The following is a 113,992-nucleotide window of genomic DNA, read 5'->3' on the forward strand; positions in this document are numbered from 1 at the left end:
CGCCTCCGCCAGACCCACGCCTACTTCCGCAGCCGAACCACCGAGCAGCACCTCACCACTGCCGCCCCTTGGACCAGCCCCTGGCTACCCGAAGGTTTCGGACAAGACTTCTGGCCAGGTGCTTAGGAGAACCGCCCGCGCTACGTGAGCCACCCATGCCAGGCAAACCAGCAGCGGTAAGCGAACCATCCATGCTCGGCGAATACTCACGCTAGCGATTCCATCCACGGTCGGCAAACCGCTCACGCCCGCCACAATCGACGCGCTGTCAGGCCCTCAAGCCGCCCAACCGCACCCGCCGAGCCACGCGCCGCGAGCCCGTCACGCCACCCCCTGATAGCCCCCGCCTATCGCCCTGACCGGCAACCAGTCTTGGACCGCGCCCCCGCCCCGCTGGTCCCATCGACAACATGACAACCCACCACCACATCGCCCTCATCCCCGGCGACGGCATCGGCCGGGAGGTCACCCCAGCGGCCTGCGTGGTGCTCGACGCCGTCGGTGCCCGCCACGGCATCCGCTTCCGCTACGACGAGTTCGACTGGTCCTGTGCCCGCTATCGCGAACTCGGCGCGATGATGCCCACCGATGGGCTTGAGCGGCTCCGTCACCATGACGCGATCTTCCTCGGTGCGGTGGGCGACCCGGGGGTGCCGGATCACATCTCGCTGTGGGGTCTGTTGATTCCGATCCGTCGTGGCTTCCGGCAGTACGTCAATCTGCGGCCGATCAAGGTGTTCGAGGGTGTGCCCAGTCCGGTGCGGGGGGCTGAAGCCGGAGCGGTGGACTTCGTGGTGGTGCGGGAGAATGTGGAGGGGGAGTACAGCGAGATCGGGGGGCGGTTCAACCGGGGGTTTGCCGAGGAGATGGCGGTGCAGGAAGCGGTGTTCACCCGGGCTGGGGTGACCAAGGTGTTGGAGTACGCGTTCGCGTTGGCGGGGGCTCGGCGGGGGCGGTTGACTTCGGCGACCAAGTCCAACGGGATTGTGCACACGTTGCCGTTCTGGGATGAGCTGGTCGCCGAGACGGCGCCGGGACATCCGGGCGTGCGCTGGGAGCAGGAGCACATTGACGCGTTGTGCGCCAAGATCGTGCTGGAGCCGGCTCGGTTCGATGTGATCGTGGGGTCCAATCTCTTCGGGGACATTCTCAGTGATCTGGCCGCGGCGGTCGCGGGCGGTATTGGGCTGGCGCCCGCGGCCAATCTCAACCCGGAGCGGGAGTTTCCGTCGATGTTCGAGCCGGTGCATGGTTCCGCGCCGGACATCGCCGGGCGGGGGATCGCCAATCCGCTGGGGGCGATCTGGACCGCGGGGCTGATGCTGGAGCACCTCGGGCACGCCGAGGCGGCGTCCACTGTGGAGGGTGCGTTGGCGGAACTGCTGGCGCGTACCGGGATTCGCACGCCTGATCTCGGGGGCACCGCGAGTACCGAGGAGTTCACCAAGGCGTTGCTGGAGTTCGTGCGATGAGCGTTCCGTTGCCCAGTGGGTTCACCAGCCGGATCGTCGACGCCGACGGTGTCGGCATCCACACCGTCACCGCCGGCGACGGGCCACCGGTGTTGTTGCTGCACGGCTATCCGCAGACGCACCTGATCTGGCATGAGGTCGCGCCGCGGCTGGCTGAGCGGTTCAGCGTGGTGCTCACCGATCTGCGGGGTTACGGCGACAGCGACAAGCCCGCGCCCGGACCTGACAACGCCGAGTACGGCAAGCGGGCCATGGCGGCCGATCAGCTGGCGGTCATGCGGCGGCTCGGCTTCGAGCACTTCGCGGTGGCGGGGCACGATCGGGGTGGCCGGGTCGCGCACCGGCTCGCGCTGGACCATCCCGAGTCCGTCACCCGGCTCGCCGTGCTGGACATCGTGCCCACGAGGTACACCTTCACCCACGCGGACAAGAACTTTGGACTCGGCTACTACCACTGGTTCTTCCTGGCCGCGGGGCATGGCATCCCGGAGCGGCTCATCGGCAACGATCCCGAGTTCTGGATCCGGGCCCGGATGGGCGCGCGGCACCACGGTGGCATGCCCTTCGCCGAGGCCGCGATCGCGGAGTACGTGCGTTGTTTCCGCGATCCCGCCGCAATCGCGGCCTCCTGCGCCGACTATCGCGCGGCCGCGTCAATTGATCTTGTGCACGACGACGCGGACGCACACGCGGGTAATCGAATCCACTGCCCGCTGCTCGCGTTGTGGGGCGAGGCGGGCTTTGTCGGACGTAGTTACGACGTACTCGCCGCCTGGCGCGAGTACGCCGGACAGGTCAGTGGAAAAGGCTTGCCTTGTGACCATTACCTGCCGGAGGAAGCGCCGGTGGACACCGCGGCCGCGCTGGCCGCTTTCTTCACTCAATGAAGAAAGCGCGCTTATCAACCGCCTACCGACCGGTCGGTAGACGAACGAACGGTCAGCCGTCCACCGGCCAGGCGTTGTTGACCGCGTTGAACACCGCCACCCGGTCCGCGCCCAGCAACCTGGCCTGCCGCACGAACTCCTCGGCCAGGGCAGGCAGTTCGTCCGGGGCGAAGGCGGGTGGCTGGTCGGCCACCACGGTGCCCTTGCGGCCCGCGGTGCGCACCACCCCGGCCGCCTCCAGCTCCTTGTACGCCCTGGCCACCGTGCCCGCGGCGATGCCGAGGTCAGCGGCCAGGCCGCGGACCGTGGGCAAGGCCATCCCGGGTGCGAGGGTGCCCGCCGCGATCGCGGTGCGGACCTGGTCGTGCAGTTGCCGCCAGGGCGGGATCTGGCTGTCCGGGTCGACCCGCAGCACGACTCAGCCCAGCGTCCCGGTGGCGAGCAGGCCACCGTCCACGCGCACGGTCTCGCCGGTGATCCAGTCCGCCTCGTCCGAGGCCAGGAACGCGACCAGGCGGGCCACGTCCTCGGGAGTGCCCAGCCGCTTCATCGGGTAGGCGCTGGTGATGTCGTCCTCGCGGCCGGTGTAGATCTGCTCGGCGAACTTGGTCTTGACCACCGCCGGGGCCACCGCGTTGACCCGCACCTTCGGGCCCAGCTGCCAGGCCAGCTCCTCGGTCAGCCGGATCAGCGCCGCCTTGGAGGCGCCGTAGGCGGCGATCGCGCCGGTGGAGCGGATGCCGCCGACCGAGGCGATGTTGACCACGGTGCCGCCGTGCTCGCCCATCCAGCGGTGCCAGGCCAGCTGGATGAAGCCCAGGGTGGCCACCACGTTGGTGTCGAAGATCTTCTTCACCGCGTTCAGGTCGGCGTCCATCAGGAAGCCGAAGACCGGGTTGATGCCGGTGTTGTTGACCAGCACGTCCAGCGAGCCGAAGCGGGCCAGGGTGCCGTCCACCGCGCCCTCCCGGTCCACGTCCACGCCGGTGTTGCCGGGCAGGCCCAGCACCCGCTTGTCGCCGTCCGCCACCGTGTCCGCCAGGTGCCGCACGGCGGCCTCCACCTGCTCGGCCTTGCGGGAGGTGATCACCACGTTCGCGCCCCGGCCGAGCAGCTCCTCGGCGATACCGAGGCCGATGCCCCGGCTGGCCCCGGTGACCAGGGCTGTCTTACCGGTGAAGTCCGTGCGGGCGGGGGTGTTCGGCTGGCTCATGTTCCCAGACTCTAGGTCAACTTACCGGCGAGTACGAGAGCCGGATCGGGGGTGTCCGGCACAGGTGTGCGCGGGCGCACGGTAAATCGCGTGCCTGCGCCGGGTATGATGGTGGCGTGGTTCTGACGCTGTAGGCCGCTGGACAGCCCGCCGGTACGACTGGCGGGCCGATGACCGCTAGGCCCGGCCGACCACAAAAATCCTTGGAGCTTCCCTTGATCTCAGCCAACGGGCTGGAACTGCGCGCTGGGTCGCGCATCCTCGTCGCCGACGCCAACCTCCGCATCCAGCCGGGCGACCGGATCGGCCTGGTCGGCCGCAACGGCGCCGGCAAGACCACCACCCTGCGGGTGCTCGCCGGTGAAGGCGAGCCGCACGCCGGCGAGATCAAGCTCGCCGAGGAGCTGGGCTACCTGCCGCAGGACCCCCGTGAAGGCGACCTGTCGGTCACGGTCAAGGACCGGGTGCTCTCCGCCCGCAACCTGGACCAGCTGGCCCGCGACCTGGAGAAGGCGCAGAACGAGATGGCCGAACTGGTGGACGAGAACGCGCGCGAGCGCGCCGTCCGCCGCTACGGCCGCCTCGAAGAGCGCTTCTCCGCCCTCGGCGGTTACGCCGCGGAGAGCGACGCCTCCCGGATCTGCGCCAACCTCGGCCTGCCGCTGCGCGTCATGGAGCAGGCGCTGCAGACCCTTTCCGGTGGTCAGCGCCGCCGGGTCGAGCTGGCCCGGATCCTGTTCGCGGCCTCCGACGGCGGGGGCGGCGGCGCCAAGTCGGCCACCATCCTGCTGCTGGACGAGCCGACCAACCACCTCGACGCCGACTCCATCACCTGGCTGCGCTCCTTCCTCAAGGCGCACGACGGCGGGCTCGTGGTGATCAGCCACGATGTCGATCTGCTCGCCGACGTGGTGAACCGGGTGTGGTTCCTCGACGCCACCCGCGCCGAGGTCGACATCTACAACATGGACTGGAAGCGGTACCTGGACGCGCGCGCCACCGACGAGAAGCGCCGCCGCCGGGAACGCGCCAACGCGGAGAAGAAGGCCTCCACGTTGATGGCCCAGGCCGACAAGATGCGGGCCAAGGCCACCAAGGCGGTCGCCGCGCAGAACATGGCCAAGCGGGCCCAGCGGCTGCTGGCCGGACTGGATGAGGAACGGGTCTCCGACAAGGTCGCCCGGATCCGCTTCCCCGAGCCCGCGCCCTGCGGCAAGACCCCGCTGACCGCGGAGAACCTGTCCAAGTCCTACGGTTCTCTGGAGATCTTCGCGGGCGTGGACCTGGCCATCGACCGCGGTTCCAAGGTGGTCGTGCTCGGCCTCAACGGCGCGGGCAAGACCACCCTGCTCAAGCTGCTCGGCGATCAGGAGAAGAGCGACTCCGGGCGTATCGTCCCAGGTCACGGGCTTCGTCTTGGCTACTACGCGCAGGAGCACGAGACCCTGGACCACGGCGCGAGCGTGTGGGAGAACATCCGGCACGCCGCCCCGGACACCCCGGAGCAGCAGTTGCGCACCCTGCTCGGCTCCTTCATGTTCAGCGGCGAACAGCTCGACCAGCCCGCGGGCACGCTCTCCGGTGGTGAGAAGACCCGGCTCGCGCTGGCCGGCCTGGTCTCCAGCGCGGCCAACGTGCTGCTGCTCGACGAGCCGACCAACAACCTGGACCCGGCCAGCCGTGAGCAGGTCCTGGACGCGCTGCGCACTTTCGCCGGCGCGGTGGTGCTGGTCACCCACGATCCCGGAGCGGTGGAGGCTTTGGAGCCGGAACGGGTGATCTTGCTGCCCGATGGTACCGAAGATCACTGGTCCGCTGACTACCTCGAGCTGGTGCAACTCGCCTAGCGCGACCGCCGATCGGGCGGTGCTGACTACACTTAGCGTGCTTCGTCGATCAACTATCGGTGAAGCAGGTACCATTTGGCGACGTTTTTCCATGATCGCCTAGCATTTACTGCCTTCCTGTTCGATCATTGCCCCCAAGGGGTCGTAGATCGACCCACCTGCTCGGACGGAAGGCGGGACAAGGTGGCGACTGACCTGAAGAAGGGCGCCCGGATCACCGGCGCGGCTCGGGACAAGCTTGCCTCTGACCTGAAGAAGAAGTACGAGAAGGGCGCGAGCATTCGGTCCCTGGCCGAGTCCACCGGTCGCTCGTACGGCTTCGTGCACCGTGTGTTGAGCGAGTCCGGTGTGACACTGCGGGGCCGGGGCGGCGCCACGCGTACCAAGAAGAAGTGACGTCGGGTCAACCGACGACTGCGAATTTTTCCCACCACACAACAGAATCCAGGAGCCGACGAGTTCCCCATGCCAGATGATTCGAAGATCGACGCTGGCCTGCTGGAGCGCGGGGGTGTCCAGCTTTCCGTGGACGGTCCGCTTGCCACGGTCACGCTGAACCGGCCCGAGGTGCTCAACGCGCAGACGCCCGCGACCTGGGTGGCCCTGCGCGAGATCGGCTCGGCGCTGCCGGACGAGGTCAGGGTTGTGGTTGTGCGCGGGGTCGGCCGCGCCTTCTCCGCTGGCCTCGACCGGCGGTTGTTCACCGCGGAGGGTTTTGACGGGCAGCCAGGTCTGGTGTCCCTCGTCTCGGGTTCGCCCGAGGAATCCCACGCCTTGATCGCCGGGTTCCAGCAGGGCTTCACCTGGCTGCGTGAGTCGAACTTCATCACCGTGGCGGCGGTGCATGGGCACGCGATCGGCGCGGGTTTCCAGCTCGCCCTGGCCTGCGATCTCCGGATCGTGGCCGAGGACGCCCAGTTCGCGATGGCCGAGACCAGTCTTGGACTGGTTCCCGACCTCGGTGGCACCCTCCCGCTCACGCAGTGTGTCGGATACGCGCGAGCCGTGGAGATCTGCCTGACCGGCCGGCGGGTCGGCGCCGAGGAGGCCCTGCGGATCGGGCTGGTCAACGAGGTCGTGCCGGCGGACGCGCTGGACGCCGCGGTGACGAATCTGGTCGCCCGCCTGCTCGCGCCCATGCCGGGAGCGAGCCGGGAAACCCTCGCCCTGCTGGCCAAGGCGGCGGGCAGCCCGTCGTTGTCCGAGCAGACCGCGGCCGAGCGATCGGCGCAGCTCCGCAGGCTGGCCGAGCTGCGGGCGCTGATGAACCCCGCAGGCTCCTGAAGCCTGACCGGTCCCACAGCTGAATAGTTTCACCACGGAATAGTTCACGACCCCTCGGTGTTGTGCTGGTCGAACCTGCACTAGGAGGGGCCGTGGACGGCACGTGGATGTTGATGCGTGGGGCGATGCGCCAAGACGCCGCCAGTAGGAAAGTGCGGCGCGGCACCCTGCGACGGGTGCTCTCCTTCGCGCGCCCGCACCGCGGCAAGCTGCTGGTCTTCCTCGGGTTGACCGTCATCTCCGCGGTGCTCGCGGTCAGCACCCCGGTGCTGGCCGGGCAGGTGGTGAACGCGATCGTGGACGGCGGGGACTCGGGCCTGGTCGTCCGCATCGCGCTGCTCATCGCCGCCATCGCCCTGCTCGGCGCGGCGATCGGACTGGTGGAGCGCTGGCTGTCCTCGCGGATCGGCGAAGGGCTGATCTACGACCTGCGGCGGGCGGTGTTCGAGCACGTCCAGGAGCTGCCGGTGGCCTTCTTCGCCCGCACCCGCACCGGCGCGCTGGTCAGCAGGCTCAACAACGACGTGGTCGGCGCGCAGCGGGCGTTCACCTCCACCGTGTCCGGGGTGCTCACCAACGTCATCCAGCTGGCCCTCGCCCTCGGTGTGATGCTCACGCTGTCCTGGCAGGTCACCGTGCTGGCGATGGTGCTGCTGCCGGTGTTCGTGCTGCCAGCCCGCCGGGTCGGGCGGCGGATGGCCGATCTGCAGCGTGAGGCCGCCGGGCACAACGCGGGCATGACCAACCAGATGACCGAACGTTTCTCCGCGCCAGGGGCGACCCTGGTGAAGTTGTTCGGGCGGCCGCGGGAGGAGGCCGAGGAGTTCGGCGCGCGGGCGGCGCGGGTGCGCGATATCGGCGTGCGCAACGCGATGACCACGATGTCCTTCGTCACCGCGCTGACCCTGGTGTCCAGCCTGGCGCTCGCGCTGGTCTACGGACTCGGTGGCTGGCTGGCGATCCAGGGCCAGCTCGCGGCCGGAACCGTTGTCTCCCTTGCTCTTCTGCTGACCCGGCTGTACTCGCCGCTGACCGCGCTGGCGAACGCGCGAGTGGATGTGATGAGCGCGCTGGTCTCCTTCGAGCGGGTTTTCGAGGTGCTGGACCTGGCGCCGTCGATCACCGAAGGGGAACGGCCGCGGACGGTGCCGCCGGGCGGGGTGTCGGTGGAGTTCCAGGACGTGCGCTTCGGCTACCCCGCGCCGAGCAAGGTTTCCCTTGCCTCCCTTGAGGATGTGGAGACCCTGGACAAGCGTGGCGGGCAGGAGGTGTTGCACGGCATCAGTTTCCGGGCCGAACCGGGTCAGCTGATCGCGCTGGTGGGGTCCTCGGGTGCGGGCAAGTCGACCATCGCCTCTTTGCTGCCAAGGCTTTACGACGTGGACGCCGGGGCTATTCGACTCTCCGATGTGGACGTGCGGGAGCTGTCCTTCGACGCGATCCGGGACACCGTGGGCGTGGTGACCCAGGATGGCCATCTCTTCCACGACACGATCGGCGCGAACCTGCGTTACGGGCGTCCGGCGGCCACGGATGAGGAGGTCTGGACCGCGTTGCGGCAGGCCAGGCTCGCTGATCTGGTGGCCACGCTGCCGGATGGGCTGGACACGGTTGTGGGGGAGCGGGGTTACCGGCTCTCCGGTGGGGAGCGGCAGCGGCTGACCATCGCGCGGTTGCTGTTGGCCCAGCCCCGGGTGGTGATCCTGGATGAGGCGACCGCGCATCTGGACTCGAGTTCGGAGGCGGCGGTGCAGGAGGCGCTGAGCGAGGCGCTGTCCAACCGGACCGCGCTGGTCATCGCGCACCGGCTGTCCACCATCCGCGCGGCCGATGTGATCCTGGTGATCGAGGACGGCCGGATCCTGGAACGCGGCTCGCACACCGAGCTGCTGGTCAAGGACGGGCGCTACGCCGAGCTGTACCGGACCCAGTTCGCCGAAGACCCCCTCCTGCCCCAGGCCAGCTGACCCCACCCGTACCACTTGGCCCAACTCGTACGCCCACTTGTGCCAACCGGGCGTACGAGTTGGGCCAACTTGGCGGGCTCGGGTGGGTGGGTTAGGCGTTGTGGGACTTGAGGAAGTGGGCGGCCATGGTCACCGCGGGCTTGGAGCTGCCCGCGCCGTCGATCAGGACCGCGAAGGCGATGTTGTTGCGGAAGCCGGTGAACCAGCCGTGGGCCTGGGTGCCGTCGCCGAACTGGGCGGTGCCGGTCTTGCCGTGCACCGGGCCGAGGCCGTTGAGGGCCTTGGCGGTGCCGCTGGTGACCACCCCGCGCATCAGGCCGCGCAACTGGGTCGCCACCCCGCCCGGCAGCAGGGAACCGGCGCCTTCGACGGTGGTTTTCTGGCCGCGGACCAGCACCGGGTTCGGCCTGCGGCCGCCTGCCGCGACGGTGGCGGCGACCAGGGCCATGCCGAAGGGACTGGTACGGACCTGGCCCTGGCCGAAACTCGCCTCGACCTGGGCGGCCCCAGAAGACGGGGTGGGCACGCTGCCGGTGTTGGTGGTGATGCCCATGACGTCGAAGTCCACGCCGATGCCGAGCTGGCGGGCGGAGTCCGGGAGCGTGTTCGTCGGCAGATCCGCGGCCAGACGGGCGAAAGTGGTGTTGCAGGACTGGGCGAAGGCCGTGCTCAGCGGGACCTCGCCGAGGTCGAAGTTGTCGTCGTTGCGGACCCGGCGCTGCTTGATCACATCTTCCTTGGGGCAGGGCAGCACGGTGCCGGGGTCGGCCTTGCCCGCTTGCAGTACGGCCGCGGCGGTGACCACCTTGAACGTGGAGCCGGGTTCGTACAGGCCGGTCAGGGCGGGCAGGCCCTTGGCGTCGGCGGCGGGATTCTGCGCGATGGCCAGGATCTCGCCGGTGGAGCGGATGGCCACGATCATGGCGGGGTTGGTCTTCTGGCTGTTCACCGCGGCCTGGGCCGCGGCCTGCACCTGGGGCAGCAGGGTGATCGCCGCGTTGACGGCCGCCTTGCCCTTGCGGCCGGCCAGGGTGTCGGCCACCTTGCCGTCGGGCTCCTTGAGCACCAGGCTCCAGCTCAGCTCACCCTGGAGATCGCCCTCCAGCGCGCGGCGCACCGCGGGCAGGAGTTGTGGCGAGAGGTCGTTGCCCGCCACGGGTTTTCCGTCGCCGCCGATCAGTTCGCCGTCGGCGTTGGTGGTGGTCATCGACAGCGTGCGGCCCGCGGCGAACTTCGGGTGCAGCACCTCCGGGGCCCAGCGCACCGCCCAGCTGCCGTTCTCCTTGCGCAGCGGCAGCGCGTGTTCGTACTCCCAGACCCGCCCGCCGCCGAAGAGCCAGCGCGCGGTGAACGGCACGCTCAGTTCGGTCTGCTCCGGTGTGGGCTCCGGGTAGGTCTTGGCCTTGAGGGTGACCATCTCCGGCCGGGTGTCCTGGGCCGGGTTGCGCAGCGCCTTGAGCACCGGTTCGGCCGCGGCGCGGTTATCGGTGAGCCCGGCCGAGCTGCCGATGTCGTTGTTGCCGAAGGCGGAGAGGAAACCGCTGGCCGCCTCGGCGGCGAGCACCGGCCTGCGTCCCGGCGTCGACGAGCCCGGCTTCTCCGGCTCCGCCTCCGGACCCCAGAACACCAGCACCCCGGCCACCGCGGCGGTCGCGGTGAGCACCGCCCCGCCGGTGAGTAACCAACTTCGCGCACGCCTGCTGACCACGTAAAGCCCCCCTGTCCCCGGGCGGGCACTGCTACCGGCCCGCCCCGGGGACACTATTCAGGACTTGAGCGCGCACTCCATAGGTAGTTCTACTTTCGCTCCACCGGTGGGCTATTCGAGCACCGGCACCAGCGGCAGGTAGCGGGCCATCAGGTCCTTGTTCGCCTCGTCGCCGCCGACCATGTTCGCGCTGCGCCACAACGGCAACCGGATTCCGGCCGTGGTGGCCGCGTCCTGCAGGCCGACCAGCAGCAGGTTCCACAGGAAGCCGTTGGCCAGCGAGGACAGCGGGGCGGTGGCGGGGGAGTCGGCGGGGTAGCTGGCGTCGCCGACCCGGACCAGGTTGTCCAGCACCACGGTGGACTCGGCGGCCAGGGTGGTGCCGGAGCGGCTGGGCGCGGCGGCGCTGGCCTCGCGGGAGGTCACCGCGACCACCGGGCGACCGGCCGACACCGCGGCCTTGGCCAGCTCCACCGGGTACGGGTTGACGCCGCTGGTGGAGAAGACGATCAGCAGGTCGTCCGGGCCGAACGGCTTCTCACCCAGGGTCTCCGCGGCCAGGCCGGAGCGGCGCTCGGCCACCGTGCTGGCCCGCGCGCCGTGCATGGGCAGCAGTTCCGGGTGGTAGATCGGGCGCACGCAGGCCAGGCCGCCCGCGCGGTAGAAGGTCTCGGCCACTGCGGCCAAGGAGTGCCCGGCGCCGGCGGTGTGGATCAGGCCGTCCGCGCGCACGACCTCCAGGAGCAGGCCGACGACCTGCGCCACGGCCTCGGTGTTGGCCTCCTCCACCCGCTGGAGGTGCTCGTGCACGGTGGCTGCGTATCCCATGGGGCTCCTCCATGAAACGACAAGTGGTCCATACCACTCTGCCGCCTGTGTCAAGATCCGTTCATCCCACGTTCTTTCTGAAACCGGTTGCGCGGCGAACATGGTTTGTGTTCGTATGAACGCGTGGAAAGTGTGCAACGGCACGAAATGATCCTGACCGCGCTCCGGGAGCGCTCCCGGATCACGGTAGTGGACCTGGCCGAACTCACCCAGTGTTCGGAGATGACCATCCGCCGGGATCTCGACGCGCTGGAGCGGGACGGGCTGTTGCGCCGGGTACGCGGCGCCGCGGTGAGCATGCTGGCCGGTGAGGAGACGCCGTTCGCGGTGCGCAGCCGCCAGCACGTGGACGCCAAGCGCCGGATCGGGCTGGCCGTGGCCGGGCTGCTCGACGACGGGGAGAGCGTGGTCTTCGACAGCGGCACCACCGCGCTGGAGGCGGCCAGGGCGGCGCAGTCGTTGCGGCTGACCGTGCTGCCGCTGTCCCTGCACATCGCCACCGCCTTCGAGCACGCCGAGCATGTGCACCAGGTGCTGCCCGGTGGCGACGTGCGCAAACCCGAACAGGCCTTCATCGGGCCGCTCACCGAGTACGCGCTGGACCGGATGCGCTTCGACACCCTGGTGCTGGGCTGCTGCGGAGTCAGCGGCCGGGACGGGGTGACCGCCTTCGACCTGGCCGAGTCCCAGGTCAAGCGGGCCGCGGTGCGGGCATCGGCGCGGGTGGTGGCCGCGGTGGACGCCTCCAAGCTGGGGCGGCGGGCCTTCGCCAGGGTGTGCGAGCTGGACGCGCTCGACGTGCTGGTGACCGACACCGCCGCACCCGAGGACGAACTGGACCAACTACGCAAAGCTGGAGTGGAGGTGCATTGTGTCTGAGACCGGCGTTCTCGCCCCCGCGCGAGCTGCCCGGACCGCCCGTCTGATGCTGTCCGGGGTGTTCACCCTGCACGCGATGGTGTTCGCGACCTGGACGCCCTACATCCCGTTGGTGAAGGCCAAACTCGCGCTCAGCGACGGCCAGCTGGGGATCGCGCTGCTCGGTGGACCGGTGGGCGCGCTGCTGGCGATCCTGTGCACCGGGGCACTGGTGTCCTGGCTGGGCAGTCGCAAGGTCATGGTGATCACCGCGATCGGCTACGGCCTGTCCGCGGGCCTGCTGGGCCTGGCGGACTCCCTGGCCGGGCTGTTCATCGCACTGGCGGTCTGGGGCGCGTTCCAGGGTTCCCTGGATGTGGCGATGAACGCGCAGGCGGTGCTGGTGGAGCGGCAGTACGGCCGCTCGGTGATGTCCAGCTTCCACGCCTGCTGGAGCCTGGGCGCGGCGGCTGGCGGCGCCCTCGGCGGCCTGGCCATCGCCTTCGGCCTGTCGCTGACCACGCAGATGCTGCTGGTCGGCGTGGTGGCGCTGATCTTCGTCCCGGCCACCACCGGCCTGGCCCTGGACGGCGACCGCTCGGCCAAGCACGAACGCAAGGAGAAGGGCGGCGTCTCCTTCCCGCTCAAGGACGCCAAACTGCTCGCCCTGGGCGCGCTGATGCTGGCCGCGGTGCTCTGCGAGGGCGCGGCCGCGGAGTGGTCGGCGCTGTACATGAAGGAGAACCTGGGCACCTCGCCCGCCTTCGCCGGCTTCGCCTTCAGCGCCTTCGCGCTGAGCATGTTCCTGGGCCGCGCCATGGGCGACCGCTGGGTGAGCCGCTTCGGCGGCCGCGCGGTGGTCGGCACCCTGGCCTCGGTGGCCGTGGTGGTCTTCACCGCCGCCCTGCTCATCGGCCACCCCTGGGCCGCCATGCTCGGCTTCGCCACCCTCGGCCTGGGCGTGGCCTGCGCCGTGCCGGTGGTCTTCAGCAGCGCGGCCGCCCTGCCCGGCAGGCACGCGGCCCAGGCCATCGCGGCGGTCTCGGCGGCGGCCTGGCCCGGCTTCCTCCTGGGCCCCCCGATGATCGGCGGCCTGGCCCAGGCCTTCACCCTGCCGGTAGCCCTGTTCGTGCTCCCACTGCTGTGCGTCGGCGTGGTGCTGGGCGCCCGCTTCACCCTGCGAGGCAAGGAAGTCTGACGTCGAGTTGGCCCAACTGGTACGGGTGTTTTGCCCAAGTGGGCGTACGAGTTGGGCCAACTCGGTGGGTTACCAGGACCAGAGGAAGCCGAGCCAGGGAGCTTCGGGGGCGGCTTGGCGCCATTCCAGGGCGGTGGCGCAGGGGGCGGAGTCCAGGCGGCGCAGGGTGAGGGTGATGCGGTCCTGGGGTTCGGACAACGACAGCGTCACCAGGGTGGCCCGGTCGGTGCCGGAGAGCGAGCCGGAACTGGTGCGCCCGTTCGCGGTCAGGGTCCAGGCGATGCGGCTGTCCGGGCAGTCCGCCTCGCCCTGCGTGAGCACCCCGCCCAGCATGCTGGTGTCGCTGCGACTGGTGGTCCAGGTGGTGCTCAGGTCGCTGTTGGCGGCCAGGTCCCAGCGGTAGTCCTTCTCCCGTGGGCAGGGCAGCAGGCCGTCCAGGCCGATGGCGGCCTGGCAGGTGTAGGTGGCGACCTCGCCGGGGACGGTGCCGTCGGCGTAACTCAGGTGCGGGCGCAGGTGTGGGGCGGCGATCAACGCCAGCAGGCAGGCCACCAGGAGGGCCCCCATCGCCAGTCCGGACAAGACCAGCATTCGCTCACCACGCACCACCACCCCAGATGAGCACACCGGCGAGCAGGACACAACCGACAAGTCCGGCAATCGGGATCCAGCGGGCCGGCCGGAACTCCGGTTCCAGGGTCCAGGCGGCCGCGTTGGCCACCGCGTAGTAGAGCAGCACGCCGAAGGAGGACAGGCCGATGGCCTCTCTGAGGTCCAGGGTGGCGGCCGCGGTGGCGGCGAGCAGGCCCACCACCACCTCGGCCCGGTGCGGGACCTGGTGCCGTGGGTGCACGGCGGCCAGCGGCCTTGGCAGGTTTCCGTCGCGGGCCATCGCGAAGGCGGTGCGGGAGACGCCGAGCACCAGCGCGAGCAGGGCGCCGAGGGCGGCGACCGCGCCCAGGATGGAGATCACCCAGCCGAACTCGCGCAGCGGGGTGACTTCCAGCACGGTGCGCAGCGGGGCGGGGGAGGCGGCCAGGCCCGCCGCGCCCACGGTGGCCAGCGCGGCCACCGCCAGCAGCGTGTACACGGCCAGCGCGATGGCCAGGGCCAGGGGCACCGCGCGGGTCAGGGTGCGGCGCGGGTCGCGGACCTCCTCGCCGAGGGTGGCGATCCGGGCGTACCCGGCGAAGGCGAAGAACAGCAGCGCCGCCGCGGTCAGCACCCCGGTGGAGCTGTGCGGGACGAGCCGGTCGGCCTGCGGCGCGCCGGTGGTCAGGGCCAGCACGCCCAGTGCCACCAGGCAGACCAGCACGATCGTCACGATCACCCTGGCCAGTTTGGCGCCACGGTGCACGCCGAAGTAGGTGAGCGTGGTCAGTCCGAGCACCGCGGCCACCGCCACCGGCCGGGCGTGATCGGGCCACAGGTACTGGCCGACGGTCAGCGCCATCGCCGCGCAGCTGGCGGTCTTGCCCAGCACGAAGCACCAGCCAGCCAGGTTGCCCCAGAGCGGGCCGAGGCGTTCCCGGCCGTAGACGTAGGCGCCGCCGGAGGTCGGGTAGCGCAGGGCGAGCCGCAGGGTGGAGGTGGCGTTGCAGTAGGCGATCAGCGCGGCGATGGCCAGTGCGGGCAGCAGGCCGGCGCCTGCGGCCGCGGCGGCCGGGCCCAGGGCGCTGAACACCCCGGCGCCGATCATCGCGGCCAGGCCGACGGTCACGGCGTCAGCGGTGCCGAGCCGACGGGCCAGGGGTGCGGTCACGGGGACATGATCCACCCTGGCTGGTCATGATCGGATACCGAGTACTAAGATGAACGTGTTGTGAATACGGGTCGGGGAGACGGAAAGCGCAGGTCGACGCGTCGGGAACTGCTGGCTGACACGGCGATCGAGGTGCTCGCGCGCGAGGGCGGCCGAGGGCTGACCCACCGCGCGGTCGACCGTGCCGCCGACGTCCCGGTCGGCACCACCAAGAACTACTTCCCCACCCGGGACTCCCTGCTGGCCGCCGCGGCCCGCCGGATGGCCCAGGAGCACGGCGAGGCCGTCCAGCAGCTGCGCGAGACCACCCCGGCCGGGGTGACCCCGAGCCAGGTCAGCGAGCTGTACCCGGCGCTGCTGCACCGTGCGCTGCAGGGCGATCGCACCCAGATCCTGGCCATGTTCGAGCTGTACCTGGAAGGCGTGCGCAGCGCCGAGGTGCGGGCGGCGCTCGGCGAGATGGTGCGCGCCAACGCCGCCGCCATCGCCGAGGTGCACCACGCGGCCGGACTGGCCACCACCGCCAAGGACGCCGGACTGCTCGACGCCTACCTGCTCGGCGTGGCCATCTCGCTGCTCGCGCTGCCAGCCGACACGCTGCGCGCGGTTGGCATGGACGACCCGTACGGCCTGGGACTTGGGCTGTTCGCGGCGGTCGTGCCCGGTCTGGACCAACCGGCCGACACGGACCGCGACGGGCACGCCGAACACGCCTGAGGAGGTCCAGCCGATCGGGCACTGGCCGCTCATCCGCGCCGCCGCCTAGGGTTTTTGCCAGGGGTGTGGTCATGGGTGGACTGACTCGGCGTAGCTTGCTTTCCCACGGCGTGGCATTGGGCGGCGCGGCGGCACTGGGCGTGCCTGCCACAGCCGCGGCGGCCCGCGGCGCACCGGCCCGGAGATCAGCGGGCACGGTGCTCGTCCTCGGCGGCGGCATCGGCGGCCTGACCGCGGCGCACGAACTGGCCGAACGCGGGTTCGCCGTCACCGTGCTGGAACGCAAGGAACTCGGCGGCAAGGCCCGCAGCATCCCGGTGCCCGGCACCGGTTCCGGTGGCAGGCCGGACCTGCCCGGCGAGCACGGCTTCCGGTTCTTCCCCGGCTGGTACCGCAACCTGCCGGACACGCTGCGCCGGATCCCGTTCCCGGGCAACCGCAACGGCGTGCACGACAACCTGGTGTCCGGTTCGGTGTTCCGGCTGTCCCGGATGGGCACCCGCTTCGACCTGTTCGTGCCGCTGAAACTGGCGCTGCCCAGCCTGGATCCGGTGCTGCTGCTGCCCGCGCTGATCGCCCTGCTGGACACCGGTCTGCGGCTGCCGCCCTGGGAGTCCGCGCACTTCGCCAACCGTCTGGTGGTCTACCTCACCAGCGGTGACGAGCGGCGGCTCGGGCAGTGGGAGCGCACCGCGTGGTGGGACTTCCTCGGCGCGGGCCGGATGTCCCAGGAGTACCAGCGGATCTTCGGCATCGGTTTCACCCGGATGCTGGTGGCCGCGCGCGCCGAGGAGGCCAGCACCCACACCGTCGGCCTGTTCACCGAGGCGTTCTTCAACAACCTGCTCGGCCGCGGCAACGACGGTCCGGCCGACCGGGTGCTCAACGCGCCGACCAACGAGGCCTGGATCGACCCGTGGCTGGCCCACCTGCGTTCGCTCGGCGTGCGGTTCGAGACCGGCGCCGCGGAACGGCTGCACGTCTCCGGTGGCCGGATCAGCGGCGTGACCGTGCGCACCGCAGCCGGGAGCGTTCACGTGAGCGCGGACCACTACATCAGCGCGGTGCCGGCCGAGCGTTCGCTGGCGCTGTGGGGGCCGGAGGTGCTGGCCGCCGACCCCCGGCTGCGGCTGGTCGGCGAGCTGCGCACCGAGTGGATGAACGGGCTCATGTTCTACCTGCGGCGCAAGCTGCCGCTGGTGCACGGGCACGTGAGCTACCTGGACACGCCGTGGTCGCTGACCTCGGTCAGCCAGGCCCAGTTCTGGCGCGGCGGCGACCTCACCCGCTACGGCGACGGCGGGGTCCGGGACTGCCTGTCCGTGATCATCTCCAACTGGGAGGCGCCCGGGATCGTGCACGGCAAACCGGCCCGGTTCTGCACCAAACAGCAGCTCTTCGACGAGGTGTGGGCGCAGCTGTCGGCCAGCCTGGAGGACACCGGCGAGGACCTGCTCCGGCCCGCTGACCTGCACTCCTGGTTCCTGGACCCGGCGATCACCGGCCTCGGCTCGCCCGGCGGGGCGCACAGCGAGGAGCCGCTGCTGATCAACCCGGTCGGCTCCTGGGCGCTGCGGCCGGAGGCGGCCACCGCCATCCCGAACCTGTTCCTGGCCGCCGACTACGTCCGCAACATCGTGAACCTGGCGACCATGGAGGGCGCCAACGAGGCAGGCAGGCTGGCCGCGAACGCGGTACTGGACGAGACCGGGTCCAGTGCGCCGCGGGCCAGGCTGTTCACCCTGTTCCGCGCCCCAGAGTTGCGTGGACTTCAGGAGGAGGACACCCGCCGTTACCGCGCCGGCCTGCCCAACCTGTTCGACCAGGGCTGAGCCACTGGTCACACCGGTGCCCCCAGCGATCGTGCCGGGCGGGCCGGGATGGAAGGATTCAGTGCCGTGAAGACGTTCGACCAGCTGTTCGCCGAGCTTTCCGAGCGGGCGCAGACCCGGCCCGAGGGCTCCGGCACCGTCGCGGCGCTGGACGCCGGGGTGCACGCCCAGGGCAAGAAGGTCCTCGAAGAGGCCGGGGAGGTGTGGCTGGCCGCCGAACACGAGTCCGACGCCGAACTCGCCGAGGAGATCTCCCAGCTGCTCTACCGCCTCCAGGTGCTCATGATCGGCCGGGGGCTCACCCTGGACGACGTCTACCGGTATCTGTAAACACCACCACGACCACGGAGTAGGACGCCATGTTGCGTGTCGCGGTGCCCAACAAGGGCACGCTGTCCGGAATCGCCAGCGAGATGCTTGCCGAGGCGGGTTACCGGGGCCGACATGAACAGCGCGACCTGACCGTGCTCGACCCGGTCAACGACGTCGAGTTCTTCTTCCTGCGCCCCAAGGACATCGCCATCTACGTCGGCTCCGGCGAGCTGGACATGGGGATCACCGGCCGGGACCTCGCGCTGGACTCCGGCGCGCCGGTCACCGAACGGCTCGCGCTCGGCTTCGGCGGCTCCACCTTCCGCTACGCGGGCACCGCGGGCCGGGAGTGGTCGGTCAAGGACCTCGACGGCAAGCGGGTGGCCACCGCCTACCCGCGCCTGGTCCGGGCCAGCCTGGCCGAACACGGCGTCAGCGCCGAGGTGATCCGCCTGGACGGCGCGGTGGAGATCTCCATCCAGCTCGGCGTGGCCGACGCGGTCGCCGACGTGGTCGGCTCCGGCCGCACCCTGCGCCAGCACGGCCTGGTGGCCTTCGGCGACCCGATCTGTGTGTCCGAGGCGGTGCTGGTCGAACGCGCAGGTTCCGCCGAGACCCCGGAGAAGGCGCAGCTGGCGGCCCGGGTGCAGGGCGTGGTCTTCGCCCAGCAGTACCTGATGCTGGACTACGACTGCCCGCGCTCGCTGCTGGCCGACGCGGTCAACCTGACCCCGGGGCTGGAGTCACCGACAGTGGCGCCGCTGGCGGATCCGCTGTGGGTGGCGGTGCGGGCGATGGTGCCACGCAAGGAAGCCAACCTGATCATGGACCGGCTGGCAGCTCTGGGCGCGAAGGCGGTCCTGACCTCGGACATCCGTTCCTGCCGACTCTGATCAACACGACGCTGCCCCGGTCCGCCAGCTCGGCGGACCGGGGCAGCGTTGGTTCTGTCAGGCCTTGCGGCGGCTCAGTTCAGCCGTGGCGGCCTTGGCCAGCATCTCCAGGTCGGCGTCGGAGAGTTCCGCCACCGCCGGCAGGCCCTCGTTCTCGGCGGCCTTGGCGATCAGGTTCGCCAGCGGGCCCGCGTGCCGGACGCCCTCGATGCCGGGGCGCAGCAGGCCGAGCAGTTCGTCCAGTTTCTCGGCGACATCGCGGTTGCGGACCACGAAGGCCGAGAGCGACTGCGGGTCGGCGCCGGGGCCCAATGGCATGTCCAGCGTGGCGGCGGCGACCTCTTTCGGTGATGGCAAATCGTCCTCCCCTGACTGACCCCCGGCCTTGGCCATGACCAAGTCCCAGGGAAAATTCGGTCCGGGATCCCAGTGGGAGCCCTCCTTCTTGCCCACCGTCCAGTCGTGGTGCCCGATGACACCGGACTCGCCGGCCGCGACCTGGGCCGGGGTGAGCTTGCGCAGCGGGATGCCCCGCGCGCGACAGCGTTGCGCGATCCATTGCGCGGCCAGCTCCAGCATCCGCGGATGCTCCAGCCATTCCGCCCGGCTCCACTTGGCGAACCCGCACAGCTCCGCGTTGTCGCTGATCGGGTTGCCGGAGCGCAGGGTCCACGCTGCCCGGTCGTAGTTGACGTACTGCTCGATCCGCTTGTCGTCGATGCCGACGTGGCTCGACGCCTGCGTCTTGCCCTGAAAGAACCGGCCGAGCGCCTCGACCGTGCGGGCGCCCTCCGCGGTGTGCACCACGACGAGCCGGACCCGGGCGCCCCCGCGCCCGCTGTGATGTGGTGATTGGATCACATTAATCCCCCTGGCAATGATCGAATTCCGCCGGGAAACGGGATACCGGCGAACCGATGGCTCCGTTATAGCGAAACGATCTAGGGGACGCGCGCGAATTCGCGGAAAGATTAGGCACATGGCCGAACCCATGCCCAATGGGGCAGGAATGGGGTCAGTCCGTTCGGTCCAGCACCGTCTCCGCGTCGGCGGCGGGCTCGGGCCAGCCGGGGTAGGCGGGCGGGGTGCCGCCGAACTCCGGGCAGAGCGCCTTGTGGTTGCAGTAGTCGCACAACCGGCTGCGGCTGGGCCGGAAGTCGCCGGTGCGGCCCGCGGTCAGGATGGCCTGCCAGATCGCCGAGACCAGGCGCTCGAAACGGCGCAGTTCGGCCTCGTCCGGGGCGTATTTCAGCGTTTCCCGGTTGGCCAGGTACATCAACTGGAGTTGCCTGGGCACCACGCCGCGCAGTTTCCACAGCGCGAGCGCGTAGAACTTCATCTGGAACAGCGCCTTGGCCTCGCCGATCTCCCTGGGCGCGTTGCCGGTCTTGTAGTCGACCACCCGGATCTCGCCGGTGGGGGCCACGTCCAGGCGGTCGATGTAGCCGCGCAGCAGCACCCCGTTGTCCAGCTCGGTCTCCACCAGCAGCTCGCAGGCCTCCGGCTGCAACCGGCGCGGGTCCTCCAGGCCGAAGTAGGAGTCCAGCAGGCCGCGCGCGGAGGCCAGCCAGGGCTCCTGCTCGGGGTCCTCGGCGCCGGTGAACAGCTCCCCGGCCAGTTCGGGGCGCTCCTGCTGCAACTTCTGCCAGGCCGGTTCGACCAGCGCGTACGCGGTGGCCGGGACCCGTTCGGCGGCGGGTTTGGCGAACAGCTCCTCCAGCACCGCGTGCACCAGCGTGCCGCGCACCTGGGCCTTGGTGGCCTTCTCCGGCAGCCGGTCCACCGCGCGCAGCCGGTAGAGCAGCGGGCACTGCTTGAAGTCGCTGGCGCGGGAGGGGGACAGCGCGAGCCTGCGCACCGGCCTGCGCGGGGCGGGCACCGTCGACTCACCGAGGGGTGGCTCGGTCGAGGAGATCGCTTCCCGCGCGCTGTCCGTCACACTCCGCACCATAAGCCAGACCCCCGACAGCCCTGCTGACCACCACCGGTGCGCCGTCACCCCGACACCACACCGGGATGTCTAGGCTCACCGTTCGTGACCACCCTCCCCGGCCGACGGCCGCGCCTGCGTGACGGCGGTCTGTTGCTGGGCCGGGTCGGTGGCGTGCCGGTGCTGCTCGCGCATTCCTGGTGGCTGCTCGCGGCGGTGATCGTGGTGCTGTACACGCCGCTGGTGGAGATGATCGTGCCCGGCACCAGCCTGGTGGTCTCGGCGATCATGGCAGGGGCGTTCGCGGTGCTGCTGGCCGCCTCGGTGCTGCTGCACGAGCTGGGGCACGTGGTGGTGGCGCTGCGGCTCGGCCTGCCGGTGCGGCGGGTGCGGCTGCAGCTGCTGGGCGGGGCCGCCGAACTCATGCGCACGCCGACCAGACCGGGTCAGGAGGGCTGGGTCGCCGCGGCCGGGCCCGCGGTGTCGGTGGGACTGGCCGCGCTGGCCGGACTCGGCCTGCTGCTGGTCCCCGGCGGCGGGGTGCTGTGGCTGCTGATCGCCCAGCTCGCGGTGGCCAACGCCGCGGTCGCGGTGATCAACCTGCTGCCCGGCCTGCCACTGGACGGTGGCCGGGTGCTGCGTGCGCTGGTCTGGGCGGCCACCGGGAAGCGGATGACCGGCACCAGGGTCGCGGTGATCGGCGCCGGTGTGGTGGCCGCCGCGATGATCTGGTGGGCGGTGATGGGCCTGGCGGGCAACACCCCCGACCGCTGGCTGCGGCTGGCCGTCTGCGTGCTGATGGCCTGGTTCGTGGTGCTCGGCGCGGGCGCGGAGATGGCCAACGAACAACAGCGCACCTGGCCCGTGGGCCTGACCCTGGCAGACCTGGTCCGCCCGGTGCTCCAGCTGCCAGCGGAAAGCCCGGTCGCCGACGCCCTGGACGCCTCGGCGGGCCGGGGAGTGGTGCTGGTGCGCGCCGACGGCGTGGCCGCGGGCCTGCTCGACGCCACCGCCGCGGCCCGGCTGGCCGCGCTGAGCCCACTGGCCCCGGCCGAACGCGCGGCCGAGCCGATCAACGCCGAAACGGTCATCCTGGACTCCGAACCCGGCGAGGAGATCATCGACCGGGTACGCGGAACCGCGGCCTGGCAGTTCCTGGTCGTGGACGAGGACGGCCGGCCGGCCGGGGTGCTGCACCGCGAGGACCTGCGCGACGCGCTGCGCCGACGCCGGGGCTAGGTCGTAGCCGCCCATGGCCATCTGCGAGGATCGTGCGCCAGCTTGAGTTCAGTGTGGGCGCACGAGGCGCCAGTAATGCGGAGGTAAGACCCGGTGAGTTCCACCAGCGGCCCGTTCCAGCCCGGCGACCGGGTGCAACTCACCGACCCCAAGGGCCGCAAGTACACCGTCGTCCTGGAAGAGGGCAAGGAGTACCACACCCACCGCGGCGCCATCCCGCACGACCTGCTCATCGGCAAGCCCGAGGGCTCGGTGGTCAACTCCGTCGGCGGCACCACGTTCCTGGCCCTGCGCCCCCTGCTGTCGGACTACGTCCTGTCGATGCCCCGCGGCGCCCAGGTCATCTACCCCAAGGACGCCGCCCAGATCCTGATGTGGGGCGACATCTTCCCCGGCGCCCGGGTGCTGGAAGCGGGCGCAGGCTCCGGCGCGCTGACCTGCTCCCTGCTGCGCGCTGTCGGCGACAAGGGCAGCGTCGCCTCCTGGGAGATCCGCGAGGACCACCGCGAGCACGCCGAACGCAACGTCACCCGCTTCTTCGGCGAACTCCCCGCCAACTGGACCCTCACCCTGGGCGACGTCAGCCACTACGACGGCGGCGAGGTGGACCGGGTGATCCTGGACATGCTCGCCCCCTGGGACGTCCTGCCCACCATCGCGCAGAAGCTGATCCCCGGCGGCGTCCTGGTCGTCTACGTGGCCACCACGACCCAGCTGTCCAAGGTCACCGAAGCCCTGCGCGAACAGGAGATGTGGACCGAACCCCAGGCCTTCGAAACCCTGATGCGCCCCTGGCACGTGGTCGGCCTGGCCGTCCGCCCGGAACACCGGATGGTCGGCCACACCGCCTTCCTGCTGACCGCCCGCCGCCTGGCCGAGGGCGTGGTCACCCCGAAACCCCAACGCCGCTCCGGCAAGAGCTGACCCCGTACCACAACGGCCAACACGCAAGACGCACCGCGTGTTGGCCGTTGTCGTACGCCACTTTGGCCGTTGTTGTACGCCGAGTTGGCGGTTGTCGTACGCCGTAGGCACTGCGGTCGGGCGAAGCCCGAAACCGGTCGCGGGGCTGGCTTTTCGAAAACCTTCCCCGAGCGGTTCCCCATCCCCGTCAGCCTGGAGAGGACACACCGCATCCCGGGCAGCGGCCCTGCAACCCAATCCGCCGCCCGGCGAACCCAACGTGACCGGGCCGCTGCCCGGGATGTGGTTTGGTATCGGAGGGCTGACGGGGATGGGGAACCGCACACGAGCACTGCTCTTTGCCTGTGATCTTCTCCCCCCATCCTTTGATTTCTGCCCGTCCGGCGAGGACGATCTTGATCTTCGGTTTTAAGATCAAAAAAGGATGGCCTCGCCGGCCGGGCAGACCACCGGAGGGGTGGGGCAGATCAAGAGCCGGGACGAGCAGGTTGCGGGGCGGGGTTTGGGCTGCCGGGGCCGGTTCCAGCGTGGCTCCGAGGGCTCGTGTCTTCTCCGTACGGCCTTCCGCCAGCCAACCACACCTCACCGAGCGGCCCCCGTCGCGTTGGGCGGGCAGGCGGCGGCAGGTTGCAGGGGCCACTCGGTGAGGTGTGGTCTGCATGCTCCAGGCCGTACGGAGAAGACACGAGAGCCCTCGTCGTGGGGGTTTCACCCCTCCGCCCCGTCCCGCAACGGCCAACTCGGCGTCCATAACGGCCAACTCGCCGTACGACAACGGCCAACACGCGGTGCGTACCGCGTGTTGGCCGTTGTTGTACGAGGCGGGGCGGGGTCAGCCGGTGGGGATGGGGGGCAGGCTCAGGCTGGGGATGGTGAAGCTGGGGATGGTGATCCGCGGGATCGAGATGCTCGGGCGCGGGGTCGCGCTGCTACCCGAGCCGCCGCCGGGCTTGTCCGCCGCCGCGATCAGGCCGCACATCCGCCACTCCTTGTTCTCCTTCACCAGCTTGAAGCTCCGCTCCTGCTTGCTCTCCTTGCCGGTGCTGTTCGTGCTGACCTGGTCCGCCTTCACCGTGCCGGTGCCCGCGTCCTCGTTGGCCTCCACCGAGGTGACGGTGATGGTCGCCTTGCTGTTGTGCGTGGTGGTGGTCCTGGTCTGGGTCGCGGTGCTGGAGGACCGGTTCTTCTCCACGATCTCCCGCCGCTCGCGCAGGTTCTTCATGTCCTCCGCGCACAGGTACGGCTGGTAGTCCTTGTCCGGGTTGATGTCCAGCACGCTCTTGTCGAAGTCGCGCTGGTAGTTGGCCAGCACGGCCGTGGCCTGCTCGCGTGGGTCGGGGCCCTGGTTGAGGAAGTACAGCGCCGCGCCACCGCCGCCGAGCAGCACCACGCCCGCGACCACCGCGGCCACGATGATGCCGGTCTTCTTCCTCGGGGGCTGGCCCTGCGCCGCCTGGTAGGCCGCGTACTGCGGACCGCCGAACTGCGGCTGCTGCTCGTAGCCCTGCTGCGGGAAGCCGCCACTGGGCGGGTAGCCGGGCTGCTGGCCGTACGCGCCGGTCTGCTGCCCGTACGGGTCCTGCCCGTACCCCGGCTGCTGGCCGTACCCGGGTTGCTGGCCATAGCCGGGCTGCTGCTGGCCGTACCCCGGGTCCTGGCCGTACCCGGGCTGCTGCTGGCCGTAACCGGGCTGCTGTTGCCCGTACGGGTCCGGCTGCTGGCCGGGCTGCTGGCCATACGGGTCCTGGCCGTACGGGCCCTGCGGGGGGTAGGTCACCTCGGCGCTCCTTCGTCGTCGGTGGTGTCGCGTTCGTCAGCCGCCGGAGCCGGGTGGCGTCGGCCGGGGGAAGTCGATTTCCGGGGTGATCCCGCAAATCGTCCAGCCCTCGTCCTGGGTCAGCGCGAGCTTGTTCCTGATTCTCAATGACCCGGCCGCGGTTTGCGCCTCCAACGTGACCACAGCGCTACCGGATGTCCCGCTCTCCGTTACCTGACTGGCCGTCGCGGTGCTCCGGGCGCCCAACCGCTCCCTGGCCCTGGCCGCGTCGCTCTCGGCCTGCTTGCGGTAGGCGGGGCAGTACAGGTCCGGGTTGCCGATGTCCTCGTTCACCGACTTCACGTACGCCTGCACCGCCGCCTCCGCGGTGGCGAAGCCGGTGTTGCCGGTGAAACCGAGCACCAGGATGGTCACCAGGCCCAGCACCGCCACCCCCGCGCCGCCGATCACCCAGGCGAGCGGGTTGGTGTGCCTGCCCGGCGACAGCGGGTAGCCGGTATGCGGGCCCTGCACCGGCTGACCGGCCTCGGGAACGGGCTTCGGCTGCCGCAGTTTTCGTCCCAGATATTGGTACGCTGCGGAAAGTCCACCCGGTCGTTGCTCCGGTCCAGTTCGGGGTGGCAAAACCGGTTGCTGTGGGTAGCCGCCGGGCTGTTGTCCCCAGCCAACTTGCCGGCCCGCTGGTCCCGGCTGAGGTGGTGGGACGGACATCAGGATCTCCTATGGGTACCGCTCGCGCCGCCGATCCGCCCATTCGGGCGCTGACCGACCTCTACCCGACGCACCGTAGTGGGTGACCGCCCGGTCCTTACACCGAGATGGAGCAGTTCGACCGGCCGAGTGGGCGGTTGTGACCTTTCGCCACGCCCGGTTGCCATGTAGAACAACGTTGTTGTCGGTGATCGCCGGTACCGTGAACGGACAGAGCACGGGAGGAGGGGTGCCGACATGCAGCACGATCGTCCCGGCAGCCAGCCCGACGAGGGTGGCGAGCGGATCAGCGGTGGCACGGCCGCTGAACTCAGTGCACAGATTCGGTTCCTTGAGGACGAGCTGGCCCTGGTACGCCGAAAGCTCGCCGAGTCGCCTCGGCACGCGCGGCTGCTGGAACAGCGACTTGCCGAGGCCACAACTCGTGTGAGCCAGCTCACAGAACGCAATGCCAAGCTGGTCGAGACGCTGAAGGAAGCCCGCGGTCAGCTGCTGGCCCTGCGCGAAGAGGTCGATCGCCTCGCGCAGCCGCCCAGTGGCTACGGCGTCTTCCTGGCCCGCTACGAGGACTCCACGGTGGACGTGTTCACCGCGGGGCGCCGGATGCGGGTCGCGGTGTCGCCGGCCGTGGAAGCGGAGAGCCTCCAGTTCGGTCAGAGCGTCAGGTTGAACGAGGCGCTGACCGTGGTGGAGGGCGGCTCGTTCGAGCGCACCGGTGAGGTGTGCGCGCTCCGCGAGGTGCTGCACGAGGGCGAGGGCCTGGCCAGGGCGCTCATCGTCGGGCACGCCGATGAGGAGCGGGTGGTGTGGCTGGCCGAGCCCTTGCTCGAGCAGCCGCTCAAGCCCGGCGACTCCCTGCTGGTCGACTCCAAGGCAGGCTTCGCCTACGAGCGGGTGCCCAAGGCCGAGGTCGAGGACCTGGTGCTGGAAGAAGTTCCGGACATCGGGTACGAGGACATCGGCGGCCTGTTCAAGCAGATCGAGCAGATCCGCGACGCGGTGGAGCTGCCGTTCCTGCACGCCGAACTCTTCCGCGAGTACGAGCTGCGCCCGCCCAAGGGCGTGCTGCTCTACGGCCCGCCCGGCTGTGGCAAGACGCTGATCGCCAAGGCGGTGGCGAACTCCCTCGCGAAGAAGGTCGCCGCGCACCGCGGTGACACCGACGGCCAGGCGAAGTCCTACTTCCTCAACATCAAGGGCCCGGAGCTGCTGAACAAGTTCGTCGGGGAGACCGAGCGGCACATCCGCCTGATCTTCCAGCGGGCTCGGGAGAAGGCATCCGAGGGCACCCCGGTGATCGTGTTCTTCGACGAGATGGACTCGATCTTCCGCACCCGTGGCAGCGGCGTCTCCTCCGACGTCGAGACCACCATCGTTCCCCAGCTCCTCAGCGAGATCGACGGCGTCGAGGGCCTGGAGAACGTGATCGTGATCGGCGCCTCCAACCGCGAGGACATGATCGACCCGGCCATCCTCCGGCCAGGGCGGCTCGATGTGAAGATCAAGATCGAGCGGCCGGACGCCGAGGCGGCCAAGGACATCTTCGCCAAGTACCTGACCTCCACCCTGCCGATCCACGAGGAAGACCTCCTGGAATTCGGCGGCGACCGGTCGACGTGCATCCAGGCGATGATCCAGCACACGGTGGAGCGGATGTACTCCGAAACGGAGGACAACCGCTTCCTGGAGGTCACCTACGCCAATGGTGACAAGGAGATCCTGTACTTCAAGGACTTCAACTCCGGCGCGATGATCCAGAACATCGTGGACCGGGCGAAGAAGGCCGCGATCAAGGCGGTACTGGACACCAAGCAGCCCGGTCTGCGCGTCCAGCACCTGCACGACGCGATCGTGGACGAGTTCGCCGAGAACGAGGATCTGCCCAACACGACCAACCCGGACGACTGGGCCCGGATCTCCGGCAAGAAGGGCGAGCGCATCGTCTACATCCGCACCCTGGTGACCGGAAAGAACCAGGAAGCCGGACGGGCGATCGACACCGCCAGCAACACCGGCCAGTACCTGTAACACCACGGACAGCCGAAGGCCCGGTCATCCCCCTAGGGGTGGCCGGGCCTTCTGTCGTGATCACTTTCGCTACCGTGGAACCCGTGAGCGAGCCGGACATCTCGCCCGTCCTGCGCCAGGTGCGGGACCGGGCCACCGCCTTGCCGGGGGGCACGATCACCTGGCGCACCTGGCACTGCCTGCTGTGGTGGTGCCGCCTCGGCGAGGGCCGCACCCACTTCCGGGCCCGCTGGCTGCGGGAGAACCGCGAGATCATCGAGACCGCGGCCAAGGACAACGACCTCCCGCCCGAGGTGCTGGCCGGCGTCGCCTACCAGGAGGTCGGCGAGAAACCGATGGTCCTGGACGACCTGGTGGACTGGCTGCGCCGGAACGTGCCGCAACGGCTGCTGCCGGGGCGGACGGCGGGGAACCCGGACTACACCTCCTACGGGCCGATGGCGATCCAGGTGCGGCGGGGCGCGGAGGCGCTGGGGTATGACCCGGGGGCGTTGAGCGCCGGGCAGCGGCGGGAGATCATCGCGACGCTGAAGGAGCCGCGGCAGGGGATCTACGTGGCGGCGATCCACCTGGCGGGGTTGCGGCGGGAGGCCGGGTTCGCGGGGGAGTTGGCGCAGGAGCAGGGGGCGGAGCTGACGGCCCGGTACAACGGGGGGCCGTACTGGCGGGGGCGGCAGGCGCAGCGGTATGCGCGGCGGTACCGGGAGAGCCTGCCGGTGCTGCGCGAGCTGCTCGGCGGCTGACGGCCAGCGGGCCCGGCGTACGAGTTCAGCCAACGCGGCGTACCAGTTGGGCCAACGCGGCGTACGACTTTGGCCAACTCGGCGTACGAGTTCGGCCAACACGCCGGAGTGGTTTGGACCACAGGGCCCGTACGACCTTTCGGGGACATCTCGGGGTAAGTCCGGGGTTACACCGGTGGCGGGCGGGGTGGGGGCGCAGCAGACTCATGGCCGGTTGCCGTCCACTTGGGACGGTCTGGGGTTCGAACCGTCCCAATCGGACATTGGAGGAATTCGTGACGTCAGCTCCACCGCTGCACCGGGGCGCCGATCTGCGGATCGCGGCCCGGACGGTCGGCCTGGTCAAGGTCTACGGGCGTGGTGAGGCCGCCGTGCGCGCGCTGGACGGGGTTGATCTGGAGATCCACGCCGGACGGTTCACCGCGATCATGGGGCCCTCCGGTTCCGGCAAGTCGACCATGATGCACCTCCTGGCGGGCCTGGACACCGGCTCGGGTGGGTCGGTGTTCCTCGGCGAGACCGAACTGAGTTCGTTGTCGGACAAGGCGTTGACCACGGTGCGGCGGGATCGCATCGGGTTCGTCTTCCAGTCCTTCAACCTGCTGCCGCAGCTCACCGCGGAGCAGAACATCCTGCTGCCCCTGGAGCTGGCAGGCAAGCAGCCGGACCGGAGCTGGTTCGGCGAGCTGGTGGAGATCCTGGGCATCTCCGCCCGGCTCAGCCACCGGCCCTCCGAACTCTCCGGCGGTCAGCAGCAGCGGGTCGCGGTGGCGCGGGCCCTGGTGTCGCGGCCGGAGGTGATCTTCGCGGATGAGCCGACCGGCAACCTGGACTCCAAGAGCGGGCACGAACTCCTCGACCTGCTGCGGCGGTCGGTGCACCAGTTCGGGCAGACCGTGGTCATGGTGACGCACGATCCGGTGGCCGCCTCCTACGCCGACCGCGTGGTGCTGCTCGCCGACGGCAGGCTGGCCGGCGAGATCTACCAGCCCACCGCGGACTCCGTGCTGGACGCGCTGCGCAAGCTGGGGGTGTGACGGTGGCGCGTTCGCCCTTGCTGCGCACCGTGATCCAGGAGATCAAGCAGCGGCCCACCCGGCTGCTGCTGACCGGCCTGGCCGTGGTGGTGGCCACCATGTTCGCCGCGGCCTCGCTGATGTTCACCGACACCATGCGGGTCGCCCTGACCAACTCCGCCTCCAAGACACCGGAGGCGGCCGCGGCGGTGCTCTCGCCGAAGAACGAGTACGACCCGAAGAACCCGGACAAGCCCGGCACCGACTACACCGCCGACATCAAGGCGATTCCCGGCGTGGCCGAGGTGGCGCCGGAGGGCGCGGCCTACCTGGCCAGTCCCACCGACAGCAGCCAGTCCTGGCGGGTGGTGGCCGACACGCCGGGCGCGCTCGCGCGGGCCACGCTGCTCAGCGGCAAGATGCCGGTGGCGCTGAACGAGGTCGGGGTCAGCGAGGCCGCGGCCAAGCGCGATGACCTCAAGATCGGCTCGACGGTGACGCTGGCCGGTGAGCGCGGCGCCAAGGCGGCCACGCTGACCGTCACCGGGGTGGTCAAGCTCAAGGGTGGCGCGGACCGGACCCTGCTCGCCCCGCCCGCCACCGTGCGGGCCCTGGAACCGCGGTCCTCCTGGTACACCTACGAACTCACCGCCACGCCCGGCACCTCGCCGGAGCAGCTGGTGGCCGCGGTCAAGGCCAAGCTCGGACCGGTCATGTCCACTGTTCGGACGGGGGCCGAACAGCGCAAGATCGACACCGATCGGCTGGGCAGCGCGGCGGATCAGGCGCTGATGATCCTGAGCCTGTTCACCGGTCTGTCCATGCTGGCCGCGGCGCTGGTGGTGGCCTCGACCTTCCGGATCGTGGTCGCCCAGCGGCGGCGGCGCACCGCGCTGATGCGCTGCGTCGGCGCCTCCCGCAGGCAGGTGCTGCGCGCGCTGCTCACCGAGGCCGGGATCTCCGGGTTCGTCGCCGGACTGCTGGGCGCCGGACTGGCGCTGGCGCTGGGTTACGGGGCGCTGGGGATCATCAACACCCAGGTCGACGATCCGTTGCCGTCGTTGCAGGTCTCCTGGCTCAGCCTGGTGTGGTGCGTGCTGGCCGCGACCGTGGTCACCGTGATCGCGGCGGTCGGACCGGCCATCCAGGGCACCAAGGTGCCGCCGGTGGCCGCGCTCGGCGCGGCGCGGGTCAGTGAGGCCGGCAGCGGGCGCAGCACGGCGCGGATCGTGTTCATGGGCCTGTTCACCCTCGCCGCGGTCGGTCTGCTGTTCGTCAAACCGGGCGGCACGGGCAGTCCGGAACTGAACATGCTCACCGTGGTCGGCTCCGGGATCTTCGCCTTCGGCGCGCTGATCCTGGGCGGGCCGCTGGTGATGCCGTTGCTGGCCAGGCTCTTCGGCGCGCCGATCCGCAAGATCGGCCGGGTGCCGGGGCGGATCGCGGTCGGCAACGCGCTGCGGGTGCCCAAGCGGACCGCGGCCACCACGGTGGTGCTGACCATGGGCGTCGGCCTGATCGCGGCCGTGCTGGTCGGGCTCAGCTCGGCCCAGGCCGGGGCGAACGAGCGCCTGGACGCGCGCTACCCGGCCAAGCTGAGCGTGGAGTCCAGCGACTCCGACGGCATCGACGCGGCCACCATCAAGGCCCTCGACGACCTGCCGGAGACCGGGCCGATCGGCAAGCTGAGCAGTGCCCAGCTCGCCCTGAAGGCCCCCGGTGGCAGCGTGGACCGGATCTACACCGTCGGCGCCGACGTCGCCGCGTTCCCCGCGCTGACCAAGGGCCGGGTCGAGGGCGGCAAGCTCGCCGACCTGGGCAAGGGCAAGGCCGGGGTGTCCCTGGCGGTGGCCGACAAGTACGGCGTCAAGGTCGGCGACAAGATCACCGTGACCGGTACTGGCGGCAAGCTGGAACTGCCGGTGGCGGTGGTCTACCGGGACGCGGCCACGCTCGGCGGGGTCTCGCTGTTCCCGGGTGACCTGGCCCAGATCGAGCCCAAGGCCCAGGTGAGCCAGCTGCTCATCGACCCGGTCGCGGGCAGCGATGTGGACAAGCTGCGCAAGGCAGTCGGCACGGTGGCCGGCACCGCGGGCGGCATCCGGGTCGTGGTGCCGGAGGACATGAAGAAGGAACTGGCCTCCGCGCTGAACACCATGACCTACGTGGCGCTCGGCCTGGTCGGGATGACCGTGCTGGTCGCGGTGGTCGGCGTGGCGGTGACGCTGTCGCTGTCGGTGGTGGAGCGGACCCAGGAGTCCGGTCTGCTGCGGGCCATGGGCCTGAGCCGCGGCGGGTTGCGCGCGGCGCTGGCCTGGGAGGCCGTGGTGTTCGGGGCGTGCGCGGCGGTGGTCGGGCTCGCGCTGGGCGGGCTGTACGGCGGGTTGGCGGTGCAGAGCCTGGAACTGTTCGGCTCGGTCACCGTGCCCTGGCTGCAACTGGGCGCGGTCGGCCTCGGCCTGGTGGCGCTGTCCCTGGTCGCCGCGGTCGGACCGGCCCGGCGCTCGGCTCGGGTCAGCCCCCTGGAAGCGCTCGTCGCGGATTGATCCTGTTGGCTGCCAGGCCGGTCACACCAGACCGGCCTGGTAGGCCAGGATCACCAGCTGCACCCGGTCCCTGGCGTCCAGTTTGGTCAGCAGGCGGCTCAGGTAGGTCTTCACCGTCAGCGGGCTCAGCACCAGGCGGGCGGCGATCTCGTGGTTGGTCAGGCCCTGGGCGACCAGGGTGAGCACCTCGGTCTCGCGTGCCGTCAGCGCGGAGAGATTTCCTTGCCGGAACACGGGTTCCGGGGTTTCCCGGAAGCGGGCGATCAGGGTCGCGGTGGCGCCGGGGGACAGCAGCGACTCGCCGGCGGCGACGGTGCGGATGGCGTCCAGGAGCGCGGCGGGCTGGGTGTCCTTGACCAGGAACCCGCTGGCCCCGGCGCGCAGTGCGGCGACCACGTTGTCGCCGGTGTCGTAGGTGGTCAGCACCAGTACCCGCACCCCGGCCAGGTCCTCGTCCGCGGCGATCAGGCGGGTGGCCTGCACACCGTCGAGTTCGGGCATCCGGATGTCCATCACCACCACGTCGGCCCGGTGCTCGCGGGCCGCGCGCACCGCCTCGGCGCCGGTGGCGGCCTCGGCGACCACGGTCAGGTCCGGCGCGGAGCCGAGTAGCAGGGCGAAGGCGCGCCGGACCAGGGTCTGGTCGTCGGCCAGGACCACGCGGATCATGCGGGCTCCGGGAGCGGGAGTTCGGCCAGGACAAGGAAACCGCCACCGGCAGGCGACCCCGTGCTGAGGGTGCCGCCGAGGGCGCGGGCGCGTTCGGCCAGGCCGGTCAGGCCAACACCGCTGGCCGCCGCGGGGGCGCCGCGGCCGTTGTCGGTGACGGTGAGCAGCAGGTGGGTGGCGCCGCGGTGGATCTCCACCGTGACCAGGGTGGCCTGAGCGTGCCGGACCACGTTGGTCAGCGTCTCCTGGATGATCCGGTAGGCCACCACGTCCAGCGCGGGCGGCAGTTCACCGATCCCGTCGGCCCGCAGGTCGACCTGGATTCCGGTGGCGCGCACCGGGTTCAGCAGTCCGGGCAGCCCGGCCAGGCCGGGGACCGGGAGGCGTTGCGCGGAGTCCTCGGCGAGTGGGCCGCGCAGTGAGTCCAGGGCGGCCCTGACCTCGGCGCGGGCACGTCCGCAGGCTTCGGTGATGCCGTTCAAGGTCTCGGTGAGCGCGGCGCGGTCGAGCGGGGCCGGATCGGCCAGCAGGTGCGCGGCCACGCCCGCCTGGACGCCGATCACGGTGATGCTGTGCGCCAGGACGTCGTGCAGGTCGTGCGCGGTGCGCAGGCGTTGTTCGGCGGCCCGGCGGCCGGCCTCGGCGCGTCGGGCCTGCCGGGCGGCCCTGGTGGCGCGCACGGCCGCGCCGAGCACCGCGGCGGCCACCAGCCAGCCCAGCGTGCCGACCGTGCCCAGGGTGATGTCGCCCTCCTGGATCACCCTGGCGGACAAGGTGATCAGCAGCACCGCGGCCGGGGCCAGCCAGGACCAGGGGCGGGCCGACAGCTCGGCGGCGGTGAACAACAGCAGCAGGGCGGGCACGATCAACGCTTCGTGTGAGTAGTCCAGCCAGTGGTAGGGCACCGCGATCACGCTGTGCGCGGCCAGCGCGAGCAGCGGGAACCGGGTGCGCAGCAGCAGCGGCGCGCACCCGGCCAGCAGCAGCGGCCAGCCCAGTCCGTCCAGGGGGCGCTGCCCCGGCCAGCGCAGGGCGACGGCCAGGGCGAGCGCGGTCACCGCCAGTTCGAGCAGGACGGTCCGGGCGCGGCCGGTCATGCCGGGACCGGCGACCGGCGCTGATGCAGCAGGTAGAGGGTCTGGGCCAGCACGAACACACTGTAGGCGGTCATCAGCGCGACCCGCAGCCAATGCGTGTCCATGATCGACTCGTAGGCGGCGCCGAGGGCCTTGGTCTGCCCGATCTCCTGCTGCCAGCGCGGCCACATCAGGATGCTGGTCGCCATGATCACCGCCTGGGTGGCGACCCCGGTCCAGACCGTCCAGCGTGGGAGCAGCGGATGCCGCAGGAAGATCATGACTAGTGCCAGCACGGTGGAGACCACGGCCAGGGGGATGACCAGGGTGAAGACGGTGCCGGACCAGGCGCGGTGCACCGGGTCGAGGGCCACGGCGGTCAGGCCGCGCCAGGAGGCGTATTCGGCGTGCACGAGGAAGATGACGCCCGCGTTGATCGCGGCGAAGAACAGGGCCAGTGGCAGCAGTGGCGCGGCCCGGCGGGTGCGGGTGGATTCCATGGGGGACAGCGTGTCCGGCTCGCGCGCTGGTTTCGTCCGGCCGTGGCGGACAATTCGGGATACAACCAGGGGAGTACTCGGGCAGGATGTGGCGGGTGGAACTTCGGGTGCTGGGGTGCTCTGGCGGCTGGCCGGGGCCGGGCGAGCCGTGCTCCGGGTATCTGCTGACCGCGGCCTGCCGCCGGATCTGGCTGGACGCGGGCACCGGAACCCTGCCGGAGTTGTTGCGGCACACCGATCTGCACCGGCTGGACGCGCTGTGGATCACCCACCTGCACGCCGACCATTGCAGTGATCTGGCCGCCGCGTTCCACGCGCTGGCCTACGGCCCGCCGCGAGCCGCCCCGTTGCCGGTGTTCGGGCCACCTGGATTGGTGCGGCATCTCCAGCCGGTGCTGGACGAGGAGCCCGCGGAGCTGCACCGGGTGCTGGCCGTCACCGAGGTGACCGATCGGGCCGACTACCTGGTCGGTGCGGTGCGGCTGACCGCGGTCGGGGTCGAACACGGGATGCCCGCCTTCGGGGTCCGGGTCGTGGCCGAGGGCCGGATTCTGGGTTATACCGGGGATTCGCGCAGCTGCCCGGCGATCACCGACCTGGCCAGGGACGCGGATCTGCTGCTGTGCGAGGCGTTTCTGTCCGCGCCGACCAGCCGCCCGTTCACCAGCGTGATGTCGCCGGAGGACGCGGGGCGGCACGCGAGCGCGGGCGGGGCGCGGCGGCTGGTGCTCACCCACCTGCATCCCGGCGCGGATCCCGGCCTGGCGCGGGCGCGGGCGGCGGCGGAGTACGACGGGCCGATCGAGGTGGCCCGCCCGGGTGCGGTGTTTCAGACTTCCGGCGGTGTGCGCGCGTAGATCTCCTCCGGGCTCAGGTGTTCCCGCCCGGTCGAGACCGCCCAGCGGTGCCCGAACGGGTCCCGGAACGCGCCGAACCGCTCGCCCCAGAACGCTTCCTGGAGTGGGATCTCCGCCGCCGCGCCCGCCCAGAGCGCCTGCCGGTACACCCGGTCGACGTCCTCGACCTCCACGTGCAGTTGCACTGGGCTGCCGCCGATGGTGGGTGGGGCCAGGGCGTCCAGGGACGGGGTTTCCTCGCTGATGAGCAGGCGGTGGTCGCCCAGGGCGAGTTCGACGAAGAGGATGGTGCCGTCGGGCAGGCGGTTGCGCCAGAGTTCGTGCGCGCTGAAAACCTTGGTGTAGAAGGCGATCGCGGCTTCAGTGTCCTTGACGAACAGGTGCGGGGCGAAGCCGGTGGGCCGGGTGCTCACGCGCACCGCCGGGTGCTGATCAGCCCGGCCCGCTGGGCGGCCTCGACCAGGGCGGCGAGCAGTTCGGCCTCCTGCCGGACGGCCTGGCGGCCACGGGCGGTGAGGTCGTAGTAGCGGCGGCGGGCGTCGTGCGGGGCGTCCGGGTCGGCGGCCTCGGTCTCGGTGACCAGGTCGTCGGCGACCAGGCGGGCCAGGGTCCGGTACAGGGTGCCGGGGCCGAGTTTGACCGTGCCGCCGGTGGTGTCCTCGACGAAGGTCATCACGCCGTAGCCGTGCCGCGCGCCACTGGCCAGCGCGAGCAGCACCTGGAAGGCCGCCGGGGTCAGCGGCGGCAGCGCCTTTGCGGAACTCACCGACACAGGATACAGTCCGGTCTCGTTGTATCCACTGTGGATATATGAGAGGGGTTCGTGATGATCACTGGGGTGAACAAGGTCGTGCTGACCGTGCGCGACTGCGACGCGGCCAAGGAGTTCTGGGTGGACCGGATGGGCTTCACGGTCGCCATCGACGCCGCCTACGGCGAGGACGCCCGCTGGCTGGAGGTCATGTCCCCCGACGGCGCGGTGTCCCTGGTCCTGGACGGCAAGGGCACCCACCCGATCGAGAAGTCCACGCCGGCCGAACTCCCGCACTCCAACGTCTTCTTCACCTGCGAGGACATCGAGCAGACGCACGCGGAGCTGGTCGAGCGCGGGGTGAACTTCCCGGAGCCGCCGAGCAAGCAGGCATGGGGCTGGTGGTCGATGTTCGAGGACCAGGACGGCACCCGGTACGCCCTCAACCAGCGCGGCTGAGTCAAACCGGATAGCTCATCAGTTAGCCTGGCCAGGTGACCGACCGGAAGCCACAGCGCGCCGACGCCGTGCGCAACCGCGACCGTGTGCTGGCCACCGCGCGCGCGGCGATGGCGGCCGGTGACCTGTCCTTGCAGCTCAACGAGCTGGCCCGGCAGGCAGGGGTCGGGGTTGGCACGGTCTATCGCAACTTCCCGACCCGACAGGCGCTGATCGAGGCGCTGGCCGATGACCGGTTCGAGCAGTTGCTGGTTGAGGTGGCGCAGGCGGTCGCGGAAGTCGATGCCTGGGCCGCGCTGACCCGGCTGGCGGGGTCCATGGTCGCGTTGTCATTGGCCGAACCAGGGTTGGCCGAGGTGATGGCCAATGGTTCGGCGGCTGGCACGGACACCGCTGATCGCAAGCGCAGGCTGGATGAGGCCACCGAGGCGCTGCTGGACCGGGCCAGGTCGGACGGGCAACTCAAGGCCGAGGTGAACGCCGAGGACCTGCGGCTGCTGCTGTGCGGGGTCCTACACGCGGCCACCCACAGCCCCGACCCGGCAGCGGCCGGCGAACGCTACCTCGCGGTAGTCCTGAACGGCCTGCGAGCCTGACCCCCCAACCCCGCCCGCGAGTGTTGGCCGTTGTCGTACGGCGAGTTGGCCATTGTGGACGGTGTGTTGGCCGTTGTCGTACGCCACGTTGGCCGTTGCGGGACGGGGCGGAGGGGTGAAACCCCCACGACGAGGGCTCTCGTGTCTTCTCCGTACGGCCTGGAGCATGCAGACCACACCCCGATGAGCGGCCCCTGCAACACAATCCGCCGCCGAACCCACCCAACGTGACGGGGGCCGCTCATCGGGGTGTGGTTGGCTGGCGGAAGGCCGTACGGAGAACACGCGAGCCCTCGGAGCCACGCTGGGTCAGGCCCCGGCAGCCCAATCCCCGCCCCGCAACCTGCTTGCCCGGGTGTTGATCTGCCCCACCCCTCCGGTGGTCTGCCCGGCCGGCGAGGCCATCCTTTTTGATCTTCGGGTTGACAGTCAAGAGCGAAGATCAAGTGCGTCCTCGCCGGACGGGCAGAAATCAAAGGATGGCCCCCGTCGCGTTAGGTGGGTTTGGCGGCGGCAGGTTGCAGGGGCCACTCGGTGAGATGCGGTGTGTCCTCTCCAGGCTGACGGGGATGGGGAACCGCTCGGATTGGGTTTTCGAAAAGCCACCCCCGTCACCGGTTTTCGGGCTTCGCCCGGTCGCAGCTGCCTACGGCGTACAACAACGGCCAACGTGGTGTACGACATCGGCCAACTCGGCGTCCATAACGGCCAACACGCGGGTTAGGGGGTGGTGATCAGGGGCCAGATGTCGGTGGGGGCGTTGGTGCCCAGGGTTAGGTCGTGGTGGCCGTAGCCGGTGATCAGGTGGTAGGTGACGTTGGGGTTGCCTGCGGCTCGGATCAGGTTGGCGCCGTTGGGGTGGTCGCCCATGCCGGCGGACATGTTGAGCCACAACACCTTTGCCCGGATCTTGGTGAAGTCGAGGTGGTGTACTGAAGTGTCGCCGCACCAGATCGCCGCTACGTCGCGGACCCAGGCCAGGGGGACCGCGCCGCTGCCGTAGGCGCGGAGGGATTGGGCGTAGCGCTCCAGTGGGGTGTGGTGGAGTTCCCAGGTGTCTTCGGCGGGGGTGGGGGCGAAGGTGTAGCGGCCTGCCAGGTTGCTTTCGTGGTAGATGAGGCGGAAGGGCAATGGCAGGTGGGCGGTGCGGATCAGGTGGTGGTGGAGTTGGCCGCCTGCGGTGAAGTTGCCGGGGTGGCCTTCGGCCCGGGGGGTTTGGGTGGGTTCGCTGGGCTGCCGGGTCAGCAGGTCCAGGACCATGCTGGTGCCGTCCAGGGCGTAGCGGCCCGCGCCCAGGGCGGCTTGGAAGGCGGCCAGGGAGGTTTTGGCGTCGGCAATCAGGGTTGGGTCGGTGAAGGGGCCTACGTTGTCCAGGACCACGATTCGGTCCAGGTGAGGTGGGGGGTTGGTGGCGGCGAAGTCCAGGGCCGTGGCGGCACCGCCGGAGTGGCCGATCACCTCGAAAGGCAGGTGTAGCACCGCGTCTACCGCTTCGGCGACCTTGGCCAGGTCGGTGCTGTGCTGGGTCAGGTCCATCGCCGCGGCGGCGGGGTCGGTGCTGGCGGGCAGGGCGTCCTCGCGTGGGGTCACGCCGATCACCAGGCTGCCGTGCTGACGCAGGTGCTGGGCCAGGTTGTGCTCGCGGGGGGTGAAGTAGTCGCCGGTGAAGTTGGCGGCGCCGGCGGGTAGCAGGTAGGAGATGCGCTCCGGCGCAGCGATGGGGTCGGACAGGATGTCCAGCCGGAGGGGGTAGGAATCGGTGGGCACTGTGCAGCTGGTGAGAATCCAGTCTGACTGGGCTTCGACGGTGATGTCGGTGGCGCCCAGCTGGGTGGCCAGTTCGCGCAACGGGTCAGCTCCCCGGGTAGATGACCTTACCCTCCATTATTACCCGACCCGGTCCGGAACCAGTGCTGGATAAGCGCGCGGCCGTCGTCGACGAACAACCAGTCCGGGTCGTCCAGGCGCTTGCGCAGCTCGGTGAAGGTCATCCACTCGCCGGAGACCACCTCCTCGGGCTGGTGGATCACCGGGCCGTCGGAGAACGCCTCGTAGGCGTACTGGTGCGCGCGTACCGGGGGCACCACGAACGGCAGGGTGAACAGGTGCCGCAGGGGCACGCCGGAGACGCCCAGTTCCTCGGCCAGTTCGCGTTCCGCGCACACCGCGGGGTCCTCGCCCGCGTCCACCACGCCACCGGCCCAGCAGTCGTGACAGCCGGGGTTGATGTCCTTGCTGTCACTGCGTTTGTGCACGTAGACGCGGTCGCCGTCGGTGGAGCGGAGCAGGATCGCGGTGCTGGCGTGCCAGAGTCCCTCGGCTCGCATCACCCGCCGCGGCGCGCTGCCGGTCACCGTGCCGGACTCGTCGTAGATCGCCACCAGTTCATCGCCTGAAGCCACCCGCACAGTCTTCATCGCCGGGGCGCCGTGATGCCACGACCGGCAGTTATGAACTCGGGCACGCCTGGCGCAGCGCGGCCACGGTCAACCCGATCGCGGGCACCCTGGCCAGGTCCGGCCAGGTGCACAGGTAGACCTCGCGGCGCAGTGGCGGCCGCAGCGGGCGCACGCACACATCCGGCCGCCGGACCGCGCTGAGCATCAGCTCCGGCACCACCGCCACCCCCAGCCCGGCCGCGACCAGGCCCTGCACCGCCAGGTTGTCGTCGGTGGCGAAGGTGATGTCCGGCTGGAACCCGGCCGCCGCGCAGGCGTGCACCAGGTGTTCCCGGCAGCGCGCGCAGCCCGCGATCCAGTGTTCCCTGGCCAGATCCGGCAGCGACACCCCCGGCGCGGCGCACAGCGCGTGCCCGGCCGGCAACAACACCACGAGTGGATCGGTGAATAGTTTCACCGTCAACAAACCGGGGGTCTCGACTGGTTCCGGTTCGCCGGGATAGGTGAAGGCGAGTGCCAGATCGCATTCCCCCGCACGCAGTAATTCCACTGACTCCGGCGGTTCGGCCTCGGTCAGCGAGAGCCGGATATCGGGGTGCTCCCGGCTGATCCGCGCGGCCACCGGCGGCACCAGGGTGGCACTGCCGCTGGGAAAGACGACCAGGCGCACCTGCCCGGCCCGGCGCCCGGCCAGCTCGCCCACCGCGCGTTCGGCCGCGGCCACCTCGGCCAGCACCAGGCCGGCCCGGCGGACCAGCTCCACGCCGGCCTCGGTCAGCCGCATCTTGCGCCCGCAGCGCACCACCAGGGGGGTGCCGCACAGCCGTTCCAGGGCCTTCATCTGCTGGCTGACCGCGGGCTGGGTGTAGCCAAGGCGCACCGCGGCGGCCGAGTACGACCCGGTGCGGGCGACCGCGCGCAGCACTCGCAGGTGTCGTAGCTCCAGCATTTACTGTCTCTATCATGGATTTCCGCCGGAAATAAGCCGTCCAACGGTGCGGACTGGCGGTATATAAGCCTGGCTTTGGGGCGCTGTGCGGAATGGTTGTTGGACTGTGCGGCGAAATCCCGGAAACACTTTCCGGTATGACTTCCGCCGCCGAACTCCGCCAGCTCCGGACCAGGGCCATGTGCGCCTTCACCCGCCGGGTCGACAAGATCGTCGGCAGTGGCGTCCACCCGAGGCGGATCGCCAGCGAGGTCGCCGGCTGCCTCGGCGAACTGCTCACCCAGCCCAGGGTGCTGGCCCCGGCGCACCTGCTGCCCGCCCCGGACCGCTACCGCCAGCACCTGGTGCACGTGGACCCGCACGGCCGCTACTCGGTGGTCTCCCTGGTCTGGCTGCCCGGCCAGCGGACCCCGATCCACAGTCACCGCTGCTGGTGCGTGGTGGGCGTGCTGCGCGGCAAGGAGGAGGAGATCCGCTATGACCTCGACCCGAGGAGCCGGGGCCTGCACCGGCGGGACGTGGTGGTCAACCCGGTCGGCAGCGTGTCCGCGCTGGTGCCGCCGGAGCGCGACATCCACCTGGTGCGCAACGCCGGGTCCACCCTCGCGGTCTCGGTGCACGTCTACGGGGCCGACATCGGCAGGCTGGGCAGCAGTATCGACACGATCTACTCGGCAGACTGACGTAACTGACTGTGTCACCCCGTAGGCTGCCGGTATGCGGCGGATCATGGGAACCGAGGTCGAGTACGGCATCTCCGTGCCCGGCGACGCTTCGGCCAACCCAGTGCTCACCTCCACCCAGGTGGTACTGGCCTACGCGGCGGCGGCGGACATCCCCCGCGCGCGGCGGGCGCGCTGGGACTACGAGGTGGAGTCACCGCTGCGGGATGCCCGCGGCTTCGATCTGGGCCCGCCCGGTGGCGCCCCGGCCGACCACGATGTGGAGGACCTGGGCGCGGCCAACGTCATCCTCACCAACGGCGCGCGGCTCTACGTCGACCACGCGCACCCGGAGTACTCCACCCCCGAGTTGACCAACGCCAGGGACGTGGTGATCTGGGACAAGGCAGGCGAGCGGATCATGGAGGAGGCCGCCATGAAGGCGGCCACCGTGCCCGGCCAGCCGCGACTCCAGCTGTACAAGAACAACATCGACGGCAAGGGCGCCAGCTACGGCACCCACGAGAACTACCTGATGGCGCGCAGCACCCCGTTCACCGCGGTGATCTCCGGGCTGACCCCGTTCTTCGTCTCCCGGCAGGTCATCACCGGGTCCGGGCGGGTCGGCGTCGGCGCGGCGAGCGAGGAGGCCGGGTTCCAGCTCTCCCAGCGCTCGGACTACATCGAGGTCGAGGTCGGGCTGGAGACCACGCTCAAGCGCGGGATCATCAACACCCGCGACGAGCCGCACGCCGACGCGGACAAGTACCGCAGGCTGCACGTCATCATCGGCGACGCCAACCTGGCCGAGTACTCCACCTACCTCAAGGTGGGCTGCACCGCGCTGGTGCTGGACATGATCGAGTCCGGCCGCCGTTTCGACGACCTGCGGCTGACCGATCCGGTGCGCGCGGTGCACGCCATCAGCCACGACCCCACGCTCAAGGTCAAGGTCGAGGTGGCGGGCGGCCGCAAGTTCAGCGGCCTTGACCTGCAGTACGCCTACCACGAGCGGGCCGCCGAGCACGCCGAGCGCAACGGCGCGGACCGGGTGTCCATGCACGTGCTCAAGACCTGGGGCGAGATCCTCGACGACCTCGCGCGGGACCCGATGAGCTGCGCGGACCGGCTGGACTGGCCTGCCAAGCTGCGGCTGCTGGAGGGCTACCGGGCCCGCGACAACCTGCAGTGGGGCTCGCCCCGGCTGCAGCTGGTCGACCTGCAGTACTCCGACGTCCGCCTGGGCAAGGGCCTCTACAACCGCCTGGTCGCCCGCGGTTCGATGAAGCGGCTGGTCAGCGAGGAGGAGGTGCGCGCGGCCATCACCGCGCCACCGGAGGACACCAGGGCCTACTTCCGGGGCCGCTGCCTGGAGCGTTACCCCACCGAGGTGGCGGCCGCATCCTGGGATTCGGTGATCTTCGACCTGGGCCGGGACTCGCTGGTCCGGATCCCCACCCTCGAACCGCTCCGCGGGACGAAAGCGCACGTCGGAGCGTTGCTGGAAGCCTCGGACACCGCTGAGGAACTGGTCCGGCAGCTCACCCGCCGTTGATCTTCTTGGTTACAGACCTGACCGGTGTCTCCACCTTGTCGGTCATGGTCGGTAATGTTGCGGACAGGCCAACCAACGGGGAGGCGAAATGGCACAGGAGCAGGTCCAGAAGCAGGGTGGCGGCGACGGCGACGACGAGTCGGCCGAGGCAGGCGGCGCTGGTCAGGAACGTCGGGAGAAGCTCGGCGAGGATGTGGACGCGATCCTCGACGAGATCGACGACGTCCTGGAGGAGAACGCCGAGGACTTCGTGCGCGCCTACGTGCAGAAGGGCGGGCAGTAGCCCCGCTCGTCCACCTCTGTCCCAGCCGCACACCGCACCAGGAGACGAAGACAGCCGATGGAGAACACGTCGGCCCGGAACTACCCGGGCGCGGCCCTGCACCCTGCCTACTTCGCGCCGGGGGCGGTGTCCTTCAGTGAGTTCCTTGGACAGGCGGCGCCCGATCTGCTGCCGGGCCGGCGTTTCCCGCCGGAGGCACCGGTGACGGGCGCGGTCACGCATGGCACCACCATCGTGGCCGCGACCTTCAAGGGCGGGGTGCTGCTGGCCGGCGACCGCCGGGCCACCCAGGGCAACATCATCGCGCAGCGGGACATCGAGAAGGTCTTCGTCACCGACGACCACTCGGCCGTCGGCATCGCCGGTGTGGCCGGACTGGCCGTGGAGCTGGTCCGGCTCTTCGCGGTGGAGCTGGAGCACTACGAGAAGATCGAGGGCGTCTCGCTGTCCCTGGACGGCAAGGCCAACAAGCTGGGCACCATGGTCCGGGGCAACCTGGACGCGGCCATGATGGGCCTGGCCGTGCTGCCGCTGTTCGTGGGCTACGACCCCGACGCCGCCGACCCCGAGCGCGCAGCCCGGATCGTCTCCTACGACATCACCGGCAGCCGCGCCGACGAGCACCAGGGCTATCACGCCATCGGCTCCGGCTCGGTGTTCGCCAAGGCCGCGCTGAAGAAGAAGTTCGACCCGGCCGCCGACGCCGACACCGCGGTGCGCACCGCGGTCGAGGCGCTCTACGACGCCGCCGACGACGACACCGCCACCGGCGGGCCCGACCTGACCAGGCGGATCTACCCGATGGTCGTGACCATCACCGCCGAGGCCGGCGCCACCAAGTGGACCGAGGAGGCCACCAAGGCGGTGGCCGAGGCGGTCGTGCAAGGCCGGATGGCCAACCCCGGCGGCTGAGCCGTCCCTGTAACCAGCCCAGTCGTCGACACTCAAGCCGGGAGTTACCACCGTGACGATGCCGTTGTACGCCTCCGCCGAGCAGGTGATGCGGGACCGGTCGGAGCTGGCCCGCAAGGGCATCGCCCGCGGCCGCAGCGTGGTCGTGCTGACCTACACCGACGGTGTGCTGTTCGTGGCGGAGAACCCCTCGACCACCCTGCACAAGGTCTCCGAGATCTACGACCGGATCGGCTTCGCCGCGGTCGGCCGCTACAGCGAGTTCGAGGCGCTGCGCACGCTGGGCATCCGCTACGCCGACGTGCGCGGCTACGCCTACGACCGGCGTGATGTCACCGCGCGGGCGCTGGCCAACACCTACGCCTCCCAGCTGGGCACCATCTTCACCGAGCAGCTCAAGCCGTTCGAGGTGGAGATCTGCGTGGCCGAGGTCGGCGAGACCGCCGAGACCGACCAGCTCTACCGGCTCACCTACGACGGCTCGATCAGCGATGAGCCCAGCTACATGGTGATGGGCGGGCAGGCCGAGGCGATCAGCACCGCGATGAAGGACGCCTACCGCGAGGGCATGACCCTGGCCGAGGCCGTGCCGGTCGCGGTGACCGCGCTCAAGGCCACCGCCGCCGCGCCCGCCAGGATCGGTTCCGCCGCCGCCACCAGTGACAAGCCCAAGGAACTGGGCGTCAAGCTGCTGGAGGTCGCGGTGCTGGAACGCACCCGGCCGCGGCGCAAGTTCCGCCGGATCACCGGCGCGGCACTGGAAGCGCTGCTGCCGCCCGCGGCGGAACCGGCGGCCGAGCCCAAGGCCGAGACACCGGCCGAGGGCAACGGCGAGGAATCCAAGTAACCGTGTGAGCGCCCCGATGGCCAGGGTCGATCTCGCCGCGATCACCGCGCTGCTGGACGACTACGGCCTGCCGGGCGCCACCCGGCCAAGGCTGGTCCGCTCGCACACCAACGACGTGTTCCTGCTGACCCACCAAGGGCAGCGGTATGTGATCAAGGTGTACGGGGCGAGCTGGCGCACCGCGCCGGAGGTCGCCTGGGAGGCCGCGCTGCTGGCGCACCTGGCCGACCGGGGCGCCGCGGTGTCCCGGCCAGTGCCACGCCTGGATGGCGCGCCCTGCGGGATGATCAGCACCGCGGCCGGGCCGCGCTGTGTGCTGCTCACCGAGTATGTGCCCGGTGAGCAGCCGCGACGGCCGTTCACCTCGACCAACTACCGGGATTTCGGGCGGGCGCTGGCCTGGCTGCACGAGGCCACCGCCGGATTCGACCGGACCGAGGGCGCCCGCCCGTACGACCTGCGCCGCACCCTGGAGGAGCCGGTCGCGCTGATCCGCGGCCACCGCCCGCGGCGCGCGGACAAGACGCTGCTCTCCCAGGTCACGGCCGCCTGCCGGAACCGGCTGTCCGAGCTGGCGGGACAGGGCCTGGACTTCGGCATCTGCCACGGCGATGTCAGCATCGACAACGTGGTGGTGGACCAGGACGGCCGGTTCGCCTTCTACGACTTCGACCTGGCCGCCCCCGGCTGGCGGGCCTGGGACCACGTCCGGCTGTACCGCTTCGACCGGTCCAGCCGCAGCGACCTGTGGGACTACTTCCACCAGGGCTACGACGAGGTCCGCCACCTCACCCCCGCCGACCTGGCCGCACTGCCCTACCTGGACCTGGTCGAGCAACTCTGGTCCACCGCACTGGAACTGACCCGGCGGGTGCTGCCCACCGGCCCGCGCGCCACCGCCGCCTACCTCGACGAGCGGCTCACCCAGCTCCGCCGCTCCTGGGACACCCTGCGCTGAGCGTGCGTGCGCACACAACCACTCTGACCTGCTGGTTCACCCCATGAGGGCCTGTGGTGCCGCTGGGGCACAGGCGATGCTGAAAGCACGTCACCTACAACGAGGGAGTAGGCATGCGCGCCAGCATCGGGGATCAGCTCACCGTGCACGGCCGGATTGTCGGCACCAGCAACCGGGTCCTGGAAGTAGTCGAGGTGCTCGGCGCTGACGGCACCCCGCCCTACCGCGTCCGTGCCGAGGACGGCCACGAGTCGATCATGATGCCCGGCCCGGACTGCGTAGTGCGGCCGCGCACCGAGCAGTGAGTCCGCGGCCGGCCGCTGTCCCGTAGCTGCCAACCCCCTGTCCCCGCGCCGCCGTCCCGGGAATGCTCCCGGCGGTGCGGCGGCAGACTGCCCGCACTGAAGTCGATACGGATTCGATGTGGATCGCATGGTGCCCCGTGTCATCGGGTGCCTACAGTCCGTCACGTCGGCCGAGGCTTGATGCGGGAGGGGTGGCGCGGAGGTGAGCGGAACAACGCTCCGGGTCCGGTCCCCGCGGGGGGTGGCGACCGGAGTGCCGTTGACCAGCGGACCGGTGACGCTCGGGCGGGGCTCGCCCGGACCTGAGCCGGACCCCGCGCGGCCGCGGATCCTGGAGACGGTGACCCGGATCGGCTACCGCCCGCGGGTCTCGCCGGACCGGGGCGCGGACTGATGGGCCTGCTCGCGCCCGGCGACGTGGTCGGCGACCGCCTGGTGGTGCAGCGGCCGCTGGGTCAGGGCGCCTACGCCGAGGTGTACCGGGTGTGGCACGAGGTGCTCGGGCGGCAGGCGATGAAGGTGTTCAAACACCTCGCCTCGGACGCGGAGACCCGCAAGCTGCTCGGCGAGGCCCAGCTGCTGTCCCGGCTGGGGCACCCCAACATCGTGCGGGTCTTCGACGCGGGCATGATCCGCACCGCCGAGGGCGTGCGCGGCTACTTCACCATGGAGTACCTGCCTGGCGGCAGCCTGCACCGGCTGCTCGGCGAGTACACCAACGGCGTGGTTCCGCTCGACGTCGCGGTGGACGTGATCGAGCAGATGACCGCGGGCATGGTGGCCGCGCACCAGCAGGAACCCCCTGTCCTGCACCGGGATCTGACCCTGGCCAACGCGCTGATCGGCTTCGACAGCCGGGGCGGGCGGCGGGTGCTGCTCAGCGATTTCGGCCTGTCCAAGCACGCCGATCCGGTCACCCAGCTGGCCAGCGCGCAGGGCACCTTCGCCTTCATGGCCCCGGAGGTGCAGCGGCTGCTGGGTTACTCGCGGGCCAGTGACGTGTGGTCGCTGGGCACCATCGCCTACGTCCTGCTCACCCACCACTTCCCCTACTCCGACGGCGGCAGGCTGGACTCCTTCTCACTGTCCCGTTTCGACCGCCCGGCCCGCCCGCCGAGCCACTTCAACGACACCGTCGACCCCGAACTGGACCGCATCGTGCTGGCCACCCTGGAACTCGACCCGCGACGACGGATCGGCGACGCGATGGAACTCGCCGACCGCCTGCGTGCCCGGCACGCCCCGGCCACCCCACCTCGCCGACCCGAACCCCCGCCGCGACCATCGGAGTGCGACCACGGCCCCGGACACACCGCCGCGCAGGCCGAGGCGAGCAGGGCGCTCGCGCTGGCCCGGCGGCCCGGTGGACTGGCCGAGGCGGCGGACGCACTGGACCGGGCGGTGCGCCGCTGCCCGTGCGCGCGCGGACGGCACGGCCACCGGGTCGAGCTGTGGCGGCGGGGGGTGATGATGTGAGCGCCCCCGACCGCGCGGGCAGCGCGAGCAGGCGGCTGCTGGCCGCGGCCGGACCCGAGCTGTACCTGCGCAACCCGTTCCGGGTCACCGGCCTGCCCACCGACGCCGCGGCCAAGGTGCTGCGGCAACGGCGACAGCTGCTCCAGCTCCGGCCGGACGGAGCTGTCGACGCCCGGCTGCCGCTGCCGGAAACCGCTACGCCACAACAGGTCAAGGCCGCTTTCGACCTCCTGGAACAGCCGGAGCAGCGGTTGATCGCCGAGCTGTTCTGGTGGTGGGGCGAACCGGGGGAGTGCGGCTGCCCGGCGCGGACGCACCAGGCGCACGACGACGCGATCCGCGCGCACGCCGAGATCCTGGACCTGGAGGCGGCGCTGGCGGTGCGCGGCGAGGACCGGGTGGACCGGTGGACCGACGCCGCCGACGCCTGGCTGGACGCGGTGGAACAGGACGCGTTCTGGCGGCACCTCGCCCACCGGATGCGGGCCCTGCGCGACCGGCGGCTTGACGAGTCCACTGTGGACGGTCTGCGGGCGGTGATCGGGCAGGCGTTGCTGGAACCGCAGGTGTCCTTGGCGCGTAACAGGCAGGAGCCGGTGCTGATGGAGTTGCTAGAGGTGTGGGATCTGGACGGGGACCTGGTCTATGACGCCAGGCTGCGCGCGGCCGAACCGGTGCTGGCCCGGACCAAGGCGCTGACCGGTGAGCTGAGCGAGCACCTGGACCGCGGGCACAGCGGTGTGGTGGCCGATCGGGCGCTCAACGAACTGGTGCCTGCGGTGGACCTGCTGGAACGCGCGTTGCCCGCCGACCGGTTCCGGCGGGCGGCCCGGGTGCGCGACCAGGCCGCGGTGGTGCTCAACAACAGCGCGCTCGCCCTGGACGGCAGGCAGCACCACTGGCAGGCCAAGCAGCTGCTGGCACACGCGGGCAGGCTAGCCGCCGACCCGGACACCCGGCGCCGCATCGAGGAGAACCAGCAGAGCACGGTCACCGAGTCACTGCACCGGCAGATCGAGGCGGTGTTCACCCTGGTCAAGGTGGGCAACCACCTCGGGGCGGTCAGGCGGTTGCGGGAGCTGCGGGCGAAGGCGGTGGCCCCCGGGGACATCGCGCTGCTGGAGAGCCTGCTCGCCCAGCTCGGGCACTCCAGGTCCACTGCCCGCCCGGCGCCGGGCCACCGGTCGCCGTCACGGTCCGCCGGGTGGCTGGCCCAGGCGGCCGTGTGCCTCTGGTTCGTCGCCGGGCTGACCTGGGTCGGGGTCGCCCTGGGCCTGGCTTCCCGGGACCTCGGCATCGCGACCTCGCTGGCCTCGGTGCTGCCGGTGACCATGGTGCAGGCCGACTGGTTCCAGCACGGGCCGATGGCCAGCTGGAGCCGGGGCGGCGCCGTGGTGACCGGGCTGATCCCGGTGGTGGTGGTCCTCGCGGTGCTGTGGGGTGGCCAGGGGCCGGTGATGTTGCTGACCGCGCTGGGCGCGTTCCTGCTCGCGCTGGTGGCGACCGTGCCGCTGGGGCAGATAGTGCTGTCGGTGATGGACCGATGACCGGCCTGGACCGGGCCGGGACCGCGGCCGCCCGGCTGCACGCGGTGGCCCGCGCCGACCTCTACCGGCAGAACCCCTTCCGCCGCACCGGCGTGCCGACCGACGCGCCAGGACGGCTGCTGCGGCAGCGGCGGCAGCAAGCCCTCACCGCGGCGCCGGATCCGTTGCTGCGGGCCGCCTTCGACCTACTGGAACAGACCGAGCAGCGCCTGGTCGCCGAGTTGTTCTGGCACTGGGGCGAGCCGGGGGACTGCGGTTGCCCGGCCGAGCTGCATCAGCTGCACGACGCGGCGATCCGGGCTCACGCGGAGATCCTGGACCTCGAAGAGCAGCACGCGGTGCGTGGGCCGGACCGGGCGCGCCGGTGGACCGAGGTCGCGCGGGCCTGGGCGGAGGCCTTGGCGCACCAGGACTTCTGGGGGCACGTCGGACACCGGGTGCGGGCGTTGCGGGACCGGCGACTTGATGAGTCCACTGTGGACGGTTTGCGGGATGGGTTCGCCGCCGCGCTGCTCGGGCCGCAGGTCGCCCTCGCCGCCGCGAACCGGGACGCCGAGCTGATCGCGCTGCTGGAGGTCTGGGCGGTCGAACCGGAACTGGCTGACCAGGCCCGGGTGCTGGCGGCCGAGGCCGAGCTGGCCCGAGGAGAGACGCTGCACGAAGAGCTGGGCGCGTTGCAGCGCGCCGAGGAACCGGCGGAGGCCGGGCGGCGGGCCCTGACCGAGCTGATCCCGTTGCTGGACTGGCTGGACATCGCGTTGCCGCGGCACCGGTTCTGGCGGGCGGACCGGTTCCGGGACTCGGTCGCGGTGCTGCTCAACAACTGCGCGATGGCCGAGGGCGTCGAACTGGCCCAGGCCGGGGAGTTGCTGGCCGAGGCCCTGGAAGTGGCCGTGGACAAGGACACCAGGACCACTATCGAGCAGAACCGGGCCAACCTGGCCGAGACCGGAGTGCTCCGGCAGGTGCACACCCTGCTCAACGCCAACCGCTACGCCGACGCCGTGCGCGAACTGCTCCAGCTCCGCGCGGTGACCACCGAACCCGCTGACCGCGCGGCGATCGAGGGGCTGCTGGACGAGGTCAACCGGGTCTTCCTGTCCACCAACGGACCCAACGACGAATCGGCCAGGGCCGGGGTCCAGTCGGTCAGCGCGCTGATCCTGTTGTTCCTGGCCCTGATCCCCACCGTGGCCTACCTGATCCTGCCCGCAGGCCGCGAGGTCGGACCGGTGGTGTTCCTGCCGACCGTGCTGCTCGCCCCGGTGCTGATGACCGTGGTGCACACCCGCTGGTTCCTCGGCGGCCCAGTGCAATGGCAGATCGGCTGGGGCTGCCTGGTCAACTTCCTCGCGCTGGCCGCCCTGGTGCTGGTGGCGATCTTCATCGACTGGGGCGCGGTGCTGGTCGCCTGCGTCGTGTTCACCATCATCGGCACACCGGCCAGGGCGGCCGGCCGGTTCCTGGCCAGGGTGATCCGGCGATGAGCGCCGACAACCACAGTGAAGGAGTCAGCATGAGGTGGCGCCGGTTCCGCGCCGGGCTGCGGCAACACCGCCAGCACCGGCCGTTCCGCATAGCCGAACCCGCCTGGGACGCCGCCGACCGGACCCGGCTGACCGAGCTGGCCGCGGAACTGACCGCCGTGCTCACCCAGCCGCCGCCGCGACAGCGACCACCGCTGGCCGAGCGGGACCTGGCGGTGGCCGCCACCCACCTGTGGAAGGCCCGGCGCAAGATCTACCGGTCCGAGGCGGACACCTCGCGGGAGGGCCGCCAGATCGCCCGTTACCTGCGCACCATCCAGGAATCCCTGGACGCGGCCGGCGTGCGGATCCAGGACCACACCGGCGCCGCCTACAACGCCGGATTGGGCCTGGAGGTGCTCGCCTACGAGGAGGACCCGGCGGTCAGCGGCGAGATGGTGACCGAGACCGTCCGGCCCTCGGTCTATGTCAACGGACAACGGATCCAGATGGGGCAGGTCCTGGTCGGCTTTCCCCCAGCGGACAGCTCAGGGGAGAGCGATCATGAGTGACACCATTGATTTCGGCATCGACCTCGGCACCACCAACAGCGCGATGGCGGTCTTCGCCGACGGCGAGGTGACCGTGGTCAAGAACAACGACGGCTGGGACTACACGCCCTCGGCGGTGTGGATGAACCGGTCCGGCGCGGTGTGGGTGGGCAGGCGGGCCAAGGAACGCCTGCTGCACACCAAGGACTGGGCCAACGTGCACCAGGAGTTCAAACAGGAGATGGGCCTGGCCGGGACCAGCCGGGAGTTCCCGGCGGCCGGGGTCAGCCTCACCCCGCCCGAACTCTCCGCCAAGGTGCTGCGCTCGCTGCGCACCGACGCCGAGCACCAGTTCGGTTCGCCCCCGGCGGCCGCGGTGATCACCGTGCCCGCCGCGTTCCGGTTGCACCAGAACGAGGCCACCAGCGCGGCCGCGGCACTGGCCGGGTTCGGCGCCTGCCCGCTGGTGCAGGAACCGACCGCGGCCGCCTTTGCCTACGGCTTCCAGAACGCGGGCGAGGACGCCTACTGGATGGTCTTCGACTTCGGCGGCGGCACCTTCGACGCCGCCGTGGTCAGCACCTACGAAGGCGAACTGCGGGTGCTCGACCACGCGGGCGATCCGCACCTGGGCGGCAAGCTCATCGACTGGGCCATCGTGGACCAGGTGCTCGCCCCCGCCGCCGCCCGCGAGTTCCGGCTGAAGGCATTCACCAGGGACAACAATGCCTGGCTGGGCAACTTCGCCAAGCTCAAGCACGTGGCCGAGGAAGCCAAGATCGCGTTGTCCCGCACCGAAACCGCCACCCTGGACGTCGACCTGGAACTGGCTGACGGCAGCGAGGAGAACTTCGAGTTCACCCTGCGCCGGGACGAGGTCGACCGGATCGCCGAGCCCTACTACGTCAACGCGATCAACCTGTGCCGCGGCGCGCTGAGCAAGGCCAACCTGGACACCGACGACATCGACCGGCTGCTGCTGGTCGGCGGCGCGACCCTGGCGCCCGGCCTGCGGGCCAGGCTGGCCGATCCGGAACTGGGCCTGGGCATCGAACTCGACCACAGCCAGGACCCCACCACCGTGGTCGCGCGCGGGGCCGCGGTCTTCGCCAGCACGGTCGCGGCGGAGCGGGCGCCCGCGGTGCCGGTGGCCGGGCAGTTCACCCTGGACGCGGACTACCCGCGCACCACCGGCCTCACCGAGGTCGCCGTGGCCGGACGGTTCCTCGCACCCTCCACAATGGACTGGACGGGCTATGAGGCAGTGCTGGACAACCCTGCCGGGCAACCGCCGTTCCGCACCCCGAACCTGACCCTGGACAGCGACGGCGGCTTCCTCACCGAGGTCGTGCTCGGCGAGCAGACCACCTCCACCTTCACCGTCTCGCTGATCAACCCGGCAGGCCACCGGGAAACGGTGGCGCCGAAGGAGATCAGCATCCGGCACTGGCTCAACGAGCCCGGCGGCACCGTGCTCACCAACTCCCTCGGCCTCGGCCAGGCCGACGGGACCTTCCACGCCATGCTGGTCAAGGGCGCCCGGCTGCCCGCGGTCGCGCACGAGACCTTCCAGACCACGGTGGCGTTGCGCCGCACCGACGCCGAGGCGCTCATCCGGATCCCGATCGTGGAGGGCGAACGCGGCCGCGCGGACCGGAACATGCGGGTCGGGATGATCGAGATCCGGCCCCGGGACGTGCGACTGGACCTGCCCATGGGCACCGATGTGGAGATCACCTTCGAGGTCGACGAGAACCGCAGGGTCGGTGTGATCGCCGAGGTTCCCCTGGTGGACGAGCAGTTCGAGGCGCAGATCGACCTGTCCTCGGTGCGCGCGCCCGAGGTGGCCGAACTGGAACGCGCGCAGGCCGAGGTGGAGACCCGGCTGGCCGAACTGCGGGCCGACGCCGACCGCGCGGGCTCCTCCGCCGCGCGCACCCGGTTGACCGAACTGGAGCAGGGACAGCAGCTGGAGCTGGCCAGGGGCGAGGTCCGGGCCGCGCACACCAGCGCGGGCAGTGCCGCGGCCGCCGATCAGAAACTGCGTGAGATCCAGGCGGTGCTCGACGAGGTGGAGACCGACGTCCGGCTGCCCGCCCTCCTGGCCGAGCTGACCACCGCGATCAGCGCGCTGCGCGAGATGGTCCGCCAGCTCGGCGACGCCGAGGACCGCGCCGAACTGGCCGAGATCGAACGCCGCGCGGAAATCGCCCGCAGGGACGGCGCTCCGGCCGCGGTCGAGGAACTGCTGACCCGCCTGGGCGACCTGGAGATCCTGCTGCTGCGCCGGGACGGCACCCTGGACATCCAGGTGTTCCACTACTTCCGGCAGAACGCGCACCAACTCACCTCCCGGCCCAGGGCGCGGGAACTGATCAGGGAAGGCGAGCAGGCCATCGCCCGCAACGACCTCGGCGCGCTGCCCGGGGTCAACCAGCGCCTGCGCGGGCTGATGCCTGCCACCATGGCCGACCCGCGCGGCGGCGTGCAGAGCCGCAACGGCCTGGGCGGCAAGCGATGACCGCCGCGCTGACCGAACTGACCGCCGCCCTGGCCGCCGCCGAAGCCGCCGCGCTGGCCCGCGCCGGCCAGCATGGCGAGGCGCTGAAAGTGCTTGCCGCGCAAGCGGATGACCAGCCGGTGGTGCTGGATCTACAGGCGCGGGTGCACGCCCAGCTCGGCGACCTGGCCGCCGCGGACCGGGCCTGGAAACGGGTCCTGGACCTGCGGCCCGAGGATCCGGCGGCACTGGCCGGGTGCGCGTTGATCGCGGAGATCACCGAGGGCAGGCGGCGACGGAAACCGGTGCCGGTGCTCGCGCTGGGTGGAGCGGCGGCGGTGCTGGTCCTCGCCGCGGCGGTGGTGCTGCCGATCGGCTTGTCCGGCCAGGCCGAGGTGACGCCGATGGCGACCGCCACGTCCAGTCCGCCGGTCACCTCTGGCGTGGTGAGGCCCTCCGCCGCCGGTGATCCCCGGCTGGCCGCGCGGCTCGGCGAGCTGGCCGAAACCCTTGCCGCGCCCGGGATCCAGGTGCGCCGGGCCGAGCGGGAACTGCGGATCGTGTTCGAGGACGGGTTGTTCCAGCCGGGCGGCAACCGGTTCACCGCCGCCGGTCGCCGGGCCCTGGCCGAGTGGGCGCAGCGATTGCGGGGCGCGGCGGTGCGGGTCACCGTGCTGGGTCACGGGGTCGCGTTGCCCGGCGGACCGGCCAGTGGTGGGTCCACGGTGGCGCTGGGCCGGGCGAGCGCGGCAGCCGCGGTGCTGGCCGGGCCGGGACTGCCGTTGAGCGCCATCACCGTGGCTACCGCCGAACAGGCCGAGGCCCCGTTCCGCGGCCCGGACGCGGCGGCCCGCAACCGGACCGCGGTGGTGCTCGTCGCGCCCGGCTGAGTCAGCGGGCCAGGTCCAGCACCAGCGTGGCCACCGCCAGGGCCAGGAAGGCCAGTGGCGCGGCGATGTTGTGGAACACCCTGGCCCGCAGGTGCACCAGGCAGGCGCCCAGGAAGAACAGCGTCAGCCCGATCGCCGCGGCCAGGCCGAGCCCGCGGACACCGAGCAGGCCGAGCACGAGTCCGCCCGCGCCCGCTGCCTTGAGCACGCCCAGGGGCAGGATCCAGGAGCCGGGCAGGTTCAGTTCGCTGGAATTGGCCCGCACGAACTTGGCTCCGGCGAAGTCGGCGATGGCGGCGGCGGTGTTGACCAGGATGGTGGCCAGGGCGAGCAGCAGGTAGGCGGTGGACATACCTCCAGGTTCCCGGCGAGTCCGGGTGCGCGTCCAATACCCACGTCCATAACCTGATGGCATGGACGTGGACCTGCGGTTGCTGCGCTACTTCGCCGCTGTGGCCGAGCACGGCACGCTCAGCCGCGCGGCCGAGCGGCTGTACGTGTCCCAGCCCGCGCTGACCAAGCAGATCCGGCGGCTGGAGGACCAGCTCGGGCTCGCGCTGTTCATCCGGTCCCGGGCCGGGATGGCGCTCACCGAGGCGGGCCAGGCCCTGGCCGACCGGGTGCCCGGCCTGCTCGCCGGGTGGGACGAGGTGCTGCGCGAGACCAGGGACGTGGCGGGCAGGGCGGCCAGGGTGTTGCGGGTGGGGTTCATCGCCAGCGCGGCCAATGAGGCCACGCCGCGGATCATCGCCGGGTTCAGCGCGGTACGGCCGGGCTGGCGGGTGGACATGCGGCAGGCATCCTGGTCCAACCCGACCGCGGGACTGGCCACCGGCGAGGTGGACATCGCCTTGCTGCGCCTGCCTTTTCCCGGTCAGGAGGCGTTCAGGGTGGCCGAGCTGTGCACCGAACCACGCTGGATCGCCCTGGCCGCGACCCATCCACTGGCGGACCGGGCGGAGATCGACTTCCGTGAGCTGTGGGACGAGCCGTTCGTGGCCGCCCCCGCCGAAACCGGCTGGTGGCGCGACTACTGGCTGGCCACCGGGGAACGCGAGGGCCACCCGGTGCGGATCGGCGCGGTCACCGACCTGGCCGACGACTGGCTCAGCGCGATCGCCAACGGCTACGGCATCGCCCTGGCCCCCGAATCCAGTGCGCGGTTCTACGCCCGGCCCGGCGTGGTCTACCGGCCGGTCACCGGGGTGAGCCCCAGCGTGGTCGGCGTCGCGTGGACCGCCGCGGCCGAGGCGAACCCGGTCGTGCGGGACTTCCTGCGCTGCACCCTGGAAGCTCAGAACTCATAGGCCCCAACGTCATACGGCAGGGTGCGAGACTGCCGGCCGGCGTCGATCGTCGGCGCGTCCAGCGGGGTGCCCGCGTCGATCGCCGGACTGCCCGGCTTCAGGCGCACGTCGTGCGTGGCGTGGTCGACGAAGTAGCTGTCGTAGGCCGTGCCGACGGTGATGTTGTTGCTCTGCCTGGTGTTCACCGCCGCGCCGATGTTGAGCTTGTGTACCAGGTTGTTGCGGATCACGTTGCGCTCGGCCGGATTCCCGCCCTTCTCCGGCATGATCCGCAACTCACTGGCATTGCCCAGCGGACCGGGCACGACGGTGTTGTTGACGATCCGGCTGTCGTCGATCCCATACAGGGCAAGGGCCAGACCGACCTCGACCAGGACCACGTTGTTCTCGACGGTCCAGTTCCGGTACGGGCCGTCGAAGCAGCCGATGCCCTGGGTGGTGTACTTCCCGTTGTACTGGAACGGGATCCGGGTGTACCTGGCGCCCTGGCGGCTGAGAAAGACGTTGCCGCGCAACACCACATCGGCGATCTCGGTGAAGCTGCCATCCCCACGATAGCTCTGGAACATGTCCCGGTGCGGCGGATCGTCCTCCATCCCTGGCGGCACCACCGCGTAACTGTTCACCGCCCGGTTGTACTCGACCACGCACCCGCTCACCTTGCAGCGGAAGGCATCCTCCCAGAAGTGCTCGACCCGGTTGCCGCGCACCACCGTCCCGGTCCCGCCCGCCCCCGCCTTGGAGGTCCGCTCCACCATGACTCCATTGCGGACATTGCGGATCCGGTTGTCCAGCACCAGATTCCGCGCCCCCGCGACCAGCACCGCGGTGCCACTGCGGTCGACCCAGTCGTTGTTGCCCCACTCCGCGGCCACGGCGTCCGGGGCCGCGCGCAGCTGGGAGTCGCGCAGGGTGTTGCCGGTGGCGCCACTGTCGAACTGGACCAGGGTGCCGGTGCCCAACGCGCCACCCGCCTCCGCGGGCGACACCAGCACCCCCGACACCGTCCACCCGGTGGCGCCCGGCTGGAACCGCAGGCCGCGCAGCCGCGGGGTGTGTCCCGCCTGCGCCCGGATGGTGCGGCTGCCCGTGGCAACGCCGCCGTGGACGACCGGGTTGCCGTGGTTTCCGGTGCGCAGGTACAGGATGTCGCCCGCGGCGAACGCGCGTCCCGAGGCGAGGACCTCCTCCAGGGTGCGCCAGGGCTCGGCGGAGGTGCCGGGGTTGGCGGGGGAGCCGTGTACTGGGTCGAGGTAGAAGCTGGCGGGCCCGGCTTGGGCGGGCGGCGCGGTCACGGCCAGCAGCAGGGTGGTTCCGGCGCAGCACGCGCGGAGTCGCACGGCCATGGGGCCTCCTTCACGCTGGGCGGAGTGGGAGGCTACCGGTTCAGCGGGTGGCGGGGCAGAGCTGAGTGGAGATCACTTCGGTGACGATGCCCAGCGGCGAACCAGTGGGGTGCTCGGCCCAGTCGCCGTTGACGTTGGTCGACACCACCCGCGAGCCGTCCCGGCTGCCGTAGGTGTAGGACCAGGACCCGAAGATCGCGCCGCCCATGCCCCACACCGTGCCGCCGGGCAGCCGGATCGAGGAGATGCCGAGGCCGTACTCGGCGTCCGGGATCCAGTTCGGCGCGGCCACCGTGTCGAACATTTCCCGTTGCCGGTCAAGGGGAAGCAGCTGACCGGCGAGCAGCGCGCCGAAGAACCGGGCCAGGTCGCCCGCACTGGAGATCATGTCCCCACTGGCCCAGAACGGGGTGTGTCCGAGGTCGGTGGCGTCGTGGATCGGCGCGGCCGGATCGGTCTGGAACAGCTTGGTGTAGTGCCGCGAATGCGGTCCCCGGATGGTCTCGTCCTCGGGTCCTGGCTGGTAGGTGGCGGTGAGTCCGTGCGGTTCGGTGATGCGCTTGCTGAGCTGCCCGGCCAGGGTGTCCCCGGTGACGGCCTCGATCACGAGTCCGGCGAGCACGTAGTTGGTGTTGCAGTAACCCCAGCCCGTGCCCGGGGCGAAGTTCGGTTCGTGGGCCATCGCGACCGCGACGAGTTCCGTTGGGGTGTAACGATCCTTGCTGCTCAGCGCGGCCTGGTCGTCGGTGTGGCTGAACAAACCGCTGGTGTGGTTGAGCAACTGGCGCAGCGTGATCGCGGATCCGTTGCGCACCAGTCCTGGCAGCCAGTGCTCGACGGTGTCCTCCAGGGTGAGCAGGTTCTCCGCGGCGAGTTGCAGCAGCACGGTGGCGACGAAGGTCTTGGTGGTGCTGCCGATGCGGAAGCGGTGCGTTGGTAAGCGCTTACCGCCAGTGCTGGTATCGGCGGTGCCCGCGGTGGCGAACTGGCTGCCGTCGGCGGAGTGGGATTCGGCCAGGATGCCGGGCACTCCGCCCTCGGTGACGGCGCGGTCCAGGACCGGTTGGAGCTGCATGGGTTCCTCTCGGGTTCAGGCGGTGTGGCGACTGAGCTGCTCGGTCAGTCCGGCGCGGTCGATCCCGGCCAGCGCGAGCGCCCTGGGCACGGTGCCGACCTCGGCGAGCAGCACGCCGAGCGTGATGTGCGCGGGCCGCAGGTCCTTCTTGCGACTGACCCTGGCGAAACCCCGTTCCAGGGCGAGTTTCGCGGTGGCGCCGACCTTGGTCGGCCGGTCCGGGCTCGGGGTGGACCGCAGGTCGAAGGCGGCGCGGTCCACCCCGGCGGCGGCCAGGCTGTGCGCGAACTCGGTGTCCAGGGCGGCCCGGATCGCGGCCCGGTCCAGGCCGGCGGCGGCGAGCACCGGATCGGGTTCGGCGGCGATGGCCAGCAACAGGTGCTGGGCCTCGATGGTGCTGCCCGCCTCGGCCTGGGCCTCCTCGGCGCCGCGCAGGATGATCCGTTGCAGGTAGTGGTCGATGGCGCTCATGATCAGCGTCTCCTCAGCGTGACCCCGGCGGCGATGAGCCGCTGGGCGTGTTTCTTGTGCACGGCCTGCCGGGTGATGCCGAGGGCCTCGGCGACCTGGGGCCAGCCCCAGCCCGCCCGCATGGCCTCCTCGACCGCGGCGTCCTCCAGCTGGTCGGCCAGTCGGCGCAAGGCCACCACGGCCGCCAGTCGGTCGGCGGGCTCGGCGGAGGCCGGGAGCGGGGCATCGGACATATAAGCAACCGTAGTTGACTAATCCGAACTTAGTCAACCCGAGTTGCTTACGCCGAGTTGGCTGCTGCACACTCCCGCACCACTTGGCCCAACTGGTACGCCGACTTGGCCAAAATCGGCGTACCAGTTGGCCCAACTGGGCGGGAACCACGGGAACGCCGAACCGGGCGTAGCCGAGGCAGCGGCTACGCCCGGTTCCTGACTGACCCCGATTCCGGGCAGGGTCAGGCGGTGGTTACCTCGGGCCCCAGAGCACGTTGCGCATGGTCGGGAGTTCGCGGCGCAGGCCGAGGTCGCCGATGCAGACGATGTTGTGCCCGCAGTCGATCTCGACCATCCAGCTGTTGTGGATGCCGTTGGCCAGCAGGTGCTGGTGGAACTCATAGGTCAGCCGGTGCGCCTGAGCCTCAAGCAGGTCGTCGTGCCGGGTGCCCGCGTAGAGCACGGTGTGGATGTCGCGCAGCCCGCCGACCCGGTGCCAGGGGTTGTTGAAGTTCCAGGACGGGTCGAACGGGCCGCCGAACGGGCCGTCGGCGGGCAGACCCATCGAGGGCATGGGCACGGTGACCGCGGCCCGCATCCGCGGGTCTTCCAGGTTGTAGCCGCCGGAGAAGCCGACCACCATGCGGAACAGCCCCGGGCGGTGCACGGCGTGCCGGATCGCGGTGAAGGCGCCCATGGAGAAGCCCGCGATGGCGCGGCCCTCGCGTTCCCGGATGGTGCGCAGGTTGCGGTCGATGAACGGGATCAGCTGGTCCAGGTGGAAGGTGTCCCACTGCTGGACGCCCGCGGACTGGTTGACCCAGTTGGTCGCCCAGCCCCCGCGGCCCGCCTCGGCGGTGACCACGATGAACGGGAATCCGGCGGTGATCGCCTCGACGTTGGCCTCGCGGTGCCAGTTGCCGGGGCCCTGGGCACGGCCGTGGTAGAGGTAGAGCACCGGGTAGGCCAGGTTGGGGTTGTGGCCCTCGGGCAGGGTCACGATGATGTCGTGCGACTGGCGGAAGTGCGTGGTGTTCTTGTCCACCGCGCCGGTGTTGATGCTGACCACGGTGGAGCGGTCGGTGGTGTGCGCGACGTTGAGCACGTCGATGCCGTCACCCGAGGTGAACCACGGGCGCCAGAGCTGGCTCGCGTTGGCTGGCGCGCCGGCCAGGGTCGCCACCAGTGCGACCACCACCAGCAGGACGGACTTGCGTAGGCGGGACATGCGTTTTTCTCCCCTTGGGTTGAAACAGGGGGACAGCACACCAGTGCGAGTGCGGGAAAACATCGGTAGGAGTGCCGATATCACCCGGTTCAGGCGGGCGGTCACTCAGTCGCGGCGCTGGAAACCCAGAGCGACTTCCACCCGGGTGGCATACCCGAGCTTGGCGAGCACCCGGGACACGTGCGAGTGAACCGTGCGCACCGAAACGACCAGTCGGTCGGCGACCTCGCGGTTGCTGCGGCCCTCGGCGAGCAGTTCGGCCACCCGGTACTCGGCCTCGGTGAGCGCCGCCCAGCCGTGTTTGGGCCTGCGCCGGGGCCCGGTCGCGCCGCGCCGGACGCCGTGCGCGCGCAACGCGGCGGTGGCCCGGTCGATATCGCCGGTGGCGGCCAGCCCGGTGTAGTGGCTGATGGCCTGCTGGTAGGCGGCGCGGGCGGCCTCGGGTTCGCCGGAGGCGGCCAGCACCCTGGCCGCGTCCTCGCCCGCGCGGGCGGCCGCGATGGGCGAGCCGTGCTCGGCGAACTCCTTGGCCGCGGCCAGCAACAGGTCCACATCGCCGTCGACCATGCCCTGGCAGTACAGCAGCGCGCCGCGCTGGCCGACCGAGTCGTCGCTGGTCCAGCGGTGCATGGTGGCCACCATCCTGGCCGCCAGTGCCTTGTCCCCGGCGTTGACCGCGATCCGCACCACCCTGGCGCCGACCCCGGTGACCGAGTGCCCGTGGTGCACCCCCGCTCCGCCGTCGGCCAGGGTGCGCACCAGCTCCAGGGCCAGCGCGGAATCGCCTTCCAGGTCGGCGAGCATGGCGCGGGCGGTGAGCACGTTGTGCTCGTAGAAGGCGGCCACGCCACGGCAGGCGGTGGCTTCGGCCCGGCGGACGTGCTCGCGGGCGGCCGGCAGGTTGCCGCGGTGCATGGCCATGATCGCGGCCAGTCCGTGCAGTGGCCGGGCCATGCCGTAGGCGTCGCCCGGCGGTGCCAGGGCCTTGTCGACCTCGGCCACGGCCTCGTCCCAGTGGCCGCGGTTGAACGCGGCCAGCGCCCACGCGGTGCGCTGCCAGGCCAGGTAACCGGCGCCCAGGGTGGCGGCCACCGGACGGGCGGCGGCCAGGGTTTTCAGCGCTTCCGGGTCCTGCCGCAGGTCTTCCGCGGTGCCCCGGATCAGCCTGCCGAGCAGCCATTGCGCCGGGTCGAGCACCTCGATGTCCAGGTTGGCCTCGGCCTGTTCGAGGAGTTCGAGGGCGCCGGCCAGGTCGCGGCCGAGCAGTTTGCCGATGGCGTTGAGGTTGAGCAGCGCGACCGCGACGACCGGGTGGTCGGCGGCGGTGGCCTCGGCGTGCCCGGCCGCGGCGATCGCGCCCGCCAGGTCGCCGGCGAGCAGGCAGCCGAACGCCTCGATCGCGGCGAGGGGTCCGTCCCGGCGTTCGGGGCCGAGTGCGGCGAGCACCGCGTCCGGGTCGAGCCGGGCCAGGCCGACCCTGGCCAGGGTGGTCCGCAACCGTTGGCGCAGCGGCAAAGCGACCCGGGTGGCGAGTCCGGCGGCGGCGACCCGGCCTGCCCGCTCCAGGTGTCCGGACCACAGCAGCGCCTCGGCCAGCGCGGCGCGCAGCGGGTGCAGTTTGGCCGCGCCGGGTGGCAGCCAGTGCACGGCCTGGGTGAGCAGTTCGACCGCGGCCGGGGTGGGCGCGGCGGCGAGCCGGTCGGCGTGCCGGACCAGCCAGGACACCGTCCAGGCGGTCACCGGCAGCCCGGCGAGCTGCTCGGCCACCGCGGTCGGCGCGCTGCCCCGGCGAGCCAGTGCCCTGGCGACCTGGCCGCGCATGCCGACCGAGGTGCTGGCCAGGTCGGCGCGGACCAGCGGATAGCGCAGCCAGACCTGGCCGGCGCGTTCCCGGACCAGGCCGAGCGCGGTCAGCCTGCCCAGTCCGGCCAGCACTTCGGCGGCGGTCAGCGCGCTCACCGCGCCCAGTTCGTCCACTGTGGCCGGTTCGGCCAGCAGTGCGGCGCAGCGCAGCAGGGTGGCGTCCGGTCCGGCCAGTTCGGTGGCCCAGGCGGCGACCCGCTCCGCCCGGTCCGGACTGTCTACTGTGGACAGTAGTAGCGGGTTGCCGCCCGCGGCCTCGGTCAGCGGCGACTCGCCCGCGATGGCCCGGACCGCGTCCCTGGACAACGGTTCCAGGTCGTGCACCAGGGCGATCCGGTCCAGGGCGGCGAAGCGGGCCGGGGTGTGGCCGCGGTGGCGGCCGGTGATGACGCGCAGTTCGCGGTCGGCGAGTTCGTGCAGGGCGAGCAGGGTGGCGTCATCGGCCCGGTGCAGGTCGTCGACCACGATCACGGCGAGTTGTGGCCAGTCGGGCAGGCCGGCGGAGAGGGTGGTCAGGCCGGTGGGCAGCACCGGGATCCGGCGCACCGGCAGGCCCTCGGCGCGGGCCGCGGCCAGGGCGGCTTCCAGGAGGGTGCTGACGCCGAGCCCGGGATCGGCCCGCACCATCACCAGGCCACTCCGCGTCCCGGCTAGTAGGCGGAGCGACTCGTCCCGACCGTAGATCCGCACAGCGTGGTCCCCCTCGCGCGGGATCCTATCGAGTGCCCGGACCTGGGGTGGTGATCAATTGAACTCTCGATAGTCGTCCCCGGCCGGGGCGCAGCCGCAGCCACCACCGCCGCAGCCGTCACCGTCGCCGCCACCTCCGCCGTCGCCGCCACTGTCCAGGCCGCCCAGGTCGAACACCGGCTGCCGGGCTGGAGCCTGTTCCCGCTCCGGGCGGTCCGGTTCGCCGCCGCTGCCGGACAGGTCCGCGGCGAGGGTCTGCTCGCCGGGGTCGGCGGGCACGGTGGGCCACAGGTCCCTGGCGGCGACCAGGGCCACCGGCACGGCCACGTACTCGGCGACCTGCGGCCGCAACCGCTTGGTCAGTCGCCGGTTGCGCCACCAGCGGATCGGGTGGATCCGGGGCAGGGCCCGGCTCCCGGCTGGCAGCTCGGCGGTGGCGGCCCGCCAGTGTCGCCGGGCCCGCCAGGGCCGGTGTCGCGCCAGGGCGAGCAGGCCGAGGTTGAACCGGGCCAGGGCGCGGTACCGGTGCGGTGACTCGATGAGGTCCAGCACCGCGCGGTAGCAGTCGGCGGCCGCCGCGCGTTCCGCGTACTGCTGGCGCAACACCCCCTGGTGCAGCCGGGAGCGGGCCTGGCCGAGCCGGTCGCCGAGGTCGGTGAAGATCGCCAGGGCCTGCTCGTGGCAGTCCAGGGCCTCGCTCGCGTGGGTACGGCCCCACAGGCGGCCGAGGTGTTCCAGCGCGTGTGCCAGCTGGCGTTGTTCGCCGCGGTCCCGGTAGGTGGTGACCGCGGCCTGGAAGTGGGTGATCGCGAGGGCGGTGCGGCTGCTCTCCTGGCTGGTCAGGCTCATCAGCCGGTCCACGGCCTCGTCCGCGCCGCCGGTGTCGCCGAGGATGGTGCACAGGATCTCCGCCGCGCCGTAGCTGTCGGCGGCCAGGTGTGCTTGGCCGCCGAGCCGGTAGGCGTCACCCAGGCTGATCGCCACCCGCGCCGCTACCGACCGGTCGGTAGATCGGCCTGCGGCGGTGGTGGCGAGCAGGTGGGTCTGCACCCAGTCGTCCTGCCTGCCGCGCAGTTCCAGGACGTGCCGCAACGCCAGGGCCAGGGCCACCGTGTCCTCGTCCAGCTCGTGCGCGTGCGCCAGTTCGACGATCGCGGTCAGCACCAGGCGGTGCTCGTCCAGCCAGCGCAGCGCCTGTTCCGGACGGGCCCGCCCGCCGCGCTTGCGGGTGGTGGCGTCGGCGGCCTGTGCGGCGAGCCGGTAGTGCCGGACCAGCCGGGCCACCGCGGCCGTCACCGTGTCCGCGGCGTCCTCGGCGGCCCGGAGTTCGGCGGCGAACTCGCGGAGCAGGTGTGGCAGCCGGAAACCGGTGCCGTCCGGGGTGATCAGGTGCGCCCGCCGCAGCCCGGCCAGCCAGGTCTCGGTCTCGGCGGCGGTGCCAGTGCACAGCACGGCGGCGGCCTCGGGCGCGATCACCGGCCCCGGGTGCAGGCCCAGTACCCGGAACAGCCACTGCTCGGGTTCGGGCAGCCGCTGGTAGGAGTGCCGCAACGCCAGCCGCACGTCGAGTTCGCCAAAGGTGAGCTGCGCCAACCGGTTCTCACTGCTCAGCCGGTCGGCCAGGTCCTGGGCCGGTCGGCCGGGATCGTCGACCAGGATCGCCCCGGCCACCGTGAGCGCCAGCGGGAGCTGCCCGCAGGCCACCGCGATCTCTGCTAGGGCCGCCCGCTCGGCGGCCCGCTTGTCCCCGGGCCGGGCGGCGAGCAGCGTGGCCGCCAGCAACTCAACCGACCGTTCGGTCGGCAGTTCGGTCACCGTGAACTGCCGGGCCCCGGACAGCGTGGCCAGGGTCTGCCTGCTGGTGATCAGGCAGCGATGCCAGCCGTTGCCGAGCACCAGCCCGCGGACCTGCTCGGCCGAGGCCGCGTTGTCCAGCACCACCAGCAACGGTCCGGTCAGCTGGTAGGTGCGGCTGAGGTAGAGGTTCCGGCGGCCGCTCAGACCGGCCGGGATGTCTTGTGGGCTGGTGCCCAGTGCCCGCAGGAACGCGCCGAGCACGGCGTATTCGGTCACCGGGTCGCCCTCGTCGTGACCACGCAGGTCCACGTACAGCGCGCCGCGGAACCCGCCGCCGGCCATCGCCTGGTGCGCCGCCCGCAGCGCCAGCGCCGTCTTGCCCACCCCCGGCGGCCCGGCGAGCACCGCGACCGAGGTCCGGCCCAGCGTCAGCAGCTTGGCCAACTCCGCCAGCTCGGCCGCCCGCCCGGTGAACGGTTCCGGGGCCGCTGGCAGTCCGGCCAGTGCCTCGGGCGCGCGGCCGGGCAGCACCACCTGGTCGATGCGCTGGGCCTGCACGACGATGCCGTGCACGGGCGCGTTGACCTCGTTCCTGGTGTCGGCCACGCCCCTGGTTCTACCGCAGCTCCGGCCGGGGACCCCGGCGCACGGGTAGGTTCGGCGGGTCGTCGGCACACCGGAGGGATCTGATGGCGCTGGAGATCGTCCACCCCGAGGGCCTGGACCGCCCGGAGACCTACTCGCACGTCGTCATCGCCACCGGCACCCGGCTGGTCTTCATCGCCGGTCAGCTCTCCGACGACCCCGAGGGCAACCTGGTCCACCCCGGCGACCTGCTCGCCCAGGCCCGCCAGGTCTTCGCCAACCTGGGCCGCGCGCTGGCCGCGGCGGACGCCCGGCCGGACCAGGTCACCAAGATCACCATCTATGTGGTGGGTCACCGGGCGGAGTACCTGCCAATCATCGAGGCGGCCAGGGCAGAGCTGTTCGGCGCGCACAAACCGGCGGACGTGCTGCTCGGCGTGGCCACCCTGGCCGCACCCGGCTACCTGATCGAGGTCGACGCGATCGCGGTGACCGGGTGAACCGGGCGCACACGGGCCTGGTCTGGGCGGTGGACTCGATGTTCCTGGTCACCGACCGCCCCGACGACCCGCCGGCGGACCTGCTGCCCGCCCTGGACGAATCGCATCTGCGGATCGCGGGCGCGGACACCGGGATCATCGTGGTGCAGTGCGTGGAATCGTTGATCCAGGTGGCGGTGCGGGTGGAGGTGTGGCCGCACGCCCCGGCGGTGACCCCGGCTGATCGGGAGTGGACCGGCCCCGTGTCCCTGGAATTCCGGTCCCGGCAGGGCGTGCTGGCGGTGCGGCAGCACGCGATGCCCGACGCGATCGAGCACATCGAGCTGCCCCAAGGCCCTGGAGCGTACCGGGCCGATTTCTGGCACGCCGGACGCGCGGAGATGGCCGGACAGCAGGCCGACCTGGCGCACCGGCTCAGCCGGCTCGGCCCGGTGGAGTGGGAAGCCCTGGCGGCGCGGCTGGCCGGGTCCGAGGGCTACCTGCTGCGGATCTGGCCGGGCTGAGGCCGGGGCCGCCGGCGATCGCCGACGGCCCCGGATCCGTTCAGTCGCCCCGGATCTCGACCTCGTCGAGCATGGTCCACGCGGTGGACCCGTCCACGGTGACCTTCACGAACTGACCGGTCAGATTCAGGTTCACCGACCGGTAGGTCTTGGTCTGCAACCGGGCGCTGACCGCCGGCAGGTCGATCGACGGCACCTCGGTGTAGTGACCGTCCACTGTGGAGGACACCGCGTAGGTCACCTTGGCCGGCAGGAACACGTAGTCCTCCCGCACCTGCAACCAGCCGCTGGTGATCTCGTTGATCGTGCGCTGCTGGCCGAGGTTGATGATGAAGGAGTACACGCCCGCGGCGTTGCGGCCCTGCCAGTCCGGGGTGTAGAGCGCCGGGCCGTGCTTGCCGTCGGTCAGCTCGTAGCCGCCGTCGTCCGGATAGCTGCTGTCCGCCGGTTTCCCGGTCAGATAAGGACATCCGCGCTGACCGTCGGCCGCTCCGCAGCGGGCGTAGTTGACCTGCGAGACCTTCTGGCCCTCGGTGGCGGCCTCCGCGTAGTTGCTCAGCTCCGAGGTCCGCCCGGAGCCGTCGAAGGCCCGGACCTGGTACTTGTTCAGCGAACCCGGGTTGAGCTGGCGGTCGGTGAACCCGCCCTGCGGACTGATCTTGGTGGCCACCAGCTCGTCGTCCCGGTAGATGAAGTACCCGGCCACCCCGCTGGTGCCATCGCTGGAATCACCCCAGCTCAGGTGGATGGTCTGGGAGCCTTCGGCCCTGGCGGTGAGCGTGCCGGGCCGGGACGGGTTCTCCGGGTCCAGGCCCGGCGCGTCCCGGTCGCTCAGCGCGGCCCAGCGCCGGTACCCGTTGAGGTAGGCCTGCGAGCCGAACTTCGAGCGCGGCGACTGGTAGTGGTTGAAGGAGAAGGACCAGAACACCTCGGTCTGGTCCTGCACCGCCCGGATCGCCTCCACGATCTCCTGGGTGGAGGTGGGTTGCAGCCCGGACGCGCCGATCTTGAACGTCTCGGTGTCCGAGATCAGGTAGGTCAGCGCGTCGGCGGCGCCCAGCGCCTTGTTCAGTTCGGCGTACCAGGGGTGGATGGTGGTCGGATCACCATGTCCGGCCCCGATTCCGTCCTGCAGCGCGATGATGTCCAGGTCGATCTCGCGCAGCATCCTGGTCCACATCTCACCCCACTGCTGCGGGTTCTTCCAGCCCGGCAGCGCCCGGTTGACCGCGTTGAAGAACGGCGCGACGGCCACCGGCTTGCTGCCGGTGAGGAAACGCAGTTCCCGCACGACCTTCTGGTAGAAGCCGATCATCCGGCCCTCGTCGCCCGCCCCGGAGAAGTTGACGTTGTCCATCTCGAAGGACAGGTACCAGCCGCGGAAGGACCTGTTGTCGCCGTAGCGGCTCCACAGCTCCTTGGCCAGTGCCCTGGCGATGGTCGCCTCGTTGTCCAGGAAACCCTGGTCCCGCGCGTAGGTCTTCCACCAGAAGTCGTTGACCTGCAAGCCGACCCACACGTCGATGCCCGCGGTGTTGGCCGCGCGCAGGGTCCGCGCCACCACATCGGTCTTGGTGACCAGCTGGTAGCCGCCGAGCGCGTTCGGGTAGATCGCGGTCTTGGCGCCGTTCTCCCGGTTGTCGTGGGAGTTCGCCGTCCACTGCAGCACCAGCTGGGTGATGTTGAGCTGCTTCATCATCGCGAACTCATCGGCGAGCTGCTGATCGGTCCACTCGTCGATGAGGTCGGGCTGGATGAAGGAGCCGCTGATCCGGCGGTCGGTTTCCTTGGAGCGCGGCAGGTAGGGCGGCGGGAACTGGCGGCCGCAGGTCTCGCAGTCGTCCACCGGCTTCACCCGGAACTCGTCGCCGTCCAGGATCCGGTTGGCGTTGTAGAGGTGGATGTTCCAGTGGTTGCCCGCGGCCTGGTTGTCCTTGTTGGTGATCAGCCGGGCCGAACCGTGCCAGGCGGGCTGGTCCGGATCGGTGATGCCGGTGGCGGCGCCCTCCTGGGTGGAGGCCCAGGGGTACTCGTCGCAGTCCTTCTCACTGCGCGGGCCAGCCCACAGCTCGTTGCAGATCAGCTTGGAGGCGTTGCGGTTCTGCCCCTGTTTGGCGCTGTCCATCAGCCGGTGCAACGGCCGGTCGTAGCCGGGCACGTTCTTGGTGTTGCCGGGGTGCTTGGGATAGGTCCGGCGCGGGTGGAACTGGGCGTCCAGGATGTGCCGGGTGGTCTCGGTGACGGTCAGATCGCTGGTGCGCAACAGGTCGTAGCTCGGGGTGAAGTCCGGGAACACGGTGCCGGTGGATTTGTTCAGCGCCGACCCGGCGGTGTCGAAACGCAGCACCGAGCGGGTCATCTCGTCCTCGCCCCACGGATCCACACCCGGCATCCGGGAGGTCATGAGCATCCGCAGGTCGAAGCCGTGCCGGAGGATCTTGTGCACGCCGGCGCCCGCGGTATCCGGGGAGGTGATCCGGAAGGTGTGCTTGGGGTTGTCCCGCCACTCCACGTTGGTCCGGATCTCACTGGGCGTGCACTGGACCGTGTCGGCGTTGCAGCCGTCGATCCAGACCCGGAAATCGGTCTGCTCGTGGATGGTGCCGCCCTTGAGATCGACATCGTCCATGCTGAAGGTGAAGTCGATGGCGCGGCTGTTGTCGTAGGAGATCACCAGCAGGCTGTAGTCGAATTCCATCGTGGCCAGCGGAGAAGTCGGCGGCGGCGTGCCACCCCGCCGCCACAATTCGGCCTTGCGGCTGCCCAGGAAACACTGCTGGTACCGGTTGCGCGTCCAGCCCTGCTGGGTGAGGGCCTGCCCCCGGCCGATGCCGTTGCACGCCTCCCGCAATTCCTGCTCGGCGGCGTCCTTGGCCGCCTGGGAATCCCCTGGCAGCCGCGGCCGCGGCTTGCCCAGGTTGCTCAGTCCGAACGGATCCTCCGCTGCGGCCTGCGCCCTGGCCGCCTCGCGCTGGGTCCGAGCGGCCCGGTCGGCCGCACTGGCCTGGGCTTCCTGGCCGCTGGCGGCGGGCGGGACCGGTTTGGGCGCCGCGGTGGCGGGCAGCGCGGTGGCCACCAGGATCGCGGCGAGGAAGGGCAGGAAAACGCCAATGGCGCGGAACGCACGCGTGCGCGTACGGCGCGTCAGTATTCGACGCTGCACGGAATCTCCCCAGAATGGTGGTGCGAGCCCCGACAACCCGCGAATGAGCAAACAGGGAAAGCGTGCGTCCTGTTCGGGTAGTCAGCAATACGCCGTTTGGCCTAAAATTTGCCGTTTAGTGCCAGGTCAGCGGGCCATGTTAAAAGGGCTTGGCGCATTTCCGGGGTTACTGGAAAAACACCGGCAGGTCGGGTGGCCACCCGGGTGGCGGGGCGGCCAAGATGAGCGGCGCTTCACTTCCCCGAGAGGAGATGGTCGCCCTGACCCGCAAGAGGATCGCCCGCCCCCTGCTCACCGCCGCCCTGCTCGTCACCACCCTCGCCGCCGCACCCGCGCACGCCGCCACGAACCCGGTCGCCGCGGCCCCGGCCCAGCCCATCGCCGCCGTCCGCGCGCTGCCGCTGGGCAGCACCGTCACCGTCGCCGGCGTGGCGACCACCCCGTCCGGAGCCTTCGAGTCCAGCTTCTACGACAAGGGTTTCGCCATCCAGGACCGGACCGCGGGCATCTACCTCAAGCTCGCCACCGACCTCAAGGTCGCGCCCGGCAGGCACACCCGGATCACCGGCACACTCACCAACAGCTCCGGCCTGCTCACCCTCGTCCCGGCCACCCCGGCCGCGGTCACCCTGGGCCGGGAGGGCATCCCGCCCCAGCCGCAGTGGCGGGCCACCGGCGGGGTGGGCGAGGTGTCCGAGGGGCGCCTGGTGCGGGTGCTGGCGCGGATCACCAAACCGGTGCTGGACGACCTACCGTACGGTCGGAAGGTCTTCCTGGACGACGGGTCCGGGGAATTGACGATCTTCGTGAACACCCAGACCGGGATCGATCTGAGCCGGTTGCGGGTGGGGCAGTGGCTGCGCGTGACCGGGTTCAGCAGCCAGTACGACACGCACTACGAGATTGATCCGCGCTTCCCCAGGGACCTGGTGGTGCTGCCGGGCTGAGGCGTCCGGCAAAGTAATGCTGGACACCGGTAACGCGTCGTTACTAGTTTGTGCGGTGTGGCGACAGGCGCGGTGACCGGGGCACTGGTCCGGGAGTTGAACCTGCACGCCGTCTATCGGGCGGTGCGGCAGACGCATCCGGTGACCAGGGCGGATCTGGCCCGGCAGTTGCGGACCTCGAAGCCGACCATCGGGCGGGCCGTCGAGGCGTTGCTGGCGGCGGGGCTGATCGAGGAGGTGGCCGCGCCCGAGGATGCCGCCGGGTACAGCGCGGTGTACTTCGGGCCGAGAGCGGGGGCGGCCGCGGTGCTCGCGCTGGACCTGGGCACCCGGTACCTGCGCGGCATGGTGACTGATCTGGACGGGGCCGAGCTGGCCCGGATCGACGTGCTGGTGGACGGGCACCGGCCGGCCCGGGTGCTGGCGGCCGTGGCCGGGTTGCGCGATCAGCTGGTGGCGGCGGCGGGAGTGACCCCCGAACTGGTCACGATGGGGATCGCGGGGGTGATCGAGCCGCGGACCGGGGTGGTGTACTCGGCGAACCAGCAGGACCTGGACGGGTTCGCGGCCGCGGCCGGACTGCGCGCGGCGCTGGGGTGTCCGGTGCTGGTGGAGAACGACATCAACCTGGCCGCGGTCGGCGAGGGCTGGCGGGGGGCCGGGGCCGGGGTGCGGGACTTCGCCTTCCTGCACATCGGCAGCGGGGTCGGGGCGGGGCTGGTGCTCGGCGGGGAACTGCACCGGGGGCGGAACGGGGCCGCGGGGGAAATCGACTTTGTGCCGGAGGGGCAACGGTTCCAGCCGGACAGTCCGGCCGCGGACGCGTTCCTGGCCCAGGTGTGGCAGCGCTCGGACTTCGTCAACTGCGAGGACGTGCTGGCCGCGGCGCGGGCGGGGGACCGGCGCGCGCTGGACCTGGTGGCCTGGGAGGCGGACCGGATCGCCGAGCACGCGGCCCGCCTGACCAGTGTGGTCGACCTCGGCCTGATCGTGCTGGGCGGCGGGATCGGGCTCAACGGGGACCTCCTGGCCGAGCCGGTGCGGGCCGCGCTGTCCTGGCTCACCGCCTACCCGCCCGAGATCGAGATCTCCCGGCTCGGCGAAGCCGCCATCCTCACCGGCGCGGTCGCCACCGGGCTGCGTTCGGTGCTCACCGACCTGGTCACCAGGCGGGTCGCCGCCCTGGAGTGACCCGGAACTGGTTCGTCGCACACCACATGGGAGGTTCGATGAGACGGATCGTTGGCGCGCTCCTGCTGGTCGCCGGACTCACCGGCAGCAGCGCGACGGCCATCGCCGCACCCGCGGCGCCGGTCGAGCTGATCGCGGGACAGGACTGGACGCGGTTCGCCGGGGCCGAGGTCACCGGGCAGGGCGTGCGGATCTCGGCGCTGGACCGGTGGATCGTGGGCACGGATGGAAAGCGCTTCCAACCCAATCCGCCGGTGAACCTGCTCGGGCCGCGGCTGGAGGTCTCCGGGGACTTCCAGCTCGACGCCGGAATCTCGGCCACGGGCGGGAAATCCGCCTACCTCCAGCTCTACGGCGCACCGCCGATCATCTACGACGAGTGGCGGCAGGAACCGCCGAGCGTCCGGCTGGGCCTGGTCGGCGGGCAGCTGGAGGTCGCGGTGTGGGACGGCAAGGCCAATAAGGCCAAGGAGGTCAGGAAGTTCGGCTCCGGGGTGGGTGGCGAGGTGGCGATCACGCTGCGCCGCACCGGATCCACCCTGGCCTTCGCCGTCGGCGGCAGGCAGGTGGGCACGGTGGCCGAGCGCGGGGTCTTCGGCGGCGGGCAGCTGTGGTTCGGCGCGGACGCCCAGACCGGCGGCGGCTGGACGTTACGTTCGCTCAGCGCCACCGGCGCGGTGCGGGTGCGCAAGGCCCCGGACTGGAAACAGGGCACGGTGGCCGATTCGCTGCGCGGCCGGGCACAGAAGCTGGCCCGGCCGATCGGGGTGGGCGCGGCGCTGGCCATCGCGCCGCTGGTGGCCGATGACCGGTACCGGGCGATCGCGGGCGAGCAGTTCGACTTGATCACCCCCGAGAACGACATGAAACCCCAGTTCCTGCAGCCCACTCGCGGGGTGTTCGCCTTCGCGGAGGCCGACGCGCTGGTGGACTTCGCCCGCGCCAACGGGATCAAGGTGCACGCGCACACCCTGGTCTGGTTCGAGGCGCTGCCCACCTGGATGCGTTCAGCGCCGGACAAGCGCGCGGTGCTGCTGGAGCACATCCGTGCGGTGGCAACACATTTCGCCGGCCGGGTCACCGAATGGGACGTGGTCAACGAGCCGATCAACCAGGACAACCCGGACGGCCTGGAACACAACCTGTGGTACCAGGCCATGGGCGCGGACTACATCGCCGAGGCATTCCGCGCCGCCCGCGCGGCCGACCCGGACGCGGTGCTCTACCTCAACGAGTACGGCGCCGAAGCGGACGGCGGCCGCTGGAACGCCTTGCACGCCTTGGTGAAGAAGCTGCGCCAGGCCGGGGTGCCGATCGACGGGGTCGGCCTGCAGAGTCACGAGTACGACGCCGCGGACCGGGTGCCCGCGGAGACCTTCCGCAAGAAGGTGCGCGCGCTGGCCGCACTGGGACTGAAGGTGCGAGTGTCCGAAATGGACGTGTCCACTGCGGACCAGGCGGTGCAGGCCAAGCAGTTCGGCGAGCGGATCGCGGTGTGCCGCCAGGAACCCAACTGCACTGGGTTCACCAGCTGGGGTTTCACCGACCGCTACGGCTCCACCGCCGACGCCAACCGCTACCCGCCCCTGCCCGGCAACGCCCTGCCCTGGACCACCGGCCTGCAACCCAAACGCGCCTACACCGCGCTGCTCAACGGCCTGACGCCGTAGTCGCTCACCAGCCGGTGAAGACCACCGATTTGCCCTGACTGGAACCGAACATCGCCGTCGAGTCGTGGCCCACCCCGGGCACCGTCACCATCCGGTGCGGCAGCCCGGGGAACTGGCCGCTGACCGAGTTGAGGTAGGCCTTGCCGCGCTCGAACCGGTTGCGCCCCTGGGCTTCCGCCGGGCAGGTGGTGTCCAGTGAGCTGTCCCGTTCGGTGTCCCGCTCGCCCAGCAGATAGGTCACCTTGCGCGAGCTGTACCAGCCGCGGATCTGCTCGGCGCTGGGCTCGGACATGTACGGATTCCGTTGCCGCAAACCGTATTTGTAGTTGTCGTACCCCGAGCAGGACCCCAGCGCGGGACGGCGTGAGTTCAGGTACAGGTAGCTCGACGGGTTCGCCGTGACGTAGCTGATCTCCAGGCCGGACAGTCCGGCCGGGGCGGAACTGCCCGCGGCGTAACGCTGGACGAACTGGCCGCCCGCGGAGTGACCGGCCAGGGTGACCTTGGTCAGGTTGGGGAAGCGGGACTTGTCGGCCAGGGTGCGCAGGATGTGGTCCAGGGCGGTGAAGGAGCTGAGACCGGCCGGGCGGACCGCGTTGCCGCCGTCCTTCCAGGATCCGGTGCCGCCGTTGGTCCAGTAGGCGTCCTGCCTGCCCGGACTGTCCTCGCCGGTCTGGAAGTGCGGGGCGATGATCGCGGTGCGCTGGGTAAGCGAGCCCGCGGCCTTGACCATCCCGTCGAAGTAGCCCTGGGCGTTGCGGCCGGTGCCGTGCACGACCACCACCGCGCCGGTGACCTCCGGCGCGCCGGTGAGCGGATAGGTGGCGTGGTAGGGGAGTTGCGCGCCGCCGGGCAGGGACAGGCGGGACTGGCAGCTGACCGTGCAGGGCTGCCGGGCGGCGGTGGCGGCGGGGGCGCCGGTGAGCAGCAGGCCGGCCAGCAGGGCGGCGGTGGTGAGTGCGGCGCAGGCTCTCGTGGTCATGGCGCGGACGCTAGGTCGGCCGCCCGGGACAGGTCCCGGTCAGCGATCGGCGGGGGTGGCCAGCACCCAGTGGAAGGTGGCCGGGCCCTCCGGTTCCCGCATGGTGACCGGCTCGTCGACCAGCAGCCGCAGCCCGGCCGCGCGCAGCAGCACCCGGTTGTCCGCAGGGGGATGGCTGCTGAAGAACATCGGCGCGCCCAGCCAGTCCGCGTCCACCCCGTTGCTGCCGCTGGCGCCGAGCGCGGCCAGGAACAGTCCGCCGGGCCGCAGCCAGCCGGCGATCCGGGCGAACAGCGCGGGCTGCTCGGCCCTGGGCACGTGCAGGATCGAGTAGAAGGCGGTCACCGCGTCCAGGCTGCCGGGCCGGACGTCCAGATCGGTCATGTCGGCCTGAGCGAACCGGGCGCCGGGCACGGCCAGCCTGGCCAGCTCGACCTGCTTCGCCGACAGGTCCACCCCGAACACCCGGTGCCGCTCGGCCAGCCTCGCCGTGCCCGCGCCGCAGCCGAGGTCGAGGATCTCGGAACCGGGGGAGAGCCGCGCCAGCAACAGCTCCAGGAACCGCGACCGCGGATCGCCCTGGACGCGCGCGCTCCAGTCCAGGTATTCCTGCGCGATCACGTCGTAGCCCGCTGCGACGATCTGCCTGGCATCCTCGACCACATCCCGACGGTAGCGCACCGGCGAACTGTGGCTGAGGACACCAAAACTGTGGCCTGCTGCGCCGAATGGGTAGTTTCGACCCGGTGTCCACCGAACCCGCCCCCGGCCGCCGCCGCACCCTGACCAGCCTGCTCCTGGCCCTGGTGCTGGCCATCGCGCTGGTGGGCACGCTCGGCGCCACCGGCCAGGCCCGCCTGGTGCCCGACCCCATCCCCGGCGAACCCCTGGCGCTGGTGGAGGGCATTCCCGGCCCGGAGACCGGCCCGCCCTGCCCGCTGGACAAGCGGTACCTGGACGAGCCGCCCACCGGCCTGCGCGAGGACGTGGCCCAGGCCTGGCAGCGGCTGCGGGCGAAGGCGGCCGAGGCGAAGGTGCAGCTGTGCGTCAATGACGGCAAGCGCAGCGTGGGCCAGCAGGAACGCGAGTTCGCTGAGGCGGTCCGCCGCTTCGGCACCGCCGCGCTGGCCAGCCGATACGTGCTGACCCCGGAGAAATCCATGCACGTCAAGGGAATCGCGGTGGACATCCAGCCACTGGCCTCGGCCGCCTGGGTGGAACGCAACGGCCGCGCGCTGGGCTGGTGCCGCCGGTACCAGAACGAGGAATGGCACTTCGAGTACGACCAGAACCACGTCACCGCGGGCTGCCCGGCCCTGCTGCCCAGCGCCACCGGCAGCTGACCCCGCCGGATAGCCTGACCCGCGTGCAGGCCCCAGCCGACGTCGTCACCGCACTGCTCAAGGCCACCGAACACCGCGATGTCGAGGCGATCCTGCACCACCTGGCCCCCGACGTCCGCTACCAGAACATGCCACTGCCCGCCGTCCGCGGCACCCGGGCGGTGGCCAGGCAGTTCGGCCTGCTGCACCGGCTCTACACCGGGTGCGAGGTGGAGATCACCAACATCGCCACCAACGGCGAGGTGGTGCTGACCGAACGCTTCGACGTCATCCGCCGCGGCGACTGGAGCGCGCGGTTCTGGGTGTGCGGCACGTTCGTGGTGCGGGACGGGCGGATCACGCTGTGGCGGGACTACTACGACCAGGCGGCGTTCCTGGGGTCCTGCCTGGCGGGGCTGGGGCGGGTGGCGCTGGCCGGGGTGCGCGGGCGGCGCTAATCCGGTCGCGGCGAGCCCGCCGCTGCCGGATGATCCGCCGGTGCCCACCACCGTCTGGCTCGGCCGTGACCGCGAACTGACCCCCGGCGCCGAGCTGTTCAGCTCGGACCGGACCTTCCAGGTGTGGGACTACACCGCCAGCCATTGCCGGCTGCTGTTGCGCAGCCCCGGCGACGGCGACCGGACCCGCATCGACCTGGTGTTCGCCGAGGTCAGCGAGATGAAATTGAGCGCGGCCTACGTTGGCGGGCTGCGGATCCACTGCGCCGCCGGGTCCGCGGGCCCGGACCGGCGCCGGTTCCTGCTGACGGCCGAGGGCATCGCCGACCACGTCGTGGCCGGCGCCGTGGGCTGGCACGAGGACCAGGACCTCGGTCAGCCCAGCCACTTCGCCGACCCCGCCCCGACGCCACCCTGGGCACGAACCGATCTCCAGGGCGGGCACGGCGGATTCGGCACCCCGCTGGCCTCCGTCGAGGAACTGATCCACGCCGTCCGCACCGGCGGCCAGCCCACCGCGGACCGGACCCGCTACCGCTACGTCTACGTCCTCATCGCGCGGTTCGACCACGAGCCCGGCGACCCGCACGGCATCGGTGCGTTCCTCACCCGCGAGGAGGCCGAGCAGCGACGGCGCGAACTGCACGGCAGGTTCCGCGACGCGACCTTCACCATCGACGCGGTCCCGGTCGGCATCTGACGCCCGGGGTCAGCCGGAGAGCGGATACGCCATCGACACCCCGCCCAGGAACACCCCGTTGGGCAGTGGCACCCGGGTCCGCTCCACCTCGCGAAACCCGAACGCCCGGTACAACGGCTCCCCGGGCAGGGTCGCCATCAGCACCAGGTCCCGGAATCCCGCCTCGCGGGCCGCTGCCACGCACCTGGCCAGGATCGCCCGGCCCAGTCCCCGGCGGGTCCAGTCGCCGTGCACGAACATGGCGCGCACCCTGGCGGGTTCGGTGGCCGGGTCCAGCAGGCGGTCGTCGGTGGGGGCGGCGCCGGAGCCGGTGTAGAGCTTGTCCCGTCTGCTCCAGCCGCCGCAGGCGACGACCTGGCCCGCGGCCTCGTGCACGAAGTAGGTCCCATCCTCGATGAGGACCGGGTCGGGCACGGTGAGGTACTGGGCCGCGGCCTCGGTTTCGGTCCGGTCGTGAAACTGGGGGAACACGTCGAGGACCGAGGTCCGCATGAGCGCGGCGATGCCGGGCAGGTCGCCGGGTTCGGCGGCGCGCAGCACCGGATTCGTAGATTCATCCCCATGAGAAGCCACACCGAAGTGAACCAGATCCGCCGCCCCGGCCGCTGCTGCTAGCCTGCGCCGCCATGACGACTGCCCGGGTGCGCCTGGTCGAGATCACCGCGGACAACCGGGACGCGGTGTGCGCCCTGCGCGTGCTGCCCGCGCAGGAACGCCTGGTCGCCCCGGTGACCGCCTCGCTGGCGGAGGCCGCGGCCACGCCCGAGGGCGAGCCCTGGTACCGGGCGGTCTACGCGGGCGAGGAACCGGTCGGGTTCGTGATGCTGAGCTGGAACGTGCCACCCGGCAGGCCCGGCGTCATCGGCCCGTACTTCCTGTGGCGGCTGCTCATCGACGCCGCGCACCAGGGCCGCGGCTACGGGCGGGCCGTGCTCGCCCAGGTCGTCGACCTGGTCCGGGCCGACGGGGGCACCGAGTTGCTGACCAGTCACCAGCAGGGCGAGGGCAATCCGGGGCCGTTCTACCGCGGGCTGGGTTTCGAGCCCACCGGCGAGGTCGACGGGGACGAGATCGTGCTCCGGCTCGTGCTGACCGGCTGAGCACCGGCCAGCACGAGAGCGGACTTGGGGCGGCCTACTCAGCTGGTCTGGTAGGTCAGGCAGTTGGCCACGTGCTCGCCCTGGCCGGGTCCGATCCGGACGCTCGGCGCGGTGCACTCCAGCGAGGCGTTGTGCATGCAGTCGACGCGGGAGCAGGCCCCCACCTTGGCCACGACCTTCTCCAGGCCGCCCTTGGTGCTCAACGGGATGAACGTGCCGCAGTCGGCGGCGCCGTTGTCGCCGCGCACGGTGATGGCGAAGGCGTGGCACCCGTCGTGGTTGTAGGAACAGCCGCTCACCGTGCACGAGTGCACGGCTGGCATGGCCGGGTTCTCCAGCGTGGTCATATCCGCTCCTGTGTTCCGTGGTGGGAATCAGTTCGGCGAACTCGACCCTGCCACCGGTATCAGGAGCCCGCAATTCGAGCGGGGTTTAGGCAAGCCTATCCTGCCTGGACTCACCGGCCGTATTCGCGAATCCAGTCGATCTCCATCGACGCCTCGGCAGGCGTGGGTGCGGCGATCGGGTCGAAATCCAGTTTGATCGTCGGCGCCATGGGCCTGCGCGGCATGTTGTCGGGGTCCTGGTGCTGGAACCACGCTTCGCCGTTGAGGTAACCGAAGACGCCGGACTCCGACCACTCCACCGCGAAGTGGTTCCACTCGGTGAGATCGACATCGCGTTCGCCGCCGAGGCGTGCCTTTCCGCCCGGTGGCGCGAGGAAAAAGTGGACGTGCTGCCGGTTCGCGTCATTCTTGTTTTCCATGAAGACGATTTCCTCGCCGGCCACGCCCGGATTCTCGGCGGGCCACAGGGTCAGAATGGCGCGATAGCAGGCGCAGCCCTTGGGCACCCGGATCCTGGCCTCCCACCGGCCGCGGAGCAGGCCGGGGCCGCCGCGGAGGTAGCCGGTGTCGCCGTTGGGCAGGCCGGTGAGCACGAGCGCGTCGTTCCGCACGGTCACCCGGTCCTTCATCCGCCGCCCTTTGTCGTCCCGGCCCGGCCGGGCGTCCGCGACGTCCCAGCCCTCGTCCACGCCCGCGCTGAACTCCGCGCGCTGCTTGGGGTTCCCCCACCCGTACCGCTCCGCCGCGGTGGTCGCGAGGGGGCCCGGCGCGGGGAAGAAAGCCGACCACTGCGAGGCGAGGACCACCACGGCCGCGGTGACCACCAGGGCGAGCGCCGCGAGCAGCAGCGGCCGCCGGCGCGAGGCGGGTTTCCGGCCGGTCGGCGGGACGGCCGCCGCCACCACGGCCTCGCCGGTCTCGGCGGCGGCCACCACGGCCGCGCACAGTTCCTGACTCCGTGCGGCGGAGGGCCGTTCGCCGGGTGCGGTCTGCAGCAGCTCGGTCAGCACCGGCGTCAGCGGGCCCGCGCGCCTGGCCGGTTGCAGGTCCCCGGCGGCGGCTCGCCGGAGCTGCGCGTACGGCCCCAGCTCCTCGCCGCCCCACGGGCCGATGCCCTCGATGACCGCGAACAGCGTGGCGCCAAGGGAGAACACGTCCGAGGGGGCCAGCGCCTCCGCGCCGTTGGCGACCTCGGGCGCCAGGTAGCCGACGGTGCCGCCGACCTGTTCGCTGTTGGTCCTGGTGACCTCGGACCAGCGGGAGATGCCGAGGTCGGTGAGTTTGGCCGTGCCGTCCTCGGTGAGCAGCACGTTGGCCGGTTTGACGTCGCGGTGCACCATGCCGTGCCGGTGCATGACGGCCAGCGCCCCGGCCAGTTGCGCCCCGATGCGCGCGGCCGTCACCGGATCCACCGGCCCGTCCTCGGCCACGATCGCGGCCAGGCTGCGGGAGGGCAGGTACTCCATGACCAGCCAGCGCTGCTCGCCGTCCAGGACCACGTCGAACACGGTCACCACGTGCGGGTGGTGCAATCCGGCGCCAATTCGCGCCTCGCGGCGAATTTGCCCATTGTCGCCGGTCTGGGACCGCTTGAGCGCGACCACCCGGCCCAGTTCGAGGTCGGTGGCCCGCCACACGATCCCCATCCCGCCGGACCCGATCTGATCGGTGAGCTGATAGCGCTGCGCGATGACCTGTCCACGGTGCACGGGCCGCAGTCTAGGGCGTGCCCGGTAACGGAACGGCCCTTACCGAACCCGGCTACACCAGTGCGTTATCCAGCGGAAAATGTATGGAGTGCTGCTACCGCCGGAGCACCGGGTTCATTTCCCGGCCGGTGTTCAGAGCCAGCCGCGGCGGGCGGCCTGCACCCCGGCCTGGAACCGGGTGGTGGCGCCCAGGCGGTCCAGCAGCATCGCCACCCGGCGGACCACGGTGCGCCGGGACAGGTCCAGTCGCCGGGCGATGGCCTCGTCGGTGGCGCCGCTGGCCATCAGGGTGAGGATGACCCGGTCCCGGTCGTCCTCCAGGGCGTCCACGCCGACCGCGGAGATGGGCACCGCGAGCTTCCACAGCGTCTCGAAGGTGTTGGACAGCGCGGTGAACAGGCTCGATGGCCGGATCAGCAACGCGACCACGCTCTGCCCGCCCTCGGCTTCCAGGGTGACCACGGCCAGCTGGTCATCGGCGATCACCAGTTTCATCGGTGGTTCCTTGAGGGTGCGGGCCTGTTCGCCCGCGGCGATCATCCGCGGGATGTCCGGGATGGTGCCGTCGTTGAACGCCGACTCGTAGTAGATGGTGCGATACCCGACCCCGGCGGCCATCCGGTCGAACTGGAGGGTCTCCTGGTTGGCGTAGTAGGAGGGCTGGGCGAAGTACGGCGGCCGGTCGATGATCCGCATCTCCTGGGTGGCCGCCCGCTGCATCCGCTGCATGGTGGCCAGGATCCGCTCGGTGTCGGCCAGCACCTCCAGGGCGCCGTAGTGCCCTTCCTCGCGCCGGACGAACCGGAAGAGCCGCTCCAGCTCGGTGCCGGACTGGCGGGCCTCGGCCCGGCGCACCGCGTCCCGGCGCAGCGCCGATTCGGTGATCTCGGCGGGGGAGTGCGCCTCCCACGCGCCGCCGTCCAGGGCGACCGCGACGTTGCGCGCGACCAGCTCGTGCAGCAGCCGCCGCACCGTGTCGGGTTTGATCCCGGTCTCCGTGGCCAGTTCGGCCACCCCGGCCCTCGGCAGGCAGACCAGCGCCCGGTACACCCGGCCGTGCTCGGTGCCGGGGTCCAGCGCCTCCAGCACCATCCACCCCCGCCGCGCGCTCGCCCTGCGCGCCCGACCATAGGAGGCGGCCTCTCCGGCGGTCAATCCGGGGTGGGCGGGCGGCAGGCCCGCGGACCGGGGTCCACGGGCCTGCCGCAGCGGATCGTTCAGCTGCACACCACCGCGGTCACGGCGTCCGAGGCCAGCTTGACCCGCGGCTCCTCGGCCGGGGTGACGCTGGTCAGCACCACCGCCTTGCGCCCGTTCTCGGCGCGGAATCCAAAGGTCAGGTACCCAGGGATGGCCCCGTTGTGCCCGTACACCCGCACCCCGCAGGGCAGCTCGTAGGTGGACAGCCCGAGTCCGTAGAAGCCGCCGGGCAGCGGGGTCTTCATCTCGGTCAGCAGCGCGGGCGGCAGCAGTGCGCCGCCGAGCAGCAGGTCCAGGAACTTGGCCGTGTCGGTGGCGGTGGAGTACATCGCGCCCGCCGCCCAGGCCATGGTCGGGTCCTGTGAGCGGGAGTCGATGCGCACCGGCACGAACGGCACCGCCACGTACCCGGTCACATAGGGGGTGGGCATCAGCTGCTGGCCCGCGTTCTGCAGACCGGTGCCGCCCAGCCCGTGCGGGAGCAGGATCCGTTCGGCGATCTCCTGGGCCACCGGGCGTCCGGTGAGCTTCTCGATGATCAGGCCCAGGATGATGTAGTTGGTGTTGGAGTAGCTGTACTTGCTGCCCGGCGCGAACTGCGAGCCCTGGTTCAGCCCGGACTTGGCGTGCCCGGTCACGTCATAGGTGCGCCACCAGTTGGTGGGCAGCGCGGCCATCACGTTGAGGTATTCGGCGATGCCGGTGGTGTGCTGCAACAGGTGCCGCACGGTGATCTTCGTGTCGTCGTTGGTGGTGCCGGTGGCCAGGCCGGGCAGGTAGGCGCCGAACCCGGTGTCCAGGGCGAGTTTGCCCTCGCCGACCAGCTGGAGCACCACGGTGGAGACGTACATCTTGGTCAGGCTGCCGATCCGGAAGTGGTCCCGGTCGCCGATCGGCCGGTTCTCCTGTCCGGAGACCGCGCCCGCGTGCACGGACCAGTCCGCGCCGCTGCCGAACAGGAAGGCCGAGGAGCCCATCGCGCGCTGCTGGGAGACCAGCGCGGTGACCGCGGCCTGCGCGGCCGCCTTGCCGTAGGCGGGCGGTGCGGCGACCGCGCCGGGGGCCACGGCCACCGCGGCGGAGGCGGCGACGGTGGCGACCACGGCCCAGCGCCGGGTACGGGTGAGCAGAGACATCAGGGGTGTCCTTTCGTGGGACGCGGCGGTCAGCTCTTGTCGCACAGCGCGGTCACGGTGGCGTTCGCCAGCAGGCCGGGGCCGCCGCCGTTGGCCAGCGCGCTGCCGCCACTGCCGCCGCCGAAGGGGTCGAGCACGTTGACCGTGGTGAAGGCGGCCCGGCCGTCGGCGGTGGCCACCGCGTTGGACTCGTAGCCGGGCCAGAGTCCGTTGTGGCCCCAGGCCTCGCCGCCGCAGGGCAGCGGGTAGCGGCTGATGCCCAGGCCGTAGGCGATCTCCGGCGCGCCCGGTCCCGTGTACGGGGTGAGCATCTCGGCCAGCCGCGCCGGGGGCACGACCTTGCCGGTGAGCAGGGCCTGCAGGAACTTGGTGGCGTCCTGGCCGCTGGTCACGATGCCGCCGCTGGAGCCGCCGATGCTGGGCTCGAACATCTGCGTGACGTCGAGGTAGACCACCCGCCCCAGGTAGCCGCGCACGTGACCGGGCGGCAGTGCCTTGGTGCCCACCGGCACCATCGTGGTGGACAGCCCGAGCGGGGTGATGATCCGCGCGGTCAGCTCCTCGATCCAGCCCCGCTTGGTCACCGCCTCGATGATCATCCCGGCGAGGATGAAGTTGGTGCCGGAGTATCGCCAGCCCTGGCCGGGCGCGAAGTAGGGCGGGTTGGCCAGCCCGAGCGCGGCGACCTGGGCCAGGGTGAACTGGCGGAGCTGGAACTGCGGGTTGCGCAGGGCCACGTCGACGTAGTCGAAGATGCCGCTGGTGTGGTTGAGCAGCTGGCGGACGGTGATGTTCCGGCCGTCGTACCCGTTGCCCTGCACCACGCCCGGCAGGTAGGTCTCCACGCTCGCGTTGAGGTCGACCAGGTCCTCCTCGGCCAGCTGCAACATCATCGCCGCGGTGAAGGTCTTGGTCAGGCTGCCCGCCCGCACCCGGTGTTCCGGCCCGACCGGCAGTGCCTGGCCCAGCATCCGGGTCCCGCTGGTCACGCTCCACATGGTGTCGCCGTCGCGCACGGTGGCCCCGGCCCCGATGGCGGCCCTGGCGCTGCGCTGCGTGTCGATGGCGGCCTGGGTGGCCGCGTGTTTGGGCGGGTCGGCCAGGGCCGCGGGCGCGGTCAGCCCGGCCACCGCGGCGGCGGTGGCCAGCGCGACCGCCAGCCGGGTCGGCTTGGACGTCGTGGACATTGTTCGGTGCCCCCAGGAAGTGGCGGAAGAACCCGGGAACGGCCCCCGGGCGTCGCTGATTCTTCCCGTGGGGCAACGGTTCCCGGGTCACTTCTGCCTGGCGCACCTGCGCAGCTGGCGCAACTGCGCCAGCGAGGAGTTACTGGAACAGGTCTGGCTGCTCGGCCTGGATCTGGTCGAACAGCGGCTGCGCGTTGAACCAGCCCGCGAGGGGTGAGCCGAGCTGGTCGCGGGTTTGCAGTGCGATCTCGTGGCCGATCAGGGTGGGTGTGCCCGCGGCCATGGCAAGGAGCTGGGCCTGGCAGGAGCGTTCCATGGTGATGAACCACCACACCGCCTCGGCCACGCTCTGCCCGACGGTGAGCAGGCCGTGGTTCTGCAGGATCACCGCCTTGTGCCCGCCGAGGGCGGCGCCGATGTTCTTGCCCTCTTCCAGGGCGGTGACGATCCCGTTGTAGTCCCGGTAGATCGCGTGGTCCTGGTAGAAGGCGCAGGCGTCCTGGGTGATCGGATCCAGGGGGATGCCGAGGCTGGCGAAGGCCTTGCCGTGCAGGGAGTGCGAGTGGGCGGCGGCCACGGCGTCCGGGCGGGCGGCGTGCACCTGGGAATGGATCACGAAGGCAGCCCGGTTGACCGGCCGCCTGCCTTCCACCAGCGTGCCGGTGTGGTCGACCAGCACCAGGTCGGATGCCTTGATCTGGTGGAAGCTCATGCCGAACGGGTTGACCCAGAACCGGTCCGGGCTGCCAGGGTCGCGCACGGTGATGTGCCCGGCGACGCCTTCGGAGAAGCCGAACTTGCCGAAGAGCCGGAACCCGGCCGCCAGTTGTTCCTTGCGGTGGCGGCGCTCGTCCTCGACGGTGTCGAAGGTCGGCGGGGCGGGCAGGGCGACGCCCTCGGGCATCGGGCCGAACAGCTCGCGCATGACGTCGTCCATGACGGCTCCCCAACGGATACATGGATGTATCGGATACATCAACGTATTATCAGAGGATGCCGAAGGGGTCAACGAAGCGCAGGCCGGAGACGATCACCCGGCTGCTGGACGCGGCGTTGCGGGTCTTCGCCGAGCAGGGACTGCGCGGGGCCACCATCGCCCAGGTCTGCGAGCGGGCCGGCTACACCCGGGGCGCGTTCTACTCCAACTTCGACAGCCTGGAGGAGTTGTTCTTCGCGCTGTTCGACCGGCATGCCGATCAGCAGCTGGACCGCCTGCGCGAGTCCCTGGAGGCCGGGGGCTTCGAGGCGTTGCTGGCGGTCGACGAGGCCGAGGTGACCTGGTACCTGGTCTCCACCGAGTTCACCCTGCACGCCATCCGCGATCCGGCGGCCGCGCGCAGGCTGGCCGAGCACGACGCCCGGCTGCGCGCCACCCTCACCGGGATCCTGGCCGGACACCTGGCCAGGCTCGGCCGGACCGCCACGGTCGACCTGGACGAGCTGGCCCGCCTGGTCGTGGCGCTGCGCGAGGGCAGCCTGGCGCAAAGCCTGGTCGAACCGGACCGCCTCACCCCCGGCCACCTGGAACAAACCTACCTACCAATCCTGCTCACCGCCCTAAGCCACTGACCCCACCCGCACCGTGTTGGCCGTTCTCGTACGGTGTGTTGGCCGTTGTGGACGGTGTGTTGGCCGTTGTGCGTACCAGTTCGGCCAAGACTGGGTACGACAACGGCCAACACGCCGGTGAGGTTTTAGCTCAGGGCGCGATCCCTTCGCTCTCCCGGTACACGCCCAGCGCGGCGACGTGGGAGGTGAACCGGAAGTGGCGCCCGTCCGGGCCGACCTCGCCGTCGGTGGCGATGGCGACCTTGTTGCCGAGCACCTCCACGTCCACCTCTGGCCGGTCCTGCTGGCAGTAGGTGCGGCTGCGGTGCAGTGCCCCGGTCAGCGCGGCCAGCACGAACCGGGTCCGCGACCAGCGCATGTCGGCGCGCACGTAGCGCACATCCAGCAGTCCGTCGTCCAGGCGCGGGCGGCTGCTGGGGGCGAAACCCTTGGGCTCGTAGGAGCCGTTGCCGACGAAGAGCAGCCAGACCTGGCGGGTCTCGCCGTCGATGCGGACCTTGAGCGGGCGGGAGGCGTGCAGCACCCGGACCAGCGCGGCCGCGGCGGCCGGCCACTTGCCCCAGCGGCCCTGCCATTTCTCCCGCAGCCGGACCATGTCGGGGTAGCCGCCGAGGCTGGCGGTGTTGACGAACCAGCGCCGCGGCAGGCCGTCCACCAGCACCGAGCTGAGGTCGACCGCGACCGCGGAGCCGTTGTCCACCGCGCGCACCACGCTGTCGGCCTCCTCCGCGCCGACGTCCCTGGCGAAGTGGTTGAGCGTGCCGGCGGGCAGCACGGCCAGGGGCAGGCGGCGTTCGGCGGCGATCGAGGCGACCGCGGCCACCGTGCCGTCACCACCGGCCACGCCCAGCGCCCGGATGGGTTGGTCCGCCGAATCCAGGGCGGTGCGGAGCTGGTCGAGCAGATCCTCGTCCTTGCTCGGTTCGATCACGGCGGCCTTGGGCCAGTTGCGGGCGACCTCCTCGCTCTGGTCGAAGGAGTCGTCGCCGGAGTGCGGGTTGACCACCACCAGCAGACCCTCGCCCTCGGGCAGCGCGGCGGCCTCGGTCTCGTGCCGGGTGTCGGCGGGGGTCTCCCGGCGCAGCGGCCACCAGTGCCGGGTGGCCAGGCCGATGCTCGCGCCCAGCACCACGCCCGCGGCCACATCGCTGGGCCAGTGCACGCCGGTGTGCACCCGGGAGTAGGCGACCGTGGCGGCCAGTGGGATGACCACGGCCGCGGCGACCGGGGCCTCCATGGTGACCGCGGTGGCGAAGGCGGCGGCCGAGGCGGCGTGCCCGGACGGGAAGGAGGAGGAGGTCGGCGGATCGGGGATGCGCCGGTACTCGGGCACCAGCTCCGCGGCCGGCCGGCGGCGCGGGAACAGCGGCTTGGCGATCAGGTTCGCCGTCGCGCTCGCACCCGCGATGGCGACCACCCCGCGGAACGCGGCACGCCGGGTCCGGCCCTTCTTACTCGCGAGAAGCGCCGCCACTCCGAACCACAGCAGGCTGTGATTCGCACTCGTGGTGATCACCTTCAAGGTGGGGTCAACAGCACTCCTGGGCAGGTCGGCGCTACGCCGAACGAGGTCACGATCCGTCTCGTCGACGCCTTCGAACACCCTGCGAAACCACTCGAACACAACAACACGCTAACTGGCGCCCGGATGGAGTCCGGTCAGACGCGCCGCTAGCGCCTACTGTGGACACATGCAGCGGCGGATCTTCGGCATCGAGACCGAATTCGGGGTGACCTGCACCTTCCACGGACAGCGACGCCTGTCCCCTGACGAGGTGGCGCGGTACTTGTTCCGTCGCGTGGTGTCCTGGGGCCGGTCATCCAACGTGTTCCTGCGCAACGGTTCCCGGCTCTACCTGGACGTCGGCTCGCACCCGGAGTACGCCACCGCGGAGTGCGACGACCTCACCCAGCTGGTGACCCACGACAAGGCGGGCGAGCGGATCCTGGAGGACCTGCTCGTCGACGCCGAGCGCAGGCTGGCCGATGAGGGCATCGGCGGCGACATCTTCCTGTTCAAGAACAACACCGACTCGGCTGGCAACTCCTACGGTTGCCACGAGAACTACCTGGTCGCGCGGGCGGGGGAGTTCTCCCGCATCGCCGATGTGCTGCTCCCGTTCCTGGTCACCCGGCAGCTGATCTGCGGCGCGGGCAAGGTCCTGCAGACCCCGCGCGGCGCGGTGTACTGCCTGTCCCAGCGCGCCGAGCACATCTGGGAGGGCGTTTCCAGCGCCACCACCCGGTCCCGGCCGATCATCAACACCAGGGACGAGCCGCACGCCGACGCCGAGCGCTACCGCAGGCTGCACGTGATCGTCGGCGACTCGAACATGTCCGAGGTGACCACGCTGCTCAAGGTGGGCAGCGCGAACCTGGTGCTGGAGATGATCGAGGCGGGCGTGCAGTTCCGCGACTTCACCCTGGACAACCCGATAAGGGCCATCCGCGAGATCAGCCACGACCTCACCGGCCGGCGGCAGGTGCGGCTGGCAGGCGGACGCGAGGCATCCGCGCTGGACATCCAGCGGGAGTACTACCAGCGCGCGGTGGAGCACGTGGCCCAGCGCCAGCCCGATCCGACCGCGAACAAGGTGATCGAGCTGTGGGGCCGCACCCTGGACGCGGTGGACGCCCAGGACTTCGGCCAGATCGACCGGGAGATCGACTGGGCGATCAAGCACCGGCTGCTGGAGCGCTACCAGGCCAAGCACAGCCTGGAGCTGTCCAGCCCGCGGATCGCCCAGCTCGACCTCGCCTACCACGACATCCGCCGCGGCCGGGGCATCTTCGACCTGTTGCAGCGCAAGGACCTGGTGCACCGGGTCACCGACGACGGCGAGATCGAGGCGGCCAAGGACACCCCGCCGCAGTCCACCAGGGCCAAGCTGCGCGGTGACTTCATCGCCGCCGCGCAGGCCGCGGGCCGGGACTTCACCGTGGACTGGGTGCACCTCAAGCTCAACGACCAGGCGCAGCGCACCGTGTTGTGCAAGGACCCGTTCCGCGCGGTGGACGAGCGGGTGGAGCGGCTCATCGCCTCGTTGTAGCCGGTGCCGACCGTGGCGCGGCTGCGCAGGCCGCGGCTGGACCTGGTGCGCGGGGACGCGCTCCAGGCCCGGCTCACCACGGTCACCGCACCGGCTGGGTACGGCAAGACCACCCTGCTGACGGCCTGGGCGAACCCGGCCGAGGACGCCTGGCACACCTGCCGTCCGGCCGACCGCGCCCCGCTGAGTTTCGCCGCGGGCCTGGTGGCGGCGTTGCGCGCGGTGCTGCCCGCCCTCGACGTCGACCTGCCGCCGCTGTGCGTGGACGGCTCCGAGGAGGCCGAACCCTGGGCCGATGTGCTCGGCGCGCTGCTGTGCGCGGCGGTCGCCGACGCCGTCCAGACCCGGCCCCGCGGCCTGTTGCTGCTGGTCGACGACGTGCATCTGCTGGATGGCGGCACCGCCGCGATCCAGCTGCTGCGCACCCTGTGCGGCCAGGCCCCACCCGGCCTGCACCTGGTCCTGGCTTCCCGCACCCCGCCGCCGTTCCCGGTGCACCGCCTGCGCGGCGCGGGCGAACTGGTCGAGGTGACCTGGGCCGAGCTGGCCTTCACCAGCACCGAGGTGGCCGATCTGCTCGGCGGCGGCGCACCCGGTCAGGCCGACCGGATCCAGGAACTGACCTGCGGCTGGCCGGTCGCGGTCCGCCTCGCCTGCGCCACCCCTGACCTGCCCGAACCGGCGGCCGCCAGGGAACATCCGCTGTTCGACTACCTGGCCGAGGAGATCGTCGACCGCGAACCACCGCCGGTGCGGGCCCTGCTCCGGATGGCCGCCCTGTTCGACCGCTTCACCCCCGGCCTGCTCACCGCGCTGGGCGTGGACGAGGCCGAGGCCACCCTGTCCGGGCTGCTGCGCCGTGGCCTGTTCGCCGAACCCCGCCAGCCCAGCCCCGGCTGGTCCGGCCTGACCCCACTGGCCAGGACCTTCGCCCAGGCCAGACTCCCGGTCGACCCGGTACTGGCCCGCGCCGCCCAGCGCCGCGCCGCCGACTGGTACCTGGCGGCGGGCGAACCCGCCGCCGCGCTGGCCGCCCTGGCCGCGGCCGGGGAACACCAGCGCAGCCAGGCCCTGCTCGCCGAGCACGCCGCCACCCTGCTCGCGCACGCCGGTGCGGGCACCGTGCTCGCCGCGGTGGACTCGGTCCCCGAACACGCCCGCACCCCGCTGACCTGGCGGCTGGCCGGTGACGCCCACCAGGTCACCGGCGACTGGCCCCAGGCCCTGGACTGCCTGCGCCGCGCCGCAGGCCCCGACGGCCTGCCCGAACCCGAACTGGCCAGCCGGATGGCCTGGATGCACTACTTCAGCGGCGCTCCCGCGCAGGCCCTGGCCGTCTGCGAACGCCACCGCCCCACCGGCGCCGACCCGGTCAGCGAGTCCGCGCTGCTGAGTTGCCAGGCCTCCGCGCACTGGGCCCGCGGCGACCACCCGGCCTGTGCCCAAGCCGCCCACCAGGCCCTGGCCCTGGCCCGGTCCAGCGGTGACCACGCCGCCCTCGGCCTGGCGCACACCGCCCTGGCCATGGTCGCCGCCGCCGCGGGTGACCGGGAGGCCAACGCCGAGCACTACCTCGCCGCCCTGGCCCACGCCGAAGCCGCCGGCGACGTGCTCGGCGCCATCCGGATCAGGGTCAACCGGACCTCGCACTTCGTCGAGGACGGCCGCTACCGGGAAGCCCTCGCCGAAGCCGCTCCCGCCCTGCACCTGGCCGAGGTCACCGGCTTCACCACCTACCGGGCCCTTGGCCTGAACAATCGCGGCCTGGCCCACCGCGGCCTGGGTCACCTGGACGAGGCGGTGGCCGATTTCGTGGCCGCGCAGGCCATCTTCGCCCGCACCGGCCACGTGCTCACCGCGGCCCCGCTGGGCCACCTTGGCGAGGTCTACCACCTGCGCGGCGACCGGGCCCTGGCCCGGGCCGCCTACACCGAGGCCATCGCCCTGTCCGGGTCCAGGGGAACGGTGAACCAGCTGGTCCGGGCCCAGGTCGGCCTGGCCCGACTGCTTCTCGACGAAGACCCCGACCAGGCCGGAACGCTGCTCGCCCAGGCCAATGCCGCCGGTTCCCGCCTGAGCGCGGTCGCGGTGGCGGTCACCGAAGGCCAGCTCGCCCTGTCCCGCGCCAAGAATCCCACCAGCCCGCACCCCGCCGACGCTCCGCCCAGCGCCCGCACGGCCGCCCCTCCCGCCGCCGCTGCCACCCATCTCGCCGCCGCCCGCGCCGCCGCCCAGCGCGCCGAATCCCTCGCCCGCGCCCAGCGCGACCGCAACGGCCTGGCCGAAGCCCTGGTCCTGCACGCCCAGGCCACCCCCGACCACGCCCAGGCCCGCTCCCTGATCGACCAGGCCGCCGCCGTCTGGGCCGAGGCCGCCGACCCCATCGGCGGCGTGCGCGCCCAGCTCGCCCGCGCCACCCTGCTCGGCGGCGCCCACGGCGGCCAGCTCGCCCAGCGCGCCGAACGCGCCGCCCGCGACCTCGGCGCGGGCGGCCTGGCCGCCACCGCGGTCGCCATCGCCGAACAGTGCCTGCGCCCGGCCCGCGGCGCCGTGCACATCCAGACCCTGGGCGGCTTCCGGGTGCTGCTCGACGGCACCCCGGTGCCCTCGGCAGCCTGGCAGTCCCGCAAATCCCGCGACCTGGTCAAACTCCTGGTCACCCGGCGCGGCCAGCCGATCACCAAGGACGCCGTGCTCGCCGCGCTCTGGCCCGGCGAGCCGCCCGGACGGCTCGGCAACCGGTTCGCGGTGGCCCTGTCCACCGCGCGCACCGTGCTCGACCCGCACCGCCGGCTCGGCGCGGGCCGCTGCCTGCTGGTCGAGGGCGACGCGGTTCGCCTGGACACCAGCCGGGTCACCGTGGACGTGCTGGCCTTCCTCGCCGACGCCGCCGCCGGACTCACCGCGCACCGCCAGCGCCGCGCCGAGGCGCTGCCGCTGCTGACCACCGCCGAAGCGGCCTACCTTGGCGATTTCCTGGACGAGGACGTCTACGCCGAGTTCGCCGCCGAACTGCGCGACGAGGCCCGCACGGTCTATCTCCAGGTCGCCATCCTGGTCGCCGAAGCGGCCTTCGCCGAGGGCGAGCACACCCAGGCCGCCCGCTGCTGCCTGCGGATGCTGCAGTACGACCGGCACGCCGAAGCCGCGCACCTGGCCCTGGTGCGGGCCCTGGTCGCGGCGGGCAGCCACGGCGAGGCGCGGCGGCGGTACCGGAGTTACGTGGCCCGGATGGCCGAGATCGAGGTCGAACCCCGCCCGTTCCCGGCCTGAGCGGGCACAACGGGATCGCCGTGCCCGGCCACGGCGATCCCGTCCCCAGTGCATTCAGTTGGTCTTCTAGAGGGTCAACGTGCCAGGGAACGCCGGGTCGGCGTTGTAGCGGGCGAAGGTGTCGGTGATGTCGACGTAGAAGATGTGCCACGCGCCCGCCCCGGCCGCCTGGCCGGGGCAGGCCGCCCCGCCGAGGTACCCGGCGCTGATCGTGCCCTTGGCGTTGACCTGGCCATTGGCCAGCGGCAGGTACACCGGTCCGCCGCTGTCACCCGGCCGGGCCGCGCAGGTCTTGTGGATCTGCTTGGCCTCCACCGTGTCGATGAAGCCGAGTGAGGGCAGCGGCACGTTCACCGCGGTGACCTTGACGTTGCAGTGCTGCCCGCTGAACGCGCCCGAGGTGCACACGAACTGCCCGACGAAGCTCTTGGTCGCCGCCGCCACTACCCGGTTGCTCGGAATACCCGCGTTCCACGGTCCGACGTAGATCCGCTTGAGCTGCACCGACTGCGGCGCGACCGGCCGGATCAGCAGGGTGTCCCAGGAGTTCCGATCGTGCTCGATGACGCCCCAGCCCTCATTCGCCCCGTCCCGCACGGCGTTGCCGTTGGCGCCGCAGTGCCCGGCGCTGAGCATCTTCGCGCTCACCCCGGCCGCGGTGTGGTGCCGGACCGGGAACCCGGTGCTGCACCCGCCGCCGGTGCGGTACACCGAACCGCCCCAGTACGGCGAGCAGTCGTCCTGCCTGCCGGTGCAGGCCAGCGCGTCCACCCGCGACCCGGCCTCGATCCGCACCGGCACGGTCGCCGCCAGCACCGTGGGCAGTTTCCGCGCCTCTTCCTCGGTGCCGCTGAACCGGACCGTCACCCCGCTGCCGTCCACCGCGGGCACCACGCCGGTCACGCCGGGTTCGGTGGCGATGCGGTCCCGGTTGGCGAACAGCTCGGTCCGGGAATGCCGGACGTCGGCCACCTCGACCCGGTAGTCCCGCCGCAGCTCCGCGAGCACGGAGTCCGGCCGCGGCGGGACCGGGCCCTGCCAGTAGACCTGGAGCGTGCGGTGCTCCGGCGAGATCGCGACGCCGGTGTATCCGCCGGAATCGGTGGCCCCTTCCACCGCGTCGCTGAATCGCTGGGCGCCCGCGCTGAGCCGCTCCTGGACCTCGATGAGTTCCCGCCAGCTGCCAAATCCACCCGGCGGTGGCTCATCGGGTAACTCGGTGCCCGGCGGCACATCGGTCTTCCACCGGTCCTGTGCCCCGGCCTGCGCCGCGCCGCCGAAAGCGCTCAGCAGCAGCGCCGCCCCCAGCAGCGCGCCGAGCCCGCGCCGCAGGTGCTGTCCGGTCCCAAGCTGTCGTGTCCCACGCATGTCCCTCTCCCCAAGGCCGATGTCGTCCGCGCTGTCCTGCACGCCGGGACAACGCTAGGAACAGCGCTTAGGGAATCCTGAAAGCCACTGGATAATCCGGTTGCCGCCCGCGAACCGTAGTACGTACGGTTGAAAGCATGATGATCACGGATCAGCGGGCGCCGACCACCGACCGGGCGATCGTCATCGGCGGCGGCCAGTCCGGTCTGGCCGCCGCCTGCGCCCTGCGCACGCACGGATTCCAGCCGGTGCTGCTGGAGGCGGGCCCGGAACCGGTCGGCTCCTGGCCGATGTACTACGACAGCCTGGTCCTGTTCAGTCCAGCGCATCTGAACGCCTTGCCCGGCCTGCCTTTCCCCGGTGCCCCGGACCACTACCCGACCCGCGACCAGGTGATCGACTACCTCCGCGGTTACGCCCAGAACCTGGATTGCGAGATCCACACCGGCCGCCGCGCCACCTCGGTGCTCTGCGACCGCGAGGGTTTCGTGGTCACCACCCAGACCGGCGAGACCTGGCACGCCCCCGTGGTCGTCTCGGCCACTGGGAACTTCAGCACGCCGTACCGCCCCGACCTCGGCCTGGCCGGGTTCACCGGCCAGGTGCTGCACTCCAGCGAGTACCGGAATCCCGCGGAGTTCGCCGGTCGGCGGGTGGTCGTGGTCGGCGCGGGCAACTCCGGCGTGCAGATCGCGGTCGAACTGGCCGAGACAGCCGAGAAGGTCACCCTGGTCAGCCGGAAACCGGTGAAAATCGCCGACCTGCAAGGCATGGAGGTCTTCTGGACCTTCATGAAACACCTGGGCCACCTGCCCCTGGGCGCGGCCCTGGCCCGCAGCGGCCTGCTGGTCGGCCAACAGGTGATCGACAACGTCGGCGGCTTCCGAACCGCGCTACGCAACGGAAAACCCGCCCACCGCTCCCTGTTCACCAAGGCGACCGCCACCCACCTGCACTGGCCCAACGGCGCCAAGGAGGAGGCGGACACCATCATCCTCGCCACCGGCTTCCGCCCCAGCCTGGAACACCTCCGCCCGCTGGGCGCCCTGGACCGGGCAGGCAACCCCCACCACCGCAACGGCCTGTCCACCACCCACCCCGGCCTAGCCTATGTGGGCCTGCTGGGCCAACGAGCCCTGTACTCGGCAGCCCTGGGCGGCGCGGGCTGGGACGCCTGCCACGTAGCCAAAACCCTGCGCCGGCGCCTGCCCCGCAAGACCCCCGCGTGCTGCGCCCATTAGGCGGTCGCTGGTAGTGCTCGCCCGCAGCCCGCAGCCCGCAGCCCGCAGCCCGCAGCCCGCAGCCCGCAGCCCGCAGCCCGCAGCCCGCAGCCCCGCGCCCCCGGTTCGGCGTGCCGTCAGTCCGGCGCGCCGAACCGGGCAACGTGATGCCACAGATGCTTCAGCACCTGCGGATCATGCTCCCCGCCCAGCACCGCCCGCCCCACCATCCGCGCGTCCACGAACCCACCCTCGGCCAACCCAATCCCCAGCGCCACCGCCTCCGGCGTCCGGTACCCCTCGGTCTCCCGAAGCCGCCACACCGGCAACCGAAACCCCGGATGCCACTCCACCGGACAGGGCAACCCCGCCGCCAGCTCCGCGACCTCGGTGTCCCGGAAACAGGCGTCCAGCACCAGCGCCTCCACATCCCGCGCCAGCGACACCGGCCCGTGCACCTGCGCCTCGACGTAGTCGTCCAGCACATCCCGCTCGTCGGAGCGCGCCAGCTCGATCAACGACATCCGCTCCGCGGTGCCGAACCGCTCCGGCTCGAACACACTGTCCGGATAGCAGAACGTGGTGCGCCGCAACGATTCCGCGCTCAACCGAAAGTGTGCCGACCCAAACCGGGGCGCCGCCCCCACCGCCCGCCGCCGGAAGTTCAGCGCCCCGTACTTGGGCCGCTCCACCGCCGCCGCCGAGTCATAGGCGGCCCCGAAGATCCGGCTCTCCCACCGCCACCGGTCCCCACCGGCATACGCGGTCAGCCCACCATTGCCGATCCCGGTCTCGAACTGCGACCGGTAACACCCATCCGCGCCCAGCAACGCCAGAATCGGCTGCCCACCGACCGTCCGGTCGGGATGGAAGTTCAGGCTGACCCGCAGCGCACCACCCATCGGCCCGCCCCGGGACAACGCGGCGACATGGGCGATGGCCCGATCCTGCGGACTGGAGAACGTGCGCACACCGGCGATTCTCGGCCACCCGGCCACTGAATTTCCGGCGACGCGGCCCGCAGCCGCTCACCTCACCCCGTCGAGCCACCCGGCCCCGCGCCCACCGCCCACCCTGTCCCGCCGTGCCTCCTCGCCGCCCCGCGCGACGCCGGTCGCCGCGCGGCGTGCTGACGGGCTCGCCGAGTGGTGTCAGGATGCCGGGTGTGATCGGCGCCTTCCTGTGGGCTCAGCCCTATGCCCTGCCGGTGTTCGGCGGCCTGGCCGTGGTGTTCGCGGTGCTGGGCTGGTTGCTGGGCAAGGCCGGGCGGGCGCGATGGTGGGCGGTGTTGCTGCTCGGGGTCTCGGGCGCGCTGGTGGTGGCGACCACGCTGACGCCGGTGCGGGCGGGGACGGGCGCCTTCGGCACCTGCCGGGTCGCGGTGCCGTCGGTGGACGCGTCGCTGTCCACCGCGGGCGTGCTCGGCCTGGCGTTGTTCGTGCCGGTCGGGCTGGCCACGGTGCTGGTGTTCCGGCGGTTCTGGGCCACCCTGGCGCTGGGTGTGGTCGGGGTGGCCGCGCTGGGACTGACCCAGGCGCTGGTACCCGCGCTGGGCCGGGCCTGTGACTCGGATCTGTTGCTGGCGAACCTCCTCGGGGTGCTGGTCGGTGCGGTTTTGGGCGGTGTCGCCACCGGTTTCCGGCGGGGCACCGAGGTGCGGTTCCGGCAGACCCCGTGGGTGGTGGCCGGGGCCGGACTGGTCGCGGTGGCCACCCTCGCCGCGGTCCTGGTGCGCCCCGCGGTGGACGAACCTTTGCCGGAGCAGGCCAGTGCCAGCCGGGAGCAGACGGACCTGCTGCGCGAGACCGCGCGGAAGTTCCTCGGCCCGGACGGCGGCCACCAGCTCCGCGAGGTCCGCCGCGCCGACGGCCAGACCCTGCTGATCGCCGCCCTGACCACCGGCGCCGCCAATCGCGGCATCGTGCACCTGGACTGGCCCTCCGGCGAGGCCACCGCGGCCGAGTTCACCCCACCATTGACCCCGGCCACCGCGCCGGTGGACGCGACCGCGGCCAAGGACATCGCGATCCGGCGGGCGCAGAGCTACTTCCCGTGGGTCCTCGGCGCGGAACTCCGGGTCACCCCGGTCGCAGGCGGCGACTTCTCGGCCAGCTGGCGCCAGCGCGCGGACGGGGTGTTGCTGCCGCTGCGGGCAGACCTCCTTCTTGATCGGAACGGCGGACTGGTGCAGTTCAGCACCGCCAGGACACCGACCCCGGACCTGTGCCCGGTGACGGTCGACCAGCCCCGCGCCGAAGCGGCCGCCACCGCCGCTCGGCCCGGACGGCAGGTCGCCAGGGGCGAACTGGTGGCCCGCCGGGTCGGTGAGCGGTGGACGCCGCTGTGGGCGCTGGGCCTGGTCCCGGCCGGGGGCGGGCCGGAGCAGGTGTTCGTGGACGCGTGTGGTGGACGGGTGGTGCCGGAGTCGGAGGTGCGGTGACCCGGCGGTGGGTTGGGGATGGCGGAGTCGCCAGCCGCCAGCCGGGCGATCCGGAGCGCGGCTTTCCGAGCACTGGTACCGAGTACCGGGTGGCTGCGCGCCGGGTGGTGGGTCAGGGCGACGCCCGGCTGGGGCGGGCTGGTGGCGTCAGGGCCGGGGCTGTGGCTGAGTCAGGCCTCCAGGGTTTGGGCGTAGCGCAGGCGTAGCTCCTCGGTGCGGTCGGTGGGCCAGGGGCAGCGGATGTCGCCGAACAGGGCGGCGAAGAACAGTTCCAGGTGGGTTTGCCAGGCGGCCAGGGTGACCGCGCGCAGGTCGGCCAGCCCGGCCGGGATGGTCTGAGTGACGGTGAGCAGGGAGCCGAAGGCCTGGGGCGTCAGCTGCCAGCGGACCACGCCCGCTGGCGCGTCCTCGTGCAGCCAGGTGTAGGCCAGGGTGTCCGGGGCGGCCAGCTCGGTGACCACGCCGGCGGGCTGGTAGCCGTGGGTGGCGCGTAGCGGGGGAGCGGCGCCCAGGACGGCTGGGTCGTCCTCGGTTAGTTGCGCCCACACCTTCTCTTTCGGGTGAATTAGGTCGCGTTGGACCCGGATCAGGAAGCCGTCAGCCATTGCCGCGCACTCGCCAGTGGCGATCCCAAACTCCTCGACGTAGTGCTCGGCTCGGTGGAACCAGTCCTTCCTGGTGGACTCGACCGCGTGGCCTGCTAAAACCCCCTCCATGACGTCCAGCTGGCCGTCCCAGCCCGCCGCGTGGCGTGCCGTGGCGAGCAGGTCTCCCGGACCGCCGAGGGCATGGGTGAACACCAGCAGGCAGCCCTCGTCCGTGGGCACCAGCTCGAACCGCAAAACGGCCGTGTCCTGCGAGTTTGCGTCTTTCCAGGTGAAGGCGAACACTCGGGGTGGGTCGAATTCCAGGATCTCGCCACTGCCCGGCGGCGCCTCAGCGCCCGGGTAGATGAACGTTATGGGTGCGCCGATGCGCTGCTCCGCGTGGAACTCGACCGGGAACCAGTGCTTCAGGTGAGCCGGATCGGTCACCGACTGCCAGACCTTCTCCGGCGCATGCCGCAGCCGGCGCTCGAACCGCAGGACGGGACGCGCCGGATTCGGATTCAACGAGCCACTTGTAATTGCCATGGCAGTAATATAGCCTGATGTTCATGAAGGATGTCAAATCGAGGGCAGGGCGTTCGCCCGGTCGAGTAGCAGGGTTCGTTCCCTGGTGTTCTCCGTCAGCTCCGCCGCGCGCAGGAACTCCGTCCGCGCTTCGTCGTGGCGGCCCAGCTTGGCCAGGAGATCGGCTTTTACGCTCGGCAGCCGGTGGTAGTTCCGCAGTGCGGGCACCTCGCTGAGCTGGTCCACCAGCTCCAGGCCGGTGGCGGGTCCGAAGGCCATGCCCAGCGCCACCGCGCGGTTCAGCTCCACCACCGGCGACGGGGTGAGCAGGGCCAGCGCCTGGTACTGCGCGGCGATGCGGATCCAGTCGGTCTCCTCGGCGGTGCGCGCTCGCGCGTGACACGCGGCGATCGCGGCCTGCACGGTGTAGGGGCCGCGCGGATGGCCGAGCTGTTCCGCGCGTTCCAGCGCCGCCATTCCGCGCCCGATCAGCAGCCGGTCCCAGCGGGCCCGGTCCTGCTCCAGCAGCAGCACCGGCGACCCGTCCGGACCGACCCTGGCCCGGTTGCGGGAGGCCTGGATCTCCATCAGCGCCACCAGTCCGTGCACCTCGGCCTCGGCGGGCGCCAGCCCGGCCAGCACCCGGCCCAGCCGCAGCGCCTCCGCGCACAGCTCTGGACGCAGCCAGTCCTCGCCGGCGGTCGCCGAATAGCCCTCGTTGAACACCAGGTAGATGACCTCCAGCACCGAGGACAGCCGGGCCGCGCGCTCGGCGCCCCTCGGCGTCTCGAAGGGCACCTTCGCCGTGGTGAGGGTCTTCTTCGCCCGCGAGATCCGCTGCGCCACGGTCGGCTCGGCCACCAGGAAGGCCCGCGCGATCTCCTTGGTGCTCAGCCCGCCGAGCAGGCGCAGGGTCAGCGCGACCCGGCCTTCGGTGGACAGCACCGGGTGGCAGGCGGTGAAGACCAGGCGCAGCAGGTCGTCCTGGATGTCCTCCTCCAGCGCGGCGGCGAGGTCGGGCTCCGGCCCGGTCTCCAGCGCGCGGCCGACCTCGGCGAGCTTGCGCCGGTAGTTCTCGTTGCGGCGGATCAGGTCGATCGCCCGGTTGCGCCCGGCGGCCATCAGCCAGGCGCCCGGATTGCGTGGCACGCCCTCGGCCGGCCACTGCTCCAGCGCGGCGACCAGCGCGTCCTGGGCGAGTTCCTCGGCCAGTCCGACGTCCCGGACCAGCCGCGCGAGCCCGGCCACCACCCGCGCGGACTCGATCCGCCACACCGCCTCGACGGCCCGATGGGCCTGGGTTGCCGTCATGGCGGGTCATCAGAGCAGGCCCGCCATGACGAGGCAACCAGAGCGGCGGGATCAGCTCCCCTGCTGCTGCTCCACCTGCGCGCGCAGCCGCGCCTCCTGCTCCCGCAGTTCGGGGGTGAAGGCGTCGCCGAAGTCCTCCTCGGTGAACACCTGGCGGATCTCCAGCTGGCCGCTCTCCATCGGGGCCCGCTTGACCCATTCGATGATCTCTTCCCGGGAGCCGACCTCCAGCAGCCAGAACCCGGCGAGCAGCTCCTTGGTCTCGGCGAACGGGCCGTCGATCACGGTGCGCTGCTCGCCGTCGAAGGCGATCCGGACGCCGTTCGAACTCGGGTGCAGGCCCTCGCCCGCGAGCAGCACGCCCGCCTTGACCAGTTCCTCGTTGTAGCGGCCCATCGCGGCCAGGTCCGCCTCGGCGGGCATCACGCCGGCCTCGGTGTCCTCGCTGGCCTTGACCAGAACCATGAAACGCATTGCCGTCTCCTTCGTCGTGGTTGCCGAGATCGTGGCGACCTCGTTCTACCCGGGCGTCGATCGGCGATGGCGGACTTCGACACGATGGCCGGACTTTTTTTGGCAAGATCGGTTCATGACCGATGTGGGTGCGGTGTTCGACGCGGGCCGGGCGGAGTTCGTGGACTTCTCGCCGCTGCTGTGGGGCCCGATGGGCTCGGCGACGGCGGAGGCGGGCGGGCTCGAACCCGGCGACCGGGTGCTGGACGTGTGCTGCGGGGCGGGCGCCTCCGCGCTGCCCGCCGCCGAACTGGTCGGCGAGCAGGGCCTGGTGCATGGGCTGGACCTGTCGGCCGAACTGCTCGGCTACGCCACCAAGATCGCCGCCCGGCGCGGGCTCCGCCAGGCCGAGTTCTTCGAGGCCGACGCGACCGTGTGGGAAGCCCCCGACGGTGAGCCCTACGACCTGCTGCAATGCGCCTACGGCGTGTTCTTCCTGCCCGAGATGGACACCGCAGTCGGGCGGCTGAGCACACTGGTCCGGCCCGGCGGCAAGGTCGTGATCACCACCTGGGCGGACGCATCCACCGAGGGTTTCGGCTCCGAGCTGGTCGACGCGGTCCGGGTGTACAAGCCCGAGCTGCCGATCAACTCACCGGTCAACCTGGCCGCCCAGCGCATCAACACCGAGGACAAGCTCACCGGCTGGCTGGCCGGGCTGGGCCTGACCGGGGTCGAGGTGCGGCGGGTGGAGCTGCGCATCCCGATCGACGCGGCGCTCGCCTGGAGCTTCGTGCTCGGCACCGGCATGCGGGCCCGGCTGGCCGGGCTGACCCAGCGGCAGGTGGAGGGGGTCCGCGCGGACTTCACCCACCGGCTGGCCGCGGCGGGCATCGACCACCTGGACGCGGCCTCGCTGATCGGTGTCGGCACCCGCTGACCTGGTCACCACCCGGTTCTTGAGCGCGCACCTACCACACCCGAGGGAGGAACAAAGCCCATTCGGCGCAGCGCACTGGCGCGGACCCGTAAGCTGCTTCGGGTGTCCGTTGCCCGCGCCGAACGCCTGGTGAACCTGGTCCTCTGCCTGCTGTCGACCCGGCAGTACCTGACCGCCGACCGGATCCGGTCGATCGTGCCCGGGTACACCGACGCGGCCAACCAGGAAGCTTTCTTCCGCATGTTCGAGCGGGACAAAGCGGAACTGCGCGACCTGGGCGTGCCGCTGGAGACCGGGCGGCATTCGGCCTTCGACCCGGAGGGCTACCGGATCGCGCGACGCGACTACGAGCTGGGCGAGATCGACCTGGAGCCGGACGAGGCCGCCGCGGTGGCGCTCGCCGTGCGGCTGTGGGAGTCGCCGGAGCTGACCGGGGCCGCGCACGGCGCCCTGGTCAAGCTGCGGGCCGCCGGGGTGGACGTGGACCAGGCGGCGCCCTCGATCGTGGAGCCCAAGGTGCGGGCCAACGAGCCCGCGTTCGGGCCGCTGCTGGCCGCGGTGCACGCCGGGCGGGTGGTCGGCTTCGACTACCGCAAGCAGAGCGCGCCCGAACCGGAACGGCGCACCGTCGAGCCGTGGGGCGTGGTGTCCTGGCGCGGGCGCTGGTACCTGGTCGGACAGGACCGGGACCGGGCGGCGCCGCGGTGCTTCCGGCTGTCCAGGGTGGTCGGCATCCCCAAGGCCACCGGCCGCGACGGTGCGGTGCGCCGGCCAGAGGGCGTGGACCTGTTGCACTACGTCGCCGGTGACCAGGACACCGCGCCGCAGTCGGCGCCTGCCCGGGTCTGGGTGGCGCTGGACCGGGCGCACGGGTTGCGGCGGCGGGCCAAGGCGGTGGAGACGATGGACCTGGATGGCGAGACCGGCGAGGTGATGGAGATCGATCTGGTGTACCCGAACTCGGCGGCGAGCTGGATCGCCGGGTACGGGCCGGATGTCGTGGTGCTGGAACCGGAGTCACTGCGCGCGCACGTGCATCAGCTCCTCGCCGGCGCGGCGGGGGAGGCCCGATGACCGCCTCCTCCTCCACCGAGCGGCTGCCCAGGCTGCTGTCCCTGGTGCCCTACTTCCTGGCCCGGCCGGGCGTGCTGATCTCCGAGGCGGCGGCCGACTTCGGCGTCACCGCCCAGCAGCTGCGCAAGGACCTGGAACTGCTGTGGATGTGCGGGCTGCCCGGGTACGGGCCGGGTGACCTGATCGACCTGTCCTTCGACGGGGACACCGTCACCGTCACCTACGACGCGGGCATGAACCGGCCGCTGCGGCTGACCGCCGAGGAGGCCACCGCCCTGCTGGTGGCGCTGCGCGCGCTGGCCGACACCCCGGGTGTGGCCGACACGGACGCGGTGCGCCGGACCCTGGCCAAGATCGAGTCCGCGGTGGGCCAGGCCCAGCCCGCGGGTGTGGTGGTCGGCCTGGCCGGCCGGGAGAGCCGGGCCACCGCCGAGGTGCGCGAGCCGCTGCAGCAGGCGTTGCAGGAGCGGCGGGCGGTGCGGCTGCGCTACTACACGATCTCCCGTGACGAGATCAGCGACCGGGTGGTCGACCCGATGCGCCTGCTGCTGGTCGACGGCCGCAGCTACCTGGAGGCGTGGTGCCGCCGCGCCGAGGGGGTCCGGCTGTTCCGGCTGGACCGCGTCGACGAGGTGACGTTGCTGGACGAGCCCGCCACCCCGCCGCCGCACGCCGAACCCACCGACGTCTCCGAGGGGCTGTACCGGCCGGAGCCGGAGCACCACGTGGCGATGCTGGTGCTGGAGACGGACGCGCGGTGGGTGGCCGAGTACTACCCGGTGGACGAGGTCACCGAGCTGGGCGACGGGCGGGCCAGGGTGCTGATGCGCTACACCGACGAGTCCTGGATGGTCCGGCTGATGCTGGGGCTGGGGCGGGATGTGCACGTGGAGCGGCCGGAGCGGCTGGCCGGGCAGATCCGGGACCGGGCGGCGGCGGCACTGCGCCGGGCGAGCCTGGCCCCGGCGGACTGACCGGGCCGGTGCGCGCGACCGCCGGGCGGACTTGACGTGCCGGGCTGGCTGGCTGGGCGCGCGGGTTCGCCGGGCCGGTGCGAGCGACCTCCGGGCGGGTTTGGTTTGGCGGATCGGCGGGCTGGTTCGCGGGACCGTCGGCCGGGCTTGGTTTGGCGGACCGATCGGTGGGCGCGTGGATCGCTGGGTGGGCCTGGTTCCGCTGAGGTGGGCGGTTCGGCGGGTACTTCCACCGCCGTGCCTGGGCTGGCTGCGCGGCGTGGGGTCCGTTGGCGGCCGCGCTTGCTCCTGGCAACCGGAGTCCGGCATACTCCCGCTCCGGTACTCAAGTTTGAGCAATCTTGGGGGCGGCATGGATGTCAGGATTCCGGTGGGGCTTGACCTGCACGTCGCAGGGGAGCTGCGGACGCCGGTCGGGGCGACCGACACCATCCACCTCGCGGTGCCCGGCGGCTACTACGGGCGCGGCTACTGGCTGGTGCGAGCCGATGGGCCCTCCTACGCCGACACCATGGTCGGTGCGGGGCACGCCGTGCTCACCGTGGATCGGCTGGGCGCCGGGGACAGCAGCAGGCCGCCCAGCGCGGAGTTGCGGGGCAGTGCGCACATCGACTCGATGCATCACCTCGTGCAGGCGTTGCGGGCCGGTGAGGTGGATGGGGTGCCGTACCGGCGGGTGATCTTCGTGGCGCATTCGTTCAGCATCGCGCTGGCGCTGGCGCTCGCGTTGCGGTTTCCCGGGGACCTTGACGGGGTCATTCTCACCGGGGGCAGCAGTCAGCCCAATCAGAAGGCCTACAGCGGGATTGCGGCGCATTTCCATCCGGCGGCGCGGGATTCGCGGTTCGCGGATCGAGGGCTTGATCCGGGGTACCTGACCAGCATCGTGGGGACCAGGGCCGGGATGTTCCTGTATCCGGGGACGGTGGACGATCGCCTGGTGGAGTTGGACGAGGAGCTGACCGAACCGGACGTGATTCCGGATTACGAGGTCTTTCCCGGGACCGAGGAGTATCCGAATCTCCGGGTTCCGGTGCTGGTGGTGCTGGGGGACCGGGATGTGTTGTTCACCGGGGAAGGGGCCACCGACTGCTCCAGTTCAGCGAGTTTGCTTGCCGCGGAACGGGTTTTCTACGGGGACGGGGTGGATCTGACGGCGTTCGCGGTGCCGGAGACGGGGCATTCGCTCAACCTGCACCGGACCGCCTTCCAGTGGTACGAGGCGGCGCGGGACTGGGCGCTGCGGATCGGCTGAGTCAGGCATCCGGGGCCCCGGGCCGGTCGATGGTGAGCCGGGCGTGGTCTGGGTGGCCGAGTTCGTCGAACAGGGCCGCGGCGGTGTCGCGGGCTTGTTCGGCTTCTTCGGGGAGGTCGAGTGAGTACAGGGAGAAGGCCAGCCTGCCCAGCGCCCATGCCTCGGCGAAGCGGTCGTTGTCGTTGCGGCACAACGCGATCTCCTGCTCGAAGTGCGCGCGGGCCTCGGCGAACCTGGTCAGTCGCTGGAGAGCGACACCGGCCAGCCGGAGTGCGATCCGCTGGTCGCGGGGTGCGCCGTGATCCCGGAACAGGTCCAGGGCGGTGCTGGCGGCGGCGCGGCTTTCCTCGTGCCGGGCGAGATGGCCCAGTTCGCAGGCTTGTTTTGTCAGCAGGACGGCCTCGAAGTACTGGTCGCCGCGGGACTGGTTGATGTTGGCGGAGGTGGCGTACGCGGCCAGGGCGTCGTCATGGCGGTCCAGTGCGGCCAGCGAGTCGCCGATGGCGTGCCAGGCTCCAGCCTGACGCAGGCGATCGCCGGCGAATTGTGCCTGTTCAGCCAACTCGCGCAGCGCCGTGACCGCCTCCTCCCAGCGGCCGTCCTGATGGAGCGCGACGCCGTGGGCGAAGCGGGCGATGCGTTCTCGTTCGCGGTCACCGGAGTTCGTCCAGTGCGCGACGCACTGTTCGTGGATGGCGATGGCCTCCTTGGGCCTGCCAGCGGCGGCGAGGGCGTGGGCCAGGTTTCCCTGACTCAGGAAGTGCTCGTCCCGGGTCTGCTGATCCGCCAGTTGCCCGGCTGACCGCTGGTAGATCTCGAGTGCTCTGGCGTGCTGGCCACTCATGAGCAGGCACTCGCCGATGGCCGTGGACACCTGGTCCTCGACCTGGCGGTTGCCCGCGGCCCGGCTGAGTTCCAGCGCGTGTTCGTAGGTGGCGATCGCCTGGTCGCACTGGCGCTGCTGGTGCCGGACGGTTCCGAGGTGGCACCAGGCCAGCGCTTCGTGCGTAGTGTCGCCCAGTTCCTGGAGCAGCTTGATCGCGGAGGTGTGCAGGTGGATCGCCTGGCCGAACTGGCGGTTGAGCGCTGACAACACGCCGAGTTCGTCCAGCGCATGTGCCTGTCCGCCGCGCAGGCCCAGCTCGCTGTAGGCGCTGAAACTACAGATTTGGGCGACAGCGGCCGCGGCGACCTCGCCGGTACGGCGGAGCGCGTCACCGGCGTAGGAATGCAGTCCGCCCTGGATCTCCAGGTCGCCGATCTCCCGCGCGGAGATCAGGCCGGCCTGGGTCGCGCGGTAGCAGGCCCACGGGTAGCTGCTCTTGAGCAGGCAGAAGGACACGTCGGCGGAGAGGAACATCGCCCTGGGGTGGCGGCCGGACTCCGCCGCGAGTTCGGTGCACGCCACCAGGTTGTCCCGTTCGGCTGCTACCCAGTCCGCGGCTTCGGCCCGGCTGGTGAACACGGGCTGGTCCGCGCCTGCGGGGGACAGCAGACCGGAGGCGGCGGCGACCTTGGTGTGCAGGTGTTCCAGGAGCCGGTCGATGGCTGCTTCGCGGTGGTCGGAGCCGGCGTTGGCCTGGCCGTGTTCGGTGGCGTAGTCGCGGATGAGGTCGTGCATGCGCCAGCGGCCGTAGGCGCTGCCGGGCTCCAGGAGGTGGGCGCGGGCCAGGGACTCCAGACAGCGGCGGGTGTGGCGTGAGTCGGTGGCCAGCAGGGGTTGGGCGAGGTCGGTGCTGAGGTCGGGGCCGGGGTGGGCGGTCAGCAGGCGGAAGACGCGTTGCTGGTCGGCGGCGAGGTGGCGGTAGGACAGGTCGAAGGCGCGGCGGACGCCCTGGCTCTCGCGGGTCAGCTCCTCGATCGGGCCCTCGGCCAGGTCCCCGGCCAGGGTGCGGGCCGGGCGGGCGCGGTTGTCGGCCAGCAGGGCGCCGGCGATCTGGATGGCCAGGGGCAGGCCGCCGCACAGGGTGGCGATGCGGGTGGCGGCGGCGGGGTCGGCCTGGGCGCGGTCGTCGGGCTGGTGGCGGGTGCGCAGGATGCGGTCGAGCAGGTCCGCGCCTGCCGGGGCGGGCAGCACGTCCAGTTCGTGCAGGCGGGCGTCCAGGTCGCTCAGGCGATGCCGGGAGGTGAGCAGGACCGGGGTGTGGCCGTCGGCCGGCAGCAGCGGGCGGACCTGCTCGGCGCTGCCCGCGTTGTCCAGCACCACCAGCACCGGGTGGCCGGCACGGGCCTGGGTGGCCAGCAGGGTGGCGTACAGGCGGGTGCGGTCCGCGGGTTCGGGCGGGATCTGGTCGGCGGGCACGCCCAGCGCGCGCAGCAGGCTGTCCAGGGCGTCGGCGGCGGTCAGCGCGCGGTCGTGGTAGCCGTGCAGGTCGAGGAACAGCACGCCGCCGGAACACCAGCCCCGCCGGTGGGCGTGCTCGGCGGCCTGCAGCGCCAGCTCGGTCTTGCCAACGCCCGGCAGGCCGGTGATCACGCAGGCCCGCGGCCCCTCGCCCGGTTCCAGGATCCGGCTCAGCGCGGCCAGGTCCCCGGCGCGGCCGGTGAAGGTGCCGATCCGGGCGGGCAGACCGTCCAGCGCGCGCGGCGCGGGCGGCGGGATCCGCACCGTGACGTCCCTGGCCTGGATCAGGGAACCGAGCACCGCGCCGGACATCTCGTTGTGGCTCATCGTGACGCAGAGGGTACGTTTCGCCACCTTCCGTGGCTATTGCCGCTGGTGTTCAAGGATGAGTAAGACGATCGTTCTGAACCGTTCATCCCTCGGGAAACAGGTGATCGGTTCCGCTGGGCGGGTCTCGTCACGGTCGGTGCAGCCAGCTACGGTGTGCTGGTGCAGTACCTGTCCCTCGTGTTGCCAGTCCTCGCCGGACTGGTCGTCCTGGTGATCGTCTTGGTCAAGGTCCTCCGCGCGGTCAGACGCGCCGGGGCGGCCCAGGCCAGGTTCCAGGGCACGGTCAGGGACCGCACCGGACTGCTGCGTGCCCGTTCCGCCGCGCTGCGTGTGGCGATCATGGAACGGCGCGCTTCGACCAAGGACGACATGCCTGCCCCGCGTACCATCGGGTAGCGGGGGAGACAGGAGGACCGCCGTGCCTATCGGAGTACCAGAGCTGCTGATCATCGCTGTGGTGGTCGTGCTGCTGTTCGGCGCGAAGAAGATGCCTGACATGGCCCGCGCGGTGGGCCGGTCGATGCGCATCTTCAAGGCCGAGACCAAGACCATGCGCCAGGAGGACGAGGCCGAGCAGCCTGCCGCCGCGCCGCAGGTCCCGGTCCAGCAGCCCGCCGCGCAGCAGCCCTACGCCGCGCCCCAGCAGCCTTACGCCGCACCGCAGCCGCTGCCGCCGGCCCAGCCGGTCGTCCAGCCGCCCGCGCCGCAGGTGGCGCCGCCGCTGGAGCAGACCCAGGGCCGCGCTGACAACCGCTGACGCGCGGACTGGAGGAGACTGACGCGGTGGGGAGCGGAGAGCTCCGCCGCCGTAAAGGGCTCGGCAAGTTGTTCGGCCGTCGGGAGAAGAACCCCGACGGCACGATGACGCTCATCGAGCACCTTTACGAGCTGCGGCATCGATTGGCCGTCTCGTTGCTGGCCCTGGTGGCCGGCGCCGTGATCGCCTTCCTGTGGTGGGTCTACACGGTCGGCCCGATCCCGACCCTGGGTTCGATCGTGCTGGATCCCTACTGCGCCATCCCGGACCGGGTCTCGCTCAACGCCGGCAAGTGCCAGCTGCTGCAGACCCAGCCGTTCGAGGCGTTCATGGTCCGCCTCAAGGTCTCGCTGGCCGTCGGCGCGGTGCTGGCCGCCCCGGTCTGGCTCTTCCAGCTGTGGTCGTTCATCACGCCGGGGCTGTACCAGAAGGAGAAGAAGTACGCGGGCACCTTCGTGAGCTGCGCCTCGGCGCTGTTCATGCTCGGCGCGGTGCTGGCCTTCTTCATCATCCCCAAGGCGTTGATCGCGCTGGTCGGCTTCGGTGGCGAGGAGTTCGCCACCGCGCTGGCCGGTAGCAACTACATCAACTTCGTGCTCGCCCTGTTGATCATCTTCGGGGTCAGTTTCGAGCTGCCGCTGCTGGTCGTCATGCTCAACTTCGCCGGCGTGCTGAGCTACGACAAGCTCCGGCGCAGCCGCCGGGGCGCGATCTTCGGGCTGTTCGTCTTCGCCGCGATCGCCACCCCCGGCACCGACCCGTTCTCCATGCTCGCCCTGGCGCTCGCGCTGACCCTGCTGCACGAGTTGTCCATCCAGATCGCCCGGATCCGGGACAAGCGGGCCGCGCGCAAGCGGGTCGCCGAGGGCTGGGACTCCTGGAAGGACGACGACGCCTCGCCGATCGCGCCCGACACCCAGGCGGAGGAGATCGAACCGGTGCGGGCCAGCCCGGCGCCGGTAGTGGACAAGCCCAGGGTCCGTTACGACGACGACGCCACGTGACCCGGCTCGCGCTGCTGGTCAGCCCGGCCTCCGGGGCCTGGTCGGCGGCGCGGGTCGCCGGATCCGTCGCCGCCGCCCTCCGGCCAGCGGTCACCGAACTGCGGGCGCTGACCGCCGGTAGCGGCGAGCACCTGGCCCAGCTGGCCAAGGCCGCCGTCGCCGACGGCGCGGACGTGCTCGCCGTGCTGGGCGGGGACGGGGCCGCGCACGCCGCGGTGCAGGCCTGCGCGGGCAGTGCCACCGCGCTCGCGGTCATCCCGGCGGGCACCGGCAACGACCTGGCCAGCGCGCTCGGCCTGCCCGGCGGGTCAAGAGAGGCGGCCGCGGCAGTGGTCAGCGCGTTGCGCGCCGGGGCCCGGCGACGTCTGGACCTGGGGCGGATCGCCGGCGGCGGCTACTTCGCCACCGTGCTGTGCGCCGGATTCGACTCCGCGGTCAACGAGCGCACCAACCGGATGCGCTGGCCGGCAGGCCCCCGCCGCTACGACCTGGCCATCCTGGCCGAACTGGCCGGCCTGCGACCGCGGCAACTGCTGCTGGAGACGGTATCCGGGCGGGTCGAGGTGGAGGCGACGCTGGTCGCGGTCGGCAACACCACCAGCTACGGCGGCGGCATCCCGATCTGCCCGGCGGCCGATCCCACCGACGGCGAACTGGACGTGACCGTGGTCGGCGCGGCCAGCCGACGCCTGCTGCTGCGCATCCTGCCCACGCTGCGCACCGGCGGGCACGTGGACCACCCGGTGGTCAGCACCTTCCGGGCACGCAAGGTGCAGCTGGGCGGGGACAACGGCTGGGTGGCCTACGCCGACGGGGAACGCCAGGCCAGGCTGCCGGTGACGGTACGCGCGGTGCCTGGAGCACTGACCGTGGTGGCCTAGGACCAGTGGCCACCGCCGTCGGCGCGATGAGGCGTCGCGAGCAGTTCGACAGGCGGTCACCTGTTGCGAAAAGGCGTGGCGCGCAGCGACACGGCGAGCCTTTCACCTGCGGCGGGGTACCGATTTTTCGCGTTGCCTTGTCGTGGTCTCGACGCATCCGAAGCTTGCTTCGCGTGCGGCGAGGCCACGACGAGGCGACTTAGAGGCGAAAAATCCAGCGCGCGGAGCGCGCCAATTCAACACCTTCAGGGACGTGTGACAGCCTTGGCTGGTGGCACCTAGCCCTTCCTCCGACTCAGGCAGGTCTCCAGCGGAGGCCTTCGCCGCAGCCCGTACCCGGTCGACCTATCCCAAGTTGACCGACTTCATCGCGGGACTGTCCTTCGAACTGGACCCCTTCCAGCGCCGCTCCTGTGAGGCACTGGAAGACGGGCACGGCGTGCTCGTGTGCGCGCCCACCGGCGCTGGCAAGACCATCGTCGGCGAGTTCGCCGTGCACCTGGCCCTCGCCGAGGGCAAGAAGTGCTTCTACACCACCCCGATCAAGGCGCTGTCCAACCAGAAGCACGCCGACCTCGCCGCCCGGTACGGGCCGAAACAGGTCGGGCTGCTCACCGGGGACACCTCGATCAACGGGGACGCGCCGGTGGTGATCATGACCACCGAGGTGCTGCGCAACATGATCTACGCCGGGTCGCGGGCGCTGGACAACCTCGGCTACGTGGTCATGGACGAGGTGCACTACCTCGCCGACCGCTTCCGCGGCGCGGTGTGGGAGGAAGTGATCCTGCACCTGCCCGAACACGTGCGGGTGGCCGGACTGTCGGCCACGGTCAGCAACGCCGAGGAGTTCGGCGAATGGCTGGTCGAGGTGCGCGGGGACACCACCGTGGTCGTCGACGAGCACCGGCCGGTGCCGCTGTGGCAGCACATGCAGGTCGGCAGCCGGGTCATGGACCTCTTCGCCGAGGACTCCAGGGAAGGCCACATCCGGATCAACCCGGAGCTGAGCCGGGCCACCCAGGAAATGGAACGCAGGCACCTGCCCTGGGGCCGGGCCCGGCCGGACCGGCGCGGCGGCAGTGGACCGCGGGCAGGCACCTTCCGGCCGCCCTCGCGCAACGACGTGGTGCGTCAGCTCGACGCGCAGAGCCTGCTGCCCGCGATCGTGTTCATCTTCAGCCGCAACGGCTGTGACGCGGCGATGAACCAGTGCGTGCGGTCAGGGCTGCGGCTGACCACCGAGGCCGAGGTGGCCGAGATCCGCGCCATCATCGCGGCCAAGACCGGCGGCCTGCCCGAACCCGACCTGGCCGTGCTCGGCTACTGGGAATGGCGGGAGGCACTGGAACGCGGCATCGCCAGCCACCACGCCGGACTGCTGCCCGCGTTCAAGGAGACCGTGGAGGAACTCTTCGTCCGCGGCCTGGTCCGGGTCGTCTTCGCCACCGAGACCCTCGCGCTGGGCATCAACATGCCCGCGCGCACCGTGGTGCTGGAGAAACTGGTCAAGTACAACGGTGAGGCGCACGTCGACCTCACCCCCGGCGAATACACCCAGCTCACCGGGCGGGCCGGGCGGCGCGGCATCGACATCGAGGGCCACGCCGTGGTGGTGTGGCAGCCCGGCATGGACCCGAGGGCGGTCGGCGGCCTGGCCTCCACCCGCACCTATCCGCTGCGCTCCTCCTTCAAGCCCGGCTACAACATGGCCGTCAACCTGGTGCACCGGGTCGGCGCCGCGGCAGCCCGCGAACTGCTCGAACAGTCCTTCGCCCAGTTCCAGGCCGACCGCTCGGTGGTCGGGCTGTCCCGGCGGATCGAGCGCAACAAGGAAGGGCTTTCCGGATACGAGCAGTCCATGACCTGCCACCTCGGCGACTTCAGCGACTACGCCAACCTGCGCAAACGCATCTCCGAACGGGAGAAGACCCTAGCCAGGCAGAGCAGCACGGTGCGGCGCTCGGAAGCCGCGGCCTCGCTGGAGAAACTGCGCAAGGGCGATGTCATCGCGGTGCCCTCCGGGCGGCGCAGCGGACTCGCCCTGGTCATCGACCCCGGCCTGGACCCCAACGACGACCCGCGCCCGCTGGTGGTCACCGAGGACCGGTGGGCCGGGCGCCTGTCCGTGCACGACTTCCCGTCCGAGGTGGTGCCGCTGGGCTGGGTCCGGCTGCCCAAACAGGTCGACGTCCGCTCCCCGCGCAGCCGCCGGGACCTGGCCGCCACCCTGCGCAACACCGGCATCCAGCCACCCGGCCGCAACCGGCGCCGCTCCTCCGGCGGCGCGGTCGAGGACGCCGAACTCGCCTCGCTGCGCCGGGCACTGCGCGCGCATCCCTGCCACGCCTGCGAGGACCGGGAACAGCACGCCCGCTGGGGCGAGCGCTACCACCGGCTGCTCGCCGAGACCGAGAAGCTGGAACGCCAGGTCGCGGCCACCACGCACTCCCTGGCCCGTGCCTTCGACCGGATCCGCGCTTTGCTGCGCGACCGCGGTTACCTGCGCGGACCGGAAACCGAGGACGAGGTCGGCGAGATCGTCACCGAGCACGGGCGGAGACTGGCCCGGCTCTACGGCGAATCCGACCTGCTGGCCGCGGAATGCCTGCGCACCGACGCCTGGCAGGATCTGGACCCGGCCGAACTGGCCGCGGTGGTCTCCGCGCTGGTCTTCGAGTCCCGCAGGGACGCCCCCACCCAGCCCCGGCTGCCCGGCGGCGGGGTGGCCGAGGCGCTGGACAACACCATGCGCGTCTGGGCCGAACTGGAGGACGACGAGGGCAAGCACCGCCTGGACCGCACCAGGGAACCCGACGCCGGATTCGCCTGGCCGGTCTACCGGTGGTCCCGAGGGGAATCCCTGGAGAAGGTGCTCAGCGCGGCCGAGGCCAACGGGCAGGAGCTGTCCGCCGGAGACTTCGTGCGCTGGTGCCGCCAGGTCGTCGACCTGTTGGAGCAGCTCAGGGACGTGCTCGGCGGGCAGGATCCGGTCGGCGCGACCGCGATCAAGGCGGCCGCCTCGCTGCGCCGCGGCGTGGTCGCGATGGTCACGTGAGCCGCGTCCGGACCGCGGGTAGCCACCTCTTGCCGCAACTTGGCCCCTCGGCCGGGTACGGCGGGCCGCGCTGTGGTTTGATCGCTCGCAGCGTGTGCGTGACCAGGCACGACACCCACGAACTCGGAGGCGCAGGATGACCAGCCCGTATGGCCCGCCCGGGGAGAACAACCCGCAGCAATGGGGCCAGCAGCCGTACGGCTCGGGTTATGGCCAGGGCACGCCCTCCGGTGGTTTCCCGGCCGCGGGCCAGCCTCCCGGCCAGCAGCCCCAGCCCGGCCAGCCCGGCTACGGGCAGCAGCAGCCCGGCCAGCCTGGCCAGTACGGCCAGCCCCAGCCGCAGCCGGGGCAGTTCGGCCAGCCGCAGCCGGGTTACGGCCAGCAGCCAGGCCAGCCGCAGCCCGGTCAGTACGGCCAGCCGCAGCCCGGTCAGCCCCAGCCCGGACAGCAGCCGACCGGCCCCTACGGCCAGCCGACGCAGGGTTTCCCCGGCCAGCCCGGCCCCTACGGCCAGCCCCAGCCCGGCTTCGGTGAGCAGCCCGGCTACGGCCAGCCGCCGAGTGGCCCGAAGAAGAAGTCCGCGCTGCCGCTGATCCTCGGCGGGCTCGCGGTGCTGCTGGTGGCCGCGGTCGCCGTGCTCGGCTTCGTCTGGCCAGGCTGGTTCCTGAAGAAGGTCTTCGACGAGAACGCCGTGCAGGAGGGCGTGAAGAAGATCCTGGTCGAGAAGTACAACGTGCAGAAGGTGGAGAACGCCACCTGCCCGTCCGGCCAGGCCGTGACCCAGGGCTCGACCTTCGACTGCAAGGTCAAGATCGACGGTAAGGACAAGACGGTCACCGTCACCGTCAAGAACAGCAACGCCGTCTACGAGGTCAGCCTGCCGAAGTAGCGATGGACCGGTGCGCCGACCCCGAGCCCGCCCGGCGTGCGGGGTCGGCGCGGGCCAGGTGGCAGCCCTGACCCGGCCCCACCGGCGCGCGAAGACTGGGAGTGCGCACCGGCGAGTAGGAGGGACCAGACTGGCGGCGGCCCCCAGGAACGCCGCCAGTGCTGGCCGAGCGGTCCGGGTCCATCCTCCCCGGGAACCCGGTGACCGCCTGGAAAGAATCTTGGCCGAACCGGGCCGGGGAGTCGTTGACTCCGGACGCACCGCCATTGACGGTGCGGGCACAAGATCTAGGGCGACTGGGCGCCGGACTGGACGAGCTTGCGGTACTCACCCGGCGGCAGCCCGAACGCCGACCGGAACGTGCGGCTGAAGTGCGCGCTGTCGGCGAAGCCCCAGTGCCGGGCCACCGCGTGCACCGGCCGGTCGCGCAGTGCCGGGTTGGCCAGGTCCCGGCGGCAGTGCTCCAGTCGCCGGTCCCGGATCCAGCCTGCCACGGTCTGGCCCTCCTGCTGGAAAAGCCGGTGCAGGTAGCGCACGGAGATGTGGTGCGCGGCGGCGATCGCGGCCGGGTCCAGCGCCGGATCGGCCAGGTTCGCGCGGATGAACGCGCGCACCGCGGTGATCAGCGCCGACGGAGTGGCCTCCGGTGCGGTGCGGGCGCCGCGCACCCGCGCGCTGAGCACGCCGAGCAGGTCCAGGGTGACCGCGGTGAGCCTGCTCGCCTCCTCCTGCCGCTCGCCCGGCAGCGCGGCCAGCTCCCGCAGACAGCCCGCGACCAGCGCGCCGATGCCCGCATGGCCGGAGAACGGCATCGACACCAGCGACTCCAGCCCGGTGGGGTTCAGCTCGCGCGGGAACTGCAGGAACTCCGTTTTCGAGGAGGTCACGGTGCAGCGAAAGGGGGCGGAGCTGTGGTAGATCAGCAGGTCGCCCGCGCTCAGCTCGGCCTGGCGGCCGTCCTGCTCGAACCGGGAGTTGCCCTCGGTGAGCAGCGTCAGGTGCCAGCGTTCCGGGTCCGAGCGGCGGACCTGGGCGGCGCTGCGATCCACGTGCACCGGCTGCAGCTCCTCGGTGGTCATCAGCATGCCGCCGAGGTCGACCAGCCTGCCCACACTACGGAAGTCGGTGGTGTCCGGCACCTCGACGGTGATCTCCCCCCAGCCCAGGGTGGCCAGGTGGTACCAGTAGTCGAACCGGTCCTTGGCAGGCAGGTCCATGGTGCGAACCCAGGTCTCGGTCATCGTGACGCACCCCCTGTCAGTTCAGCGCCCGCCGGACCTGGGCCGGCACGTGGGCGAGTTTGCGGTACTCGCCCGGCGGCAGGCCGAAGGCGGTGCGGAAGACGCGGTTGAAGTGCGCGCTGTCGGTGAAGCCCCAGCGCCGGGCCACCGCGTGCACCGGCCGTTCGCGCAGGGCCGGATCGCCGAGGTCGCGGCGGCAGTTCTCCAGCCTGCGGTCCCGGATCCAGCCCGCCACGGTCTGGCCCTCCTGCTGGAAGAGCCGGTGCAGGTAGCGCACGGAGATGTGGTGCGCCGCGGCCACGGTGGCCGGGCCCAGGTCCGGATCGCCGAGGTGCTGCCGGATGAACGCCCGCACCTGGCCGAGCAACGCCGCCGGGGTGGTGCCGGCCGGGCGTTCGGTGCCCAGTTCCCGGTGGCAGAGCGCGGCGAGCAGGTCCAGGGTGATCCCGGTCAGCCGGACCGCCTCCTCATCGCGGTCGACATCCAGCGCGGCCAGCTCGCGCAGCCCGCCCGCGACCAGCGCGCCCAGGCCCTCGCGGCCGGACAGCTTGGTGGCCAGCAGGCCGTGCGCCACCGGAGGCAGCAGCGAACGCGGGAAGTGCAGCATGCGGGAGCGTCCGCTGGTCACCGCCGAGGTGGCCGAGGCCGACATGCTGTGGTGGATGATCATCTCGCCCGCGGTCAGCGTGCTCTGCCTGCCGTCCTGGTCGCAGCTGACCAGACCGTCCTCGACCAGGGTCAGGTAGCAGCGCTCCTGGCCCTGGCGGCGTGCCTGGGCCTCGGTGCAGACCAGGGAGAAGCCCGACTTGGCGTCGGTCAGGATGCCCGTCGCGCCCAGGTCCAGGGCCCGGCCCTCG

Annotated in this window: 105 protein-coding genes and 1 pseudogene (1 of these 106 cut by a window edge); 61 read left to right on the top strand and 45 right to left on the bottom strand. The window is 71.3% G+C overall.

What is annotated here, in order from left to right:
- From ACTOWY_RS30480 to ACTOWY_RS30490, 3 genes and pseudogenes are all read left to right on the top strand, one after another.
- A pseudogene (locus ACTOWY_RS30480) lies at positions 1-126 on the top strand (IS630 family transposase); the annotation flags it as partial.
- 284 nt (positions 127-410) lie between these two features.
- On the top strand, positions 411-1,472 hold the full coding sequence (locus tag ACTOWY_RS30485) for a tartrate dehydrogenase (protein WP_441313052.1): 1,062 nt from the start codon (positions 411-413) through the stop codon (positions 1,470-1,472).
- Positions 1,469-2,359 (top strand): alpha/beta hydrolase, encoded by an 891-nt coding sequence (locus ACTOWY_RS30490; protein ID WP_441313053.1) that lies wholly within the window; start codon positions 1,469-1,471, stop codon positions 2,357-2,359. The genes ACTOWY_RS30485 and ACTOWY_RS30490 overlap by 4 nt, the downstream gene beginning before the upstream one ends.
- Positions 2,360-2,411: 52 nt before the next feature.
- Here the strand turns inward: ACTOWY_RS30490 and ACTOWY_RS30495 are convergent, their stop codons facing one another.
- Positions 2,412-2,774, bottom strand: coding sequence for a GntR family transcriptional regulator (locus ACTOWY_RS30495; protein WP_441313054.1), 363 nt, complete (start codon positions 2,772-2,774; stop codon positions 2,412-2,414).
- Between the two features lie 3 nt (positions 2,775-2,777).
- Positions 2,778-3,572: an SDR family oxidoreductase gene (locus ACTOWY_RS30500; RefSeq protein ID WP_441313055.1), complete on the bottom strand. Its 795-nt coding sequence runs from the start codon at positions 3,570-3,572 to the stop codon at positions 2,778-2,780.
- Positions 3,573-3,787: 215 nt separating this feature from the next.
- Here ACTOWY_RS30500 and ACTOWY_RS30505 point away from each other — a divergent pair, with 215 nt between their 5' ends.
- The 4 genes from ACTOWY_RS30505 (at position 3,788) to ACTOWY_RS30520 (ending at position 8,670) form a co-directional block, all read left to right on the top strand.
- A complete protein-coding gene (locus ACTOWY_RS30505) occupies positions 3,788-5,419 on the top strand; it encodes an ABC-F family ATP-binding cassette domain-containing protein (protein WP_441313056.1) in 1,632 nt (543 codons plus the stop codon).
- A gap of 183 nt (positions 5,420-5,602) precedes the next feature.
- Positions 5,603-5,815, top strand: coding sequence for a helix-turn-helix domain-containing protein (locus tag ACTOWY_RS30510; RefSeq protein WP_086780855.1), 213 nt, complete (start codon positions 5,603-5,605; stop codon positions 5,813-5,815).
- Positions 5,816-5,884: 69 nt separating this feature from the next.
- Complete coding sequence (locus tag ACTOWY_RS30515; protein ID WP_441313057.1) at positions 5,885-6,703, top strand: enoyl-CoA hydratase/isomerase family protein; 819 nt, start codon at positions 5,885-5,887, stop codon at positions 6,701-6,703.
- 92 nt (positions 6,704-6,795) lie between these two features.
- Positions 6,796-8,670, top strand: coding sequence for an ABC transporter ATP-binding protein (locus ACTOWY_RS30520; RefSeq protein ID WP_441313058.1), 1,875 nt, complete (start codon positions 6,796-6,798; stop codon positions 8,668-8,670).
- Positions 8,671-8,761: 91 nt separating this feature from the next.
- On the opposite strand, the gene ACTOWY_RS30525 is transcribed toward ACTOWY_RS30520, so the two are convergent.
- Together ACTOWY_RS30525 and ACTOWY_RS30530 are read right to left on the bottom strand one after the other, a co-directional pair.
- Positions 8,762-10,333: a penicillin-binding transpeptidase domain-containing protein gene (locus tag ACTOWY_RS30525; RefSeq protein ID WP_441313059.1), complete on the bottom strand. Its 1,572-nt coding sequence runs from the start codon at positions 10,331-10,333 to the stop codon at positions 8,762-8,764.
- 156 nt (positions 10,334-10,489) lie between these two features.
- The gene (locus tag ACTOWY_RS30530; protein ID WP_441313060.1) at positions 10,490-11,206 is read right to left on the bottom strand and encodes a sugar isomerase domain-containing protein; all 717 of its coding nucleotides are present in this window, start codon (positions 11,204-11,206) and stop codon (positions 10,490-10,492) included.
- Positions 11,207-11,329: 123 nt separating this feature from the next.
- On the opposite strand from ACTOWY_RS30530, the gene ACTOWY_RS30535 reads away from it, so the two are divergent.
- Positions 11,330-12,085, top strand: coding sequence for a DeoR/GlpR family DNA-binding transcription regulator (locus ACTOWY_RS30535; protein WP_441313061.1), 756 nt, complete (start codon positions 11,330-11,332; stop codon positions 12,083-12,085).
- A complete protein-coding gene (locus tag ACTOWY_RS30540; RefSeq protein WP_441313062.1) occupies positions 12,078-13,262 on the top strand; it encodes an MFS transporter in 1,185 nt (394 codons plus the stop codon). Before ACTOWY_RS30535 ends, ACTOWY_RS30540 begins: the two co-directional genes overlap by 8 nt.
- Before the next feature lie 69 nt (positions 13,263-13,331).
- Here the strand turns inward: ACTOWY_RS30540 and ACTOWY_RS30545 are convergent, their stop codons facing one another.
- On the bottom strand, positions 13,332-13,853 hold the full coding sequence (locus ACTOWY_RS30545) for a hypothetical protein (protein ID WP_441313063.1): 522 nt from the start codon (positions 13,851-13,853) through the stop codon (positions 13,332-13,334).
- Between the two features lie 4 nt (positions 13,854-13,857).
- Positions 13,858-15,024 carry an APC family permease gene (locus ACTOWY_RS30550; protein ID WP_441313064.1) on the bottom strand — a complete coding sequence of 389 codons (1,167 nt, stop codon included), beginning with the start codon at positions 15,022-15,024 and terminating at the stop codon, positions 13,858-13,860.
- Positions 15,025-15,156: 132 nt separating this feature from the next.
- Between ACTOWY_RS30550 and ACTOWY_RS30555 the strand changes: the two genes are divergently transcribed.
- The 4 genes from ACTOWY_RS30555 to hisG all read left to right on the top strand — a co-directional run bounded on the left by ACTOWY_RS30555 (position 15,157) and on the right by hisG (position 18,778).
- Positions 15,157-15,741 carry a TetR/AcrR family transcriptional regulator gene (locus tag ACTOWY_RS30555; protein WP_441313065.1) on the top strand — a complete coding sequence of 195 codons (585 nt, stop codon included), beginning with the start codon at positions 15,157-15,159 and terminating at the stop codon, positions 15,739-15,741.
- A 71-nt stretch (positions 15,742-15,812) separates the two neighbouring features.
- Positions 15,813-17,573, top strand: coding sequence for a hydroxysqualene dehydroxylase (locus ACTOWY_RS30560; protein WP_247763835.1), 1,761 nt, complete (start codon positions 15,813-15,815; stop codon positions 17,571-17,573).
- Positions 17,574-17,639: 66 nt separating this feature from the next.
- Positions 17,640-17,903 carry a phosphoribosyl-ATP diphosphatase gene (locus ACTOWY_RS30565; protein WP_441313066.1) on the top strand — a complete coding sequence of 88 codons (264 nt, stop codon included), beginning with the start codon at positions 17,640-17,642 and terminating at the stop codon, positions 17,901-17,903.
- Positions 17,904-17,932: 29 nt separating this feature from the next.
- Entirely contained in the window at positions 17,933-18,778 is an 846-nt protein-coding gene (hisG, locus tag ACTOWY_RS30570) for an ATP phosphoribosyltransferase (RefSeq protein WP_441313067.1), read from the top strand.
- Between the two features lie 57 nt (positions 18,779-18,835).
- Here hisG and ACTOWY_RS30575 read toward each other — a convergent pair whose 3' ends face one another.
- Together ACTOWY_RS30575 and ACTOWY_RS30580 are read right to left on the bottom strand one after the other, a co-directional pair.
- Complete coding sequence (locus ACTOWY_RS30575; RefSeq protein WP_441313068.1) at positions 18,836-19,771, bottom strand: N-acetylmuramoyl-L-alanine amidase; 936 nt, start codon at positions 19,769-19,771, stop codon at positions 18,836-18,838.
- Positions 19,772-19,793: 22 nt separating this feature from the next.
- Positions 19,794-20,729 (bottom strand): RecB family exonuclease, encoded by a 936-nt coding sequence (locus tag ACTOWY_RS30580; protein ID WP_441313069.1) that lies wholly within the window; start codon positions 20,727-20,729, stop codon positions 19,794-19,796.
- 84 nt (positions 20,730-20,813) lie between these two features.
- On the opposite strand from ACTOWY_RS30580, the gene ACTOWY_RS30585 reads away from it, so the two are divergent.
- The gene (locus ACTOWY_RS30585) at positions 20,814-21,947 is read left to right on the top strand and encodes a site-2 protease family protein (protein WP_441313070.1); all 1,134 of its coding nucleotides are present in this window, start codon (positions 20,814-20,816) and stop codon (positions 21,945-21,947) included.
- A gap of 93 nt (positions 21,948-22,040) precedes the next feature.
- Entirely contained in the window at positions 22,041-22,871 is an 831-nt protein-coding gene (locus tag ACTOWY_RS30590; protein ID WP_247763828.1) for a tRNA (adenine-N1)-methyltransferase, read from the top strand.
- A gap of 832 nt (positions 22,872-23,703) precedes the next feature.
- Here ACTOWY_RS30590 and ACTOWY_RS30595 read toward each other — a convergent pair.
- Both ACTOWY_RS30595 and ACTOWY_RS30600 read right to left on the bottom strand, forming a co-directional pair.
- Positions 23,704-24,648 (bottom strand): Rv0361 family membrane protein, encoded by a 945-nt coding sequence (locus ACTOWY_RS30595; RefSeq protein ID WP_441313071.1) that lies wholly within the window; start codon positions 24,646-24,648, stop codon positions 23,704-23,706.
- A 36-nt stretch (positions 24,649-24,684) separates the two neighbouring features.
- The gene (locus tag ACTOWY_RS30600) at positions 24,685-25,161 is read right to left on the bottom strand and encodes a hypothetical protein (protein ID WP_441313073.1); all 477 of its coding nucleotides are present in this window, start codon (positions 25,159-25,161) and stop codon (positions 24,685-24,687) included.
- A 435-nt stretch (positions 25,162-25,596) separates the two neighbouring features.
- Here ACTOWY_RS30600 and arc point away from each other — a divergent pair, with 435 nt between their 5' ends.
- The 4 genes from arc to ACTOWY_RS30620 all read left to right on the top strand — a co-directional run bounded on the left by arc (position 25,597) and on the right by ACTOWY_RS30620 (position 31,692).
- Complete coding sequence (gene arc, locus ACTOWY_RS30605) at positions 25,597-27,387, top strand: proteasome ATPase (protein WP_247763823.1); 1,791 nt, start codon at positions 25,597-25,599, stop codon at positions 27,385-27,387.
- A gap of 83 nt (positions 27,388-27,470) precedes the next feature.
- The gene (locus tag ACTOWY_RS30610; protein WP_441313074.1) at positions 27,471-28,130 is read left to right on the top strand and encodes a hypothetical protein; all 660 of its coding nucleotides are present in this window, start codon (positions 27,471-27,473) and stop codon (positions 28,128-28,130) included.
- Between the two features lie 275 nt (positions 28,131-28,405).
- Complete coding sequence (locus ACTOWY_RS30615; RefSeq protein ID WP_441313075.1) at positions 28,406-29,167, top strand: ABC transporter ATP-binding protein; 762 nt, start codon at positions 28,406-28,408, stop codon at positions 29,165-29,167.
- A gap of 2 nt (positions 29,168-29,169) precedes the next feature.
- The gene (locus ACTOWY_RS30620; RefSeq protein WP_441313076.1) at positions 29,170-31,692 is read left to right on the top strand and encodes an ABC transporter permease; all 2,523 of its coding nucleotides are present in this window, start codon (positions 29,170-29,172) and stop codon (positions 31,690-31,692) included.
- Positions 31,693-31,713: 21 nt separating this feature from the next.
- Here ACTOWY_RS30620 and ACTOWY_RS30625 read toward each other — a convergent pair whose 3' ends face one another.
- The 3 genes from ACTOWY_RS30625 to ACTOWY_RS30635 are packed head-to-tail and all read right to left on the bottom strand — an operon-like array spanning position 31,714 to position 33,937.
- A complete protein-coding gene (locus ACTOWY_RS30625) occupies positions 31,714-32,361 on the bottom strand; it encodes a response regulator (RefSeq protein WP_441313077.1) in 648 nt (215 codons plus the stop codon).
- A complete protein-coding gene (locus tag ACTOWY_RS30630) occupies positions 32,358-33,458 on the bottom strand; it encodes a sensor histidine kinase (protein WP_441313078.1) in 1,101 nt (366 codons plus the stop codon). The genes ACTOWY_RS30625 and ACTOWY_RS30630 overlap by 4 nt, the downstream gene beginning before the upstream one ends.
- Complete coding sequence (locus tag ACTOWY_RS30635; protein WP_441313079.1) at positions 33,455-33,937, bottom strand: hypothetical protein; 483 nt, start codon at positions 33,935-33,937, stop codon at positions 33,455-33,457. Before ACTOWY_RS30635 ends, ACTOWY_RS30630 begins: the two co-directional genes overlap by 4 nt.
- Positions 33,938-34,032: 95 nt before the next feature.
- Between ACTOWY_RS30635 and ACTOWY_RS30640 the strand changes: the two genes are divergently transcribed.
- Positions 34,033-34,794 carry an MBL fold metallo-hydrolase gene (locus ACTOWY_RS30640; protein WP_441313080.1) on the top strand — a complete coding sequence of 254 codons (762 nt, stop codon included), beginning with the start codon at positions 34,033-34,035 and terminating at the stop codon, positions 34,792-34,794.
- Here the strand turns inward: ACTOWY_RS30640 and ACTOWY_RS30645 are convergent.
- A complete protein-coding gene (locus ACTOWY_RS30645) occupies positions 34,767-35,207 on the bottom strand; it encodes a VOC family protein (RefSeq protein WP_441313081.1) in 441 nt (146 codons plus the stop codon). The two genes, ACTOWY_RS30640 and ACTOWY_RS30645, sit on opposite strands and share 28 nt — an antisense overlap.
- Positions 35,204-35,560, bottom strand: coding sequence for a PadR family transcriptional regulator (locus tag ACTOWY_RS30650; protein ID WP_441313082.1), 357 nt, complete (start codon positions 35,558-35,560; stop codon positions 35,204-35,206). Before ACTOWY_RS30650 ends, ACTOWY_RS30645 begins: the two co-directional genes overlap by 4 nt.
- A 60-nt stretch (positions 35,561-35,620) precedes the next feature.
- Here ACTOWY_RS30650 and ACTOWY_RS30655 point away from each other — a divergent pair, with 60 nt between their 5' ends.
- Entirely contained in the window at positions 35,621-36,004 is a 384-nt protein-coding gene (locus tag ACTOWY_RS30655) for a VOC family protein (RefSeq protein ID WP_441313083.1), read from the top strand.
- A gap of 35 nt (positions 36,005-36,039) precedes the next feature.
- Entirely contained in the window at positions 36,040-36,600 is a 561-nt protein-coding gene (locus ACTOWY_RS30660) for a TetR/AcrR family transcriptional regulator (protein ID WP_441313084.1), read from the top strand.
- Between the two features lie 720 nt (positions 36,601-37,320).
- Here the strand turns inward: ACTOWY_RS30660 and ACTOWY_RS30665 are convergent.
- The 3 genes from ACTOWY_RS30665 to ACTOWY_RS30675 are packed head-to-tail and all read right to left on the bottom strand — an operon-like array spanning position 37,321 to position 39,948.
- Entirely contained in the window at positions 37,321-38,448 is a 1,128-nt protein-coding gene (locus ACTOWY_RS30665; protein ID WP_441313085.1) for a hypothetical protein, read from the bottom strand.
- A gap of 26 nt (positions 38,449-38,474) precedes the next feature.
- Positions 38,475-39,002 (bottom strand): NUDIX hydrolase, encoded by a 528-nt coding sequence (locus ACTOWY_RS30670; protein WP_441313086.1) that lies wholly within the window; start codon positions 39,000-39,002, stop codon positions 38,475-38,477.
- 46 nt (positions 39,003-39,048) lie between these two features.
- Complete coding sequence (locus tag ACTOWY_RS30675) at positions 39,049-39,948, bottom strand: LysR family transcriptional regulator (protein WP_441313087.1); 900 nt, start codon at positions 39,946-39,948, stop codon at positions 39,049-39,051.
- A 137-nt stretch (positions 39,949-40,085) separates the two neighbouring features.
- Between ACTOWY_RS30675 and ACTOWY_RS30680 the strand changes: the two genes are divergently transcribed.
- From ACTOWY_RS30680 to ACTOWY_RS30745, 14 genes are all read left to right on the top strand, one after another.
- Positions 40,086-40,631 (top strand): hypothetical protein, encoded by a 546-nt coding sequence (locus tag ACTOWY_RS30680; protein ID WP_441313088.1) that lies wholly within the window; start codon positions 40,086-40,088, stop codon positions 40,629-40,631.
- Positions 40,632-40,665: 34 nt separating this feature from the next.
- Positions 40,666-42,165, top strand: a complete 1,500-nt coding sequence (gene dop / locus ACTOWY_RS30685; protein ID WP_247763801.1) for a depupylase/deamidase Dop — start codon at positions 40,666-40,668, stop codon at positions 42,163-42,165.
- An 88-nt stretch (positions 42,166-42,253) separates the two neighbouring features.
- Positions 42,254-42,448: a ubiquitin-like protein Pup gene (locus ACTOWY_RS30690; protein WP_185006662.1), complete on the top strand. Its 195-nt coding sequence runs from the start codon at positions 42,254-42,256 to the stop codon at positions 42,446-42,448.
- Positions 42,449-42,505: 57 nt separating this feature from the next.
- Positions 42,506-43,360 (top strand): proteasome subunit beta, encoded by an 855-nt coding sequence (gene prcB / locus ACTOWY_RS30695; RefSeq protein ID WP_441313089.1) that lies wholly within the window; start codon positions 42,506-42,508, stop codon positions 43,358-43,360.
- Positions 43,361-43,412: 52 nt separating this feature from the next.
- Positions 43,413-44,207: a proteasome subunit alpha gene (gene prcA, locus ACTOWY_RS30700; RefSeq protein WP_441313090.1), complete on the top strand. Its 795-nt coding sequence runs from the start codon at positions 43,413-43,415 to the stop codon at positions 44,205-44,207.
- A 4-nt stretch (positions 44,208-44,211) separates the two neighbouring features.
- A complete protein-coding gene (locus ACTOWY_RS30705) occupies positions 44,212-45,165 on the top strand; it encodes a phosphotransferase enzyme family protein (protein ID WP_441313091.1) in 954 nt (317 codons plus the stop codon).
- 113 nt (positions 45,166-45,278) lie between these two features.
- Entirely contained in the window at positions 45,279-45,470 is a 192-nt protein-coding gene (locus ACTOWY_RS30710; RefSeq protein WP_441313092.1) for a DUF1918 domain-containing protein, read from the top strand.
- A gap of 259 nt (positions 45,471-45,729) precedes the next feature.
- On the top strand, positions 45,730-45,864 hold the full coding sequence (locus tag ACTOWY_RS30715) for a hypothetical protein (protein WP_441313093.1): 135 nt from the start codon (positions 45,730-45,732) through the stop codon (positions 45,862-45,864).
- Positions 45,864-46,946: a serine/threonine-protein kinase gene (locus tag ACTOWY_RS30720; RefSeq protein WP_441313094.1), complete on the top strand. Its 1,083-nt coding sequence runs from the start codon at positions 45,864-45,866 to the stop codon at positions 46,944-46,946. Before ACTOWY_RS30715 ends, ACTOWY_RS30720 begins: the two co-directional genes overlap by 1 nt.
- The gene (locus tag ACTOWY_RS30725; protein ID WP_441313095.1) at positions 46,943-48,493 is read left to right on the top strand and encodes a hypothetical protein; all 1,551 of its coding nucleotides are present in this window, start codon (positions 46,943-46,945) and stop codon (positions 48,491-48,493) included. The genes ACTOWY_RS30720 and ACTOWY_RS30725 overlap by 4 nt, the downstream gene beginning before the upstream one ends.
- On the top strand, positions 48,490-49,980 hold the full coding sequence (locus tag ACTOWY_RS30730) for a hypothetical protein (protein ID WP_441313096.1): 1,491 nt from the start codon (positions 48,490-48,492) through the stop codon (positions 49,978-49,980). Before ACTOWY_RS30725 ends, ACTOWY_RS30730 begins: the two co-directional genes overlap by 4 nt.
- 29 nt (positions 49,981-50,009) lie before the next feature.
- Positions 50,010-50,531: a hypothetical protein gene (locus ACTOWY_RS30735; protein WP_441313097.1), complete on the top strand. Its 522-nt coding sequence runs from the start codon at positions 50,010-50,012 to the stop codon at positions 50,529-50,531.
- Positions 50,524-53,031: an Hsp70 family protein gene (locus ACTOWY_RS30740; RefSeq protein ID WP_441313098.1), complete on the top strand. Its 2,508-nt coding sequence runs from the start codon at positions 50,524-50,526 to the stop codon at positions 53,029-53,031. Before ACTOWY_RS30735 ends, ACTOWY_RS30740 begins: the two co-directional genes overlap by 8 nt.
- Positions 53,028-53,900, top strand: a complete 873-nt coding sequence (locus ACTOWY_RS30745) for a hypothetical protein (RefSeq protein WP_441313099.1) — start codon at positions 53,028-53,030, stop codon at positions 53,898-53,900. Before ACTOWY_RS30740 ends, ACTOWY_RS30745 begins: the two co-directional genes overlap by 4 nt.
- Before the next feature lies 1 nt (position 53,901).
- Here the strand turns inward: ACTOWY_RS30745 and ACTOWY_RS30750 are convergent, their stop codons facing one another.
- Positions 53,902-54,252, bottom strand: a complete 351-nt coding sequence (locus ACTOWY_RS30750; protein WP_441313100.1) for a DoxX family protein — start codon at positions 54,250-54,252, stop codon at positions 53,902-53,904.
- A gap of 61 nt (positions 54,253-54,313) precedes the next feature.
- Here ACTOWY_RS30750 and ACTOWY_RS30755 point away from each other — a divergent pair, with 61 nt between their 5' ends.
- Positions 54,314-55,207 (top strand): LysR family transcriptional regulator, encoded by an 894-nt coding sequence (locus ACTOWY_RS30755; RefSeq protein WP_441313101.1) that lies wholly within the window; start codon positions 54,314-54,316, stop codon positions 55,205-55,207.
- Here the strand turns inward: ACTOWY_RS30755 and ACTOWY_RS30760 are convergent.
- From ACTOWY_RS30760 to ACTOWY_RS30790, 7 genes are all read right to left on the bottom strand, one after another.
- Positions 55,195-56,553: a choice-of-anchor Q domain-containing protein gene (locus ACTOWY_RS30760; protein ID WP_441313102.1), complete on the bottom strand. Its 1,359-nt coding sequence runs from the start codon at positions 56,551-56,553 to the stop codon at positions 55,195-55,197. The two genes, ACTOWY_RS30755 and ACTOWY_RS30760, sit on opposite strands and share 13 nt — an antisense overlap.
- 40 nt (positions 56,554-56,593) lie before the next feature.
- Positions 56,594-57,628: a serine hydrolase domain-containing protein gene (locus ACTOWY_RS30765; protein WP_441313103.1), complete on the bottom strand. Its 1,035-nt coding sequence runs from the start codon at positions 57,626-57,628 to the stop codon at positions 56,594-56,596.
- Between the two features lie 15 nt (positions 57,629-57,643).
- Positions 57,644-58,099, bottom strand: coding sequence for a Clp protease N-terminal domain-containing protein (locus ACTOWY_RS30770; RefSeq protein WP_441313104.1), 456 nt, complete (start codon positions 58,097-58,099; stop codon positions 57,644-57,646).
- Between the two features lie 2 nt (positions 58,100-58,101).
- Positions 58,102-58,332, bottom strand: coding sequence for a helix-turn-helix domain-containing protein (locus ACTOWY_RS30775; RefSeq protein ID WP_441313105.1), 231 nt, complete (start codon positions 58,330-58,332; stop codon positions 58,102-58,104).
- 235 nt (positions 58,333-58,567) lie between these two features.
- Positions 58,568-59,542 carry an alpha/beta hydrolase gene (locus ACTOWY_RS30780; RefSeq protein ID WP_441313106.1) on the bottom strand — a complete coding sequence of 325 codons (975 nt, stop codon included), beginning with the start codon at positions 59,540-59,542 and terminating at the stop codon, positions 58,568-58,570.
- A gap of 105 nt (positions 59,543-59,647) precedes the next feature.
- Positions 59,648-62,095: a LuxR C-terminal-related transcriptional regulator gene (locus ACTOWY_RS30785; RefSeq protein WP_441313107.1), complete on the bottom strand. Its 2,448-nt coding sequence runs from the start codon at positions 62,093-62,095 to the stop codon at positions 59,648-59,650.
- A 54-nt stretch (positions 62,096-62,149) separates the two neighbouring features.
- A complete protein-coding gene (locus ACTOWY_RS30790; RefSeq protein ID WP_441313108.1) occupies positions 62,150-64,498 on the bottom strand; it encodes an NB-ARC domain-containing protein in 2,349 nt (782 codons plus the stop codon).
- 83 nt (positions 64,499-64,581) lie between these two features.
- Here ACTOWY_RS30790 and ACTOWY_RS30795 point away from each other — a divergent pair, with 83 nt between their 5' ends.
- Complete coding sequence (locus tag ACTOWY_RS30795; RefSeq protein WP_441313109.1) at positions 64,582-64,977, top strand: RidA family protein; 396 nt, start codon at positions 64,582-64,584, stop codon at positions 64,975-64,977.
- A complete protein-coding gene (locus tag ACTOWY_RS30800; RefSeq protein WP_441313110.1) occupies positions 64,974-65,480 on the top strand; it encodes a hypothetical protein in 507 nt (168 codons plus the stop codon). The genes ACTOWY_RS30795 and ACTOWY_RS30800 overlap by 4 nt, the downstream gene beginning before the upstream one ends.
- Before the next feature lie 40 nt (positions 65,481-65,520).
- Here ACTOWY_RS30800 and ACTOWY_RS30805 read toward each other — a convergent pair whose 3' ends face one another.
- A complete protein-coding gene (locus ACTOWY_RS30805; RefSeq protein WP_441313111.1) occupies positions 65,521-68,643 on the bottom strand; it encodes a DUF4434 domain-containing protein in 3,123 nt (1,040 codons plus the stop codon).
- Positions 68,644-68,894: 251 nt separating this feature from the next.
- On the opposite strand from ACTOWY_RS30805, the gene ACTOWY_RS30810 reads away from it, so the two are divergent.
- Genes ACTOWY_RS30810 through ACTOWY_RS30820 form a run of 3 tightly spaced genes read left to right on the top strand, consistent with a single transcriptional unit; the run spans position 68,895 to position 72,451 of the window.
- Entirely contained in the window at positions 68,895-69,590 is a 696-nt protein-coding gene (locus ACTOWY_RS30810) for a hypothetical protein (RefSeq protein WP_441313112.1), read from the top strand.
- 57 nt (positions 69,591-69,647) lie between these two features.
- Complete coding sequence (locus ACTOWY_RS30815; RefSeq protein WP_441313113.1) at positions 69,648-70,781, top strand: ROK family transcriptional regulator; 1,134 nt, start codon at positions 69,648-69,650, stop codon at positions 70,779-70,781.
- 38 nt (positions 70,782-70,819) lie between these two features.
- On the top strand, positions 70,820-72,451 hold the full coding sequence (locus ACTOWY_RS30820) for an endo-1,4-beta-xylanase (RefSeq protein WP_441313114.1): 1,632 nt from the start codon (positions 70,820-70,822) through the stop codon (positions 72,449-72,451).
- 4 nt (positions 72,452-72,455) lie between these two features.
- Here the strand turns inward: ACTOWY_RS30820 and ACTOWY_RS30825 are convergent, their stop codons facing one another.
- On the bottom strand, positions 72,456-73,433 hold the full coding sequence (locus tag ACTOWY_RS30825) for a hypothetical protein (protein ID WP_441313115.1): 978 nt from the start codon (positions 73,431-73,433) through the stop codon (positions 72,456-72,458).
- A gap of 39 nt (positions 73,434-73,472) precedes the next feature.
- Positions 73,473-74,114 (bottom strand): class I SAM-dependent methyltransferase, encoded by a 642-nt coding sequence (locus ACTOWY_RS30830; RefSeq protein WP_441313116.1) that lies wholly within the window; start codon positions 74,112-74,114, stop codon positions 73,473-73,475.
- Positions 74,115-74,179: 65 nt separating this feature from the next.
- Between ACTOWY_RS30830 and ACTOWY_RS30835 the strand changes: the two genes are divergently transcribed.
- The 3 genes from ACTOWY_RS30835 to ACTOWY_RS30845 are packed head-to-tail and all read left to right on the top strand — an operon-like array spanning position 74,180 to position 75,913.
- Entirely contained in the window at positions 74,180-74,776 is a 597-nt protein-coding gene (locus ACTOWY_RS30835; protein WP_441313117.1) for a D-alanyl-D-alanine carboxypeptidase family protein, read from the top strand.
- A gap of 23 nt (positions 74,777-74,799) precedes the next feature.
- Positions 74,800-75,213 carry a limonene-1,2-epoxide hydrolase family protein gene (locus ACTOWY_RS30840; RefSeq protein WP_441313118.1) on the top strand — a complete coding sequence of 138 codons (414 nt, stop codon included), beginning with the start codon at positions 74,800-74,802 and terminating at the stop codon, positions 75,211-75,213.
- A 40-nt stretch (positions 75,214-75,253) separates the two neighbouring features.
- Positions 75,254-75,913, top strand: coding sequence for a hypothetical protein (locus tag ACTOWY_RS30845; RefSeq protein ID WP_441313119.1), 660 nt, complete (start codon positions 75,254-75,256; stop codon positions 75,911-75,913).
- Positions 75,914-75,922: 9 nt separating this feature from the next.
- Here the strand turns inward: ACTOWY_RS30845 and ACTOWY_RS30850 are convergent, their stop codons facing one another.
- Positions 75,923-76,453 (bottom strand): GNAT family N-acetyltransferase, encoded by a 531-nt coding sequence (locus ACTOWY_RS30850; protein ID WP_441313120.1) that lies wholly within the window; start codon positions 76,451-76,453, stop codon positions 75,923-75,925.
- A gap of 86 nt (positions 76,454-76,539) precedes the next feature.
- On the opposite strand from ACTOWY_RS30850, the gene ACTOWY_RS30855 reads away from it, so the two are divergent.
- Positions 76,540-77,013: a GNAT family N-acetyltransferase gene (locus tag ACTOWY_RS30855; RefSeq protein WP_441313121.1), complete on the top strand. Its 474-nt coding sequence runs from the start codon at positions 76,540-76,542 to the stop codon at positions 77,011-77,013.
- Between the two features lie 38 nt (positions 77,014-77,051).
- Here ACTOWY_RS30855 and ACTOWY_RS30860 read toward each other — a convergent pair whose 3' ends face one another.
- The 6 genes from ACTOWY_RS30860 to ACTOWY_RS30885 all read right to left on the bottom strand — a co-directional run bounded on the left by ACTOWY_RS30860 (position 77,052) and on the right by ACTOWY_RS30885 (position 83,529).
- Positions 77,052-77,360, bottom strand: a complete 309-nt coding sequence (locus ACTOWY_RS30860) for a DUF1540 domain-containing protein (protein ID WP_441313122.1) — start codon at positions 77,358-77,360, stop codon at positions 77,052-77,054.
- Between the two features lie 110 nt (positions 77,361-77,470).
- The gene (locus ACTOWY_RS30865; protein WP_441313123.1) at positions 77,471-79,069 is read right to left on the bottom strand and encodes a protein kinase domain-containing protein; all 1,599 of its coding nucleotides are present in this window, start codon (positions 79,067-79,069) and stop codon (positions 77,471-77,473) included.
- Between the two features lie 132 nt (positions 79,070-79,201).
- Positions 79,202-80,296, bottom strand: coding sequence for a helix-turn-helix transcriptional regulator (locus tag ACTOWY_RS30870; protein ID WP_441313124.1), 1,095 nt, complete (start codon positions 80,294-80,296; stop codon positions 79,202-79,204).
- On the bottom strand, positions 80,287-81,405 hold the full coding sequence (locus tag ACTOWY_RS30875) for a serine hydrolase domain-containing protein (protein ID WP_441313125.1): 1,119 nt from the start codon (positions 81,403-81,405) through the stop codon (positions 80,287-80,289). Before ACTOWY_RS30875 ends, ACTOWY_RS30870 begins: the two co-directional genes overlap by 10 nt.
- 29 nt (positions 81,406-81,434) lie before the next feature.
- Positions 81,435-82,592 (bottom strand): serine hydrolase domain-containing protein, encoded by a 1,158-nt coding sequence (locus ACTOWY_RS30880; protein ID WP_441313126.1) that lies wholly within the window; start codon positions 82,590-82,592, stop codon positions 81,435-81,437.
- Positions 82,593-82,731: 139 nt separating this feature from the next.
- Positions 82,732-83,529, bottom strand: a complete 798-nt coding sequence (locus tag ACTOWY_RS30885) for a class II aldolase/adducin family protein (protein WP_441313127.1) — start codon at positions 83,527-83,529, stop codon at positions 82,732-82,734.
- A gap of 56 nt (positions 83,530-83,585) precedes the next feature.
- On the opposite strand from ACTOWY_RS30885, the gene ACTOWY_RS30890 reads away from it, so the two are divergent.
- A complete protein-coding gene (locus ACTOWY_RS30890; protein ID WP_441313128.1) occupies positions 83,586-84,161 on the top strand; it encodes a TetR/AcrR family transcriptional regulator in 576 nt (191 codons plus the stop codon).
- Between the two features lie 130 nt (positions 84,162-84,291).
- Here ACTOWY_RS30890 and ACTOWY_RS30895 read toward each other — a convergent pair whose 3' ends face one another.
- Positions 84,292-85,785: a bifunctional phosphatase PAP2/diacylglycerol kinase family protein gene (locus tag ACTOWY_RS30895; RefSeq protein WP_441313129.1), complete on the bottom strand. Its 1,494-nt coding sequence runs from the start codon at positions 85,783-85,785 to the stop codon at positions 84,292-84,294.
- A 67-nt stretch (positions 85,786-85,852) separates the two neighbouring features.
- On the opposite strand from ACTOWY_RS30895, the gene pafA reads away from it, so the two are divergent.
- Together pafA and ACTOWY_RS30905 are read left to right on the top strand one after the other, a co-directional pair.
- Entirely contained in the window at positions 85,853-87,211 is a 1,359-nt protein-coding gene (pafA, locus tag ACTOWY_RS30900; protein ID WP_441313130.1) for a Pup--protein ligase, read from the top strand.
- A gap of 3 nt (positions 87,212-87,214) precedes the next feature.
- On the top strand, positions 87,215-90,484 hold the full coding sequence (locus ACTOWY_RS30905; protein WP_441313131.1) for a tetratricopeptide repeat protein: 3,270 nt from the start codon (positions 87,215-87,217) through the stop codon (positions 90,482-90,484).
- A 66-nt stretch (positions 90,485-90,550) separates the two neighbouring features.
- Here ACTOWY_RS30905 and ACTOWY_RS30910 read toward each other — a convergent pair whose 3' ends face one another.
- Positions 90,551-91,852, bottom strand: a complete 1,302-nt coding sequence (locus ACTOWY_RS30910; protein WP_441313132.1) for a hypothetical protein — start codon at positions 91,850-91,852, stop codon at positions 90,551-90,553.
- 137 nt (positions 91,853-91,989) lie between these two features.
- On the opposite strand from ACTOWY_RS30910, the gene ACTOWY_RS30915 reads away from it, so the two are divergent.
- Positions 91,990-93,093 carry a flavin-containing monooxygenase gene (locus tag ACTOWY_RS30915; protein WP_441313133.1) on the top strand — a complete coding sequence of 368 codons (1,104 nt, stop codon included), beginning with the start codon at positions 91,990-91,992 and terminating at the stop codon, positions 93,091-93,093.
- Between the two features lie 116 nt (positions 93,094-93,209).
- On the opposite strand, the gene ACTOWY_RS30920 is transcribed toward ACTOWY_RS30915, so the two are convergent.
- Complete coding sequence (locus ACTOWY_RS30920) at positions 93,210-94,043, bottom strand: DUF3626 domain-containing protein (RefSeq protein ID WP_441313134.1); 834 nt, start codon at positions 94,041-94,043, stop codon at positions 93,210-93,212.
- Between the two features lie 185 nt (positions 94,044-94,228).
- Here ACTOWY_RS30920 and ACTOWY_RS30925 point away from each other — a divergent pair, with 185 nt between their 5' ends.
- Positions 94,229-95,512, top strand: coding sequence for a hypothetical protein (locus ACTOWY_RS30925; RefSeq protein WP_441313135.1), 1,284 nt, complete (start codon positions 94,229-94,231; stop codon positions 95,510-95,512).
- Between the two features lie 170 nt (positions 95,513-95,682).
- Here the strand turns inward: ACTOWY_RS30925 and ACTOWY_RS30930 are convergent, their stop codons facing one another.
- Genes ACTOWY_RS30930 through ACTOWY_RS30940 form a run of 3 tightly spaced genes read right to left on the bottom strand, consistent with a single transcriptional unit; the run spans position 95,683 to position 98,409 of the window.
- Positions 95,683-96,645: an SRPBCC family protein gene (locus tag ACTOWY_RS30930; protein WP_441313136.1), complete on the bottom strand. Its 963-nt coding sequence runs from the start codon at positions 96,643-96,645 to the stop codon at positions 95,683-95,685.
- A gap of 33 nt (positions 96,646-96,678) precedes the next feature.
- On the bottom strand, positions 96,679-97,935 hold the full coding sequence (locus tag ACTOWY_RS30935) for an RNA polymerase sigma factor (RefSeq protein ID WP_441313137.1): 1,257 nt from the start codon (positions 97,933-97,935) through the stop codon (positions 96,679-96,681).
- A 51-nt stretch (positions 97,936-97,986) separates the two neighbouring features.
- Positions 97,987-98,409, bottom strand: a complete 423-nt coding sequence (locus ACTOWY_RS30940; RefSeq protein WP_441313138.1) for a YciI family protein — start codon at positions 98,407-98,409, stop codon at positions 97,987-97,989.
- Between the two features lie 115 nt (positions 98,410-98,524).
- On the opposite strand from ACTOWY_RS30940, the gene ACTOWY_RS30945 reads away from it, so the two are divergent.
- The 4 genes from ACTOWY_RS30945 (at position 98,525) to ACTOWY_RS30960 (ending at position 102,631) form a co-directional block, all read left to right on the top strand.
- Positions 98,525-99,328 (top strand): class I SAM-dependent methyltransferase, encoded by an 804-nt coding sequence (locus ACTOWY_RS30945; protein ID WP_441313139.1) that lies wholly within the window; start codon positions 98,525-98,527, stop codon positions 99,326-99,328.
- 102 nt (positions 99,329-99,430) lie between these two features.
- Positions 99,431-100,402, top strand: coding sequence for a helix-turn-helix transcriptional regulator (locus ACTOWY_RS30950; RefSeq protein ID WP_185006557.1), 972 nt, complete (start codon positions 99,431-99,433; stop codon positions 100,400-100,402).
- Positions 100,399-101,376: a helix-turn-helix transcriptional regulator gene (locus ACTOWY_RS30955; protein ID WP_441313140.1), complete on the top strand. Its 978-nt coding sequence runs from the start codon at positions 100,399-100,401 to the stop codon at positions 101,374-101,376. The genes ACTOWY_RS30950 and ACTOWY_RS30955 overlap by 4 nt, the downstream gene beginning before the upstream one ends.
- 352 nt (positions 101,377-101,728) lie before the next feature.
- Positions 101,729-102,631 (top strand): alpha/beta fold hydrolase, encoded by a 903-nt coding sequence (locus tag ACTOWY_RS30960; protein WP_441313141.1) that lies wholly within the window; start codon positions 101,729-101,731, stop codon positions 102,629-102,631.
- 1 nt (position 102,632) lies between these two features.
- Here the strand turns inward: ACTOWY_RS30960 and ACTOWY_RS30965 are convergent, their stop codons facing one another.
- Positions 102,633-105,329, bottom strand: coding sequence for an ATP-binding protein (locus tag ACTOWY_RS30965; protein ID WP_441313142.1), 2,697 nt, complete (start codon positions 105,327-105,329; stop codon positions 102,633-102,635).
- A 135-nt stretch (positions 105,330-105,464) separates the two neighbouring features.
- On the opposite strand from ACTOWY_RS30965, the gene ACTOWY_RS30970 reads away from it, so the two are divergent.
- From ACTOWY_RS30970 to ACTOWY_RS30995, 6 genes are all read left to right on the top strand, one after another.
- Positions 105,465-105,701, top strand: a complete 237-nt coding sequence (locus tag ACTOWY_RS30970; RefSeq protein ID WP_441313143.1) for a bacteriophage holin — start codon at positions 105,465-105,467, stop codon at positions 105,699-105,701.
- Positions 105,702-105,723: 22 nt separating this feature from the next.
- Positions 105,724-106,062 (top strand): Sec-independent protein translocase subunit TatA, encoded by a 339-nt coding sequence (tatA, locus tag ACTOWY_RS30975; protein WP_441313144.1) that lies wholly within the window; start codon positions 105,724-105,726, stop codon positions 106,060-106,062.
- 26 nt (positions 106,063-106,088) lie between these two features.
- Complete coding sequence (tatC, locus tag ACTOWY_RS30980) at positions 106,089-107,066, top strand: twin-arginine translocase subunit TatC (RefSeq protein ID WP_441313145.1); 978 nt, start codon at positions 106,089-106,091, stop codon at positions 107,064-107,066.
- Complete coding sequence (locus tag ACTOWY_RS30985) at positions 107,063-107,947, top strand: diacylglycerol kinase family protein (RefSeq protein ID WP_441313146.1); 885 nt, start codon at positions 107,063-107,065, stop codon at positions 107,945-107,947. Before tatC ends, ACTOWY_RS30985 begins: the two co-directional genes overlap by 4 nt.
- A gap of 271 nt (positions 107,948-108,218) precedes the next feature.
- On the top strand, positions 108,219-111,005 hold the full coding sequence (locus tag ACTOWY_RS30990; protein ID WP_441313147.1) for a DEAD/DEAH box helicase: 2,787 nt from the start codon (positions 108,219-108,221) through the stop codon (positions 111,003-111,005).
- A 136-nt stretch (positions 111,006-111,141) separates the two neighbouring features.
- Entirely contained in the window at positions 111,142-111,894 is a 753-nt protein-coding gene (locus ACTOWY_RS30995; protein WP_441313148.1) for a DUF4333 domain-containing protein, read from the top strand.
- 287 nt (positions 111,895-112,181) lie between these two features.
- Here the strand turns inward: ACTOWY_RS30995 and ACTOWY_RS31000 are convergent, their stop codons facing one another.
- Together ACTOWY_RS31000 and ACTOWY_RS31005 are read right to left on the bottom strand one after the other, a co-directional pair.
- Entirely contained in the window at positions 112,182-113,135 is a 954-nt protein-coding gene (locus tag ACTOWY_RS31000) for a helix-turn-helix domain-containing protein (RefSeq protein ID WP_441313149.1), read from the bottom strand.
- Positions 113,136-113,151: 16 nt separating this feature from the next.
- A protein-coding gene (locus ACTOWY_RS31005) for a helix-turn-helix domain-containing protein (protein WP_441313150.1) crosses the window boundary here: on the bottom strand, positions 113,152-113,992 show its 3' portion. Its footprint extends 128 nt past the window's final position; only the last 841 of its 969 coding nucleotides appear in the window; its start codon lies beyond the right edge, outside the window — the gene reads right to left on this strand; it ends in the stop codon at positions 113,152-113,154.

Origin of the sequence: Crossiella sp. CA198, from assembly GCF_052078295.1 — a bacterium.
Lineage (GTDB): Bacteria > Actinomycetota > Actinomycetes > Mycobacteriales > Pseudonocardiaceae > Crossiella.

Coding starts and splice junctions, on each gene's coding strand:
- ACTOWY_RS30485 (WP_441313052.1), top strand. CDS start 411: ATGACAACCCACCACCACATCGCCCTCATCCCCGGCGACGGCATCGGC.
- ACTOWY_RS30490 (WP_441313053.1), top strand. CDS start 1,469: ATGAGCGTTCCGTTGCCCAGTGGGTTCACCAGCCGGATCGTCGACGCC.
- ACTOWY_RS30500 (WP_441313055.1), bottom strand. CDS start 3,572: ATGAGCCAGCCGAACACCCCCGCCCGCACGGACTTCACCGGTAAGACA.
- ACTOWY_RS30515 (WP_441313057.1), top strand. CDS start 5,885: ATGCCAGATGATTCGAAGATCGACGCTGGCCTGCTGGAGCGCGGGGGT.
- ACTOWY_RS30530 (WP_441313060.1), bottom strand. CDS start 11,206: ATGGGATACGCAGCCACCGTGCACGAGCACCTCCAGCGGGTGGAGGAG.
- ACTOWY_RS30545 (WP_441313063.1), bottom strand. CDS start 13,853: ATGCTGGTCTTGTCCGGACTGGCGATGGGGGCCCTCCTGGTGGCCTGC.
- ACTOWY_RS30560 (WP_247763835.1), top strand. CDS start 15,813: ATGGGTGGACTGACTCGGCGTAGCTTGCTTTCCCACGGCGTGGCATTG.
- hisG (WP_441313067.1), top strand. CDS start 17,933: ATGTTGCGTGTCGCGGTGCCCAACAAGGGCACGCTGTCCGGAATCGCC.
- ACTOWY_RS30575 (WP_441313068.1), bottom strand. CDS start 19,771: ATGGGTTCGGCCATGTGCCTAATCTTTCCGCGAATTCGCGCGCGTCCC.
- ACTOWY_RS30580 (WP_441313069.1), bottom strand. CDS start 20,729: ATGGTGCGGAGTGTGACGGACAGCGCGCGGGAAGCGATCTCCTCGACC.
- arc (WP_247763823.1), top strand. CDS start 25,597: ATGCAGCACGATCGTCCCGGCAGCCAGCCCGACGAGGGTGGCGAGCGG.
- ACTOWY_RS30625 (WP_441313077.1), bottom strand. CDS start 32,361: ATGATCCGCGTGGTCCTGGCCGACGACCAGACCCTGGTCCGGCGCGCC.
- ACTOWY_RS30630 (WP_441313078.1), bottom strand. CDS start 33,458: ATGACCGGCCGCGCCCGGACCGTCCTGCTCGAACTGGCGGTGACCGCG.
- ACTOWY_RS30635 (WP_441313079.1), bottom strand. CDS start 33,937: ATGGAATCCACCCGCACCCGCCGGGCCGCGCCACTGCTGCCACTGGCC.
- ACTOWY_RS30655 (WP_441313083.1), top strand. CDS start 35,621: ATGATCACTGGGGTGAACAAGGTCGTGCTGACCGTGCGCGACTGCGAC.
- ACTOWY_RS30675 (WP_441313087.1), bottom strand. CDS start 39,948: ATGCTGGAGCTACGACACCTGCGAGTGCTGCGCGCGGTCGCCCGCACC.
- ACTOWY_RS30680 (WP_441313088.1), top strand. CDS start 40,086: ATGACTTCCGCCGCCGAACTCCGCCAGCTCCGGACCAGGGCCATGTGC.
- dop (WP_247763801.1), top strand. CDS start 40,666: ATGCGGCGGATCATGGGAACCGAGGTCGAGTACGGCATCTCCGTGCCC.
- ACTOWY_RS30690 (WP_185006662.1), top strand. CDS start 42,254: ATGGCACAGGAGCAGGTCCAGAAGCAGGGTGGCGGCGACGGCGACGAC.
- prcB (WP_441313089.1), top strand. CDS start 42,506: ATGGAGAACACGTCGGCCCGGAACTACCCGGGCGCGGCCCTGCACCCT.
- ACTOWY_RS30710 (WP_441313092.1), top strand. CDS start 45,279: ATGCGCGCCAGCATCGGGGATCAGCTCACCGTGCACGGCCGGATTGTC.
- ACTOWY_RS30720 (WP_441313094.1), top strand. CDS start 45,864: ATGGGCCTGCTCGCGCCCGGCGACGTGGTCGGCGACCGCCTGGTGGTG.
- ACTOWY_RS30730 (WP_441313096.1), top strand. CDS start 48,490: ATGACCGGCCTGGACCGGGCCGGGACCGCGGCCGCCCGGCTGCACGCG.
- ACTOWY_RS30735 (WP_441313097.1), top strand. CDS start 50,010: ATGAGGTGGCGCCGGTTCCGCGCCGGGCTGCGGCAACACCGCCAGCAC.
- ACTOWY_RS30740 (WP_441313098.1), top strand. CDS start 50,524: ATGAGTGACACCATTGATTTCGGCATCGACCTCGGCACCACCAACAGC.
- ACTOWY_RS30745 (WP_441313099.1), top strand. CDS start 53,028: ATGACCGCCGCGCTGACCGAACTGACCGCCGCCCTGGCCGCCGCCGAA.
- ACTOWY_RS30750 (WP_441313100.1), bottom strand. CDS start 54,252: ATGTCCACCGCCTACCTGCTGCTCGCCCTGGCCACCATCCTGGTCAAC.
- ACTOWY_RS30755 (WP_441313101.1), top strand. CDS start 54,314: ATGGACGTGGACCTGCGGTTGCTGCGCTACTTCGCCGCTGTGGCCGAG.
- ACTOWY_RS30760 (WP_441313102.1), bottom strand. CDS start 56,553: ATGGCCGTGCGACTCCGCGCGTGCTGCGCCGGAACCACCCTGCTGCTG.
- ACTOWY_RS30765 (WP_441313103.1), bottom strand. CDS start 57,628: ATGCAGCTCCAACCGGTCCTGGACCGCGCCGTCACCGAGGGCGGAGTG.
- ACTOWY_RS30770 (WP_441313104.1), bottom strand. CDS start 58,099: ATGAGCGCCATCGACCACTACCTGCAACGGATCATCCTGCGCGGCGCC.
- ACTOWY_RS30775 (WP_441313105.1), bottom strand. CDS start 58,332: ATGTCCGATGCCCCGCTCCCGGCCTCCGCCGAGCCCGCCGACCGACTG.
- ACTOWY_RS30780 (WP_441313106.1), bottom strand. CDS start 59,542: ATGTCCCGCCTACGCAAGTCCGTCCTGCTGGTGGTGGTCGCACTGGTG.
- ACTOWY_RS30795 (WP_441313109.1), top strand. CDS start 64,582: ATGGCGCTGGAGATCGTCCACCCCGAGGGCCTGGACCGCCCGGAGACC.
- ACTOWY_RS30810 (WP_441313112.1), top strand. CDS start 68,895: ATGGTCGCCCTGACCCGCAAGAGGATCGCCCGCCCCCTGCTCACCGCC.
- ACTOWY_RS30820 (WP_441313114.1), top strand. CDS start 70,820: ATGAGACGGATCGTTGGCGCGCTCCTGCTGGTCGCCGGACTCACCGGC.
- ACTOWY_RS30825 (WP_441313115.1), bottom strand. CDS start 73,433: ATGACCACGAGAGCCTGCGCCGCACTCACCACCGCCGCCCTGCTGGCC.
- ACTOWY_RS30855 (WP_441313121.1), top strand. CDS start 76,540: ATGACGACTGCCCGGGTGCGCCTGGTCGAGATCACCGCGGACAACCGG.
- ACTOWY_RS30860 (WP_441313122.1), bottom strand. CDS start 77,360: ATGACCACGCTGGAGAACCCGGCCATGCCAGCCGTGCACTCGTGCACG.
- ACTOWY_RS30875 (WP_441313125.1), bottom strand. CDS start 81,405: ATGTCTCTGCTCACCCGTACCCGGCGCTGGGCCGTGGTCGCCACCGTC.
- ACTOWY_RS30880 (WP_441313126.1), bottom strand. CDS start 82,592: ATGTCCACGACGTCCAAGCCGACCCGGCTGGCGGTCGCGCTGGCCACC.
- ACTOWY_RS30885 (WP_441313127.1), bottom strand. CDS start 83,529: ATGGACGACGTCATGCGCGAGCTGTTCGGCCCGATGCCCGAGGGCGTC.
- ACTOWY_RS30890 (WP_441313128.1), top strand. CDS start 83,586: ATGCCGAAGGGGTCAACGAAGCGCAGGCCGGAGACGATCACCCGGCTG.
- pafA (WP_441313130.1), top strand. CDS start 85,853: ATGCAGCGGCGGATCTTCGGCATCGAGACCGAATTCGGGGTGACCTGC.
- ACTOWY_RS30910 (WP_441313132.1), bottom strand. CDS start 91,852: ATGCGTGGGACACGACAGCTTGGGACCGGACAGCACCTGCGGCGCGGG.
- ACTOWY_RS30915 (WP_441313133.1), top strand. CDS start 91,990: ATGATGATCACGGATCAGCGGGCGCCGACCACCGACCGGGCGATCGTC.
- ACTOWY_RS30925 (WP_441313135.1), top strand. CDS start 94,229: ATGCCGGGTGTGATCGGCGCCTTCCTGTGGGCTCAGCCCTATGCCCTG.
- ACTOWY_RS30930 (WP_441313136.1), bottom strand. CDS start 96,645: ATGGCAATTACAAGTGGCTCGTTGAATCCGAATCCGGCGCGTCCCGTC.
- ACTOWY_RS30935 (WP_441313137.1), bottom strand. CDS start 97,935: ATGACGGCAACCCAGGCCCATCGGGCCGTCGAGGCGGTGTGGCGGATC.
- ACTOWY_RS30940 (WP_441313138.1), bottom strand. CDS start 98,409: ATGCGTTTCATGGTTCTGGTCAAGGCCAGCGAGGACACCGAGGCCGGC.
- ACTOWY_RS30945 (WP_441313139.1), top strand. CDS start 98,525: ATGACCGATGTGGGTGCGGTGTTCGACGCGGGCCGGGCGGAGTTCGTG.
- ACTOWY_RS30955 (WP_441313140.1), top strand. CDS start 100,399: ATGACCGCCTCCTCCTCCACCGAGCGGCTGCCCAGGCTGCTGTCCCTG.
- ACTOWY_RS30960 (WP_441313141.1), top strand. CDS start 101,729: ATGGATGTCAGGATTCCGGTGGGGCTTGACCTGCACGTCGCAGGGGAG.
- ACTOWY_RS30995 (WP_441313148.1), top strand. CDS start 111,142: ATGACCAGCCCGTATGGCCCGCCCGGGGAGAACAACCCGCAGCAATGG.
- ACTOWY_RS31000 (WP_441313149.1), bottom strand. CDS start 113,135: ATGACCGAGACCTGGGTTCGCACCATGGACCTGCCTGCCAAGGACCGG.